This is a genomic window from Roseovarius sp. MMSF_3298, from assembly GCF_030733705.1.
Classification (GTDB): Bacteria; Pseudomonadota; Alphaproteobacteria; order Rhodobacterales; family Rhodobacteraceae; genus Roseovarius; species Roseovarius confluentis.
This window is the reverse complement of the sequence record NZ_JASHIN010000019.1, coordinates 1-85670: the sequence shown is the minus strand read 5'-3', so window position 1 is coordinate 85670 and position 85670 is coordinate 1. Positions and strand designations below refer to the sequence as shown.

At 62.0% G+C, this 85670-nt stretch carries 89 protein-coding genes, 3 tRNA genes and 1 pseudogene; 38 read left to right on the top strand and 55 right to left on the bottom strand.

Annotation, left to right across the window (positions count from 1 at the left end; translation table 11 throughout):
• From RBB18_RS16430 to ileS, 3 genes are all read right to left on the bottom strand, one after another.
• Nucleotides 1-1103, bottom strand: a 1103-nt coding sequence (locus RBB18_RS16430) for a benzoate/H(+) symporter BenE family transporter (RefSeq protein WP_306121259.1), incomplete at its 3' end; no start/stop codon positions are given.
• Nucleotides 1103-1342 (bottom strand): DUF3253 domain-containing protein, encoded by a 240-nt coding sequence (locus tag RBB18_RS16425; protein ID WP_103763387.1) that lies wholly within the window; start codon nucleotides 1340-1342, stop codon nucleotides 1103-1105. The genes RBB18_RS16425 and RBB18_RS16430, both read right to left, overlap by 1 nt.
• Before the next feature lie 27 nt (nucleotides 1343-1369).
• Nucleotides 1370-4360 (bottom strand): isoleucine--tRNA ligase, encoded by a 2991-nt coding sequence (gene ileS, locus RBB18_RS16420; RefSeq protein WP_306111321.1) that lies wholly within the window; start codon nucleotides 4358-4360, stop codon nucleotides 1370-1372.
• Between the two features lie 424 nt (nucleotides 4361-4784).
• Here ileS and RBB18_RS16415 point away from each other — a divergent pair, with 424 nt between their 5' ends.
• Complete coding sequence (locus RBB18_RS16415) at nucleotides 4785-5204, top strand: group III truncated hemoglobin (RefSeq protein WP_306111322.1); 420 nt, start codon at nucleotides 4785-4787, stop codon at nucleotides 5202-5204.
• A gap of 114 nt (nucleotides 5205-5318) precedes the next feature.
• On the opposite strand, the gene RBB18_RS16410 is transcribed toward RBB18_RS16415, so the two are convergent.
• Genes RBB18_RS16410 through RBB18_RS16400 form a run of 3 tightly spaced genes read right to left on the bottom strand, consistent with a single transcriptional unit; the run spans nucleotide 5319 to nucleotide 8184 of the window.
• Complete coding sequence (locus RBB18_RS16410) at nucleotides 5319-6326, bottom strand: YcjF family protein (RefSeq protein ID WP_306111323.1); 1008 nt, start codon at nucleotides 6324-6326, stop codon at nucleotides 5319-5321.
• A complete protein-coding gene (locus tag RBB18_RS16405; RefSeq protein WP_103763384.1) occupies nucleotides 6323-6760 on the bottom strand; it encodes a GNAT family N-acetyltransferase in 438 nt (145 codons plus the stop codon). Before RBB18_RS16405 ends, RBB18_RS16410 begins: the two co-directional genes overlap by 4 nt.
• On the bottom strand, nucleotides 6757-8184 hold the full coding sequence (locus RBB18_RS16400) for a YcjX family protein (RefSeq protein WP_306111324.1): 1428 nt from the start codon (nucleotides 8182-8184) through the stop codon (nucleotides 6757-6759). Before RBB18_RS16400 ends, RBB18_RS16405 begins: the two co-directional genes overlap by 4 nt.
• 104 nt (nucleotides 8185-8288) lie before the next feature.
• On the opposite strand from RBB18_RS16400, the gene truA reads away from it, so the two are divergent.
• Both truA and RBB18_RS16390 read left to right on the top strand, forming a co-directional pair.
• Nucleotides 8289-9068, top strand: a complete 780-nt coding sequence (truA, locus tag RBB18_RS16395; protein ID WP_103763382.1) for a tRNA pseudouridine(38-40) synthase TruA — start codon at nucleotides 8289-8291, stop codon at nucleotides 9066-9068.
• 37 nt (nucleotides 9069-9105) lie between these two features.
• A tRNA-Arg gene (locus RBB18_RS16390) sits at nucleotides 9106-9182 on the top strand.
• 10 nt (nucleotides 9183-9192) lie between these two features.
• On the opposite strand, the gene RBB18_RS16385 is transcribed toward RBB18_RS16390, so the two are convergent.
• The 5 genes from RBB18_RS16385 to RBB18_RS16365 all read right to left on the bottom strand — a co-directional run bounded on the left by RBB18_RS16385 (nucleotide 9193) and on the right by RBB18_RS16365 (nucleotide 11532).
• A complete protein-coding gene (locus RBB18_RS16385; protein WP_306111325.1) occupies nucleotides 9193-10296 on the bottom strand; it encodes a tyrosine-type recombinase/integrase in 1104 nt (367 codons plus the stop codon).
• A complete protein-coding gene (locus RBB18_RS16380) occupies nucleotides 10293-10466 on the bottom strand; it encodes a hypothetical protein (RefSeq protein ID WP_306111326.1) in 174 nt (57 codons plus the stop codon). Before RBB18_RS16380 ends, RBB18_RS16385 begins: the two co-directional genes overlap by 4 nt.
• 3 nt (nucleotides 10467-10469) lie before the next feature.
• On the bottom strand, nucleotides 10470-11030 hold the full coding sequence (locus RBB18_RS16375; RefSeq protein ID WP_306111327.1) for a hypothetical protein: 561 nt from the start codon (nucleotides 11028-11030) through the stop codon (nucleotides 10470-10472).
• A 65-nt stretch (nucleotides 11031-11095) separates the two neighbouring features.
• A complete protein-coding gene (locus RBB18_RS16370; RefSeq protein ID WP_306111328.1) occupies nucleotides 11096-11308 on the bottom strand; it encodes a hypothetical protein in 213 nt (70 codons plus the stop codon).
• Nucleotides 11305-11532: a hypothetical protein gene (locus RBB18_RS16365; protein ID WP_306111329.1), complete on the bottom strand. Its 228-nt coding sequence runs from the start codon at nucleotides 11530-11532 to the stop codon at nucleotides 11305-11307. The genes RBB18_RS16370 and RBB18_RS16365 overlap by 4 nt, the downstream gene beginning before the upstream one ends.
• Nucleotides 11533-11613: 81 nt before the next feature.
• Here RBB18_RS16365 and RBB18_RS16360 point away from each other — a divergent pair, with 81 nt between their 5' ends.
• Together RBB18_RS16360 and RBB18_RS16355 are read left to right on the top strand one after the other, a co-directional pair.
• Nucleotides 11614-11823, top strand: a complete 210-nt coding sequence (locus RBB18_RS16360; RefSeq protein ID WP_306111372.1) for a helix-turn-helix transcriptional regulator — start codon at nucleotides 11614-11616, stop codon at nucleotides 11821-11823.
• A complete protein-coding gene (locus tag RBB18_RS16355) occupies nucleotides 11823-12083 on the top strand; it encodes a hypothetical protein (protein WP_306111330.1) in 261 nt (86 codons plus the stop codon). Before RBB18_RS16360 ends, RBB18_RS16355 begins: the two co-directional genes overlap by 1 nt.
• Before the next feature lie 187 nt (nucleotides 12084-12270).
• Here the strand turns inward: RBB18_RS16355 and RBB18_RS16350 are convergent, their stop codons facing one another.
• From RBB18_RS16350 to RBB18_RS16315, 8 genes are all read right to left on the bottom strand, one after another.
• Complete coding sequence (locus RBB18_RS16350; protein WP_306111331.1) at nucleotides 12271-13278, bottom strand: phage portal protein; 1008 nt, start codon at nucleotides 13276-13278, stop codon at nucleotides 12271-12273.
• A 52-nt stretch (nucleotides 13279-13330) separates the two neighbouring features.
• On the bottom strand, nucleotides 13331-13867 hold the full coding sequence (locus RBB18_RS16345) for a hypothetical protein (RefSeq protein WP_306111332.1): 537 nt from the start codon (nucleotides 13865-13867) through the stop codon (nucleotides 13331-13333).
• The gene (locus tag RBB18_RS16340; protein WP_306111333.1) at nucleotides 13867-14487 is read right to left on the bottom strand and encodes an HK97 family phage prohead protease; all 621 of its coding nucleotides are present in this window, start codon (nucleotides 14485-14487) and stop codon (nucleotides 13867-13869) included. Before RBB18_RS16340 ends, RBB18_RS16345 begins: the two co-directional genes overlap by 1 nt.
• Complete coding sequence (locus RBB18_RS16335) at nucleotides 14487-15743, bottom strand: phage major capsid protein (protein ID WP_306111334.1); 1257 nt, start codon at nucleotides 15741-15743, stop codon at nucleotides 14487-14489. Before RBB18_RS16335 ends, RBB18_RS16340 begins: the two co-directional genes overlap by 1 nt.
• Entirely contained in the window at nucleotides 15736-16062 is a 327-nt protein-coding gene (locus RBB18_RS16330) for an HNH endonuclease (RefSeq protein ID WP_306111335.1), read from the bottom strand. The genes RBB18_RS16335 and RBB18_RS16330 overlap by 8 nt, the downstream gene beginning before the upstream one ends.
• Nucleotides 16053-17567 carry a terminase large subunit domain-containing protein gene (locus tag RBB18_RS16325; protein WP_306111336.1) on the bottom strand — a complete coding sequence of 505 codons (1515 nt, stop codon included), beginning with the start codon at nucleotides 17565-17567 and terminating at the stop codon, nucleotides 16053-16055. Before RBB18_RS16325 ends, RBB18_RS16330 begins: the two co-directional genes overlap by 10 nt.
• Nucleotides 17567-19390, bottom strand: a complete 1824-nt coding sequence (locus RBB18_RS16320; protein ID WP_306111337.1) for a hypothetical protein — start codon at nucleotides 19388-19390, stop codon at nucleotides 17567-17569. Before RBB18_RS16320 ends, RBB18_RS16325 begins: the two co-directional genes overlap by 1 nt.
• Nucleotides 19391-19733: 343 nt before the next feature.
• Nucleotides 19734-20234: a hypothetical protein gene (locus RBB18_RS16315; protein WP_306111338.1), complete on the bottom strand. Its 501-nt coding sequence runs from the start codon at nucleotides 20232-20234 to the stop codon at nucleotides 19734-19736.
• Between the two features lie 1118 nt (nucleotides 20235-21352).
• Here RBB18_RS16315 and RBB18_RS16310 point away from each other — a divergent pair.
• Genes RBB18_RS16310 through RBB18_RS16270 form a run of 9 tightly spaced genes read left to right on the top strand, consistent with a single transcriptional unit; the run spans nucleotide 21353 to nucleotide 27215 of the window.
• Nucleotides 21353-22567, top strand: a complete 1215-nt coding sequence (locus tag RBB18_RS16310) for a GTP-binding protein (protein ID WP_306111339.1) — start codon at nucleotides 21353-21355, stop codon at nucleotides 22565-22567.
• Nucleotides 22564-23196 carry a DUF1826 domain-containing protein gene (locus RBB18_RS16305; protein WP_103763462.1) on the top strand — a complete coding sequence of 211 codons (633 nt, stop codon included), beginning with the start codon at nucleotides 22564-22566 and terminating at the stop codon, nucleotides 23194-23196. The genes RBB18_RS16310 and RBB18_RS16305 overlap by 4 nt, the downstream gene beginning before the upstream one ends.
• A complete protein-coding gene (locus RBB18_RS16300; RefSeq protein WP_103763379.1) occupies nucleotides 23193-23483 on the top strand; it encodes a DUF6525 family protein in 291 nt (96 codons plus the stop codon). Before RBB18_RS16305 ends, RBB18_RS16300 begins: the two co-directional genes overlap by 4 nt.
• A complete protein-coding gene (locus RBB18_RS16295; RefSeq protein ID WP_170067203.1) occupies nucleotides 23480-23647 on the top strand; it encodes a hypothetical protein in 168 nt (55 codons plus the stop codon). The genes RBB18_RS16300 and RBB18_RS16295 overlap by 4 nt, the downstream gene beginning before the upstream one ends.
• Nucleotides 23648-23658: 11 nt before the next feature.
• The gene (locus tag RBB18_RS16290; protein ID WP_306111340.1) at nucleotides 23659-24270 is read left to right on the top strand and encodes a DUF2796 domain-containing protein; all 612 of its coding nucleotides are present in this window, start codon (nucleotides 23659-23661) and stop codon (nucleotides 24268-24270) included.
• 2 nt (nucleotides 24271-24272) lie between these two features.
• On the top strand, nucleotides 24273-24962 hold the full coding sequence (locus tag RBB18_RS16285; RefSeq protein ID WP_306111341.1) for an ABC transporter ATP-binding protein: 690 nt from the start codon (nucleotides 24273-24275) through the stop codon (nucleotides 24960-24962).
• Nucleotides 24959-26209, top strand: a complete 1251-nt coding sequence (locus RBB18_RS16280) for an ABC transporter permease (protein ID WP_306111342.1) — start codon at nucleotides 24959-24961, stop codon at nucleotides 26207-26209. Before RBB18_RS16285 ends, RBB18_RS16280 begins: the two co-directional genes overlap by 4 nt.
• Nucleotides 26206-26718, top strand: coding sequence for a DUF3299 domain-containing protein (locus tag RBB18_RS16275; protein ID WP_306111343.1), 513 nt, complete (start codon nucleotides 26206-26208; stop codon nucleotides 26716-26718). Before RBB18_RS16280 ends, RBB18_RS16275 begins: the two co-directional genes overlap by 4 nt.
• The gene (locus tag RBB18_RS16270; RefSeq protein WP_306111344.1) at nucleotides 26709-27215 is read left to right on the top strand and encodes a DUF3299 domain-containing protein; all 507 of its coding nucleotides are present in this window, start codon (nucleotides 26709-26711) and stop codon (nucleotides 27213-27215) included. The genes RBB18_RS16275 and RBB18_RS16270 overlap by 10 nt, the downstream gene beginning before the upstream one ends.
• A 528-nt stretch (nucleotides 27216-27743) precedes the next feature.
• Here RBB18_RS16270 and RBB18_RS16265 read toward each other — a convergent pair.
• The 4 genes from RBB18_RS16265 to RBB18_RS16250 are packed head-to-tail and all read right to left on the bottom strand — an operon-like array spanning nucleotide 27744 to nucleotide 31709.
• Nucleotides 27744-28667 (bottom strand): hypothetical protein, encoded by a 924-nt coding sequence (locus RBB18_RS16265; protein WP_306111345.1) that lies wholly within the window; start codon nucleotides 28665-28667, stop codon nucleotides 27744-27746.
• A 52-nt stretch (nucleotides 28668-28719) separates the two neighbouring features.
• Nucleotides 28720-29991: a diaminopimelate decarboxylase gene (locus RBB18_RS16260; RefSeq protein ID WP_306111346.1), complete on the bottom strand. Its 1272-nt coding sequence runs from the start codon at nucleotides 29989-29991 to the stop codon at nucleotides 28720-28722.
• Nucleotides 29984-30247, bottom strand: a complete 264-nt coding sequence (locus tag RBB18_RS16255) for a hypothetical protein (RefSeq protein ID WP_146050032.1) — start codon at nucleotides 30245-30247, stop codon at nucleotides 29984-29986. Before RBB18_RS16255 ends, RBB18_RS16260 begins: the two co-directional genes overlap by 8 nt.
• 58 nt (nucleotides 30248-30305) lie before the next feature.
• The gene (locus tag RBB18_RS16250; protein ID WP_306111347.1) at nucleotides 30306-31709 is read right to left on the bottom strand and encodes an aminotransferase; all 1404 of its coding nucleotides are present in this window, start codon (nucleotides 31707-31709) and stop codon (nucleotides 30306-30308) included.
• Between the two features lie 546 nt (nucleotides 31710-32255).
• On the opposite strand from RBB18_RS16250, the gene RBB18_RS16245 reads away from it, so the two are divergent.
• On the top strand, nucleotides 32256-32402 hold the full coding sequence (locus RBB18_RS16245; RefSeq protein WP_170067201.1) for a hypothetical protein: 147 nt from the start codon (nucleotides 32256-32258) through the stop codon (nucleotides 32400-32402).
• Nucleotides 32403-32476: 74 nt separating this feature from the next.
• Here RBB18_RS16245 and RBB18_RS16240 read toward each other — a convergent pair whose 3' ends face one another.
• The 7 genes from RBB18_RS16240 to RBB18_RS16210 are packed head-to-tail and all read right to left on the bottom strand — an operon-like array spanning nucleotide 32477 to nucleotide 38166.
• On the bottom strand, nucleotides 32477-33766 hold the full coding sequence (locus tag RBB18_RS16240) for an MSMEG_0569 family flavin-dependent oxidoreductase (RefSeq protein ID WP_103763372.1): 1290 nt from the start codon (nucleotides 33764-33766) through the stop codon (nucleotides 32477-32479).
• The gene (locus RBB18_RS16235) at nucleotides 33748-34026 is read right to left on the bottom strand and encodes an MSMEG_0570 family nitrogen starvation response protein (protein WP_103763459.1); all 279 of its coding nucleotides are present in this window, start codon (nucleotides 34024-34026) and stop codon (nucleotides 33748-33750) included. Before RBB18_RS16235 ends, RBB18_RS16240 begins: the two co-directional genes overlap by 19 nt.
• A complete protein-coding gene (locus tag RBB18_RS16230) occupies nucleotides 34019-34996 on the bottom strand; it encodes a sll0787 family AIR synthase-like protein (RefSeq protein WP_306111348.1) in 978 nt (325 codons plus the stop codon). The genes RBB18_RS16235 and RBB18_RS16230 overlap by 8 nt, the downstream gene beginning before the upstream one ends.
• Nucleotides 34993-35538 (bottom strand): MSMEG_0567/Sll0786 family nitrogen starvation N-acetyltransferase, encoded by a 546-nt coding sequence (locus RBB18_RS16225; protein ID WP_103763370.1) that lies wholly within the window; start codon nucleotides 35536-35538, stop codon nucleotides 34993-34995. Before RBB18_RS16225 ends, RBB18_RS16230 begins: the two co-directional genes overlap by 4 nt.
• Complete coding sequence (locus RBB18_RS16220; RefSeq protein WP_306111349.1) at nucleotides 35535-36653, bottom strand: MSMEG_0568 family radical SAM protein; 1119 nt, start codon at nucleotides 36651-36653, stop codon at nucleotides 35535-35537. Before RBB18_RS16220 ends, RBB18_RS16225 begins: the two co-directional genes overlap by 4 nt.
• 4 nt (nucleotides 36654-36657) lie before the next feature.
• On the bottom strand, nucleotides 36658-37623 hold the full coding sequence (locus RBB18_RS16215; RefSeq protein WP_274593002.1) for a Nit6803 family nitrilase: 966 nt from the start codon (nucleotides 37621-37623) through the stop codon (nucleotides 36658-36660).
• Between the two features lie 60 nt (nucleotides 37624-37683).
• Entirely contained in the window at nucleotides 37684-38166 is a 483-nt protein-coding gene (locus tag RBB18_RS16210) for an MSMEG_0572/Sll0783 family nitrogen starvation response protein (RefSeq protein ID WP_306111350.1), read from the bottom strand.
• Nucleotides 38167-38420: 254 nt separating this feature from the next.
• On the opposite strand from RBB18_RS16210, the gene RBB18_RS16205 reads away from it, so the two are divergent.
• The 10 genes from RBB18_RS16205 (at nucleotide 38421) to RBB18_RS16160 (ending at nucleotide 50823) form a co-directional block, all read left to right on the top strand.
• Nucleotides 38421-39782 carry a PLP-dependent aminotransferase family protein gene (locus RBB18_RS16205; RefSeq protein WP_274593003.1) on the top strand — a complete coding sequence of 454 codons (1362 nt, stop codon included), beginning with the start codon at nucleotides 38421-38423 and terminating at the stop codon, nucleotides 39780-39782.
• Nucleotides 39783-40214: 432 nt separating this feature from the next.
• A complete protein-coding gene (locus RBB18_RS16200; protein WP_306111351.1) occupies nucleotides 40215-41591 on the top strand; it encodes a serine/threonine-protein kinase in 1377 nt (458 codons plus the stop codon).
• A gap of 23 nt (nucleotides 41592-41614) precedes the next feature.
• Complete coding sequence (locus tag RBB18_RS16195) at nucleotides 41615-42886, top strand: FHA domain-containing protein (protein WP_306111352.1); 1272 nt, start codon at nucleotides 41615-41617, stop codon at nucleotides 42884-42886.
• Complete coding sequence (locus RBB18_RS16190) at nucleotides 42870-43775, top strand: PP2C family serine/threonine-protein phosphatase (protein ID WP_103763363.1); 906 nt, start codon at nucleotides 42870-42872, stop codon at nucleotides 43773-43775. Before RBB18_RS16195 ends, RBB18_RS16190 begins: the two co-directional genes overlap by 17 nt.
• A gap of 17 nt (nucleotides 43776-43792) precedes the next feature.
• Complete coding sequence (locus RBB18_RS16185; protein WP_306111353.1) at nucleotides 43793-45067, top strand: hypothetical protein; 1275 nt, start codon at nucleotides 43793-43795, stop codon at nucleotides 45065-45067.
• A gap of 206 nt (nucleotides 45068-45273) precedes the next feature.
• Nucleotides 45274-47262: a dynamin family protein gene (locus RBB18_RS16180; protein WP_245890480.1), complete on the top strand. Its 1989-nt coding sequence runs from the start codon at nucleotides 45274-45276 to the stop codon at nucleotides 47260-47262.
• A 14-nt stretch (nucleotides 47263-47276) separates the two neighbouring features.
• Nucleotides 47277-48194: a dynamin family protein gene (locus tag RBB18_RS16175; RefSeq protein WP_245890479.1), complete on the top strand. Its 918-nt coding sequence runs from the start codon at nucleotides 47277-47279 to the stop codon at nucleotides 48192-48194.
• 26 nt (nucleotides 48195-48220) lie between these two features.
• Entirely contained in the window at nucleotides 48221-48577 is a 357-nt protein-coding gene (locus RBB18_RS16170; protein WP_146050031.1) for a hypothetical protein, read from the top strand.
• A 26-nt stretch (nucleotides 48578-48603) separates the two neighbouring features.
• Nucleotides 48604-49386, top strand: a complete 783-nt coding sequence (locus tag RBB18_RS16165) for a hypothetical protein (RefSeq protein ID WP_103763358.1) — start codon at nucleotides 48604-48606, stop codon at nucleotides 49384-49386.
• 279 nt (nucleotides 49387-49665) lie between these two features.
• Nucleotides 49666-50823, top strand: a complete 1158-nt coding sequence (locus tag RBB18_RS16160) for a two-component system response regulator (protein WP_306111354.1) — start codon at nucleotides 49666-49668, stop codon at nucleotides 50821-50823.
• Nucleotides 50824-51231: 408 nt separating this feature from the next.
• Here RBB18_RS16160 and RBB18_RS16155 read toward each other — a convergent pair.
• The 10 genes and pseudogenes from RBB18_RS16155 to RBB18_RS16110 form a co-directional block, all read right to left on the bottom strand.
• Nucleotides 51232-51321: transfer RNA gene (locus tag RBB18_RS16155), tRNA-Ser, on the bottom strand.
• Between the two features lie 781 nt (nucleotides 51322-52102).
• A complete protein-coding gene (locus RBB18_RS16150; protein ID WP_103763355.1) occupies nucleotides 52103-52525 on the bottom strand; it encodes an organic hydroperoxide resistance protein in 423 nt (140 codons plus the stop codon).
• A 23-nt stretch (nucleotides 52526-52548) separates the two neighbouring features.
• Complete coding sequence (locus tag RBB18_RS16145; protein WP_306111355.1) at nucleotides 52549-54498, bottom strand: FAD-dependent oxidoreductase; 1950 nt, start codon at nucleotides 54496-54498, stop codon at nucleotides 52549-52551.
• A gap of 17 nt (nucleotides 54499-54515) precedes the next feature.
• The gene (locus RBB18_RS16140) at nucleotides 54516-55232 is read right to left on the bottom strand and encodes an SDR family NAD(P)-dependent oxidoreductase (protein WP_306111356.1); all 717 of its coding nucleotides are present in this window, start codon (nucleotides 55230-55232) and stop codon (nucleotides 54516-54518) included.
• Between the two features lie 22 nt (nucleotides 55233-55254).
• The gene (locus tag RBB18_RS16135) at nucleotides 55255-56001 is read right to left on the bottom strand and encodes an ABC transporter ATP-binding protein (RefSeq protein ID WP_146050029.1); all 747 of its coding nucleotides are present in this window, start codon (nucleotides 55999-56001) and stop codon (nucleotides 55255-55257) included.
• Entirely contained in the window at nucleotides 55946-56716 is a 771-nt protein-coding gene (locus RBB18_RS16130; protein WP_274593012.1) for an ABC transporter ATP-binding protein, read from the bottom strand. The genes RBB18_RS16135 and RBB18_RS16130 overlap by 56 nt, the downstream gene beginning before the upstream one ends.
• A 1-nt stretch (nucleotide 56717) precedes the next feature.
• Nucleotides 56718-57743 (bottom strand): annotated as a pseudogene (locus RBB18_RS16125) (branched-chain amino acid ABC transporter permease).
• 14 nt (nucleotides 57744-57757) lie between these two features.
• On the bottom strand, nucleotides 57758-58639 hold the full coding sequence (locus RBB18_RS16120) for a branched-chain amino acid ABC transporter permease (RefSeq protein ID WP_103763349.1): 882 nt from the start codon (nucleotides 58637-58639) through the stop codon (nucleotides 57758-57760).
• A 39-nt stretch (nucleotides 58640-58678) separates the two neighbouring features.
• Nucleotides 58679-59845, bottom strand: a complete 1167-nt coding sequence (locus tag RBB18_RS16115) for an ABC transporter substrate-binding protein (protein ID WP_306111357.1) — start codon at nucleotides 59843-59845, stop codon at nucleotides 58679-58681.
• 181 nt (nucleotides 59846-60026) lie between these two features.
• Nucleotides 60027-60701 carry a GntR family transcriptional regulator gene (locus RBB18_RS16110; RefSeq protein WP_103763347.1) on the bottom strand — a complete coding sequence of 225 codons (675 nt, stop codon included), beginning with the start codon at nucleotides 60699-60701 and terminating at the stop codon, nucleotides 60027-60029.
• Nucleotides 60702-60868: 167 nt separating this feature from the next.
• On the opposite strand from RBB18_RS16110, the gene RBB18_RS16105 reads away from it, so the two are divergent.
• Genes RBB18_RS16105 through RBB18_RS16095 form a run of 3 tightly spaced genes read left to right on the top strand, consistent with a single transcriptional unit; the run spans nucleotide 60869 to nucleotide 63814 of the window.
• A complete protein-coding gene (locus RBB18_RS16105; protein WP_274593015.1) occupies nucleotides 60869-61753 on the top strand; it encodes an oxaloacetate decarboxylase in 885 nt (294 codons plus the stop codon).
• Complete coding sequence (locus RBB18_RS16100; RefSeq protein ID WP_274593016.1) at nucleotides 61750-62436, top strand: isochorismatase family protein; 687 nt, start codon at nucleotides 61750-61752, stop codon at nucleotides 62434-62436. Before RBB18_RS16105 ends, RBB18_RS16100 begins: the two co-directional genes overlap by 4 nt.
• Nucleotides 62429-63814: a dihydroorotase family protein gene (locus RBB18_RS16095; RefSeq protein ID WP_306111358.1), complete on the top strand. Its 1386-nt coding sequence runs from the start codon at nucleotides 62429-62431 to the stop codon at nucleotides 63812-63814. The genes RBB18_RS16100 and RBB18_RS16095 overlap by 8 nt, the downstream gene beginning before the upstream one ends.
• A 344-nt stretch (nucleotides 63815-64158) precedes the next feature.
• On the opposite strand, the gene ychF is transcribed toward RBB18_RS16095, so the two are convergent.
• Nucleotides 64159-65256, bottom strand: coding sequence for a redox-regulated ATPase YchF (gene ychF, locus RBB18_RS16090; RefSeq protein WP_103763343.1), 1098 nt, complete (start codon nucleotides 65254-65256; stop codon nucleotides 64159-64161).
• Between the two features lie 176 nt (nucleotides 65257-65432).
• On the opposite strand from ychF, the gene trpA reads away from it, so the two are divergent.
• From trpA to RBB18_RS16070, 4 genes are all read left to right on the top strand, one after another.
• Nucleotides 65433-66224: a tryptophan synthase subunit alpha gene (gene trpA / locus RBB18_RS16085; RefSeq protein ID WP_306111359.1), complete on the top strand. Its 792-nt coding sequence runs from the start codon at nucleotides 65433-65435 to the stop codon at nucleotides 66222-66224.
• A 223-nt stretch (nucleotides 66225-66447) separates the two neighbouring features.
• Nucleotides 66448-67611 (top strand): alpha-hydroxy acid oxidase, encoded by a 1164-nt coding sequence (locus RBB18_RS16080; protein ID WP_103763458.1) that lies wholly within the window; start codon nucleotides 66448-66450, stop codon nucleotides 67609-67611.
• A gap of 59 nt (nucleotides 67612-67670) precedes the next feature.
• Nucleotides 67671-68183, top strand: a complete 513-nt coding sequence (locus RBB18_RS16075; protein WP_274593018.1) for a DUF421 domain-containing protein — start codon at nucleotides 67671-67673, stop codon at nucleotides 68181-68183.
• Nucleotides 68184-68308: 125 nt separating this feature from the next.
• Nucleotides 68309-68995 carry a 50S ribosomal protein L25/general stress protein Ctc gene (locus RBB18_RS16070; RefSeq protein WP_103763340.1) on the top strand — a complete coding sequence of 229 codons (687 nt, stop codon included), beginning with the start codon at nucleotides 68309-68311 and terminating at the stop codon, nucleotides 68993-68995.
• Nucleotides 68996-69050: 55 nt separating this feature from the next.
• Here the strand turns inward: RBB18_RS16070 and RBB18_RS16065 are convergent, their stop codons facing one another.
• Nucleotides 69051-69728, bottom strand: coding sequence for an FkbM family methyltransferase (locus RBB18_RS16065; protein ID WP_306111360.1), 678 nt, complete (start codon nucleotides 69726-69728; stop codon nucleotides 69051-69053).
• A gap of 86 nt (nucleotides 69729-69814) precedes the next feature.
• Between RBB18_RS16065 and pth the strand changes: the two genes are divergently transcribed.
• The 5 genes from pth to RBB18_RS16040 all read left to right on the top strand — a co-directional run bounded on the left by pth (nucleotide 69815) and on the right by RBB18_RS16040 (nucleotide 73724).
• Entirely contained in the window at nucleotides 69815-70513 is a 699-nt protein-coding gene (gene pth, locus RBB18_RS16060; RefSeq protein WP_306111361.1) for an aminoacyl-tRNA hydrolase, read from the top strand.
• 64 nt (nucleotides 70514-70577) lie between these two features.
• Nucleotides 70578-71741: a serine hydrolase gene (locus RBB18_RS16055; protein ID WP_306111362.1), complete on the top strand. Its 1164-nt coding sequence runs from the start codon at nucleotides 70578-70580 to the stop codon at nucleotides 71739-71741.
• 77 nt (nucleotides 71742-71818) lie between these two features.
• A complete protein-coding gene (locus RBB18_RS16050) occupies nucleotides 71819-72205 on the top strand; it encodes a DUF2237 family protein (protein ID WP_103763457.1) in 387 nt (128 codons plus the stop codon).
• Between the two features lie 208 nt (nucleotides 72206-72413).
• Nucleotides 72414-73208, top strand: a complete 795-nt coding sequence (locus RBB18_RS16045; RefSeq protein WP_306111363.1) for a hypothetical protein — start codon at nucleotides 72414-72416, stop codon at nucleotides 73206-73208.
• A 249-nt stretch (nucleotides 73209-73457) separates the two neighbouring features.
• Nucleotides 73458-73724, top strand: a complete 267-nt coding sequence (locus RBB18_RS16040; protein WP_306111364.1) for a hypothetical protein — start codon at nucleotides 73458-73460, stop codon at nucleotides 73722-73724.
• Nucleotides 73725-73757: 33 nt separating this feature from the next.
• On the opposite strand, the gene trpB is transcribed toward RBB18_RS16040, so the two are convergent.
• The 9 genes from trpB to cmk all read right to left on the bottom strand — a co-directional run bounded on the left by trpB (nucleotide 73758) and on the right by cmk (nucleotide 80715).
• Nucleotides 73758-74987, bottom strand: a complete 1230-nt coding sequence (gene trpB, locus RBB18_RS16035) for a tryptophan synthase subunit beta (protein WP_103763456.1) — start codon at nucleotides 74985-74987, stop codon at nucleotides 73758-73760.
• 112 nt (nucleotides 74988-75099) lie between these two features.
• Nucleotides 75100-75723: a class I SAM-dependent methyltransferase gene (locus RBB18_RS16030; RefSeq protein WP_306111365.1), complete on the bottom strand. Its 624-nt coding sequence runs from the start codon at nucleotides 75721-75723 to the stop codon at nucleotides 75100-75102.
• A gap of 43 nt (nucleotides 75724-75766) precedes the next feature.
• On the bottom strand, nucleotides 75767-76216 hold the full coding sequence (locus RBB18_RS16025; RefSeq protein ID WP_306111366.1) for a GNAT family N-acetyltransferase: 450 nt from the start codon (nucleotides 76214-76216) through the stop codon (nucleotides 75767-75769).
• A complete protein-coding gene (locus RBB18_RS16020; RefSeq protein ID WP_306111367.1) occupies nucleotides 76213-76857 on the bottom strand; it encodes a phosphoribosylanthranilate isomerase in 645 nt (214 codons plus the stop codon). Before RBB18_RS16020 ends, RBB18_RS16025 begins: the two co-directional genes overlap by 4 nt.
• 11 nt (nucleotides 76858-76868) lie before the next feature.
• Nucleotides 76869-77219, bottom strand: coding sequence for a lipopolysaccharide assembly protein LapA domain-containing protein (locus RBB18_RS16015; RefSeq protein ID WP_103763331.1), 351 nt, complete (start codon nucleotides 77217-77219; stop codon nucleotides 76869-76871).
• Nucleotides 77219-77503, bottom strand: coding sequence for an integration host factor subunit beta (gene ihfB, locus RBB18_RS16010; protein ID WP_057792171.1), 285 nt, complete (start codon nucleotides 77501-77503; stop codon nucleotides 77219-77221). Before ihfB ends, RBB18_RS16015 begins: the two co-directional genes overlap by 1 nt.
• Before the next feature lie 382 nt (nucleotides 77504-77885).
• Nucleotides 77886-79571 (bottom strand): 30S ribosomal protein S1, encoded by a 1686-nt coding sequence (gene rpsA, locus RBB18_RS16005; RefSeq protein ID WP_103763455.1) that lies wholly within the window; start codon nucleotides 79569-79571, stop codon nucleotides 77886-77888.
• 200 nt (nucleotides 79572-79771) lie between these two features.
• Complete coding sequence (locus tag RBB18_RS16000; protein WP_306111368.1) at nucleotides 79772-80104, bottom strand: hypothetical protein; 333 nt, start codon at nucleotides 80102-80104, stop codon at nucleotides 79772-79774.
• Nucleotides 80101-80715, bottom strand: a complete 615-nt coding sequence (cmk, locus tag RBB18_RS15995; RefSeq protein ID WP_103763454.1) for a (d)CMP kinase — start codon at nucleotides 80713-80715, stop codon at nucleotides 80101-80103. The genes RBB18_RS16000 and cmk overlap by 4 nt, the downstream gene beginning before the upstream one ends.
• Before the next feature lie 182 nt (nucleotides 80716-80897).
• On the opposite strand from cmk, the gene RBB18_RS15990 reads away from it, so the two are divergent.
• The gene (locus RBB18_RS15990) at nucleotides 80898-81137 is read left to right on the top strand and encodes a hypothetical protein (RefSeq protein ID WP_274593027.1); all 240 of its coding nucleotides are present in this window, start codon (nucleotides 80898-80900) and stop codon (nucleotides 81135-81137) included.
• Between the two features lie 41 nt (nucleotides 81138-81178).
• Here the strand turns inward: RBB18_RS15990 and RBB18_RS15985 are convergent.
• The 4 genes from RBB18_RS15985 to aroA all read right to left on the bottom strand — a co-directional run bounded on the left by RBB18_RS15985 (nucleotide 81179) and on the right by aroA (nucleotide 85572).
• Nucleotides 81179-81252, bottom strand: a tRNA-Gly gene (locus RBB18_RS15985).
• Nucleotides 81253-81316: 64 nt separating this feature from the next.
• Nucleotides 81317-81937, bottom strand: a complete 621-nt coding sequence (locus tag RBB18_RS15980; RefSeq protein WP_306111369.1) for a hypothetical protein — start codon at nucleotides 81935-81937, stop codon at nucleotides 81317-81319.
• 82 nt (nucleotides 81938-82019) lie between these two features.
• Nucleotides 82020-84062, bottom strand: a complete 2043-nt coding sequence (locus RBB18_RS15975) for an ASKHA domain-containing protein (RefSeq protein ID WP_306111370.1) — start codon at nucleotides 84060-84062, stop codon at nucleotides 82020-82022.
• A gap of 163 nt (nucleotides 84063-84225) precedes the next feature.
• Nucleotides 84226-85572, bottom strand: a complete 1347-nt coding sequence (gene aroA, locus RBB18_RS15970; protein WP_306111371.1) for a 3-phosphoshikimate 1-carboxyvinyltransferase — start codon at nucleotides 85570-85572, stop codon at nucleotides 84226-84228.
• Between the last annotated feature and the right edge of the window lie 98 nt (nucleotides 85573-85670).

Genomic DNA, 85670 nt, shown 5'->3' with positions numbered 1-85670 from the left:
CCCCAGACGGCGCCCCCCAGCCCGAACACCGTCACGCCCGAGGCCGTGACGACAAAGGTGATCACCGCCGCCTCGCGATAGTCCGCATCGCCCAGCGCGGCAGCCGTCGAATTGGCAAACACGCTCAACAGCGCCACACCGGCCACGCTGGCCATCACCATTGGCGGCGCCAGCCCCGCAAACGCCGTGATGACCCCGGCAAACACCCCGAGCACGCAGTAAAAGATCCCCGCCATCACCGCCGACCAATAGCGCATCCCGGCATCCGGGTGGCTGTCCTCGTCCGCGCACATCGCCGCCGTGATCGCCGCGAGGCAGGTCTGCGGCGCGCCGCCCGGGGCCGACAGCACGCTGAAGCCGCCGACCACGCTCAACAGCGGCCCCGGCTCCGGCGCATACCCATGCGCCCGCATCACTGCCAGCCCCGGCACGTTCTGCGTCGCCATCGTCACCACGTAAAGGGGCAGGCCAATCCCCACCACGGCGGCCAGCGAGAACTCCGGCATCACGAAGACCGGCGCCGTCACCCAGCCCCGGGCATCGAATGCGCCAAGATCGCCATAGGCCAGCACCGTGATCCCCGCCGCCACGACCGCCCCCGGCACCGCCAACAGCTTGTTGATCCGGCCCAGCACGAACCACGCCGCCAGGATCGGGCCAATCACCACCGGCGTCTCGGCCACCGCCAGAACCGGCCTGATCACCAGCGGCAAAAGCACCCCGCCCAGCATCGCCTGCGCCAGCGGTGCCGGTATCGCCGCCGCCAGCCGTCCAAGGGGTCGCCAAAGGCCCGAAATCACCGTCAAGGCCCCCGCCACCAGGAACCCGGCCACCGCACCGGCGAAGCCGGCCTCCACGGGCGCTGTCACCGCCAACAGCGCCGCCCCCGGCGTCGACCACGCGACCGAGGCGGGCATCTTCGTCCACAGGCTCAGCACGATCCCCGCCAGCCCCATCGCCAGCGCCGCCGCCATCAGGCCCGACGCGGCCTGCGCGTCGCTCGCCCCCACGGCGGCCAGCCCTTGCAACACGATGGGAAAGGAACTGAAAAACCCGACCATGGCCACCACGAACCCGGTCGAAATTGTCTGCATGGGCGGCATCACGTCTCTCCTTCGGCCAAACCCAACCGGATCGGTCCCTTGGCCGCAACCGGATCGACCGCCACGCCTTTCTGTGTCGCCACCAGCGGCAGCCCTGCCGCCACCTCGCGCACACGCGGCATCAAATCCCGCCAATCTTCGGACAACGCCCGCGCCGCCTCGGACGGGCAAAAGGTCCTGCCCGCCCCCCGCGCCCGCGCCAGCCGCATCAGCCCATCGGAAATCTCGTCATCCGTCATGTCGTAGGGTGGGGTTTCACCCCACCGTCACCCCAACGCCGCATCACACCGCGCACAGGTCCCCGGATGCTTGTGCGTGCCCACGTCCGGCAGGATCTTCCAGCACCGCTGGCACTTCTCGCCCGCCGCACGCTCGAAGACCACGGTCACACCGTCCACCTCGGGCAGCCGGTACGCCTCCGCCGGGCTGGGATCGTCGGTCAGCCGGATATCGGACGTGATGCAGATATCGTCGAAATTGACCGATTTCAGCACCTCCAGCGCCTCGGCATCGCGCACATGCACCACCGGCGCAGCTTCCAGGCTCGCCCCGATCACCTTGTCGGTCCGCTGCACCTCCAGCGCCGCAGTCACCACGCGCCGCGCCTGCCGCACCGTGGCCCATTTCGCCGCCAGCGGCTCGTTCAGCCATTCCTTCGGCGTCTCCGGGATATCCGTCAGATGCACCGAGCTGTCGTCCCCCGGGAACCGCTCCAGCCAGACCTCTTCCATGGTGAACACCAGCACGGGCGCAAGCCACGTGGTCAGGCGATGGAACAGGATATCCATCACCGTCCGCGCCGCCCGCCGCCGGGGCGTGTCGCCATCGCAATACAGCGCATCCTTGCGGATATCGAAGTAGAACGCGGAGAGCTCCACCGTGGCGAAGTTGAACAGCGCCTGGAACACCCCCTGGAAATCATAGGCGGCATACCCCGTGCGCACCCGGTGATCCAGTTCCGCCAGCCGGTGCAGCACCCAGCGCTCCAGCTCCGGCATATCCTCCGGCTCAACCCGGTCGTCCTCGCTGAAATGGCTCAGCGCCCCCAGCAGGAACCGCATCGTGTTGCGCAGCCGGCGATAGCCGTCGGCGGTCCCTTTCAGGATCTCCGGCCCGATCCGCTGATCGTTGGTGTAATCCGTCTGCGCCACCCAAAGCCGCAGGATATCCGCGCCATACTGCTTGACCACTTCCTCGGGCACGATCGTATTGCCGAGCGACTTGGACATCTTGTTGCCCTTCTCGTCCAGCGTGAACCCGTGGGTCAGCACGCCCCGGTACGGCGCATGCCCCGTGGTGCCGCAGGATTGCAGCATCGAGGAATGGAACCACCCCCGGTGCTGGTCCGTGCCTTCCAGGTACAGATCCGCCATCCCGTCCTCGGACCCGTCCTCGCGGTCGCGCAGAACGAACGCATGGGTCGAGCCACTGTCAAACCAGACGTCGAGAATGTCGTCGACCTTCTCCCACTCGTTCGGGTCATAGTCGTTCCCCAGGAACCGCTCCTTGGCACCATCCTTGTACCACGCATCCGCGCCTTCGGCCTCGAACGCCTCAAGGATCCGCGCATTGACCTTTTCATCCCGCAGCAGAAAGCCCTCATCCGTGGGCATCGCCCCCGTCTTGACGAAACAGGTCAGCGGCACGCCCCACGCCCTCTGCCGCGACAGAACCCAGTCCGGCCGCGATTCCATCATGGAATACAGACGGTTGCGCCCGGTCTTCGGCGTCCACTGCACCTTGTCGATCTCGGTCAGCGCCCGCTGGCGGATCGTGGTGCCGCTCTCGTCCTGCCCGTCGCCGACCTCGCGATCGATCGCGGCGAACCACTGCGGCGTGTTGCGATAGATCACCGGCGCTTTCGAGCGCCAGCTATGGGGATAGCTGTGCTTGATCTTGCCCCGCGCCAGCAATCCGCCGACCTCGACCAGCTTGTCGATGATCGTCTTGTTGGCGTTGCCCTCCTTGCCCTTGCGATCAAGGATATAGGTGCCGCCAAAGAATGGCAGGTCGGCGCGGAAACCGCCATCGTCCATCACGTTATAGGTGATGACCTGGTCCAGCATCCCGAGGCCACGATAAAGCTCGTATTCCTCCATCCCGTGGGACGGCGCGCAATGCACGAACCCGGTGCCTTCCTCGTCGGTCACGAAATCGGCCGCCCGGAAATCGCGCAGGTCGTCCCACTCGCCGTTCGACCCTTCCGCGCCATGCAGCGGGTGCTTGAGGCTCAGGCCAGCCAACTCGTCGGCGCTCACGTCCCGCACACGGCTCCATTGGTCGTCATTCAGCCGCGCCCGGCCCATCACATCTCCGGCCAGCTTGTCTGCCAGGAGGAACCTGTCGCCCACATTGGCCCAGCACTCGTCCGGCGTGCCCGTGACCTCGTAAAGGCCATAGGCGATGTCCTCGCCGTAAACGACCGCCTTGTTCGACGGCATGGTCCAGGGCGTGGTGGTCCAGATGACCACGTAGGCGCCCTCAAGTTCCGACCGTCGGGCGTCCTGAGCCTCAAGCCGTTCGTCCACTTCCGCAAGGTTCTGCGCAAGTTGCTTGTGGACTTCGAGATACGTAGATTTCTCCACCTCGAACTTAACCCAGACGGTAAAGCTCTCCTTGTCGTGGTACTCCACCTCCGCCTCGGCCAGCGCAGTCTTTTCCACCGGCGACCACATCACCGGCTTCGAGCCCTGGTACAGCGTCCCGTTCATCAGGAACTTCTGGAATTCCTCCGCGATGATCCGCTCTGCGCGGAAATCCATCGTCAGATAGGGCTTCTCCCACTTGCCGGTCACGCCCAGCCGCTTGAACTCGTCGCGCTGGATGTCGATCCAGCCTTCCGCGAACTTGCGGCACTCGGCGCGGAAATCGACGATATCCACCGCGTCCTTGTTCTGGCCCTTCTTGCGGTACTGCTCCTCGATCTTCCACTCGATCGGCAGGCCATGACAGTCCCAGCCGGGGATGTACCGCGCATCGCGCCCCATCATCTGCTGGCTGCGAACAACCATGTCCTTCAGGATCTTATTCAGCGCGTGGCCGATATGCAGGTGCCCGTTGGCATAGGGCGGTCCGTCATGCAGCGTAAACGGCTGCCGCGTCTCGGCTGTCGCCTTCTCGCGCAGGCGGTCATAGACCTTCAGTCCGTTCCACCGTTCCAGCCACTCGGGCTCGCGCTTGGGCAGGCCCGCGCGCATCGGGAAATCGGTCTGGGGCAGGTTCAGCGTGTCTTTGTAATCGGGTGTGTCAGAACACATCTGTGACGTCCTTTGTCACTGGCATTTCAATCTCTGGGTGGGGGCGGCGCGGTGGTCCATACGCCTTTTCCCGGCGGCTCGTCTGTTTCAGAGCGCCGGGCATGTAATTCGAATGATGATCGCAAAGCGGGTCATGATGGGGGGCGTTATAGGTGCGCGCGTTCCAAGGAGCAAGCCGTAGAACCCGGGCTCACCGCCAGCGCCCAAGACTTTTCAGAAAAGTCTTGGCAAAAGCCTTCTCAAGGCTTTTGCAACGCCCGCCCTGTTAACGCGCCTGATCGCGAAATTTTGCACCGTCGGCGCACCACCCGGATACCGACGCAATACCGACGTTCCGATTTCCCACGATCCGACGGCGTTAACCATGTTTCCCGAATCGCGTTTCCCATTGCATCCGGCCCATCCAACGGCCAGATTCGAGGCCATGACACCGGCCCTGCCCCCCCGTTTCGACATCACCCGCGCCGAGATCGAGCGCGTCGTGGCAGCCTTCTATGCATCCTGCCGCGCGCATCCCGGGCTGGCGCCGGTCTTTGCCGCGCATGTCACCGACTGGCCCGCGCACGAGGCCCGCGTCAGCGATTTCTGGGCCAACACGATCCTGCACGAGCGGTGTTACGTGGGCAATGCCATGCAGGCCCATGTGCAGGCGGGCAATGTCAAACCGGGCATGTTCTCGATGTGGCTCGACCTCTTCGACAGCACCCTTAAGTCCGAGCTTCCCCCGGCCAAGGCCGCCGCCTGGTCCGCCCTTGCCCATCGCATCGGCCAGACCCTGCGCGCGGGCGTCGTGAACCGCGAGACGCATCCCGGCGGCGTGCCGAAACTGGGCAACCCGTTCTGACGCACGCAAGGGCGACCGGACGTTAAGGTTTTGCTGTCAGATTGGACAAGGTCGCGAGGTCAATCCGGACCTCCGGCAGAAATACCGACACACCGGCCGAAATTCGTTGGTCGTTTACGCTTTGTTAACCCCGCCAAAGAGACCGGTCAGCGCGCGCTGCACCATCCGCGTCACCGAGGGGCGCTTGCCCGCCCGGAACGGCAAGGGCCGACACACTTCCATCGCCGCCACGCCCACCCGCGCGGTCAGCGCGCCATTGACGATCCCCTCGCCGAACCGGCGGGAAACCTTGGACAAAAGGCTCCCCCCGGCGACCGAGCCAATCAGGTCGTCACCCACCGCCACGGCCCCCGTGGCGACCAGATGCGTCATCACCGCCCGCGCCAGCCGCCAGCTGCCCAGCGTACCCGACCGACCGCCATAGATCTCCGCGATGCGGCGGATCATCCGCAGGTTCGACGTCAGCGCCGCGATCACGTCGGCAAAGGCCAGCGGCACCACCGCCGTCACCGTCGCCACCTGCCGTGCGGCCGCCTCGATCTCCTTCGCCGCGGCCCGGTCCAGCGGCGCCAGCAGCTCGGTTTCCGCCAGCCCCAGCAGGCTGCCCGCATCCATCTGCTCGGGGCCATAGTCCCGCAAACGATCCCGCCCCCAGCTCGTATCCTCGCACCCCGCATAAAGCTGCGTCAGATCCTGCACCACACCCCGCGCCTGTTTCAGGTCCGCCCCCGCCAAAGCCGCATCCGCTGCCCGGTGCAGCTTGTCGATCCGCGCCAGCCGGGAAAACGCCGCCATCTCGCGGATGACAATGATCAGGCAAACAAGGGCAAACGCCGCGATCAACGCGGTGACGGCGTAACCCAACACCACGTTGCGGGCCAGCAGCGCCATCACGAAATCCCACGCGGCAAAGGAAATCACCGCCCCCAGGATCGACAGCAGCAACCCCCAGAACCACCGCGCCAGGCGCGACGGTTTCTTCGCCGCCAACGTCGCCACGGTCTGCATCGCCCTGCCCTCTGGGTGCCCCTCCACCACGGGATCCGGCACCGGCGGCGCCGTGTCCGGGCGGGGGCTGTCATCGCCCTCTTCGATGTCGATCAGAACCGGTCGCTTGCTCATGAGTCTACCCTGGGCTCCACCCTGCGTTCCGGCGGCCAGACCATCAGGATCTCGGGCCGCCCCTCGTCATTTTCCGCACCGTCAGCACGTGTCTTTTCGGCAAAGCCATGCCGGTAATAGAACCGCCGTCCTCCGGTGTTTTCCTCGGCAACCCAGAGGTTTAGCCGATCCCGCTCTCGCTTGGCATCCTGCAACAACAGGCGGCCCACCCCTTGGCCCTGCGCCCTTGGGTGCACGTAAAGCGCGTGCAGTTCGGGCCCGGTGCAAAGGATGAAACCGGCCAGTCGCGTATCGTCACACACCGCCCGGACACAGCCGCGCCGAGTCATCCGGACCATGATTTTCAGGTCATCCCACCAATGCCCGCTTCGATGCTGCCACAAGACGCCCAAAAGGCCCGGCACATGCTTCAGACGTGCGTCAAAAGGGGTCATAACCGATCCCCGATCAGAAACTGCGCCGCCCGATCCAGCCGGATATGCGGCGGCCCCTCCCCGCGCTTCAGCGTCAAACGCGCGGGGGCGAAATTCATCACCTCGTACTCGGCGTCCAGCCACGCCTCGGCCCCGTCCCGTGCAGGCCCCAGCAGGTGCGCCGGGTCCTCCGGCAACGCCCCGGGATAGAACGCCGCCTGCTTGCCGCGCCCGCCCTCTGGCCCCATCAGCGTGCCGCGCACACAGTCCAGGGTTTGCCCGCCATGCTCACGCGTTTCCTCGGTCGTGGCCCTTAACGCGGCAATCGCCATCCCCGCCGTCTCGGCCCCGGCGAAATCCGCCCGGTTTCGCGCATCCCGCATCAGCGCCTCGATGATGCCGGTCAGACGTCCATGCTGCGTATGGTGCAAATGGTCCGCCTTGGTGGCCGCGAACAGGATTTTCTCCACCCGCTGCCCGATCAGAAGCCTGGACAGAAAGGCGTTCCGTCCCGGCCGGAACGCCCCGAGGATATCGGCCATCGCCCGGCGCATGTCCTCGACCGCCTGCGGGCCGTTGTGAATCGCGCCCAGCGCATCGACCAGAACGACCTGCCGGTCGATCCTCGAGAAGTGATCGCGGAAGAAGGGTTTGACGACCTTGGATTTATACGCCTCGAACCGCCGCTCCATCTCGCGCCACAGCGACCGGCGCGGCGGGCTGTCGGGCGCAGGCAGTGGCGCGAATGTCAGCACCGGAGAGCCGGCCAGATCCCCCGGCAGAAGGAACCGCCCCGGCGTGCAATCCGACAACCCCGCCGCGCGCGCCGCGTTCAGGTACGCGGTGAACGCCTCGGCCAGCGACTGCGCCACGGGCTCCTCCAGCTTGGCCGTGGCATCCACCTCGCGGGCCTTTGCCAGAAAATCCTGCGCCTGCTCACGCGGCGCCAACCGGCCCAACGTTTCCGCGGACCATTCGGCATAGCTCTTGTCCATCAGGCCCAAGTCCAACAGCCATTCGCCGGGGTAATCCACGATGTCCAGATGCACGGTCCGCGGCCCCTGCAACCCCGCCAGCAACCCCGACGGGCGCACCCTCAGCGACAGGCGCAGCTCCGAAACCGAACGCGTGCTGTCGGGCCAATGCGGCGTCTCGGCGGTCAGCGCCCCAAGGTGTTTTTCATACTCGAACCGCGGCAGCGTATCGTCTGGCTGCGGCTGCAAGTAGGCGGCCGAAATGCGCCCCTCGGCGGCGGCCACCAGCCCCGGCATCCGCCCGCGATCCATCAGGTTGGCGACCAGTGATGTGATGAACACCGTCTTGCCCGCGCGGCTCAGCCCCGTGACACCCAGCCGGATCACCGGCTCCATGAACGCGCCCGACAGCGTGTCGCCCACGCGCTCCACGCCGCGTGTCAGCCCATCTGCGATATCCGAAAGCACCAAACTGCCCCTTCTCTTTGCCCTCAAGATAGGCCGCGCACCCGGCATGTGCCAGAGGGGAGCGTTGGGGGATTGTTCCCCGCCGCCGGCCACGCTAAGGGCTTTTCATGCCCCGCTATGCATTGAAAGTCGAATATCACGGTGCGCCCTTCGCCGGCTGGCAGCGACAGGCCGATCAGCCTTCGGTGCAAGGCGCGATCGAGGACGCGCTGGCGCGGCTGGAACCGGGCCCGCACACGATTGCGGCGGCGGGCCGGACGGATGCGGGCGTGCACGGGTTGGCGCAGGTCGCCCAGTGCGACATGGTCAAGGACTGGGACCCCTTTCGCCTGTCAGAGGCATTGAATTATCACCTGAAACCCCTGCCCGTCGCGATCCTCGATTGCGCGCAGGTCACCGACGACTGGCACGCCCGGTTCTCGGCGGTCGAGCGCCGCTACCTCTTTCGTCTGCTGATCCGCCGCGCCCCGGCCACCCATGACAAGGGGCTGGTCTGGCGGGTGCAGAACCCTCTGGATGTCGAGGCCATGCGCGAAGGCGCGGCGCATCTTGTGGGGCATCACGACTTCACCACCTTCCGCTCGACCATCTGCCAGGCGAAAAGCCCGGTGAAAACACTGGATGACATCGTCATTTCGCAGGTCGACGGCCTCTCCGGTCCGGAAATCCAGTTCCGCCTGCGCGCCCGGTCATTCCTGCACAATCAAGTGCGCAGCATCGTCGGTACTTTGGAACGCGTCGGCGCCGGAGCCTGGCCACCGCATCAGGTCAAAACCGCGCTCGACTCCCGCGACCGCACCGCCTGCGGCCCGGTATGTCCGCCGCAGGGGCTATATCTTGCCGGCGTGGGGTATCCCGACGACCCTTTCGCGTCATTTCGCCTTTGAATTCGCATGCGCGCTTGGGTAAGGCTTTTTGCCAAGCGGTCCCGTAGCTCAACTGGATAGAGCAGCTGACTTCTAATCAGCAGGTTCGGGGTTCGAGTCCTCGCGGGATCGCCAACCATATCCATTAACCCCCTTTTTTCAGCGCCTTGCGCTGCGTCTTGGCGAACCTATCGGGAAGGTTCACCACGTTCTGTTCGCCGTTTGGTCTGGCGATGAGCTTGTCGAAGGCGGAGTCGGCCATGCCGTCGCGCTGCGCCTCGGCAGTGTATCGCTGCACCTCTGCAAGCGTCGTATGGCCGGTCACAGCGCCGATTTCGTGGGCAGTGGCCCCAGCCTCGGCCAAGCGCCTGGCGCAGGCTTTACGAAGGCCGTGAGCGCTGCACAGGGGCAAGCCTGCTTCGTCGCACCATGCGCGCATCTGGTTTCCCAGCCCATTCGGAGAACGAGACGCGCCGCGGTTGGTCTGTAGGAACGTCAGCGCATCACGCGGGCAGTCGGTCAAGACCTCGGCCAAGTCTGGATGGATCGGCATGGAAACAGCCGAGCCGGTCTTGCTCCGCCGGTACTCAAGACGTTCACCATTCACGTTCTGCCAGCCAAGAGCCACTGCATCGACGCGGGCCGCGCCGGTGTAGAGCATCAGCGTCACGGCGCTGTGTGCCAAGGTTCCGGGCTGGTGCACCTCGAAGAAGCGCGCGATCTCGCCCTCGTCCCAAGTATGGTGCCCGCTGCTGTCCAGGCGATACGGCTTTGCGAGGCGTGCCGGGTTGTCCTGGCGCCACTCAAGCGACACCGCATGGTCCAGCAAAGTGATCAGGCGCTTGCGCAGGTTGTTCGCCGCCGCCGGTGTCTCCGCCCTCTCTGCGAGGATATTCTGAACGTGCCGGCGCTGCATCTGCTTCACAGGCTTGTCGCCGTGTTCCTCCCGGAATCGCTCGATGATGCCGCGATAGTTGCGCTTGGTGTTATCCGAAAGCCCGAGAAACTCCGGCGACCGATAGTAGGAAGCGACCAAGGCAGAGACAGAGCCCGGGCGGGTGCGCTCGATCCCAACAAGCCTGCGCGTCCGGTGTCCCTCCAGTGCGGCCTCGTACCGGCGCTGGAAGTCGTCCGAGCCGTAGTCGGTGCCCAGCTCAGCCGAGAAGCCACCCTTGCGAAAACGCCACCGGCGCCGACCGTGGCGGTCGGTGTAGGGCGTTGCGCCGGGATATTGCTTTCGGTGCTTCATCCTGCGTCCCAGGGGTTCGCTTCATCAACGGCAGGGCTGTCGATCGTATGGATCACCACCTTGCCGTCGCGGCTGATTTCCGTGCGCGCCACCGGAATGCCTGCGTCCCGATATGCTTTGAGATATCGGGTCAGTTCGGATTGCGTGATGGTGGCGCGGCGGGCGGGCATTCTTTACTCGTCCGGGTGAGTAATAGGGATCGGCTTGTCGGAAACGAGTTCCCTTGCGTTAGACAAAATCTCAACAACATCAGGCCTCCCGCTCTTAACGTAGAGAGAGATAGCCAATCGAAACACCATAGTGCCGATGGGAAGGATAAGAGCAGCGTCACCCGTCCAATCTTCGATGCCGCCTCGCTCAAAAAGATGCGAGACTGCACCATCATCATTGTTGTCGAACCTGACCATCGCGTTGATGAGAAATGGATCTTTCAGGACGTTGCTTTCGACCCAATCCGTGTACGCTTCTGCGAAACCCTCACCACTTTTCGGCTCCAACGGCACGCCAAAGCGAATGAGCCGATCCTGGATCAGGTTATAGACAAGATGATAGCCTGTGAATGTAACCGCAGCCCGTTGTCGACCACTTTCGTCCCGCAAAGACAGGGCCTGATCTCTGGCAATTCGTGTTCGCAGAGTATTGGGTTTGATCCGCAGAAACGTAGCTGCTTCTGCGGACCCTACTATGCCGACGTGCCAGTTTTCTTTGAGGTACTCCAGCGCTTCACGTCTCATTGTTCCAGCCTATTAGGTTTCGCATGAGTATAAATTAGCTACAGACGAAACTAGTGTCAAGCGCCTTATGTTTGCTGAGGTTTGTTCAGATGCTCGACATGCGGAATCAAATCCATGAGCATACGCTCGGCAAGTTCCAGAGATGCAGAACTGAAGTATCCGCCCGGCGTGAACAATTTTTCAGCCGAAACCAAGGTGTCCTCTGCAAGGATGTGTTGCTGAATTATTGAAATAGCCGCGCAGAGTTGGTCATGCGGGCTCATGCTTTGAACGCTCATGATGCCTCTCCGCTTTTGCCTTCCAGCATCTCCAACGCATCGGCAATCGCCTCAGCGCGCTTGCGCATGTCATGGAAGATTGCTGGCAGGGAATTGTTGGCCAGGCGGGTCAACGGATCTTCCTCCGCGCCGTCGCAAGCTTGTTCCGAAAGAACCTCGGCACCGCCGATCATTCCGGCGAGGTAAACTGCATCTAGGTGGATGTCATCGATTGTATTGGGCATTGCGTCAGTCCTATCCTGTGATATCTTCACTTGTGAAAGTATCACAGGAATAGCAAAGTTGTGAAATCTACACAAGTAAGAATGGCGAGGGCTGCACTCAATTGGTCTTTGGCCGACCTGTCGAGCGCTTCTGGAGTTCATAGAAACACGATTTCGAATTACGAAACCGGGCGCTACGAGCTGAACGCAGAAAACTCACAGAAAGTAAAAACAGCCCTCGAAGCCGCCGGGGTGGAGTTCATCGCAGAGAATGGCGGCGGCCCAGGCGTAAGACTGAAAGGAAAGCGCTAATGTTTATCAGATTGATTCCCATCGGGGGTGACCCCGCAAAAGACACCATCGAAGACCTCGAAATGAGCACCGTTCCCCAGGTTGGTGATGTGATTGAGGTCGAATATGAGCCTCGGGAATTCACCACCTACGAAGTCACCAAGCGGCGTTTTAGAGTGGACCCCAAGATCGAGGGCGAGTCCGCATACAGCCAGCGTGTAGCGGTTGAAGTCACGGAAATTGGTCCCGTGAGCCACACAACCACCGAGCTGCGCCTGTAAAAAGGCCGAGGCTTCCCGCCCCGGCCCTCTAAGAAACCGGGTCCAGAACGAACCCGGTTTTCTTCGACGCCGCGCCCGGCAAAAGGTAACCAGGGCCGCGCCTTGTCGGGGTTTTCCGGCACTCTCCGACTAATCCGAGTCCTTTGCGGGCAGAGCAATGGCTAAATAGGCCCGCGGGTGACCAACCCTATTCTTGCCAGTCCACCAGCTTGAGCGCGGTTTCCGGGTCCACCCCGGCCTCTTTCGCCTGTGCCAGCGCCTGGATAACGCCCACGGCTGCGCGTGCCCGTCCGCCTGCATCGAAGGCTTGCAGCGGTCGCAGCGTGTCGATCTTCACTTCAGTGCCCAGCTTCGCAGTCGCTTCCTCGGCCATCAGAGCCGCCATCGGCTGCAAGACCCAGCTTGCAAGGTGCCGCTGCGCCTCTCTGACCATCGGGCCGGTTGCTGCCGAAGACACCAGTCCAGGCAAGACACCGAAGATGTTCAGGATCGAGTTGCGCGCCGCATCTAGGCTTTCGCGCGTCATGGCCTTACTGAGGTCCGGCGACACGTCAGCCGCCCGCCAGTCCTGCTGAGGCGCTGGCCCGCCAGCCGAAGCCACGTTGACGCTTTCCCGGATCAGAACGCGCCCGCGCTTGCCCCGAAACTCGCTGCCGAGCTTCTGCATGTCCGTATCCGTCGATTCCGGGAATGGCACGATCTGCGACCCGAGCGGTGCGTTTTCGTACACCTCGCCCAGGGCAGTCTCGATAGCCTGAAGCCATCCAGCGGTCAGCTGCGCACGCTTGAGCGGCGCGGACCCTGCCCACGGCACGACGCCATCAACGCCGGTTCTGAAGTGCAGAACCTCCGCTGCAAGCGCTGTCTCTGTTCTACCGCCACCGGCCTCCGACACGCTCACGCGGTAAGCACGCGGCACGCCGTCTTGCGTCCGAAGATCCCAATCAGCGCAAGGCACCACCTGCCCGGTATCCCGGATCAAGAACAGAGCTTCACCGCGCAGGGCCAAGGCGCGTCCGGCCATCGCCATATGCTGCCGGGTCAAAAGCGGGGTGCCCTCGATGTCAGCCAGGGCAAAGCCGCCTTCCCAGAGCGTCACGCAGCTTTGTACTGTACCGGTCAGTTCAGCAATGCCGCGCCTGCCGGAAATGTAGCTTTCACGCGCCGACATGAGTTCGGCAGTGAAGCCTGACATGGCGGAACGCTTTTCGGTTTCAGGTTCGGCTCGTTTGGTAAATGGCCACATTTCACACTCTCCGATATTTGCGCAGAAGATCAGCGGCGCCGCTGTGTTGCAGCGCGCGTGCGATCCAGTTCACCGGTCGCTGAAACTCCATCGTGACAGGGCCGACCGTGTGTTGCTCGGACGTAGAGGTTGGGCTGTTAACAGACGCGTCAGCGACATATTCCGCGAACCTACGAAACGCCTCGTTCACGTCCTCGGGCACCGTCATGCCACCCACGTCAGCCGTGATGCGATACGGGCCGCACCCCTTGATCTCGTAGCCGCCGAGTGGGCTGGCGTTGAGCAAGGTGCTTGTCCAAGCGTAGTCCTGCCACACCTCGACGGCTGTAACCGACGCAGGCCCCAGCGAAGGCTGCCAGTTGCCCGGCCCCTCCACGATCCATTTCACCTCGCGCTCTGTGAACCGATAGGCAATGTACCCCTCGATGCGCTGCCAGATCATGTCAGCGTTCACGGCAGCAGCTTCCGTAGAAAGGCCGCTCGGAGCATCGGGATAGCTGGCCGGTACGGCTTCAATTCTGTCCAGAACCTCGATCATCAGAGCCTCCATCTTTTGAGGTGAGCAGCAACTTGATGCTCACGGTGGCAACCGTTGCCACTTTCGGGCTGCCAGTTCCGGGCCTCGATCTGCGTTTCGTCGTATGCGGGCCGGGTGACAGCGCTGATCTCGTAGAGAAGCGCCTGGTTAACCGTGCGAATGATCGCGGTGCCCTCTGCGGGATCCTCTTCCTCGATCGTTTCCGCATCCGGTACAGTGCGCGGCGGCGGAATGCGGAACCCCGGCGACAGGCCGACCATGAGGCCGGATTCATAAGCCGCCCAGAAGTTCTGCCAGAACGTCGCCCGCTGGATCTGTTCGCTGATCTCCGCTTCGAAAATCAGCGCCTCATCGGTGTCTTGCAGCGTCAGCGTGCCCGCCTTTCGGCTGGCAAGCGGCTGGTCATATGAGTGCCCGACCAGGAAGTGAATATCCTCTTCGGGACGCTCGACGCGGTAGGCAAAAGCTCGCGGTGCGATAACCTCTTTCCGGGGACGCCCGGTCCTGCCGCCATCGGACAGGACCGCACGTTTGCCATAAGGAAAGCGGCCACGCAAAGCGAGCGCCCCAGACGCTCGCTTGCGCAGTTCAAGACCGCCATTGTGGCCGCCCCAGAGCATCACTGGATACCCGAGATGATTTCCAGCTGCGCGGGTCGCGCAACCGTGACATCCATCGTCGCCAGTGCCGTGATGCGCAGGCCGCCAGACGCCGCATCGCTGTAGGGGTCGCGGATCATGTCGACCGCCCCCCATTTGCCCACGAAGATCGGAGCGACACCGCCCGAGTTCGTAGTCAGAAGCGCGATGCTATCGGCTGGATCACCGGCGGGTGCAGCCAGCCCGTTGGTCGTCATCGAAAAACTGCCGATGTTCTTGGCCAGCCGGTCCCACTCAGTAATCGCGGTGCCGGTGTCGATGTAGGCGTCGTCCATGTCGGACCAGACCTCGGGCCGCAGCATAAGCCGTACCGCAGAGGGCGAGCCCGCGGCGTTGGCAAGCATGAAACGGACCACCGCCGCACGGAAAGCCGCCCAGGTCGGAACGCCGCCGAGATCGGTGTCGGTGATGCCGTAGGTCCCAGCGCCCGCGATCACGCCGAGCGGCTCACCGCTGGAGCCGCCGCCCAGAAACACAACGCGATCCATCTCGACCGACATGGCCGAGTTCATGTCACGCCGCACCGCAGCCTCCAGGGCCGCGCCGGATTGCTTCAGGGTTTTCCGGCTGATCTTCATCTGCACGCCAAGCGTCTGATCGGGTGCAAGCGCCTTGTCAGTGGTCTCGAAGGCTTGCGCCGCCCCGGCCGACCCGGTTTCGGTGCTCTGCCAGCCGACAGACGCGCCCTGCGTCACCACGGGCCATTCGATCTCGCCGTGGTCGATGCTGATCATCTGCGCGCCCATCTGAGCGGCAACGCTGCCGGGGAAAAGGCGGTCGATCAGAGGACGGGTCGAGATCGGGTCCGGCGTGCCGGATGCGATGGTTTCACCTGCCCGCTGTTCAAGCGCTTCCCACGGCACGGGAATGCCCTGGTATGAGCCTTGCGACCGGAGTTCGGTAACGATCTCTGCCGTCTGGCCGTCGATCTGGTGGCCGTGGTCGAGTGCCGCCGCAACCTGGCGCACCTCGAAGCTGTCCATCATTTCGGACCATTCCCGCTCGGAGCGGGTTTCGAGATCCTTGCCAGCCTCGCGCCGTTCTTCATCCTCGGCAATGAGCGAGGCACGGTAGCGGGTTTCGTTCGACCGGTATTCGCGGTCGAATTCCTCCATCTGCCGGGTTTCATCTTCAGTCGGTTGTTCTTTGCCGACCAGTTCGGAAAGGGCCTGACGAATCTCGCTTTGACGCCTTTGGATTTTGGTTGAATCAAGCATTCGTTTCTCCTGTGCTCGATGGGTTTCGCTGCATATCGCGCAGCAGGTCGCGCCATTTTTGGCGCTCGGGGCTGAGTTCGGGATGCCCGCACTCAAGCCGCGTCTTCGTACCGTGGCACCGGCCACAGAGTGTTTGCAGATTGTCGAGATCAAAGGCCCGCTCGGGGTGGCTCCGCACCGGGTCCTTGTGGTCCACTTCCAGCCGGTAGCGGCTCCCACACTGGACGCATTTCCAGCCGTCCCGGCGCTTGGCCATCGTGCGCAGTGCAGGCCAGCGACGGTCCTTGTAGACCCATGATCCATGCCGCCTCACGCCCATGCCACGCGCCCCCCTTTGGGAACCGGGCGGCTCATCATGCGCGCGCCTTCAGCAACCGCCAGCATCGAAGCGCACGCCGCGTCGATCCGCGCCATGCTACGCCCCTTGGCGGGTTTCGCATTCCCTGCCGGGTCCACGATCACCACAGCCTCGCCCAGGGCATGGCGCAGAAGGTAGCTTTCCGCCGATTTCACTTTGCCGTCGAAGATGTGGCGGCGCAGCCGTTCAACGTCCTCGCTGCCGTCCTTGAATCCCATCCCGCGCCAGATCACCGCACCACGGTATCCGGCCCGGTCGATAGCCTCGCCAAGCTCCGCCTGCTTGAACCGGTCAGCGACAATGCACGCGATGTTCTCCGCCACAGCACGCCGCAAGACGCTCTCGATCCATTCCACGATTGGCACCGTCCGTTCGCCCATCACGGTCAGTTCACGCCGCTGCATCATCTGGCAGTACAGGTCGCCCACTGCGTCAGCCTGCCCGCGTGCATCGAGGCCGGGTTTGCTGGGGAAGGTGCCGTAGCATTCCAGCCGCTCGCTTTCCGGCCAGTAGTACGCAGCTGCCGACATTGACGCCGATCCGCCCAGGTCCAACCCGATCACGCAAGGGCCCTGCCGTTTCGGCGGCTCAGGGGTTTCGCATTTCAACCAATCGTCCAGGCTGATCAGGATATCGCGATTGTCCTCCTGGACGCGCTCATTGCGTGACAGTAGGCGGAACCGTGAAAGGGCCGATCCGCCACGTTCCAAGGCAAGTGCCGCGTCCGCTTTGAGGCGTTCAAGGCTTGGCCCGATACCATGCTTCGAGCCGGGGTTTGCCGCCATCAGGCTTTTCACGTCATCCGCGGGCAACCCGGGCTCGGGCCGGTGTTCCTGCCGGTATACGCCGGGTGCGTCCCGATCGAGCCACAGGCTGAACGGATGCTGATCGTTGCTTGCACTGGTCGAGATGATCAGCGCGCGACCGTCCCTCTTGGACAGGCCAGTGAGAAGTGCGGCCTCAAGCTCGTCGCCCTGCGCCACGGGCCAGTGTCCACGCTCATCGAGGATTGCCAGTGTAGGCGAAGACCCGAGCGCCGATTTACCATCGGCTGAGATAGCCTTGAGAAGGTGCGGGCCGTTGTCGTCGTCATACTGGATTTCAAATCTTGGCTGACGACGAATAGTGATGCGCTTTTGCACGTCCTCCGGCAGGGTCCGCGAAAGGCTTGCCACGTAGTGCCAGCAGATCTGCGCCTGCTGCTGGGTCTTTGCCGCGATCAGGATTTCGCGCTCGGCCTCGTTGGACCATTCGCCCAAAAGTTCGCCCAGGCCAAGAACGCCCGACAGGGTGGATTTCCCGTTGCCGCGCCCGACGCTCAGAACGCCCACATTGGTATCAGTCGCAAAAGCACCGTCGATAAACCGTTTCTGGTACGGTGCCAGCTTGATCGGCTGGCCGGACAGGCGCCCGGTCGGGACGCTAAGCGATTGCGCAAAGCGCTTGATGCGGGTCGCGGCCTTCATCAACCCCTCCGTTTCGGATCACGCTGGATCCGCTCAACGCTGCCCGGCAGTGTCTGGCGGTCGTATCGGCTGATACCCTCGGTCATGACTTGAACAGCAACATCGCCGGAAATCTGCCGCACGTCCTGCACGATGCTGCCGTTCTCCACCCGGGCGACAACCTCGATGCGGCCTCCGACTTGGCCGCCGCCGCGTGTGTGGTCGATAACCGTCTCGTTAGGGTGGAGAATGGCTGGAAAGCCGCCTTTGCCATCTACACCGCCCATGCGTGCGCCTGACCCGGTGTAGCCGCCGCCATCGAACGACAAAAATCCGCCATCTCCGAATAGGCTGGGGAACGCGCCCCCAAGAAGGTCCTTGAAGCCGAACTTAATCAGTTGGTTCCCGAGATCGCGCAATATGTCACCGGCATCGGCCCCGCCTTCGATAATACTATCAAACAAACGGTCAAATGCGTCCTGCGCGGCCCCCGCCGCATCATCCAAGCCGCGCGTCGATTCCTCCGCACGACCAATCATTTCATCATATTCCTCTTGAGCCATGCCGTAGGCGCGGGCAGCTTCTTCTGCCGTGATAATGCCCGCCGCCTGCGCCGCGCTGATCGTGTCCTGCGCCTGGGCCAGGTCTAGCGAGGCCCGCGCAAGGGGATCGAGCGTTGCAATCAGACGCTTGTATGCCTCCGAGACTTGATTGATCTGCGAAACGCCGCCGGTCGATCCTCCGCTGCCGCCACGGCTGCCAGGCGATCCCGTGAACATACCAGCGTTTACGACCTGCCCACCGCTCGGGAAGGGGGTGCTCGGGTCTTGCGGTAGAAGCCCAGCAGGCCCTTGCGGCCCACCATTGCCACCGGGCATATTCTGCCCCATAGCCTCAACGACGCTCATGCCCTGAATTGCTACCGCCCGGTTGTAGGCTATGCCAAGCGCATCGGCCAAACGTGCCGCCGCCGCTGCGCCCGCGTCGATGCCGGATGCCAGATCGAGGCCAGCAAGGCGCATCCCGTCAATCGTGGCCGCGCTGATGCCATCTCGCAGAAGGCCAGCCATAGCCTCGGCTTCGGCTGCGTGTTCGGCTGTGAATTGCATCTGCTGACCGAGTAAGCGCTCCTGATTCGCGGTCTCTGCCACGATGGTCGACAGGCGCTCTTGCTCTGCGACCTGTTCCCGGAATGTCTTCAGTTCCTCTTGCGCCGCAGCCAGGGCCTCTTGTGCAGGTCCAATCTTGTTATTCAGAAGGCCCTGCTGCCCCGCCCGCGAATTGGCGATCTCGTTCTCGACACGCAGAAGCTCCCGGCGCTTTTGCGTCACGTTGTCCGCAAGTGTGAGTTCATCTTCGGAAATGCCGAGCGACAGGGCGCGGATTTCACTGGTCAGCGCGGCTGCCGTTTCCCGCACCTCCTTCAGTCTCTCCGCAGCCTCGCCCGCACTGTCAGCGATATTGACGAAGCTGGCCGCCAGCGGCACGCCGACCGCGACCACCGCGCCCAGCACCGCGCCAAGGGCACCAAACCCGCCAAGAAGCTGGGGAAGCTGCTGACCGAGGGCGATGCTGGCAGAGGTTCCCGCCCCGACCTGTGTTGCGAAATCCCCGACTTGAAAGGCCGTGTTCTGGATCTGCCCACGAGCGCCCTGCATACGGGCACCCATGCCGCGAACGGCTCCGCCCAAGCGATCTGTTGACCGCGCGCCACGGCTGGCCATTCGGTCGACCGCGCTTTCCACGCGACGGGCCTCGACCTTCAGACCCTTGAGCGATCTTTCGGCGCGTGCTGACCCGCTTTCCATCTGCGTCGGGTCGATGCGTAGTTGCAGTGTAGCCATCAGTCAGTGTCCTTGTGTGTGAAAGAAGCAGCCCGCTCCGCGGCAGACGGTTCTCCCAGAATTCGGGGCATTGGGACCATTCTCGCTAGCCGCTGTCGCAAGTTGCGACACGGGATCGACGCGCACCGGCAACTTGCCGGAGGGATGGTGACCGACAACTTGTCGAACACGGTGGCAACCGTTGCCACACCGATGCTCAGGACCAAGTGCCACCACGACCCCGACCACCGCCCCTCTTGGTGATTAAGGATGTCCCCAAAACTGGTACAGGCCGTGGGCTCTACAGGGGCATTTCGTCCCCAAAACTGGCACAGGCCGTGCCCATAACTGGTACAGGCCCCCATCATCTTGTCCCCATAATGGGTACAACCCTGTCCCCATAATGGGGTTGGGGTTCTGCATTTGCGTTGCGTCCGCTCGGGTTGTTCGCAGGGGCTTTCTTGATGGGGAAGTCGTGACCTTCCGACCAGTCCTTGAACAGGCGTCGACCACTGACCTCACCAGGCAAGGCGATCTCTGTCACCTCGAATGCAGGTGCCTTGGCCTGGCCATCAGTGCCAAGACTGGCGCCCTCCCGCTGCACAATGAAGCCTTTGGCCTGTAGGTCATGGAATGCGCGTGCTGCGGTCTTTGGGTTCACCCCGAGGCATTCGGCAGCTTGCCGAACAGACAGTCGAAGCTTGCCGTTATTATTCGCCTTTGGGCCGCGCCACTCAAACTTGATCCACGGATAGAGCGCTTGCGCAGTCGTAGACAGTGCACGCCACGCGTCCGTCTGCATGACCGGGCGCACCATCTTGGTCCAGTGCTCGACCTTACCCTCGTTGCGCTTGTCTCTGCCCATCACGCAACCCCATCTGCTAACGGTTTGCAGATAGCTGCGTCCACTCTGCCAAGTTGGCGGAGCGGAATGGCGCGTGGTCTTCCAAGTTGGAATTGAGGACCTACCCCTATGCGCTTTGCCAACTTGGCAGAGCGTGATGGGGTCTTACTGCACCAACTTGGTACAGCGGCGCAGCTGCGAAATGAGTTCGCCAATCGCCCAAATTCGGCAATGGAATCAAGGCCCGATTTCTGCCGGTTCGCCGTCGCAAGTCTCTGACTTACGTAAGATGTTTCACTTCTCGCGGGATCGCCACTTAGACCAAATGTCAGTGAATGGGCAAAACGCGCTCGATACTGCGCGCACCCTCATCCGGTTTGCCGCACAGTGGATGGAACTCATGAAGTTCCGGGCACACGCCTCGGCTCCGACTTTGTCGCCAAGCATGTCACACTACCACGATAAGCTCGATCCTGCGGCAACCGACCCGGCTCGAGTGGCCGCATGCAGGATAATGCGCAAGTGCGTTCTGCGTCAGGCCCATATTGAGGACCTTGATGCGGTAGCCTAACACGTCGGCTGTCGTCCCATGGATCCATATAGGCTTCGTTGGCGTACCACGTACAAAAGCGCCACTCTCTGGATAATCGGGCAACTTCTCATAACAGCGGTCAAGTCCCTCTAAACCATACAAGGCAATCGGGGCCGCAACATGGGGCCCGATACGCATTTCAAAGGCACAGGCCATCATAAGCTGTGCACCTAAATCTGATCACCTTTCAGCGTTTCTGGTTTCGGCAAAAATGCCTCTCAATCAGTGTCTGCTTCGTCCTGACAAAGCGTTTTGAGTTCTGAAGGGCGGAAAGAGGTCGTTCGCTGGGGACATTTCGAATGACCGCTTTTTGCTCTGAACGACGATTCGAGCCATGACCAAGCATTCAACCCCTTGTGTTTCCCGAAATGCTATAAGATAACATTGTTATGTTATATAGTATCATTCTAGATATTACTCCAGAAACGAGTTGGTCGATTGGCGCTGGCCGGGTCGCCGGAGCGCGGGTTTCGCCGCCTGGGTCTGTCCGGGTGCCAGCACAGCATTCCCAACCGACCAGCGATTCCAATCCCAAACAGGAGCCTACATGAACGCAGATCCACACCCCCGCCTCCCCGTCACCGTGCTTTCCGGCTTTCTTGGCGCCGGGAAGACGACGCTCCTGAACCGCGTCCTCAACAATCGCGAGGGCCGACGTGTTGCGGTCATCGTCAACGACATGTCCGAGGTGAACATCGACGCCGACCTTGTGCGCGAAGGCGGCGCCAACCTCAGCCACACCGACGAGACGCTGGTCGAGATGTCCAACGGTTGCATCTGCTGCACTCTGCGCGACGACCTTCTGGACGAGGTTCGCAGGCTCGCCGGCGAAGGACGCTTCGACTATCTGCTGATCGAATCGACCGGCATTTCAGAGCCGCTGCCCGTGGCCGCGACCTTTGACTTCCGCGACGAGGCGGGCGAAAGCCTGTCGGACGTCTCGCGCCTCGATACGATGGTCACGGTGGTCGACGCGGTAAACCTGCTGAACGACTATTCCAGCCACGATTTCCTCAGCGACCGTGGCGAGACGATGGGCGAGGAGGACGGGCGCACGCTGGTCCACCTGCTGACCGACCAGATCGAGTTCGCCGATGTCGTGGTGCTCAACAAAGTCTCCGACGCAGGGCCCGAGCGCACCGATGCAGCACGCAAGATCATCCGCAGCCTGAACGCCGACGCCCGGATCATCGAGACCGATCATTCCGACGTTGCCGCGGACGCCATCCTCGACACCGGACTTTTCGATTTCGAGAAAGCGCACGAGCACCCGATGTGGGCCAAGGAGCTTTACGGCTTTGCCGACCACGTGCCGGAGACCGAGGAATACGGCGTCGCCTCCTTCGTCTATCGCGCGCGGCAGCCCTTCCACCCCGAAAAGGTTCTTGAAATCCTCAATGGCAACTTGCCCGGCGTGATTCGGGCCAAGGGGCATTTCTGGATCGCCACCCGGCCCGACTGGGTGGCGGAGTTCTCACTCGCCGGGGCGCTGTCATCGGTCACGCCGCTGGGCCAATGGTGGGCCACGGTCCCGAAGGAGCGGCACCCCGATCACGCCGGCGCGCAGGAGTACCTGCGGGCGCACTGGCAAGCGCCATGGGGCGACCGCCGGCAGGAAATCGTGTTCATCGGCGCAGGTATCGACTGGCCCGCGCTGAAGGCACGGCTGGATTCGGCACTGGTGCCCGCGAACGTGGCACCGGGGCCGGACAGCCTGCCCGATCTGCCTGATCCGTTCCCCGCGTGGCGGAGGGCGTCATGACCCTGCATCCGATTGTTCCAAAAGGCGCCGGGTCGGGCGTGCTGAGCGTCAACGGCCCCGAGGACATGGGCGCGATCAGGCTGCCGGGTGTCGGTGGCGTGATCTGCCAGCGCAGGCTTCCCGAAACCGTGCTGCATTGGCTGGAGACCCTTCCCGCCGAAATGCTTCCCGCAGCCCGCGTCCTCGTGCGACCGGGCGAAATTGCCTCGGCCGTCACTCTGGCCTGCGACGAGACGGGACTGCCCGACGCGCCCGAGCGCCGGATCCTTATCGACGATATCGCGGCGTTGGCGGCCACCTTTGGTGAGATGACTCGTGCCAAGTGGCTGAGGCTGCGGCTGGACGTGGTGACGACCAATGCCTGCCGCCGGTTCCACATCGACAGGGTCACGGCCCGGCTGGTCTGCACCTATCGCGGCACCGGCACGCAATACGGTGTGGCGCGCAACGATGTGCCGGCCACCATCCATACGGTGCCGACCGGATCGCCCTTCGTCATGCGCGGCACGCTCTGGCCGGCGCAACCCGATCCGCATCTAATGCACCGATCTCCGCCGATAGAGGGCACCGGCGAAACCCGCCTGATGCTGGCGCTGGACCCGGTCACCGATCCGGACGCCGAGTCATGAGCCGCAACATCGCCACAAGCCTGCGCCGTCGCCGTCGCAGCGACCCGATGCGCGATTTCGACGCTTTGCCGCCGCCGCTGCGCAACTGGATGAGACAAGCGGCGCTGGCGTGGTCGCCCGCCTCATGCCGCCGCATCTGGCAAAAGGCGCGGGCCGAGGGCGCGCCGCCCGACGCCATCCTGGCCCGGCTCGACCGGGCCGAGCGGATCACGCTTGCCCGCGACAGGCTGACCTGCCCGGTCAGCACCATAGAAACGCCACAAGGCCACGAGGACCGAGATACATGAAACGCCCGGTATTTCCGGCCCCGCTGGCGCGTGGCACGCTTGATGTCGACGCGAAGATCGATATCCGCTCGCTGAAATCTTCGAAAAACCACGCGGATTTGTACGGCGATACCGCTTTGATGACGTTGCAACGACGCGCATCTGACTTCATCAATGAAACCTGAAAGGTCCTGTCATGAAACCGATCTACCTGGCCTTGGCCGCCACCACCGCCCTCGCCGCGCCCGCACTGGCGCAGGATACGCGCGAATTGGACGCGCATGTGCACGGCGTCTCGACCGTCGAAATCGCGGTCGAACACGGTGCGATCGAGATCAACATCCTGTCGCCGGGCATGGACATCGTCGGCTTCGAGCACGAGGCGAGTTCTGCCGAGGACAAGGAGGCGATAGCAACTGCGATCCGGCAATTCCTGACACCGGAAGAGATCGTGACGCTGCCCGAGGACGCGGGATGTCGCCTGACCGAGGTTCTGGCCCACTTGCACACCGGTGATCATGATGACGAGCACATGCACGAGGGGGATGACCACGCGCATGATGACGACCACGCCGAAGGCGAAGGGCATGATCACGACCACGAAGAGCACGCAGACGAAGCGCGGCACAGCGCGTTCCACGTGACCTACGGCTTTGCCTGCGACGACGAGGACGCGCTGACCAGCGTGGGCTTCCCGTTCTTCGAGCGGTTCGCCAATGCCGAGGAAATCGAGGTGCAATACGTGACCGAGACCGGCGCGGGCACGGCGGAACTGACGCCCGGTGCCGCCGAAGTCTCGTTCGAGTAGCGATGGCGGACCCGGCCCTGACCCTGCAAGACGTTCGTTTCCGCTGGCCGGGGCGGGCGTCCTTCGGGGTGTCGGTGCCGGAGTTCCGGCTGGACCGCGGGGAAAGCGTTCTTCTGCTGGGCGAAAGCGGATCGGGGAAGTCCACGCTCTTGTCGCTGGTCTGCGGGATCGTGACTGCCGATGCAGGCCGGGTGGATCTGGCCGGCACCGACCTTGCCAGCCTGCGGGCCGGCGCGCGCGACAGGTTCCGGGCCGAGCGGGTCGGCATCATTTTCCAGCAGTTCAACCTGCTGCCCTATGCCAGCGTGTCGGACAATATCCTGTTGCCTTTGAAGTTCGCGCCGGAGCGGCGCAAGCGATCCGAGGCAGGCGATGCGGCAAAGCTTTGCGCGGCGCTTGGTCTGTCTTCGGATATTGTCGAGGCCAAGGCGGGTCGCCTTTCCGTCGGTCAGCAACAGCGGGTCGCCGTGGCCCGCGCCCTGATCGGCCAGCCGCCCCTGATCGTCGCGGACGAGCCGACCTCGGCGCTGGATGCGGCGACACAGGATGCGTTTCTGGGCCTTTTGTTCGATCAGATCGCGGCGGCCGGATCGTCGCTGTTGATGGTCAGCCATGACGAACGGCTGGGCGCGCGGTTCGACCGCGTGGTGCACCTCGCTGACATCGCCTCTGTCGAAAGGCCGGCCGCATGATCCTGCGCCTTGCTTTCGGCTCCCTCATGGCGCGTGCCCTGACCGTCAGCATGACAGTGCTGGCCATCACCCTGTCGGTCGCGCTGTTCCTTGGCGTCGAGAAGGTGCGCACGGGTGCCAAGGCCAGTTTCGCCGACACGATCTCGGACACTGACCTGATCGTCGGGGCGCGCTCGGGCTCGGTTCAGCTGTTGCTGTATTCGGTGTTCCGGATCGGCAACGCCACCAACAACGTGACCTGGGAAAGCTACGAGGATATTGCAAACCGGCCCGAGGTGGACTGGATCGTGCCCATATCGCTTGGTGACAGCCACCGCCAGTTCCGGGTGATGGGCACCACGCAGGCGTTTTTCGAGCACTACAAGTATCGCGGTGGCCGGTCTTTGGAGATCGGCAATGGCCACGGTTTGGACGATCTTTACGACGCGGTCATCGGTGCCGAGGTCGCGGCAACTTTGGACTATGCGGTGGGCGACCCGATCGTCGTGTCACACGGGCTCGCGTCCTTTACCCATCACGATGATCAGCCCTTTCGCGTGGCCGGCATCATTTACCGCACCGGCACCCCGGTGGACCGCACCGTCATCGTCAGCCTGGAGGCCATCGAGGCGATCCATGTCGACTGGCAATCCGGTGCACAAATTCCCGGCCAAAGCACACCGGTCGAGCAGATACGTCAGATGGACCTGTCGCCGTCGGCGGTCACGGCCGCGCTGGTCGGGGTCAAGTCGCGGCTGCAGATCTTCGGCCTGCAACGCTGGATCAACACCTACCCCGAAGAGCCGCTGCTGGCGGTCCTGCCCGGTGTCGCGTTGCAAGAACTGTGGCAGATCGTCGGAGTGGCCGAGACCGCGCTGATCGGCGTGTCGGCGATGGTGGTGGTGACGGCCCTCTTGGGGATGATGGCAATGATCTTCTCCTCGCTCAACGAACGCCGTCGGGAAATGGCGATCTGGCGGGCCATGGGCGCGCGCCCGTCTACCATCCTCGGCCTGCTCGTGTTGGAAGCGGCGCTGATGGCCGCCCTGGGCGCACTGCTGGGCCTGGCACTGCTTTACGCCGGGCTGGCGCTGGCGCAGCCGGTGGTGGACAGCGCCTTTGGCCTCTGGCTGCCGATCGCGCCGCCGACCGGGCGGGAGCTGGCCACTCTCGCAGGTGTGATTGTCGCGGCGGCGCTTGTCAGCCTGTTTCCGGCCCTCAGGGCCTACCGCCTGTCGCTGTCTGATGGCATGATGGTCCGGATATGAGACACGCGCATCCCTCTCGCCGGGCCGTCCTGGCCATGCTCTCGGCAACCCTGCTTCCGGGCCGGGCCATGGCCAGCCAGTACCGTGTGATTGAATGGCCGGACCTGATCCCCAAGGGCGTGCCCTATGGCGAGATCATCGGCCCCGGCAAGATCGACGAGGCCAATGACACCTGGGTGCCTGAATACGACCGCAACGCGTGGCGGATGAACACCCGTCTGAACGGCAAGGCGGTCAAGCTGCCCGGCTACATCATCCCGTTCGACGTCACTGCGCAAGGCGTGACCAGTTTCATGCTCGTGCCTTACGTGGGCGCCTGCATCCACACGCCCCCGCCGCCGCCCAACCAGCTGGTTTTTGTCACCACCAAGACTCCTTGGCCCAGCGACTCCTTGTGGGATCCGGTCTGGGTTTCGGGGCGTCTGTCGGCGAAGTCCATGAAAACGCAGATCGCGGATGTCGGATACCAGATGACCGCCGAACAGATCGAGATCTACGAATGGCAGTGAAAGGCCCGACTCGTCGTGCCCTGCTTCTGTCCCTCGCCGCATCGGGGATTGCCGGACAGGCGCTGGCCGACACGGTGATCGCGTTGGAATGGCGCGACCTTCTGCCCGAGAATGACACGTCTCTGCCCGGCAACCTGCAAGGCATCCTGCCGCACGACGAAAGCAGCATGGCCGCACGCCAGCCGCCATCGACGGGCATCCGCACCGACTGGACCGGCAAGAACGTTCAACTTTCAGGCTTTATCGTGCCGCTCGACCACGACGGTACCGGCGTCACCGCGTTCATATTGGTGCCGTATGTCGGCGCCTGCATCCACGTGCCTCCGCCCCCAGCGAACCAGCTTGTCTTCGTGACCTCCGGCACACCTTATGAAAGCTCCGGCATGTTCGAGCCCGTGACGGTCACCGGCATGCTCGGCACGGCGTCGCGATCCACCCAACTGGCCGAGATCGGCTATGCCCTTTCGGCGGACGATATCCGTAGCTTCAGGCGTTAGGTGAGCCTGTAGAACAAACAGACGGCACGAGGTGTTCGTCCCAACCGCCCAAACGCCGAAGTCCGTCGCATCAAAGCTAAAGAACCACACTTCGGTACCGGCACTGTTAGATCGACCACTTCAGTTGTTCACTTAGCTATTGCACTTCCGCGTTCACGTTGGCGCTTTTGCCAAACATCAAATATGTCACCGCCCGGTTTTCGATCAATCAATCAGGCGGTTACAAAGTCGATCAATCCTGCCCCTAACGTAGGTCTCCTGGCCTTAGAATGCCCCGGGCGAAAGCCTGCGCAATCACCTGACGGCGGAAGGCCATGGTCGGTTCAGCCATGCGCCATTGTACGAGGTCGTATTCAAAACCCAGTCCCAAGGGATGGAGCGGTGTGCCAGGCGGAACGCGGCCCTCGAACAATTGTCCACGGGCCATGTTCGGGGTGAACAAATCAGCCATTTCGCCGTAAAGGCCGTCGCTGGTGTCAGGTTCGGCAGGTGGGAGGTGCTGTCACCGGATGCCTGCCCAGTATTGGCTTAATTCGAAACGGATCGACCGCGGATAACACAAACCTCATGATAGACTTCTACCTTGGGATCGGCATCGATGCGCGCCTGGACCTCCCTGGCGCTTAAGCGGGTCCTGCCTTCGGGGTCGGCGTAGAACTCGCATGTGAATTCGCGTTCCAGACCGGTCTTCGCCAGTGCATTCTCCAAAGCGACAAAGAACGAAATATCCGTACCGGCGTGCTGCAAGACGATCTGAGAATGAAGTTTCTCGGGCTCATAGCCATTGGCCTCGAAAAGTTCGAACAACACGGAGCATCCGACCCGCGCCCCGAAATTCAAGATCACATCGGCCGTGGGCGCCGCCGCCTTGACGCGGCGCAAGAGCGCTTCGTTCAGACCAAGCCCGACGGAGTTGAAGGGAAAGGAATCGAACTCCCCCCAAGGATAATAATGCGCAATGTGATCTTCATCGCGCGTGTTGGCTCCGTCTGCCAGTTTTGCCTTCTGGGCCTTGCGAAATGCCTCGAGTCGCACATCGTCGGGAGTGCCCACTTGCGGCAGACAGCCGACGACAATATCGCTTTTCGCGATCTGCTCTTGGGCCTCCGGGCTGTCAATAAGGCTGACCGCACCGGGAACGGCATGGAACCGGTCCGCCTTTTTTGGCGCAAGATCCCGAACATTGCGCGCCGCGAGATCGGCAAGCCGGGGGTCCAGATCGCTGCCCGCCACGGAAATTGCGTCACAGATCTGAAGCATGAATGCGACATTGATCCCCGTTCCGATGCCCACCTCGTAGACCCGCTTGCCAGCCAACCCGGCCTTTTCGATTCCCCTTTGAAACGTTTCGGTCCAGGGGTCGGTCGGATCGAACGCGAACCCCGGAGCGTGCGGCGTCACGGCCGTTTCTCGAGTGGCGGAAACGCTATCGGGCGTTTTGAAGTCGGTCATTTGTTCTGTCCCTCGTATCGGCGGTATTCTTTTGGCTCTCGTGCAAGTGCAGTCAGTCGAGCAGCAACACTTCTTGCGCAGTACCGCGCATACAGTGATCCGACCGCATTGCAGCGGCATATCCTCCAGCATTGATCAACGCGACGACGTCCCCCGGCTCCGGTGCAGGCATGGCATGGTTCTCTGCCCATTTGTCCAAAGCCTCATTGACGTTGCCGACCACGGTGTAACGGACCATTGGCGCATTGCGCTGCGTGACCGGGACCGGTTCGCAAGGAAGGCCGTAAAAGGCGGGCTCCATAGCGAGGTTGAAACCTGCATCGAGACCCAGAAACTCCACCTCTCGGCGGCGTTCGGCATAGGTCACGCGTGTCAGAAGCACGCCCGCATCCTTGACCAGGTAGTCCCCCGGCTCTACCGCTACTGTGAGGCCGGTCCCGGCGAATGCGTCCGCGATCGTGGATGCCCACCTTTCGAGGTCAAGCGGCTTGTCGTCAGACTTGTGTGGCACCCCCAGGCCACCGCCAATGTTGACCTCTGTCACGTCGGGCAGTCTGGACAGAAACTCTCGGCTGGCCGCCAGCACCTCGGATAATTGCGACAACTCGCGGTCAAGGTATCCGGATCCGGCATGGAAATGCACGCGCGTGATACGGAGGTCGTGTTTGCGAGCGATGTCAATCGCCTCAGGCAGCCGGTCTATGTAGATGCCGAACTTGGTCGCCTCGACTCCGCTGTATTGCAGCATGTCATTGCCACCGTAGCCTATGCCCCGGTCCGGATTGATCCTGATCCCAATGTCGCGACCGGGACAGCGTTCTCCGAAGCTTTGCAGCGCCGAGAGCGAGTCCAGGTTGATGTTCAGGCGATCAAATCGTGAGATGGTTTCCAGATCGGACGGGGCCAAGGACGTGGCCGTGAAAGATATGTGTTCTTCCTCGAAACCGCAGGCCAAAGCATGAAGAAGCTCCGCCGGCGAACAGATATCTGCGCCGATCGCTCGTTGCGCGGCAAGGTAGGACAGCAATTGCGGTGTCCGGTTGGCTTTGATCGCGTAATAAAGCCTGTGCCGCACGCCGACCGCATCAAGCGCCTTTGTTAGTCGTTGGGCATTCTCCAGAACTCTCGGAGCTCGAATGACATAGGCAGGCGTTCCCACTTTCTCCGCGACCGTTTCCAGGTCAGAACGTCCCAGATGCAGGTGTCCCGTCCGGTAGCAAAGATCTTCGCGCGTCCACCAAGCAGTTGAAATTTCCGGCGGTTCGCCATCACCCTTTTCTTCCTTCTGGGTATCGGATTGCGGGACGGTCGCGGCTTCAGACATGCGCCGCAACGCCTCCGTTCCTGGTCTCACCCTGCACCACTTCAGGATTGCTTTCGGCACAATACAAAAGCTGCACATCGGTGCTTTCGCCAGTCAGGCTCGCGGAGACCCGCTCAGCATCGCAGCAGGATCCGTCTACCAGAACATCAATCGGCAACCCGCAATCTGCTCTGCCGATCATTGCCTGTTTGATCCGCAGAACGGTCAACGCGTTTGAGAGGCCTCGGCAATCGAGAAAAGTGGTCGGTTGGGGCATGGTCTGTCCTTTTTTGTTTATGAAAGAATGCGAACGAGTGTTGATGGTGAGGGAAACCTCATATCTTTCCGGCAGCCAGATCTTCGGCTGCGCGCGTCAGAGCGTTCTCCAGAATGGCGACGATCTCATCGATTTCGCTGCGCGAAATGACAAGCGGTGGCGACAGGATGCAGAGGTTCTCGTAGGGCCGCACAAGAAGCCCGGCTTCCTGGCAATAGGCATCGACGCGCGCAGCGAGCGCCATATTCTGCGCATTCGGACCCGCTTCTTCTCCGGTCCAGCATTCTACGCAAGCCATGAGGTGATCGCCGCGCACGGTGTAGACGATGGACGACGAAAGCAACTCTCGCAGCCGACTTATGAAGTAGGGACCGACATCCTGAACGTGGCCACAGATATCGTCGCGCTTCATGATTTTGATGTTCGTCAGTGCCGCAGCGCATGCGACCGGATGCCCGGAATAGGTGAAACCATTGGAGAACACGGGCTTATCTTCCGGGGCGGCATCAGAAACGGCTTCGGCGATCCGATCCGACACAAGCAGTGCACCAAGCGGCTGATATCCCGAGGTTATGCCTTTTGCCGTCACGATCATGTCCGGGATTATTCCAAACCGCGTCTCGGACGCGAAGAAATGGCCCAAGCGACCGAAACCGGTGACGACCTCGTCTGACACGTAAAGAATATCGTACTTGCGGCACAGATCGAAAGTGGCCTTCTGGTATCCGTCAGGCGGCGTCAGCACGCCGCCCGAGGCGAGGATCGGCTCAGCAACGAAGCAGGCCACGTTTTCCGGCCCGAGCCGCCGGATCTCGGCTTCCATCTCTTCCAGCAGTCCCTTCAGGCGACCTTCGGCACTTATTGAATCCCGGTCCGGGTCGTGACCGGGGCTGGACAGATGGTGTACAAATTCCGTTTCGTAGTGGAAATGCGTTCTGTCCGCCGCCTTGCCCGACAGCGACTGGGTCAGGTAGGTGCCGCCGTGATAGGCGTTGACGCGAGACAAGACATGCCGCTTCTCGGGCCTGCCCTGAGCTGAGAAATAGTAATGCGCGGTCCGCACAGCCGATTCCACGGCCGTGGATCCGCCGGTCGTGAAATGCACCCTGTTCAGGTCCCCGGGCGACAGCTCCGCCAAGGTCTCTGCCAGCATCGCGGCCGGTTCGCTCGATACGTCTCCAAAGGCGGTGTAATAGGCCATCTTTCGCGCCTGCTCGCCTATGGCATCTGCCAGTTCCTCGCAGCCATAGCCCACCGTCATGCACCACATGCCACCGATCGCATCAAGATAGCTCTTGCCTTCGGTATCGCGCACGCGCACGCCCTTGGCGGAATTCATGACAAGAGCCTGTTGCTTGCCGAGCGCCTGCAAATCCGCCCAGGGATGCAGCACGTGTCGGGCATCTTTCTCCGGCAAGTCCAGCTCGTTTCGCAGCTCCGCGGTCTCCAAGAGTGTGTCCATAGATCGTCTTGCTCCTTTGCCCTACACGGGTGAGACGGAAAACGAATAACGCGTTCCGACATGCTCCCCTCATAGGGGCAGGTGGATTTCTGTCTTTGGGGCGGCGACTATCCGACCCGAACACGTGCTCGGGCGTATCGCTCCTTTTTAGAACCCCGGTCTTTGTCTTTGGCGCGTCGACGGCGATCTTCCGTTTCGCCACGACCGCTCTTAGGTCAGCGCCGATCAAGTCTTCGTCGACGGTGCTGGGGTCAGGCTACCTGAGCGCTGCGCAGACTGCAGCAGAGCGCGGCGTAAAAACGTCTCAAACGGCAATTGATCGGACTTTGACCGATGCGTAAGCGCTTTGGAACGGTCAACGCCAAGTATTTAGGCAGATACTAAAGCAAGCAAGACGTCTCTCGCCCCATGAACCTGCCCCATCCTGGTGAAGGAGCGCCTGAGCTGACCAACAATGAAGTCGCTCGGGGCGAAGTCATCGGAGTTTCTGTAGCGGTCGCGCCCTCGGGCCAACGCGGTCCAGTGTGCAGCTCGCGAGGAGAATTGGTGCGCGAACGTGACAAGGCCGCGCGGAAACCGGACTATCTGTGCAGAGTCACGCTGATCGAGATGATGGCGGGAACGCTGGTTTCATGCGTCGAGGGCATTGCCCCATCGAAGGATCTCTTGAAGACCTGTCATGGCTCTTACTGAATATTCCATGCACCCAGGGTCAGTATTTGCGGCGGGCTTGTCCACGCCGACACCGCAAGGCGCCACAAGCCTTGTCATCCGAATCTTCGGCCTTTCGAGCCTTCGCTCAGTCGGCGGATGATGCAGCTGGCCACATGAGCCGCGTCTTCGCCCACGCTGAGGAACCGGCCAGAACCCCAAGTGTGCAACCAACCCAACCCGAGAAAATAGACGCCATCCAGGTCACAGACCCCGCGCTGATGGATGGGCCGACCGGTGTCATCCAAGCAGTCGACCTGCAACCAGCCATAATCCGGGCGGAACCCGATACACCACAGGATCGACGTGATGCCCTCCTCCGCGGCATCTATCCGGGTGATCTCTGTCTCCGGGCGCCAGACTTTTTCGAACGGCGGTTCTTCGGGTGCGTCGATCCCGGTCTCGTCGATATACGCGTCGATCATCTTGCGGATGCCGACATAGCTTTCGTCCGCATCATCGAGGTTCTTTTCCAGGTTGGAGGCAAACGTGATCGACGTGCCCTCCATGCCTGTCACAGACCCATAAAGCTGCAATCCATCCAACGCGAATTGGCGCAGGTCGATCTCGTGGCCGCCATCGCGGCCGGACATGTAATGGTTGGTCTTGGCCTCGGTCGCCCTTGGGTCGGGCTGCTGGTCGATAGTTCGCTCATAATAACCCATCTCATGCAGCCAGTCCGTGGCATCGCGCCCCCGGTACATGCGGGGGCTGCGCGGGGCCGGCCCCACGGCCAGCGCCACATCGCGCCCGGCGATGCGCAAATCCTCCATCAGTTGCACACCCGACTGACCGGTGCCAACCACAAGGCACTTGCCCTCGGGAATATTCTCGGGGCGCTGATAGTCGCGTGTATGCAATTGCGTGATGGATCGATCGAGATCAGCGGCAAAGGGTGGCGTTATCGGTCGATCATACCCGCCGGAGGCCACGATCACATGCTCGGCCAGCCAAAGCCCGTCGTCGGTGTCCACCTCGAACCGTCCCTCGTCGGTCTGTGCGACGCGGGTGACGGCGACGCCCTCTTGCAGCGGGGCGTCGAAGCTGTCGGCGAAGGCTTCGACATAGTCGACGATTTCGTCCTTGAGCATGAAGCCTTCCGGGTCGTCGCCCTTGTAGGGGAATCCCGGCAGACGACATTGCCAGTTGGGCGTGACAAGGCAGAAGCTGTCCCAGCGCTGGTTCTTCCAGGCGTGAAAGCGGGTGTTGCGCTCCAGCACGACGTGCTCGACGCCATCGCGACAAAGGTACCACGAGGCCGAAAGCCCCGCCTGGCCTGCACCGATGATGACCACCGGGATCTGTGTGCGAGATTGGGGGATAGGTCTTACGTTATCGACAGGCATGTGACGGTCTCCTCGGGGGAAAAATCGGCGGCGCGGGCCTTTATCGAGGCGGCCTGTGCGTCTGCCGACGAGCAGCGGAAGCCGAACTTGGCCTCGACGCGGCGCGCGGCGTGTTCGAGCCCGGTCTCACTGCGCTTCAGGAACTCGGACAGCGGATAGCTCTTTCCGGCTGTCAGATGCTCGTGGATCGTGGTGGACGGGGAATAACAGGTGTCTTCCCTGCCATCGGGCCAGCGGATGCGAAAAGTGACTTCAGGCATGAGCGGGCTCCTTTTCTGGTGCAAGGCCGAGATAGGGATCTACGGCGTGATCCCAGAGCGTCGCACGTTCGGTGTCATCGTGCAGAGTGACCTTGCTGCCTTCGGTGATGCGCCCGATGGCGGCGGCGGCGATGTCGCGCGCGCCGAACCGATCCAAGATTGTCGGCACATCGGCCGGCTTGGCCGCGAGCAAAAAGCCGAAGCTGGGAAATGTGGTCATCCAGCGCGACAGATCTGTGTCTGCGGGTCTGGGGATTGCGTTGATGTTGATCTCGATGCCCACGCCCGAACATTCGGCCAGCATCACGGACGTGCCGGCGATGCCGCCCTGGCTGATGTCCTTTCCAGCGCGCACCAGACCGGCCTCGGCGAGGTCAGGCAGCAGGGTCAGATCGCCGCGCAGCCGCTCTGGCTCGACGCCTAGGAACGCCGGGAAGTTGTCACTCTCTCCCGCGTATGCGCCGCGCAGGTCGATGGCCGCGATCAGCAGGTCTCCGGGTTCAGCATCAAAGCTGGTGATCAGAGCCTTGGCGTGGCCGAACATGCTGGCGGCAAGCTGGGGCCGGTCGGTGCGCAGGTTGGAATGTCCGCCGACGATCGAAATGCCATAGGCGGCGCTTGCCTCGGCCATGCCTTTCAGAATCTCGGCGGCGGCCTCGGCATCAGGCGCCCAAAGCGCATTGGTCAGCGCCGTAGCGCGTCCGCCCATGGCGGCGATATCCGAGGCATTGACCATGACCGCGCACCAGCCCGCGAACCACGGCGCGTCGGCCACGAACTCGTTCATGAAACCTTCGGTCGCCAAAAGCTGCCAGCCGTCGCCAGCGCGCAGGGCGGCAGCGTCGTCGCCGGGGCGTCCGGGGCTCTCCTGCCCGAGGCCGAGCGCGCGGCAGACCATTTCGATATCGCGCTTGCCCGTCACGTGCGGATGCGCGGCCAGCGTGGCGGTGAGGGTCGCCAGATCCGTCACGCCGCCCGCCGTTTCGTAAGCGCCATCCAGCCGCGGGCCGGGTCCTCGATCGGCGGATAGGCGGCCAGATCCGCGCGCATCTTCATATGCGGGTGGCCATGCAGGTCTCGTTCACCGAGTGAGGTCCAGTTAAGCTTCTCAAATAACGGCACGTTCTGCATCTGCACATAGGCAAGGAAGAGCTTGCACCCGCGCCCATGCGCCGTGCCGACCGCCAACCGGATAAGTTCCGCGCCCAAGCGCCCGACCCGGCGATAGCCCGGCGCCACGGCAAGGCGCGAGCCCCACCAGACCCGGGGATCGGTCTCGTGAATGCGAACCGTGCCCACGACTTCGTCCGCCTCGGACGCCATGGTCGAGATCGCCACCAGCGGCAAGGCGACCTTGTCGACCTCGTCGCGGTCGTGGTCCGGGAAAATGCCCTGCTCGGTCACGAAGGTGCGATGCCGCAGCGACGCCGCACCGCCGATCTCCCACGGCAACGTGGCCTGACGGATCAGGAATTCCGGTGTGACAAAGACCTCGGGCTTTTCGATGATCATGCCGGAACCCTCTCGCGCGGTGCAAACTTTTCGAAGGCCGACAGGGCCGAGCACGCGCCGCAGCGTCCGCAGCCGGCCTTGATATCCTCCGCCCGCATCCCGTTCTCGTGGATCATCCGGGCCAGCGGCGGCAGGACGCTGTGCATGAACTCGGCCGTGGGCGACGGATGACTTTCAAGCGGCGTGCCCGAAACCGGCACGAAGGGCACCACGAACGGGTAGACCCCCATTGCCGTCAGACGCTCGGACATGTCCAAAATGGCCTCGCTCGTATCGCCCAGACCCGCCAGGATATAGGTCGAAACCTGCCCCCAGCCGAACACCTCCACAGCGGCTTCGAAACTGTCGAAATACTTCTCCAGCGGCACCTGCGCCTTGCCCGGCATGATCTCCGCGCGCAGCTCTGGCGTGACGACCTCCAGATGCATGCCCAGGCTGTCGATGCCCGCATCCTTCATCCGGCGGTGCCAGGCATCGTCGTCTGGCGGCTCGCATTGCCCTTGCAGCGGCAGGTCCACGGCGGCGCGGATGGCCTCTGCGCTCTCGGCCAGAACCTTGGCGCCACGATCCTTGCCCGCCGGCGTGCCGGTTGTCATGACCATGTGCCTGACACCGTCCAGCCGGACGGCGGCGGCTGCCACCTCGGCCAGTTGCGCCGGCGTCTTGTGCGCGACGGTGCGCCCGGCGGCGAGGCTTTGGCCGATGGCGCAGAACTTGCAGGTCTTCTTGCGGCTTTCATAGCGGATGCAGGTCTGCAGCACGGTCGTGGCCAGCACATCCTTGGAATGCAGCTGCGCGATGTGACCGTAGGGAATGCCGTCGGCCGTCTCCAGATCGAGGAAACTGGCCCGCTTGGGAAAGCTGACCTCGGCAAAGAACGCACCGTCCTTGGTGACCCTGGCCTGTCCATCGGCGTCGGGCGCATCGACCACATAGGGGCTATCGAAAGCGGAGTGCGTATGGACCGGGATCATGACGGTCATCCCGTCGATGGTGACCGCCTTGTGATCGGTCGGACCCGCCCCGCCACGGCGGCTGTCGGCGCCGGCATGCGGGTCGACCATCCGCATGCCGCGGGTCTGAAGATCGGTGATCAGGGAACCTGTCTGTGCCATGGGGTCAATCCTCCAGCGGTATGGGCTCAAATGGCGTTTCGGGCGCGGCCAGATGGCGTGTGGCGACCGGCGTCGGGTCGTGGCGCAGTGACAAAAGCTCGGGCCGGGCATAGTGCCCGACGCTGTCCATCATGCGTTTGCGTTTGGTCACGAGCGCCATGTCGAGATCGGCATATAGGATGCCTTCCCCCTCGGTCAGGGGCGGCACCGCGTGGCGGCCTTCGGGCGTGATGATGCAGGTCATGCATCCACCGCGCAGGCCCTTTTGCAGGGCTTCATCGGGCGTGACGGACGCGATCTGCTCCTCGGTCAGCCAGCCGGTGGCATTCACCACGAAACAGCCGGATTCCAGCGCGTGATGCCGCATCGTGACCTCGATCTGATCGGCGAAGATATCGCCGACAAGGCTGCCGGGGAACTGGGCGACATGGATGTCCTCGTGCTGGGTCATCAGTGCGTAGCGGGCGAGCGGATTGTAGTGTTCCCAACAGGCGAGCGCGCCGATGCGGCCCGCGCGCGTCTCCACGACCTGAAGACCAGAGCCGTCGCCCTGCCCCCAGACCATGCGCTCATGATAGGTCGGCGTGATCTTGCGCCGCTTGAGCACAAGGGTGCCGTTGGCGTCGAAGATCAGCTGCGCATTGTACAGCGAGCCGTGGTCGCGCTCGTTTATGCCCAGCACCACGACGACGCCATGATGCGCACAGCGTTCGGCCACGCGGCGCGTGTCATCCGAGGGCACCGCGACGGCCTGCTCATAGAGATGCAGGTGCGGTTTGCCCTGCTGCACCGGCGGCAGGACAAAGGAAAAGTAGGGATAGAACGGCACAAAGGTTTCTGGAAACACCACCAGATCGGCCCCGTGTCCGGCGGCTTCATCAATGGCGTCCAGCACGCGCGCCAGTGTCTTTTCCCGGCTGGTCAGGTCAGGGGCGATCTGGACGGCGGCGGCTTTGACGTGGCGGGGCATGACGGCTCCGATACTCTTGTGAATTGCGCCGGGACCAGCGTCGGCCCCGGCTGACGGCGTTCACACCGTCCAGGTGTCGACGATCACGGCATTGTCGCGGACATGGAGCAGCTTCAGGTCCAGCACGTCCTGCGGTGCGATCGGGATGATTCCCTCCAGCAGCGACGGCTCGCCGTGGCCGTAAAGCGCCTGAAGCGCGAAGCGGCAGGCATAGACCTTGCCGCCCTCGCCCATGAACTTCTTGAGGTTGTCGGCGAAATTCTGATGCCCGGGAAAGGCCGCGTCCCCAAGGGTGGGAAAGCCGCGCTGGATGCCCAAGGTCACGCCGGGCCCATAAAGCAGGATCGACGTCTCGAAGCCTTTCCGGTTGAGCCGGGTGGCGTTGAGGATGTTGACCAGACCGATCGAACCCTCGAAGGCGACGGTATGAAAGGTGACCAGCGCCTTCTGGCCTTCCTCCGCCTGAACATCCTCGAAAACCTTGTCTTCATAGTCGACGAAGAAATCTCCGTCCTTGTGCTTGTCCATTGTGACTGCGGGCATGCGTATCCTCCGATTGGCCGTTTGCCGGTTGCGTTGAATGCCCTCAACCTGCCCAGCGAAACAGAATGCAATCAATAGGAAATACAATTTTCCATACAATAAAGCTCACAATGGCCCTACTGGCAGCGCAATACGTTGAGTTCTGAGGCGCAGATGCTCAATTAAAAAGCTACTTCCGCACACCTACAATTCGCGGCGCATTTTTTTCCATACAAAGGGCTTCAATTCACAACGAATCAATGTATGGATATTGTATGCAATCTTGGACCCCGACATTACGCCCTGACGGCGCCGCCCGGTATATTCAGCTTGCCGATGCCATAGCGGAGGGCGTTGCGAACGGCACGCTCAGCCTGGGCGACCGGTTGCCGCCGCAGCGGCGGCTGGCGGATCGGCTTGGCATCGACTTTACCACCGTGTCCCGTGGCTATGCCGAGGCGCGCAGACGGGGCCTGATCAACAGCCATGTCGGACGCGGCACCTTTGTCGCCCGCGCCCCGGCAGAGGCCGAGCGGCCGGAGTTGCGGAGACAGTCCGACGCGGACCTGACCATGAACCTGCCGCCCGAACCTCAGGACGCCGACTTGCTCGAGCGGATGCAGGAGGGCTTGCAGACGGTCTCGGCAAACCTGATCGACCTGCTGCGCTATCAGTCCGCAACCGGCGGACAGGTCGACAAGGATGCCGCCTCGACGTGGTTGTCTCTGCGCGGGCTGGTGCCGTCGCTGGATCGGATCGCCGTCACACCGGGTGCGCATCCGACGATGCTGGCGATTCTGATGAGCATCGCGCGCCCCGGCGATACGGTCCTGTGCGAGGATGTTACCTATCCGGGCCTGCGCAGCATCGCCGGACGACTTGGCCTGCGCCTCGTCGGCCTGCCCGGAGACGCGGAGGGGATCGACACTGACGCGCTCGATGCCGCGATCAGGCAGCACGCTCCAAAGGCGCTCTATCTGAATCCGACCTTGCAGAATCCGACAACGCGGACGATTTCCCTGGCCCGCCGCGAACGGATTGCCGAAGTCATAACCTCCTGCAAGCTGCCCCTGATAGAGGATGACGCCTATGGCTTTATCCCGCCCAACCCGCCAGCGCCGCTGGCGAGTTTCGCGCCCGATCTGGTCTGGCATATCGGCGGTTTGGCGAAATGCATCGGCGCCGGGCTGCGGTTGGCCTATACGGTCGCGCCCAACAGTCACGCGTCGCGCGAACTGGCCCATAACTTGAAGCTCATCTCGGTAATGCCCTCGCCCCTCATGATGGCGCTGGCGACACGGTGGATCACCGACGGCACCGCCGACCGGATACGACGTTTCATCCGGGAAGAAACCGTGGCCCGTCAGGCCATCGCGGCGCAGGTTCTTTCAGCCTCGAATTACGAGTCCCTTCCACACGCGTTCAATATCTGGCTACGCTTGCCCACGGGCCTCGGTCGCGCCGAGGTGATAGGACGCATGGCCGGGACCGGCCTTGGAATAATGCCGTCGGATGCTTTTACAGTGTCAGGCGAGCCGTCCGAGAGCCTTCGCGTGTGCCTTGGCGGCCAAATATCACGCAAAGAGTTGAGAGACACTTTGGGCCTCCTTGCATATATAACGTCCAGCCAGTTTTGATCTACGGTCGCCTTCCGCGACATTCTGGGCCGTACACCCAATCGCATAGGTCCCACACATGCGTATCTCGGTTCGCCCAAAACGCGCACGTGCGGCGCATGTCTTAAGGTGCCAGCCAATGCGGCTCAGCGCCACACACGTGCGCACGGCCGCTTCGGGCCCTTCGCGACGGTCCGACAGTCAGGACGGGAAGCGAACCTACGCCACGAGTGCGCGGAATGATCGACAGACCGAATGAACCGGACATTCATCCGCAAACTTTGGGGTCTACGCGGAGATGTGGAACCAAATATCGAACGTATTTCTTCGTAATGCCAAGTCTTTGGACGACTACCGCCATGTTTTCATCACAATGTCCGCTCAACTTCGGCGGGTCTGTCCGAGTGTTTTGAGTTTCTTCAAAGTCTTCGAAAGCCCCGGGAAAGTCCTGACGTGCAAAGCAACGCGACCAATCTGAGTCACTGCGAATCCGACGATCTTTCGCCGGGTCAGACCTTGCTTCACGGCCAATACAAGATAGAGCGGCACCTGATCGGCGGCGGATTCGGAATGACTTATCTTGCCCGCGACAGCCTCGATCGGGTGGTCGTGGTCAAGGAGTGTTTTCCCAGCACGATCTGTCGCCGTGTGAACGGCGAGGTGCGGCCTCACAAGCCCGAGTTTCAGCAACAGTTCCAGAAGGTCATTCGCAGCTTCCTGCGTGAGGCACTGCGCATGGCCAAGTTCGAACATCCCAATATCGTGAAGATTCATCAGGTCTTCCAGGAGAACAACACCGCCTACATCGCGATGGATTTCGTCGACGGCATGGACCTTCTGACGATGCTCGAGATCGAGCCCGAACGCATGACCGACGAGCTTATCGAGAGCCTTCTTCGCGAAACGCTCAGTGCGCTGGAATACCTGCATGGGACGGGTATGCTGCATCGCGACATATCACCGGACAATCTGTTGGTCGACACGAGCAACAAGTTGACCATGATTGATTTCGGCGCCGCAAGCGAAGAGAAAGCACGACAAACCCGGGCCCTGTCACACATGATGGCCGTGAAGGACGGGTACTCGCCGCACGAGTTCTATTACACGGACGGAGACCAGAAACCGTCAAGCGACATCTACTCTGTCGGCGCCACATTCTATCACCTGATCACCGGAAACGCGCCGCCCGATTGTCAAAAGCGGATCGCCGCGCTGACATCGGACTTGCCGGATCCCTACACACCCCTCGCGACTGGAAACTGGGCGTTCGACAGGGCCTTTCTGTCGGCGATCGACAAGGCGCTTTTCGTGGCGCAGAAGGATCGCTTTCAGTCTGCGAAGGAATGGCTGGACAGCCTGGAAAGAGGCACGGCTACCGAGCCACAGCCGGACCTCTCCACGCACATCAATGCCGGCCTGCAGCCAACCGAGGCGCCCGCACGGCCTGTCACGATGGCCGCACCACCCTGTCAGGACGCATTGGAAGATGACCACGAACTGGCTTCGACGATCTCGTCGCTGGTTCAAGACACCAACACCAAGGTCAAACCGAAGACCTCGAAGAAAGACGTGGAACCGGTGGAAGAAGCCACTGAAGAAGCCTCGCAGCTGGTCGATATATTCGGCCAGCCGATCGAAGATCTGGAAGGTTGGCTTGAAGAAAACGACGGCAGGAAAAACCGCAAGCAGGCTCGTGCCGAGTCAGGCGAGGATTCGCTACTCGCTCAATCGGCCTTACCCGAGGATACGGACACGCGACGGAAAACAGGCAGCGGGCTTCTGCGCGCATTGAGACGACTCGCCAAAAAACGCAACGGCAGGTTGGCGTGAGTAGATAAAAGAAAGGATAAAACATGAAATTCATTCGCGACATCATTGGCGAGAAACGGCAGGCGGACGGCTCGACTTCCGCAATGCCGATGGCAACCACAGCTGCACCCGAGGCGCGCGTCCCAGATATGTCTTCCGCCGCTTCCGCCGCTGTTTTGGGTCGCCACACTGATACCGGCTACGACCCATCCGGGTCCGACACCGAGATTGAAACTCCGGCGCAGCTGCAAGACGAGACGGATGCGGATCCAGGCATGAGCGAGGAGGTCGCAAAGTTCTTCGCCAACTCCGATGAGCCGAACCTCTTTCTCGACGAATACGACGACTCCTTCGAGAACTATGAGGGCGTCGAGGATGACGTTTTCGGTTCCGGGGTCATTACACCTGCCGCAGAGGCACATTCCGGCCAAACGGCCGCACCGGACCATGGTGCAGACGCGGACCCGACGATGTCCGTTCAGGTAGAAGAGACGGCAGACGCGTCTTCCATGCAGGCCACGTCGGATCAACTCGATGAGTTGTTGAAGGAAGATCTGGACCCGTGGGACGTCATCGGCACGAATGACGGTACGAAAACTCAAGCGTCATCTCCTGCCGGACCCAGTGCCGGCGCGGGGCAATTCACGGAAGAACCCGGCCCCATGGAGACCAGTGACGCGGCACCGCATCAAAGGGCCGGGATGCCACAACAGTCCATGCGCCCTGCCGGTCCGTCCGAGCCGACGATGCAGGCCGGTCCCGCCCCGCAACCCGCCGCCGAGCCGCGCGCGGCCGTCGAGGTCCCGCAACCGGCCGTTGGTCGCGGTGCCAGCCGTCACGGACGCGTCAAGACAAGGCTACTCGGGTTCAACACGGCAATGGAGACGGAAACGGACCCAATGTCGGATAACGACAAGGCGAGTGAGGCGCCCTACACGTCATTCCCCGTCGGCTGGCTCATCGTCGTCGACGGGCCCGGGCGTGGATCGGCGTTCACATTGTTTCAGGGTGTCAGCACGATCGGCCGGGGCGAAGATCAGACCGTGCGTCTCGACTTTGGTGACAACAGCATTTCCCGCGCAGGCCATGCCTCGATTGCATACGACGCCCGGCACAAAGGCTTTTTCATCGGACACGGCGGCAAGGCGAACATCGTTCGCCGGAATGACAGACCTGTCTTGAGCACCGAGGAACTGGCGGCGGGTGACACGATCATGATCGGCGAAACGTCGCTGCGGTTTGTGCCTCTCTGCTGCCAGGACTTTTCCTGGGATCAGGAAACAGACGCGGGCCGGGCCTATGCAAACCAAGGCTGATTTCACCTACGACTCCGCGATGGTCACCGAGCTTGGGCGCCGCGAGCGTCAAGAGGATGCACTCGCTTCGGATTTTCCATCGGGCCAACCATTCGGCTTTGTCGTTCTGGCGGATGGCATGGGCGGACACAAGGCTGGTGACATTGCCAGCAAGATCGTCGTAACCGAGGTCTTCAGCGGCCTGAAATTACAATCCGGCGATCCGGAGCTCCTCGAGTCGCGGGTATGCGACGCGCTCAAGGGGGCTGCCTTGAATGCCAATGAATGCGTGGGGCACTACGCGCGATCCCATCCCGAGGCTCATGGAATGGGGGCAACGCTGCTCGCGACCATCTTCATAGAGGATCGTTTGTACTGGGTGTCCGTCGGAGACTCTCCGTTGTTTCTTTTCCGCAACGGAACTCTGACGCGCCTGAACGACAACCACGCGCTATCATCGCAGGTCGAATATCTTGTCGGGTCCGGGCTCATGAACCGCGAGGACGCGCTGCAGCACCCTGACCAAAGCTGTCTGACGTCGGTTCTGATTGGCAAGGACATCAATCAGATAGACTGCCCCGACGTAGCTTTCACGCTCTTCGAGGATGATATCCTGATCTCGGCGAGTGATGGGCTCCAGTTCATCTCGGAAGAACAGATCGAAAGCTTGCTGAGGTTCCAGCACAAGAACTCTGCCGAAAGGATCAGCGCCGTATTGGCCGAAGAGATCAAGAACCTGGATGATCCCGCACAGGACAATCTGGCAATCTGCGTCGTGAAAGTGCTGAAGAAAGGTGCCTTCGCAGAACCTGCGGACGTGCATGAAACCGTCGAACGCCTCGATAACGGCAGAACGGAAACGCTTACGATCTTGGCTCGCGTAAGGCGATCCAAGTCCGCGGCCGGGTAAGGCAGATCGGAGAAAAAATGAACACCGCCGAGCAGTTGGACCCCGTCATTGATCGTCTTGGACGCGTGCTTGACCGTGGCAATCTGCCACCACCCTATGCGCGGTGCGGTGCGCGGCTTCTGTCGCTCCTGACCAGGCCGGTGCAGGTTGTCGTAACCGGTTTCGCGGGAAGCGGAAAAACCAAGCTGCTTGAAATGATGTCGGCACATCCCGATGTCGGACACGATCAAACGGTCCCGGTCTTCGAACTTTCGTACGGCGACACAGAACAGGCCCTGATCGAACGCGCGGACGGCTCGGTGTCGATGGTGCGGGGGTTCCTGAAGCAGTGCGAGATACCCACGGACGCCTTGCGCGTCCGCCAGGAGCTGCCCGATCCGAACCTTATTCAGCAGGACTACATTGAAATCGGTCTGGACGGCACGGAGGAGGAACGTCAGAGCGCGCTTGAAGCCGTGATTTCGCGCGCTGACCTCGTTATCTGGTGCAGTCAGGATTTCACCCAGGAAGAACAGAGGCTCTGGTCCGCGGTTCCGGATCACATCAAGGATCACAGTGTTCTTGCCCTGACAAAGGCGGATCAGCTGCTGATGCGCGATGTGTTGAACGACAACATCGCGCGGCTGGAGCCCATCGTCAGCAACGAGTTCCTCGGGATGTTTCCGGTTGCAACCATTCAGGGCGTCACCGCGCAGACCGGCGCAGAACACGTCAATGACCCGTTGTGGGCGGCCAGTGGGGGCAAGAGCCTGATGCAACTGGTCTCTCGGCACATCCGACACGGCAGGACCGCCGACATCGACCAGGCGCGGGTCTTCCTCGATCGTCTCGCGCTCAAAATGCCGCCGGAAGCAGAGCAACGTCCCGAGGCCCCTAAAGCAACGCCAACGCCTGTGGGCGAGACCGAGACAGACGTTTCGCAGGATCTCCGGAGTGAAGCACCTCGTGATGACGAGGCGCGTGATGAAACAACGATCGGTCTTTTGTCCGAGGCCGTGGATGTGCTGCAGCGCCACGCGGGCAAGATGTTCGATGCGCTCGATGAAAGCGAAGATGTTGACAGCACGAAAATAATCGACTGCTGCAGCGACGCGATCCGTTCCGTAAGCAACCTCATGGGATCGGGAACAGGTAACGCCGCGACGGATGCGCTGCAGGGTGATCTGCAGGATGGCGAGGAAATGCTGATGCTCTTTCAACTTGAACGGGGCGAAGACGCAGCCGTCGATGCCGTCGCGCTGGTGCTTCAACTGCGCAAGGAACTGGCGGGAAAGATGGCTGCCGGAAGTTAGCGAGAGCCAATGTTTTCTCGCACACACGTCCAACTATGACCACAATTCTTGGGCAGTTTTTACCCAAGCGCGAGCGCCGAGCAGGACAACACATAGACCACGCCGCGACTGCGCGAACAACAGGTGCCTTTATGAACATCGAAGCGAAGTTTGATACTGCGACAGAAATTCGGGCCTCGTCAGGCCCGTCCAACCTGCGGGCTGGCATGGAAAAACTCGCGGATTTCGCCCAGGACACCGAGGCACTTGAAGACGCCATCGACGCGCTTGGCGAACTCGTGGGCGAGGAAAGCCGGAAACCGATTGATCGCCTGAAGAACGAACTGGCCACGTTCGAGCCTCGCGTGACCGTTCTTGGACAGGTCAAGGCCGGCAAGACAGCATTGATCAACGCGATTGCCGGTTGGTCCGACCTCTTGCCCTCCGACGTCAACCCGTGGACGTCCGTGGTGACATCCCTGCATCTGACCCCGGCAAAAGAACGCGCCGAGAAAGGCGCCCGGTTCCGCTTCATGACCGAAGACGAATGGGCACGACTGACCACCAAGGGCGGGCGCATCGGTGAATTGGCAGACCGTGCCGGAGCAGACAGCGAACTCGCAAAGATTCAGGAGCAAATCGAGCGGATGCGCGCGATGTCGAAGGCGCGTCTTGGTCGGAATTTCGAGCTGCTCATGGGGCAGGAGCACGAATACAGCTATTTCGACAAGAACTTGCTCGAACGCTACATCTGCCTCGGCGACGATTTCGACGTGGATGCGCAAGACGCGATTTCTGACGACCAAGGGCGATTTGCCGATATCACGCGTTCTGCCGAGCTCTTTCTGAATTGTCAGAGCGTTCCGTTCCGCATGTGTCTTCGGGACACGCCCGGCGTGAACGATACATTCATGGTCCGCGAGCTGGTCACGATCCAGGCGTTGCGCGACAGCCGTGTCTGCATCGTTGTCCTGTCGGCCACGCAAGCCCTGACGTCGGTGGACATGGCGCTTCTGCGCATGATCTCGAACCTGAAATCGCGCGACGTGATAATTTTCGTCAACCGGATCGACGAGCTTTCGGATCCGGCGAACCAGATGTCCGAGATCGAGGACAGTATCCGCGCAACGCTCAAGCTCAATGGCGGTCCTGAGGACGCGCAGCTTGTGTTCGGAAGCGCCTACTGGGCAAACATGGTTCTTACGGGCGAGTTGCAGTCCATGCACAAGGCCAGTGCAGATGCTCTCGTCTCGTTCTGCAGGGCTGTGCTGGGCGAAAAGTTCACCCGCAACACACCCGTGGGCGTGATCTGGGAAATGTCGGGCCTGCCGCAACTGATGGAAGCGGTGTCCGACCAGATCGTAACCAGTCTCGGCGCGCCGTTCCTCAAACGCGTTGCCTCCTCCGCAACCACGATCGCAACGTCGCAACAGGCGGTCCGGACGGTCCGGGTCGAAGGTGAGCGCGTCGCCAGCGACCTGAGCTCGGAACAGATACTGGCAGCGTTCGAGCGCATGGCAGAAGACACTGTCGCAACGCTTGAGTCGCAGCTGTCACGCATCTTCGACGATTACAGGATCCGCGCCGATCGTGCCCATGCGAATTTCGTTGAACGCGCAACACACTCCTTGCTTGGCCACCTTGAAAATTACGGCGACGAACATGTCTGGGAATACGATCCAACCGGACTTCGCGTGCTGCTGCGATCGGCCTATTCCGCCATGGGCAACCAGGCACGCAAATCCGCAAAGGCAATTTACGAACAAGCCGTGACCGAGACCGCGGAGCTCTTGTTCCGTGGCTTTGGCCCGGCCGTGGAAGGCATCCAGCTTGCCGTGCCGGACGTCCCCCAGGTGCCCGCACCCGTCTCGCTCAGCCAGACGATCGCGCTGGATTTCAACGATAGCTGGTGGTCGCTTTGGTGGCGCAGGATGCGTGGTTACAAGGCCTTCGCAAAGAAGTTCGGCGATCTCATCAGCGCCGAAACCGAAGACTTCATGGTCCAGATGAAGGACGTGCAAACCGCTGATATTCAGGCGGAATTGCTCGGAGAGTTGGAGCATTTCCTGGAAGAGCAGAGAAGCATCCTGATCAGCCTGACCTCTGACGCAGAACGCCAAGGCAATGCCAAAAGCCTGTTCGACGCATCCGAAAATGAAAACCGCGAACGACAGCTCGAGGACACGCTCGAGACGTTCCGGCGCTACGCGACATGACGAAGGAGACACCGGTGACCCATGATGCATCTGGCGGGACGCCCCGCAAAACCCGTCTGGCCCTGATGGGCGAGTTCAGCGCCGGCAAGAGCACCTTGATCAAGCTCTTTCTCGGCGAGAACCCCCTGCCGATCAAGATCACGGCGACGCGTCTGCCCCCCGTTCTTATCAGCCATGGCGAAGAGGCCGCCTATGCGGTGGGGCACGATGGGGTCGAGACGCGTATCGACATCGACGAGATCGAACAGGTCAGACTGGAAGAGACGCGCCTGATCCGGCTCTACAAGCCCTGCGATACGCTGGAAATCTGCGACCTGATCGACATGCCCGGGATCTCGGATCCGAGCATGTCGTCGGATGTCTGGATGTCTGTCATGGACGAGGTTGATAGTGTCGTGTGGTGCACGCAAGCGACGCAAGCCTGGCGGCAATCGGAAGCCGCCACGTGGCAACAGATTTCGGAACGCACCAACGGAGAGAATTATCTTCTGGTGACCCAGGTCGACAAGTTCCATTCCGAAAGGGACCTCAATCGCGTGATGACCCGCGTGCGCAAGGAAACGCAGGGGCTGTTCCGCGGAACGTTCCCCATCTCAATCACCGAGGCTATTGCCGCCGGAGAGGACGAGGCGAAGTGGCGCGCCAGCGGGGCCGCGGATTTCATCAATGATCTGGTCGAAAACCTGATGAAGACCTCCGCGGTGTCATTTGCCGAACCGGCGTCACTTCACTCGGACGACATGCCTGCTGAAGCTTTCGCATCCGATGAAAAAGCTGCAGAGACACCGTCTGATGACGATGGCAAAGAAGCAGCCGCTTTCCCGGCCGCCGCAGACCAGACGGCAAGTATTGTTCCCAAGCGTGTGCGTGTCCTGACCCAGATGCGCGGTCGGACCGAAAGGCCGGTCAAGGCCCGGATGGCAAACGGCTAGCAGACCTGCGTCCCATGGATCCCTCGATGTCCCTTTCGGAGCGCCTCGATGAACTGAGGCAGACGGTGCCAAGCTGCACCCTTGCCTCGTTCGGCGACATCTCGACGGGACTCGCCCTGCGCACAAGTGCGTCCGACCTGTACAAGCAAGAGTACCTGGACGAAGTGCTGCGCCAGGCATCGGCGAATTTCGAAATGTCTGACCTTATGTCAGGCGACAATGATCTCGTGGTTCTGGCCATGCCGGATGAACTCCGGGTATTCGTGCGATACCAAGCGGGCAATCCGGATGTTGTGTGTTGCATTTGCGATGACCTGTCGGATGTTCCGCTTGCCACTCGGTCAGCTCAGAAAATCCTGGCTGACATGGCGGGGGCGACGTGAAAAGACATTCGAAAACCGCGTCTACGATGAATGACAATGCGACCGCGCACCTACTGCGCGGCATGCTTGACCGTGTGATGGCACCGAGCGAAGCATTAAGCGGAAGCGAAGATATGCCTGCGAGGGACTTTGCCGGGTTGATCAGCCGTCTTACGCAGGAAATCGATGAAACGGTGTTGCCGCGCACGTTTGCCCTGTGTTCCGATAAGGGGACGGAAGCAACAATCGTGGTCTCCAATCGACGCTTGATCGAATTGAAAATCGGCGAGAATAAGTTCGAACCCGACAATGAGCGATATCGCGACGCGGACGCCGTCGCGCGAGAATACGCAAAGGCGATCAAAGCCTTGTTCCTTCGATCCGGCCCGATGCGCTTGCGCCTTGCCGGACGGGCGCCAGCCATAATGACACAAGGCACGACCTGTACCGCAACGCACATGAGCCAATTCGGCCATCAACCAGGTTTCGAAAACCGGCTGAAGACCTTTCTCAAGTTGTCACACTCGCAGTGCTTGGGGTGGATCTACCAGGAAAGCAATGGTCGGATATTGACACATGGGTCTGATGGCGAGCTCACGAAACGGCTGCAGTCTCTTCGAGACATCGTCTTGTCGAAAGCCGAAAGTCGAAAAATTGCCTGCCGCATTGATACGGCGTGCCCATCCTGCTCGGCTTTCGCGATCACGCAGGACGTCCAGGTCTTGGTTGCAGAGGACGGCAACGACCGGGTTTTCGCAGCGTTTTCGAACTCCGGCGTTTTCAAGGCCATCAGCGCATGGCGTCAGGTTTTCCAAGCGTCAGAACGCTAAGCATCCGTTGCAATCCGCCGCAAGGAAACCTGAGGTTGCGCAAGCCAGATCCCAAGCTTGCTGCGTAAAGATCAAAGCTTTGAAATATCAGCCACAAATACGCCACACACATCCTCTGCAAAAGGTCCCGCGGTATAGGCGCGTTGGGCACCACGCCTTGTCATAATTGCCGACCCAACATCAGATACGGGCCAGTCTGGCATCATAATTCTGGCACAATAGTCTATATTTTTTGGTGTTTATGCCTCAAATTGATCAAATTGATTGAGGAAGGTGTTCGTGCAGATCCCAACCCAGCGAGCATGGAACATGTCAATCTCAGATCACGACAAAGACGCTTTTCAGCGACGGCTGCACAAGACGGCCGATGAAGAGCCAGCATTTCGCGTCCTCGTCGTCGACGACGAACCCAGCATTCTGGAATTGGTCAAAACCGCGCTCGAGACGCTGGAAGACTATGACGTTCTGACCGCAAGCTCTGCCGCGGACGCATTCGAAATCATCCTGGATGAAGACGTGCCCTTCGATTGCGTGCTTCTGGACATCCAAATGCCCGACATCGACGGCATCGAACTGCTCGCCGATTTGCGTGCCTTGCCGGAATACGCGGAAACGCCCGTGTTAATGCTGACGGCCATGAGGGATCGAGAATACATTGACGCCGCATTTCGCGCTGGCGCATCCGATTTCATCAATAAGCCATTCGATTTCCATGAACTGCGCAGCCGCATCAAATGCGCGCACGAGCTTGTCCAGGCGCGACGAGCGGCTGAGAAAAGCACGGAAACCCTGAGTAAGCTGAAGCTCAAGACCGCCAAGGTTCATCAGTTCAGTTTCGATGACCCTATTTCGATTGGCGACGTGGACTCCTTCTTGCGATACATCGAGTTTGAAAATTACGTGTCCCATTTGGCGCGCGCGAAGATCTTCGGATCCTACGCCGTTTCGGTGATGTTGCACGACGCGAGACTGTTCTACGATCTTGCTGGCAGCACAAAATTTCGTGAAGCGATCCAAAGCATGGCCTATTCCATCCATCGCGCCACAGAGGAATTTGAATGCGTCTTTTCCTATCGTGGCAGCGGGATATTCGTGATCCTGGTCCATAGCACCAAATCTTCCGCCAACTTGTTGAGAGCAAAGAACCTCGGAGAACTATTCGGGGCCCGGATCCGTAGCTACATCGACGACGATCGGATAGAGGTGCTGCTCAGCAACCCTGTATCGACGCGTCTGTTGTCTCGGACGGGAACCAAAGGCGCAATTGAAAAATCCGTGACGGCGGTTCAGCAACTCGAAGAGGAACTTCAAAGCTGCGACGAACGTCCCGGCAAAGCAAACGTCGGGCAGTCACAAGGCGCACACCAGCCGTCAGAGAAACGCTTTTACGAGCGGGTCTTGCATGAGCTGTTCAGTGAAGAGAACCGTCTTCGCTAAAGGTGCATTGGAGCATTGTCGCCTCAACAGCTTGCTGAAAAGGCAAGTCGATGATTCTGCCCACACTGCGTTGCCCTTTACTGGCCGCGCATCCGCCTCGAGTTGCCGTATCCGACCAACACGAACATCTCGTATCCGAACCATTTCCGCGTGGTGGCGCGTGTCCAGTCCGAGCTTAATCTCGATCCCGAACGGCGTCCCGGTTCATGGGTTCTCGGTCCCGACAAGGACACTCGGCGTAGGCATACGGAGCGAGTAGCCCTTATCTCTCGGCTTGAAGAGGTACTGCATGCCAGACGCCTCGCTGCCTGACACGTTGGCCGATTGCTCCTTGTGGTACGACATGCACCACGCGGTAGGGTGTGCCACATGCGGGTACACCCTTACTCTTCAATGGCTTATGGCAAATGGCGGAGACGAAGGGATTCGAACCCTCGAGACCCTTCCGGGCCTACTCCCTTAGCAGGGGAGCGCCTTCGACCACTCGGCCACGTCTCCGCCGACCCGTTTAGAGGGACAGGAACCGAGAAACAAGGCGAAAAACGCCAATTCTTGATTGCCAACAAAACATGCCGGAAGCTGAATATGTTTCCCGGCGTCGCCATAAAATTCCCCGCCGCTCGGCAACGATTTGTCAACGGACATCGGACCGGCCTCAAACATTCCACGGCCATCGAAGAATTTAGGTGCCCACCATCTCAAGCGGAAATTCCTACGCAGGCGTAAGGCTCTGGTAGCCTGAACGAAGTGACGACCGGTCAATTCGTGCGGGCGCGAATTTCCGGGCTGGCTCGCAGGGAACCAGTTCCTTGCGATGAAACACTCGCTCCCCTCATCCCAAACACTTTCATCAGCAGACGGCGGTCTATCAGCTGTTGACTACGTCCGACTGCCGCACCTCTCCGGCAGTGCAGGCAAGGTTTCCTTCACCATTGTGCGAAGTCGAGATGACGCGATCACGCGCACGTATTCTGTCGAAACCGCCTTCTCCAACATGGATGGAACTTCCGCGAAGATGTTGGCGAGCCGGTAAAATTCGGCGCATTGGTCACCGTCCGGAAATAAAGCATGCCCGGGAGAGATATGTCCCGGGCATGCTTTGAATTTTATGTGGAACAGCCACTGCTATCCGATGCATTCCGGCGAGGACACCGAACCGGGACAAGTGAAAGATAAAATCTTGCTCGGATCAATTCTTTTTGAGGACTGGATGTTCCGGCCAGACGGATACCCCAAACATACCAGAGGCATTTGAACAATCTCGCACGAACCCCGCCAATCAGGCTACAATGGTCTCGATTTCAACATCGATCGTTTGGCGGATCGAGTTCGAGTAAGGGCAGGTCCGATGCGCTTCCTCAACAAGTTCCTCCGCCTCATTCTGTGATATGCCGGCCAATATCACCTGAAGCTTTGCAGACAGAACAAAACCTCCCTCGGTTCGTTTCACCAATCCAATTTCGGCCTTCACCTCATTGCGGCTGGGGGACAGTTTGCGAGGTCGGGAGAGCGCTTGCAAAGTGGCACCGAAGCAGGCCGCGTAACCGCAGGCAAAGAGCTGTTCAGGGTTGGTGCCGGCGTCGCCCTTGCCTCCAAGTTCCGGAGGACGCACCAGCGCCAGGTCGACAGCGCCATCTTCAGTCGTAACTCGGCCGTCACGTCCGTTAAACGCAGTTGCCTTGGTGGTGTAGAGAGTGGACATCTTAACTCCTTCCTAAGTTCAGATCAGATCATTCGGGCGGCCGCTTGCGCATCGTGCATCGCTTCGAAAAGCGAATGCGGCGCAAGCGCATCGCCCACCACCGAGAGCGGCAATTCGAGCGCCTCGATGTTGGATTGCAGTGTGAAGGCGGATTTCCCCCGAGAAGCGAAAAGCGCCTCGTCGTAAGGATAAGTCTCCGTTTCCCCGGTAAACTTGTTGGTAAAGACAAGGCTCTGGTTGTCGTGCCCCTTCAGAGAAAGCCCTGGACGCAGGCGGACGCCCAGTTCGGACAACCGCTCCATCGCGATCATGCGCGAGTAAATATTCACGTCCCAGAAAGGGCTGTCTGGCGAGCATGACACCATGACCTCGGCGCCACGTGCGGCAAGTGTCTCGGCCGCCGATAGCGAGGCCCAGGAACCCGAGACATCGACAATCAAGATCTTGCGTCCGGTCCAGTTCCCGGCTTCGTCTTCCATCGCATCCTCGATACTCCGGTCCAGCCCAGGGGGGTGGGTCGACGGCACCGCTCCGGAGGCCAGAACGACATGGTCCGGTCCGAAAGCCGCAACATCCTTGGCCGTGGCAGTCCGGCCAGTTTCGATGTGGACTCCGGCTGCTTCAACCTGGTTCAAAAGATAAGTCCGCATCTCGTTCAGGTCGCCCCTGCGATGACCCTTTGCGCCAAGCAGGAGCTTTCCGCCCAGCTTGTCCGATGCCTCCCATAGTGTCGTGTCGTGACCGCGCGAGGCCGCCACCCGGGCAGCCTCCATGCCACCCGGCCCTCCCCCGATGACAAGGACACGCCGGGGGTCGCGCGAAGGCTCGATGGTTTCGTGCCATTGGCCTTCCTTGCCCACGCGCGGGTTCATCATGCAGGAGATGGGACGATGCAGAGCGATCTGCCCGATACAATGATTGGAGGAAATACAAGGCCGTACCGAGGCTTCATCCCCCGCTGCCGTCTTGGAGATAAGATACGGATCCGCCATGTGTGCACGGTTCATGCCCACCATATGGATTGCGCCGGTCTGAAGGGCCGTGTCCGCATGCGACAATGTGCGATAGCGATTGACCGCAAGCAAAGGAACATCACCGGTGAACTGAGCGATCTCCAGTGTGCGCGCCAAGAACGGGTGGGGCGGATAGCTCATGTCGGCCACGTGGTGGCCGATACTTGGCCAATGATATGCCGCGACAGAGGCATGAATGAAGGCCACACCCGGCGTTCTCGCAACGCGCTCGATGATCCGCGTCACCTCTTCGTTGCTGCAGCCCCCCGCCATCAGATCCTCGACGGAGACTCGAACACCAACAGGCACTTGGCCGTCCACCGCCTTCAGCACGTGGTCGAGCACCTCGAAGGGATACCGGCAGCGGTTCTCGAAGCTGCCACCATAACCGTCGTTGCGCGAATTGCAGGCGGGCGATAGGAACTGGTGCAGGAGGTGGCCGTGTCCGAAGTGGATTTCCATTCCCTCGAACCCGGCATCGATCGAAAACAGCGCAGTCGTGGCGTAGCAATCCCTGACCTCGGCCATTTCGCGTTCAGTCATTTGGTGAGGCAGTTCACCCGAAGTGGTCCAGGGCGTGGGTGACGGCCCCCATGCAGGCAAACGGTCGGTGAAATTGTCGCTGTGACGCCCGGTATGGGTGATCTGGGTAAACATGCGGGCCCCGAGACCCCGGATCATCGCGGTGATGTCCCGGAGCTTGGGTAGGCTTTCCTGCGAAGCCCCGGCGAGCCCGGCGGCCCTGCCAAGTGCGGTAGGGTGTACTCGCAGCGGGTCCATGAACAGCAGCCCGACACCGCCTTCCGCCCGTTCGCGCAAGTAGTTTATATGGCGGTCGGTCGGCAGGAAGTTCTCGGCGAAATTGGTCGTATGCGCAGGCAGGAAGATCCGATTGCGAATTTCGACGCCGCCGATTGCGATCGGCTGAAACACGTTCGGGTATCGGTTTTCGAGTGCCATGGCTCAGCTTTCCTCGGTCAGGTCAGAATTCCCCCGCCATCAGCAAGCACCGTGGTGCCGACCACGGCGGTCATGTCGGGGTGTGAGAGTTGTACGATCAAATCCGCGATTTCCCCGCTTTCAAGGAACCGCGCGATCGGCATCCGCGAAATCACGGCATCGCGATAGCTGGCGCTTTCCCGCGCTTGTGCGGTCATCGCATTGGCAACCGGCCCCGGCGCGATGGCGAAGACGCGAATACCCTCAAGCGCGAGTTCTGCTCCGGCCGCTTTCGTGAATTGAACGATGCCAGCTTTCGAGGCGGCGTAAATGCCGCGCCCGCCTCCGCCAGCAAACGCATGCTGCGTGGCGAGGTTGCAGATAACTGCCCCGCGGCGGCCCTTGTTTGAGCGCATCTGCCGGGCCATGCCAAGCGCCATAAGGATCGACCCGCGAAGATTGACGTTGAGAACGGCATCGATCTCGTCATCGGTGTGATCGAGAAGGTTTTTCCGCACCATTATGCCCGCGTTGTTCACGAAAACATCAACCGCTCCGATGGCCTCACAGGTTCGAGCCACGGCAGACCGGTCCGACTGGTCGCACACGTGATGAACCGCTCCGAACCTCTCTGCCGTCGCCTTGAGGCGACGCGGATCCCGGTCAACGAGCACAAGTTCAGCCCCGGCCGCGGCAAACGCTTCCGCCGATGCCTGACCGAGATCGCCTCCGGCCCCGCTGATCGCGACACGCATGCCTGAATAGTTCGCCTCCATCTCAGTGCCCCAAGTAGGCGGCAAGCACCGATTTATCGCGCAACAGTTCGGCCGCCGGCCGGTGCATGGCGATCTTGCCAGCCTGCAGGACGATGGCCTCGGCCGCCACATTCACCGCAACGCCCACATTCTGTTCGACCAACAGAACGGTCAGCCCCTGATCTCCGAGGCGGCGGATCGTGTCGATCAAAGTGTCGACCATGGAAGGCGACAATCCGGCCGAGGGTTCGTCCATCATTATCACTTTGGGATCGGTCATCAGGGCGCGGCCAATCGCGACCTGCTGCTGCTCTCCGCCAGACAGCGAGGAAGCCGCGACATGAAGCTTGTCGCGCAGCATTGGATAGGTCTCCATCACGCGATCCATCCGTTCAGCCCGGAGCTTGCGGCTCTTGACCGTCGCGGCACCGGCCAAAAGGTTGTCTCGTACGCTCATGGTGGGAAAAACCTCGCGGCCCTGGGGCACATGGGCAATGCCGGCAGCAACGGCGCGGCGCGGGCCAACGCCCGTAAGTTGCGTGTCACCCGACCAGATCCGCCCCGACTTCAGCGGTACAAGCCCCGACAAAGCGTAAAGGGTTGTGGATTTCCCCGATCCGTTGCCGCCCAGAAGCGCGGTAATGGCGCCGGATGTCAATTCCAGGCTCAGGTCTTTGAGAACTTGAGTCTGACCACGCCAGACTTCTATGGATTCAGCTTTCAACATAGTACCCTCGCCCCAAGTAACTTTCGATGACTGCCGGATCACGCGTCACCTCTTCCGGTGGGCCGTCGGCGATTACCGTACCGGTCGCCATGACGACCACCCTGTCGCAGGCGGAGAGCACCAGTTGCATCACGTGCTCAATCAGCAGGATGGAGGTGCCGAAATTGTCCCGAATGCTCTTTATTTTTTCGGCCAGTTCCTCGACCCGCGGAGCAGTAAGGCCGACGGCGGGTTCGTCAAGCAGCAGGACATCCGGATGACTCACCATGGCACGCGAGATTTCGACCAGACGCTGTTGGCCGAAAGACAAGCTCTGGCCGGGTCGGTCCGCGAACCGTGCCATCCCCATCCACTCCAGCATCTCCATCGACCGTTCGCGCGCCTCGTTTTCCCAAGCCCGGGCCGTCTTTCCGGCGACCAAGGCCGACCATATATTGTAAGAATTCTGCGGCTCGAGCCCCAGCATGACGTTCTCGACAACACTCAGACCATTGCAAAGCAGACTGGTCTGGAAAGTCCGCCGCAAGCCCATGGAAGCGATCTGGTGGGGCGGCAGGCGGGAAATGCTGGTATCTCCGAACCGGACCCCACCTTCCTTGGGCCGGTGAATGCCGGTTATGACATTCATGATCGACGTTTTGCCAGCGCCGTTCGGGCCGATCAGGCCAAGAACCTCACCGCGCTGAACAGAGAAGTCCACTCCATTGAGCACCTGATTGCCCGCGAAACTAAGTGATACATCCTTAACATCGAGCATGTCAGACCGCCTCCTCGTCTTTTCGATTTTCACTGGGCGCCGCGTTGAGCGACTGACCCGTCTGGGGCGCGTCGTCCACACTCTGTGAGCGGAACTTGCCGGTAATCGCGTTCAGGATTAGCGGTGCAAGCCCGCGCGGCAGGAAAAGCACGAAAGCCACAAGCATTCCCCCGAATATTATTTCGAGCCAGCCCTCACTGTCCCGCAGCCATTCCTGAAGCGTCAGCACAACGATCGGGCCGATGACAGAACCAAGCATCGTGCCGATGCCGCCGACCACCACCATGATCTTCATCAGGATCATTTGTTCGAGATTGAAACTCTCCGGCGCCACGAACCCGAGCAACGACGAATAGAGCCCGCCCGAAAGCCCTGCGATAGCCGCGCTGATCGCGAACGCCTGGGCCTTGACGCGCGTGACGTGCACGCCGTTGGCTGCCGCAGCGACTTGGTTATCCCGGATCGCAATGAACCGGCGGCCGAAACTGGTGGTCAAAAGCTGGCGGACCAGCAGGTACACGGCCGTCGTCAGGACAAGCGAGACGACAAAGATGGTTTGCGTCTTGTCCATTCCGAACATGCGAAGCGAAGGGGCCCGGAAACCGCCAGCGCCGAAGGTGACGTCGGTCCAGTTGACGAGCACCCAGGTAACGGCCTATGCCACGGCGAGTGTCGCGATAGCCAAGTGAATGCCCGAGATCCGCAGCGCAGGTAGAGCCAGCAGCGTCCCCGCCGCGGTTACCAGCACCACAGCGAACATGATCGACGGCACGAAGGGCAGGCCAAGGTGAACCTGGAGAAGGCCTGTGGTATAGGCGCCGACCCCGAAGAGCGCCGCATGGGCGAAGGTGAACTGGCCGGAGTAACCCAGCATGATGTTCAGACCGACAATGAGCATCACGAATATGACGATCCGTGTCAGCAGGAACAGCGTGTAGGGGTTCAATGTGAGACCGAACGCCCCCACCAGCACCGCGATCAGGATTGGCAGGACTGGCGAGTTCAGCCAGCCCTTGGCGTGTTTCATTATTTTTTCCGGCATTATACGCTCCGCGTCTTGCGCGCGCCGAAGATACCGCGCGGGAAGAAGATGAGTGCGACGAAAATCAGGACGAAAGCCGACAGCTCTTGCGCGCTCGACGACACGTAACCGGACACCATCACCTCGCAAACGCCCAGAAGGATGCCTCCAACGATTGCGCCCGGCAGGCTGTTGATCCCGCCAATGATGGCAGCTGCGAACCCTTTCAGGAACAGCGCAAAGCCCATATCCGGGAAGATAAGTGTGGCCGGTGCGAGAAGGAAGCCCGCGATTGCGGTCACCGTGATGCTCAGCACCATTGCGGAACATAGCACCAACTGCGTGGGGATACCGACTATCTGCGCGGCACGCGGATTATCCGCAACGGACCGCATGAACAAGCCAAGGCGGGTAAAGCGGAAGAAAGCTGCGAACAACAGAATGATGACTGCGGCACCGGCCATCATCACGAGATACTGCAGCGGAATGATCACATTCCCACCGAAAAGGATGAGCGGCGGCCCCTGCACCAGGGGTGGCACGGCGAGATAGTCACCCTGCCCGCCCCAGATCAGGCGGATCAGCCCCTTGACCAGAAAAGACAGGCCGATGGTAGCGATCAGCAGGCTCATCACGTGCTCGGTCTTCATCAAGGGACGCAGAATTAGGAAGCTCGCAATCCCGGCGACCACGGATACCACGAGCACGGCGACGATTGCAGCGGCGGGGCCAAGACCCGCCGCGCTTATTACGGAATAGGAGACAAAGCCGCCTACAGCCATAAGGTCTCCCTGCGAAAAGTTGACGGCATTGGCTGCCTTTGACAGCACGACTACGCCGAGCGCGATCAAACCATAGAGCAGACCGTTTGCGATTCCGCTGGTGAGTAGGACGGACAGCATTGGAGTTCCTTTTCCTTATTGTTCGGGTCGCACCGCGGGTCAGTCCAGTTCGGACGTACCTACGACCTCAGCGACGCCATCACTGTTGCGCTTGATCCAGGCTGCTGATTGCAGGCACTGGTGCGTGGAGCAGTCAAGCGCCCCCGGCCCAAATGTTGTTTCAAGCGCGTTCACTTGGTCGAGCGCCGCGATAAAGCTTTCGCGGGTCAGGTCTTCGCCGGCGGCCTCCAGCGCGGCCACGGTCAGTTCACCGGCGGTAATTCCGTAAAGGTTATAGGAATGCGGAGTGTCGTCCGGGAAAGCCGAAACGAGCTTTTCACGCCACTCTGCGGCCTCCTCGCTGTCTACCGGATGGCGGCTCGGGGAGATGGTTACGAAGTTGTCCGTGGCGCCAGGCACTGCAACTTGCTCGTAGAAGGCGACCGGGTCGGGAATCACCGAGGTTCCAATGAATGTGCTACTGAACCCAAGGCGCGCCGAATCCCGAAGGAAGATCGATGCCGGTTTGGGATAGCTGAGGAGCACGACCGCATCGGGCTGGGCACTCTGAATGCGCAGGACCTGAGCGGTTGCGTCGTTGCTTTCCATCGACAATTCCTCGTCAGCGACGACCTCGATACCCTTCTCCTCAAGAGCAGAGATCAGCGTCTCATGACGGTCACGACCCCATGCATCATGCTGGGCGACGACCGCGACAGACGTCGCGCCGACATCAGCCAGGTATTGGGCCTGCAGCGCGCTTTCGAGATTCGAGGTCAGCATCGACGTGAAGATGTTGTCTTCTTTCGGCGCCGAAATCTTGTTCGAAGCGGCCGCGAAGTTGATGTAGGGAATCCCAGACTCGACAATGTCCTCTTTCGCTGCAAGCACGCCGTTGGAGCACGATCCGCCGACAATGGCGAAGACTTCTTCGTTGAAGATCAACCGCCGCACGGCGGAAATGGCCCCAGCCGGGTCGCACTGGTCATCGACGCGCACCAGTTCGATTTGACGGCCGTTGATGCCGCCAGCTTCATTCACGTCAGCAAACAGGGCCTCCATGCCGTTCATCGTAAGGCGGCCGAAGGCGAAATAGGGGCCCGTAATCGGGCCGTAGGTCCCGATCTTGATCGTGTCTTCGGTCACACCGGGGGCCTGAGCGGATCCTACCGTGGGCATTAGTGTAGACAGAAAGAGCCCCGCTAAAAATGCGAATTTCTTATTCATGATTAACCTCTCCTGGTTTCTTGGTCGCGCCATGCGCTGACATGTGCACAAAACACACATGCAAATCACAAACTGTCAACACTTTTGCTAAATCTTCTCCCTTAAAGGTCCAAAAAATTAATCTTTGCACTCTAATCTATCCAAAATCACCGGAGCACTTGCTTAAATTTTAGAACTGTCGTCACTCTTCCAGCGCCCCGAGCGCACTGAATCGGGCGCTGCGCAAGTGCTCCCGCATGGCGATCTCGGCGCGCTCCGGGTTGCGTGCATACAAGGCATCCACGATAGCGCGGTGCTCACTCAAGGCTGCGCGCGCACGCCCCGGTTGGGTGCCTGATCGCCTGCGATGAAGGCGAAGCTGAAAATAGACCTCGTCCATGAGGATACGCTTGAGCGTTCCGCAGCCCGACGCACTCACGATGGATACGTGAAAATCTTCATCCCCAATTCCCTGAAGATAGCCTCCCTGCGCATCCCCCTGGATCACCCGCTCATGCTGCTCGAGCAACCCCGTAAGTCGCTGAAGATCTGTGTTTGTGGAGTTTTCTGCAGCCAGCCTTGCCGCCATACCCTCCAAGGCCTCGCGCACGCGGAACAACTCTTCCAGCTTCTCGCGATCCATCTCGATCAGCCTCACGCCGAGGTTTGGACGACGCTCGACCACGCGGCCCTCCAGCCTCCCAAGCGCCTCGCGAATCGGTCCGCGGCTGACACCGAGCTGACGCGCGAGCTCCGACTCGCTAATCCTCTGGCCGGGCGCGAAATGCCCTGACGAAATCGTCTCGAGCAGGCGCGGCAGCAATCCATCCGGTGACTGCCCCGTCGCGCTATCTGTGTCCCGCTTACCTTCCGACATAAATCAACTCCCTGACTTTCCTGCTCCAACAGCCCTCACATTAAGCGACGACGACGCGGCATTCCATAGAATTTTGTCAAAACTGTTGACAGTAATGCAATTCTGTAGACAGTTTGGGAAAATTTTGCGGGCCAGTCGTTCTGTGCCCGACAGCAAGGGACAATTCAATGACTACACGCAAGGCCCTCAAACAGCTCGCCTCGGAACGGCGCGCCATTGTTGTACCCGGGGCACCCAACGCGCTGTTCGCCCGCGCAATCGAGGACGCCGGGTTCCCGGTCATCTACGTAAGCGGCGCCGGTGTCGCCAATATGCAACTCGGTCTACCCGACATCGGCCTCGGAACAGTGACCGAACTGGTGCAGACCGTTTCCGCCATCGCCGATACCGTGGACCGGCCGCTGATCGTGGATGCCGACACTGGGTTCGGCAATGCCATGAACATGTACCGCACGGTACGCCAACTGGAACGTGCCGGAGCCTCGGCGCTGCAGATCGAGGATCAGGTCTTTCCCAAGAAATGCGGCCATTTCGAAGGTAAGGCCACCATTCCCGCCGCCGAGATGATCGAGAAGATCAAGGCCGCGCTCGACGCGCGGCAGGACGAGAACCTCCAAATCATCGCGCGTACGGATGCCCGCGCCGTCGAGGGACTCGACGCAGCCATCGAACGGGCACAGATGTACCAGGAGGCGGGTGCCGACATGACGTTCGTCGAAGCACCACGCAATGTGGATGAACTCGGCCGCATTGCACGCGAGCTCAAAGCGCCTCAGGTGGCAAATATCGTATTCGGCGGTCATACACCCGATCCGGGACAGGCCGCTCTGGCGGAAATGGGGTTCGCCTTCACGCTCTACGCCAATGCCGCGCTGCAGGCGTCACTCTTGGCGACGCAGACAGTCCTCGGCTCGCTAAAGGATCACGGATCACTCCAAGAAGTCTCAAAGCTTCTCGCAGGCTTCAAGCAGCGGCAGGATGCGGTGAAAAAGCCGGAATGGGACGCGCGTGAAGCGCTCTATGCAACTAAATCGGAAGGGGCTCAAAAATGAGTGTGCCATGGGAAGGACTTATTCCAGAAGAGGAAATCCGCCGCTATGAGGCCGCGGGCTTCGGACGCAAGGCGCGCCCGGGAAAACGGCCAGGCCTGCTCATCATCGACGTTCAGTACCGAACCATCGGCACGGAGCCGAAACCCTTTTGGGAAGCGGTCGAGGAATTCGCGACGTCGTGCGGACAGGTCGGCTGGGACGCGATGGCAAACATCCAGCGGCTTCTGAAAGTCTTCCGCGACAATGAATGGCCTGTGCTGTATCCGCATGTCGCACCCAAGGAAAAGTTCGACCAGGGACGCTTGGCCGAAAAGAATCCCGCCCTGATGAAGGTCGCGGCCAAAGGTTATGATTTCCCGGAAGAGATTGCTCCGCAGCCAAACGACGTCTTGCTTCCCAAGAAGCACCCTTCCGCCTTTTTCGGAACACCGCTGACCAGCTACCTGATCGAGCGCGGCATCGACACTTTGGTCGTCACGGGCTGCACCACTTCGGGGTGTGTCCGAGGCTCCGTTGTCGATGCCTTTGCCAACAACTTCTCCGTACTGGTGCCTCATGACGCTGTTTACGACCGCTCGCAGGTCTCTCACGCCGTCAACCTGTTCGATATGTCCGAGAAATACGCCAACGTCGGCACCACTGACGAGGTGCTGGGAACTCTGAAGGATATCGAAAATGTATGATCTGCTGATTCGCAACGTGACCGCAATTTTGCCGGGACGAGGGCCCACGCAATGCTCCATCGCGGCCAGCGGCGGGAAAATTTCCGCCTTACTGGCGCCCGACGCCACGGACGCGGCGGCTGAAACGATCGAAGGCAAGGGGCTCCACGCCTTTCCCGGGGCCATTGACCCGCATCTGCACCTCGGCCACGGCAATAGCATCGCCGCTCCCGAAGAACCTGCGGACGCGGCGGCCGAAACCGCCGCCGCCGCTCTTGGCGGCATCACGACATTTATTCCATACCTGCTGTCGACCAAGCCATACAGCGGGGTCGCGCAGGACATCATCGACGTCACGCAAAAAGGCGCACGTATCGATTTCGGGTATCATTTCATCATTTCGACTGAGGATCAATTGACCGAGGTCCCTTCGTATGTGACCGATTTCGGTGTTTCCAGTTTCAAGATTTTTCTCAACAACCGAGGTGGCGAAGGATCCCGACTGGGTCTCCCGGACATTGACGATGGCTACCTGTTCCGACTGTGTGAACTTGCGGCGAGCAAGGGGGCGGTCGTGAACCCGCATCCCGAGAATATCGAAATTGCCTGGGTCCTCAGGGACCGTGCGATGAAGGCTGACCCCGAGGGCACTGGTGGACTGGCCAGTTGGGACGACAGCCGTCCCGACTTCATCGAGGCCGAAGCGGTGAGCCGTGTCGCATATCTTGGCCAACAGACAGGTTCGCGTGTCTATGCTGTCCATATCTCTTCGGCAAAGGCACTTGAGGCCGGTCTCCTGCAACGCGGGGCCGGTGCGGCACTGACGATGGAAACCTGTCCGCATTACTTGACTCACGACGTCGAATGGGAGGGCGGTGAGATTGCAAAAATCAACCCGCCGGTCCGCAAGGCCGCCGATCGGGAACGGCTGTGGCAAGCCCTCGCGCGAGGCGAGATCGACACGATCGGCACTGACCATGTCCACCGCCCGCTCTCGTCCAAGGATGGCGGCATCTGGAAGGCATCACCGGGTTGCCCCGGTATGGAAACGATGCTGCCAATTCTACTGAGCGAGGGCCACCACAAACGCGGCCTCGGTCTGGAACGGATTGCCGAGCTTACTTCTGCCAACTCCGCCAGGGCGATGGGCCTTGCGCACCGAAAGGGCGCGATCTCGATCGGGCTTGATGCGGATATTGCCTTGATAGACCTCGACAGGGAATGGAGTCCGTCCAACGCAACGACAGCCTCTTCGGCGGGTTACACGATCTATGACGGTTGGACCCTGAAAGGCGCTGTGAACGACACCTTCCTGCGCGGAAACGCGATCGTCCGCGATAGCGAACTCGTCGCGAACACCGAGGGTCAAGGCCAATTCCTCAAGCGCCTTCCGCACTGACCACACCCAGGCAAGACAGGTCCGGTTCTTCGGCCATTCGCGGGCACCCGTGGCCAGGGACCGGGCCTAAGCATATTGCAATTCAGTGGTTTGCCGGTCCTTGGATCAAGTGCGCTACCAAGAATCCCATTTTGCGATCGGCCATGCTGCCTTTGACCTGATCATTTTCCACAGGGCACAAAAACCAACGGATCGAAAGCCAGGCCTGAGGGCTGAAACCAACCACCCGGCATTCTCGGCCGGAAACCTGCAGCCAAAGCGGTCAAGCCGACGGTAGCATGACCGCCCTTAAGCGGAAAATCGAAATCGCAAACGGCCGACAGCGCCCCGCCGCGTTCGGCGCCTCAGGTGTTGAACAGAAAGTGCAGCACGTCGCCGTCCTTGACGACATAGCTCTTGCCCTCGGCCCGCATCTTGCCCGCTTCCTTCGCCGCCTGCTCGCCGCCCAGCCCGACGAAATCATCGTAGGCAATCGTCTCGGCCCGGATGAAACCCTTCTCGAAATCCCCGTGGATGACGCCCGCGGCCTGCGGTGCCGCCGTGCCGGTGCGGATCGTCCAGGCGCGCGCTTCCTTGGGGCCCACGGTGAAATAGGTCTCGAGGTGCAGAAGGTCATAGCCTGCCCGGATCAGCCGGTCCAACCCGGCCTCCTCCAGCCCCATCTCCTCGAGGAACATCTCGGCTTCCTCGGCATCCAGCTGGCTGATCTCCTCCTCGATCTGGGCCGAGATGATCACGTGCGCCGCCCCCTGCGCCTCGGCCATCTGCGCCACCGCCGCCGAATGATCGTTGCCATCCGCCGCGTTGGCCTCGTCGACGTTGCAGACATACAGGATCGGCTTCGAGGTCAGCAGCTGCAGGTTCTTCCAGGCCTTGGCGTCCTCGGCATCCACCTCGACCAGCCGCGCGGGCTTGCCCTCGTCCAGCATCGCCTGCGCCGCGGCCAGAAGACGGTCGGCCTGCACCGCCTCCTTGTCATTGCCCTTAAGCTTGCGCACCAGCCCCGCGCGGCGCTTCTCGATGCTTTCCAGGTCGGCCAGCATCAGCTCGGTCTCGATCACCTCGGCATCTTCCACCGGGTTCACGCGGCCCTCGACGTGGGTCACGTCTCCATCCTCGAAACAGCGCAGCACATGGGCGATCGCATCGACCTCGCGGATATTGGCCAGGAACTGGTTGCCCAGCCCCTCGCCCTTGCTGGCGCCTTTCACGAGGCCCGCGATATCGACAAAGGTCATGCGCGTCGGGATGATGGATTTCGACTGCGCGATCGCCGCCAGCTTGTCCAGCCGCGCATCGGGCACCGCCACCTCGCCCACATTGGGTTCGATCGTGCAGAACGGAAAATTCGCCGCCTGCGCCGCCGCCGTCCGGGTCAGCGCGTTGAACAGCGTCGACTTGCCCACGTTGGGCAGCCCCACGATTCCCATCTTGAAGCCCATGATGCACCTCTTTGCTCTCGTTCCGGCGCCTTCTATGCCCAAGCCGCGCCCAGCGCAACGCCCCTGCTTTTTCTTGCTTCAAATACTCATTTCCGGCGTCTGCCGTATGCACATGCCATTGCATTTCCGCGCCGCATTCGCCAAACCATGCCGGAACATCACGACGGGAACGCGACATGACACGCATCGACGCCAAATTCGAAGAGCTTCGCAAGGCAGGAAAGAAGGCTTTCGTGGCCTACGTCATGGCCGGCGACCCCGATTTCGACACCTCGCTCGAGATGGTCAAGGGCTTGCCCGGCGCCGGTGTCGACATCATCGAACTGGGCCTGCCGTTCACCGATCCCATGGCCGATGGCCCGACGATCCAGCTTGCGGGCCAGCGCGCGCTCGAAGGCGGGATGACCCTGCAGCGCACGCTCGACATGGCCGCCGAATTTCGCAAAGGCGACGACACCACGCCCATTGTGCTGATGGGCTACTACAACCCGATCTACAATCGCGGGGTCGAGACGTTTCTGAAGGACGCCAAAGAGGCCGGCATCGACGGTCTCATCGTGGTCGACCTGCCGCCCGAGGAAGATGACGAGCTTTGCGTCCCCGCGCAGAAGGCCGGGCTGAACTTCATCCGTCTCGCCACCCCCACCACCGATGACAAGCGCCTGCCCAAGGTGCTGACCAACACCTCGGGCTTCGTCTACTATGTCTCGATCACCGGCATCACCGGGGCGGCGGCGGCCGAGGCCGCCGATGTCGGCCCCGAGGTGAAACGCATCAAGTCGCAGACCGACCTGCCCATCGTGGTCGGCTTCGGCATCCGCACGCCGGAAAGCAGCCGCGAGATCGCCTCGGTCGCCGATGGCTGCGTCGTGGGCTCGGCCATCGTGGGCAAGCTGGCCGACGGCGAAAGCCCGGCGCAGGTGCTCGACTTCGTCAAGGGCCTCGCCGACGGCGCGCATTCCGCCTGAGATCCACGCCGCCCGCGCGGCGCGTTAAGCCTTTCGCGCAACACGATTGCCGCGCCGCGGCGGTGCACGCCCGGTGCATGCGGGGTGCACGCATGTCACCCCCCGTCTGCCACCCTCCCTTGCGGCATTAACCCCTCCCCCGCAGGACTGTCCGCCGCATGGACAAGCACACCCGATCCGGGCTAGTGGTCAGCAGACCTGACCAATGTCCGAGACGTCCGCCATGCCCGTCATCACCAATATCGACGACCTGAAAAAGATCTACCGCCGCCGCGTGCCCAAGATGTTCTACGACTACGCGGAATCGGGCAGTTGGACGGAACAGACCTTCCGCGAGAACACCAGCGATTTCAGTGACATCTACCTGCGCCAGCGCATCGCCGTGGACATGTCCAACCGCTCGACGGCGACCCAGATGATCGGCCAGGACGTCTCGATGCCCGTGGCCCTCGCTCCCGTGGGCCTGACGGGCATGCAGCACGCCGATGGCGAGATAAAAGCCGCCCGCGCCGCCGAGAAATTCGGCGTGCCCTACACGCTGTCCACCATGTCGATCTGCTCGATCGAGGACGTGGCGGCCCACACGGAAAAGCCTTTCTGGATGCAGGTTTACACCCTGAAAGACCATGATTTCATGCAGCGGCTTTTCGACCGCGCCAAGGCCGCCAACTGCTCGGCGGCGGTCATCACCGTCGATCTGCAAGTGCTGGGCCAGCGCCACAAGGACCTCAAGAACGGCCTCAGCGCGCCGCCTAAACTAACTGTTAAGTCCATTGCCGACATGATGACCAAGGTGCAATGGGGCCTCGGTATGCTCGGCACCAAGCGACGGTTCTTCGGCAATATCGTCGGGCACGCCAAGGGCGTGACCGATCCGTCCTCGCTCAGTTCCTGGACGGCCGAGGCGTTCGACGAGGCACTCAACTGGGACCGCATCCGCGAGTTCCGCAAGATGTGGGACGGCCCGCTGATCATCAAGGGCATCATCGACCCGCGTGATGCCAAGGAGGCGCTGAATGTCGGCGCCGATGCCATCGTCGTGTCCAATCACGGCGGACGGCAACTTGACGGTGCGCTTTCCGCCATCCGCGCCCTGCCCCAGATCATGGACGCCGTGGGCGACAAGATCGAAGTCCACCTCGACAGCGGCATCCGCTCGGGGCAGGACGTGCTCAAGGCGCTCGCCCTCGGGGCGAAAGGCACCTATATCGGCCGCGCCTATGTCTACGGCCTTGGCGCCATGGGGCAGGAAGGCGTCACCAAGGCGCTCCAGTGCATCCACAAGGAACTGGATGTCTCGATGGCCTTTTGTGGGCACACCGACATCAACCAGGTCGACCGTGATATCCTGATGGTGCCCCGGAACTTCTCGGGCGACTGGCAGTAACCCCGGAACATCGTCCCATCCCCTGCGTTCGCCTGTCATGCAAACGTAGGAGTCCGGACATGCCCGATACCGTCCTTCAGACCGTCGTGGCGGTCGCCGTCATCATCCTGCTGGCACGGGTCAATGGTCTGCGCTCCTTCTCCAAGATGTCCAGCTTCGACTTCGCCCTGACGCTCGCCAGCGGCTCGGTCGTCGCCACGCTGATGACCACATCCAACCGATTCCTGCCGGGCATCCTCGCGCTCGCCGCGCTCTTTGCCCTGCGCTTCGCCATCTCGGCCCTGCGCGTGCGGTTCCGCGCGGTTGAACATCTTGTGGACACCCGGCCCATCATCCTGATGCACGAGGGCCGCATACTCGACGAGAACCTCAGCCTTGCCCGCGTCACCCGTGCCGACATCCGCGCCAAGCTGCGCGAGGCCAACGCGCTTGAGCCCGATCAGGTTCGCGCCGTTGTGATGGAAGCCACCGGCGACGTCAGCGTCCTGCACGGCGACCGGCTCGACCCGTCCCTGCTCGAAGGCGTTTCCTGGGGCCGTGTGACGCCGCCCGCCCAGACCGTGCGCACCTGACCCGCTGAATCCCGCAAAACCTTGCATATTTGGGCTTTTCAAGCCGCCCTTATTCCTCTAAAGCGACGGCTTCACGCGGGGCTACAGCCTTGGAGGAGCCCCGCCTTTGCATATGGAGAACACACATGGCTGGAGAAATTCCTGATCTTCACGCCCAGGAACGCACGGGGACGGGCAAGGGCGCCGCTCGTGCTGCACGCCGCGACGGCATGGTTCCGGGGATCGTATTCGGGGGCGACGTCGATCCGCTGCCCGTCAACATTCCGTTCAACGTCCTGTTGAAACGGCTGAAACAGGGCCGGTTCAAGTCCACCCTCTTCAACCTCAAGGTTGACGGGCACGACGACGTCCGCGTGATCTGCCGCGACGTTCAGCGCGACGTGGTCAAGGATCTTCCGACCCACTTCGACCTGATGCGCCTGCGCCGCACCACCAAGATCAACCTCTTCATCCCCGTCGAGTTCATCAACGAGGAAGAGTGCGAGGCACTGAAAACCGGTGTTCTGACCGTGATCCGCAACGAGATCGAGCTTGTCGTCACCGCCGGCGACATCCCCGAAAGCATCACTGTCGACCTCAGCCTGATGGAAAACATCGGCGACACGATCACTATCAGCCAGGTCGAACTGCCCGAAGGCGCGAAACCCACCATCGACCGTGACTTCGTGATCTGCAACATCGCGGCTCCGTCGGCGCTGAAATCCGACAGCGATGAAGAGGAAGACGAAGACGTCGCAGCCGATGAGGTCCCGGCAACCGAGCAAGAGGCCGGCCCGGACAGCGTCGAAGAGGCGGAAGGCGGCGAAGACTAAGCTCTTCCCCCACTTACGAAAAAACCAGCGCGAGGGCTCCGGCCCTCGCGTTTTTTTATGCGTGCCGCAAGCGTCGGAAGCACAGGATCCGTCCCCGCGACGGCCCCGGATCGTAGGTCAGGTTCGAATCCGACATGCAATCCACGATCTGCTTGATCACCGCGTCAGGATACTGGTTGGGGTGCAACTCCATCATCACCGCCCGCACATGCGCGGGCCAGGGCGCACCGAACAGATGCCGCTCGGCGCCTTCCACGTCCATGATCACCAGATGCGGGCGATACTCCTTCAGCAGCCCCGCCACCGGCAGCATCGGCACCGACATCAGCTTGTCGGGGTCGGTCTCCTCGTCGGCGATCCGCCCCGCCCAGAACACTTTCTTGGGATCGAACGCGATCTCGTCCGCATCGCCATCCCCGGTCACCGCCCCGTGGACAAGTCGCGTCGCCTGATGCCCGTTCCGATCAAGGTTGTCGCGGATCACCGGCAGCATTGCCGGGTTGGCCTCAACCGTGACCACGTTCGCAGCGCCGGCCACGCCCGCACAGATCGAGGCGATGTACCCCACACCCGCGCCCAGCTCCAGCACGCGCATCCCCTCGCGCAGGCGCATCTGCGCCGCATGGGCCTCGTGCGCCTCGTAGGTGCCGCTTGCCAGCTTGCCCGCGACCCGCTCGTTCAGCATCTCGTCGGGCACCACCAGCGTGACACCGTTCACCGCGTATTCGCCCATGTCCCCTGCCCGTCCTTGCCGCTCTCGTGTTGATTCAACGCGCCCCGCCGCGTAGACCATCCTCACCAAAGAACGGGTGATCGGCAATGCTGCTTTTCGTGGGCCTGGGAAATCCGGGCGGCAAATATGAGAAGAACCGCCACAATATCGGCTTCATGGCGCTCGAGCGCATCGCCTCCGATCACGGCTTCGCGCCATGGCGGTCGAAATTTCAGGGCCAGCTGACCGAAGGCAAGCTCGGCTCTGAAAAAGTCCTGTTGCTAAAGCCCGAAACCTTCATGAACAAGTCCGGCCAGTCGGTCGGCGAGGCCATGCGTTTTTACAAGCTGGAGCCTTCGGACGTCATTGTCTTCCACGACGAGTTGGACCTTGCCCCCGGCAAATGCCGCGTCAAACAGGGCGGCGGCCACGCGGGCCACAACGGCCTGCGCTCGATCCACGCCCATATCGGCGAGGATTACGGCCGCGTCCGCCTCGGTATCGGCCACCCGGGCCGCAAGGATCTGGTGTCGCATTACGTGCTTCAGGATTTCGCCAAGGCCGATGCCGACTGGCTCGACGACCTTCTGCGCGGCCTCTCCGACGGCGCACCCGAACTGGCCGCAGGCCATAACGACAAGTTTCTCAACGCCGTTTCCCTGCGCACCGCGCCCGCCCGCTCCTCGAAATCCACGCCGAAACCCCAAGCCGACGCGAAGCCGGCTGCAAAGCCGGACGCGCCCCCCGATCCCTCCGACACCGAAGACCGCAGCCCGCTGCAAAAGCTGATGGACAAGTTCCGGTAACGCCGCGTTCTTCTTGCCGCCCGGCGCACCGGGTGCTTTCCTGCGCCAAAGGGAGGATTTTAACATGCGCGGCATCCTGAAATGGACGCTCCGGATAATCGGCGTTCTGGCGATCGTCGCCATCGGTATCGGCCTTTGGAAACGCGAGGAAATCGCGCGGCTCATGGCGGTCAACACGCTTTTCGAGTCCGAGCATATCGTCCAGAACTTCTCGAACATGGACAGCGCCTTCCTGCACACGCCCGTGCCGCGCGGCGACGCGCCCGTCATGCCCTTGCCCCCGGGGAATCCCATCACCCTGACCCAAGGCACACAGGATTGGATCGAAGATCGCGCCGTCACCTCGCTGCTGGTCCTGCACCAGGGCGAAGTCGTCCACGAAAGCTATCACCTCGGCACCGCACCGGATGATCGCCGCATAAGCTGGTCAGTGGCCAAGTCCTTCCTGTCCGCGCTGATGGGCGTCGTGGTGGACGAGGGCCAGATCGCCTCCCTCGAGGACCCGGTCACGCAATACGCGCCCGCGCTGAAAGACAGCGCCTATGACGGGGCCACGATCCGCAATGTCCTGCAAATGACCAGCGGCGTGCGCTTCGACGAGGATTACCTTGATTACGATTCCGACATAAACCGCATGGGCCGCGTGCTTGCTCTGGGCGGCACGATGGACGGTTTCGCCGCCGGGCTGGAGGCCCGCGACACGCCCCCGGGGCAGCGCTGGCAATACGTCTCCATCGACACGCATGTCCTTGGCATGATCATCCGCGGCGCCACGGGCCGCGACATCCCCTCGCTTCTGTCGGAAAAGATCATCGCGCCGCTCGGGCTCGAATCCGCGCCCTACTATATCACCGACGGCAAAGGCGTCGCCTTCGTGCTCGGCGGCATCAACCTGACCACGCGCGACTATGCCCGCTTCGGCCTGATGATCGAACAGAACGGACAGTTGGGCGGCCAGCAGGTGGTGCCCGCCGACTGGATCGCCGCGTCCACGGAACCAAGCGCCCCGACCGAGCCGGGACAAATCGGCTACGGCTACCAATGGTGGATCCCCGAGGGCTCGGAGCCGGGCCAGTTCATGGCGCGCGGCATCTACGGGCAGTATATCTATATCGACCAGGCGCGCGACGTGGTCATCGTCACAACCGCCGCCGACCGCGCCTTTCGCGAGCCGGGCGTGAACGATGCCAACATCGACATGTTCCGCCGCATCGCGGGCGCGCTCTGACGCCGCGACACACCGCCTCCCTTGCCCCGCTTCCGCCGGGCGTGCAGGATGTGGCCAACCGGATCAGGGAGCATCGCATGGCAATCGAAATGGACACCTCCGTCAACGTGCTGGGCGGCAAGCTCGAAAGCTGCTCCACCGCGCCGATGACCGGCTTTTTCCGCGACGGGCATTGCAACACATGTTCCGAAGATCAGGGCAGCCACACGGTCTGCGCCCTGATGACCGCCGAGTTCCTCGCCTATTCGAAATACGTCGGCAACGATCTCTCCACGCCGCGCCCCGAATTCGGCTTTGACGGTCTCAAGCCCGGCGACCACTGGTGCCTCTGCGCCGGCCGCTTCCTGCAAGCCCATGACGAAGGCTGCGCGCCCAAGGTGCGGCTCGAGGCGACCCACGCCCGCGCGCTCGACATCGTGCCCATCGACGTGCTGAAACAGCACGCCTCCGGCGAGACTTCGTAAGGCCCTCTCGCGCCACTTCAGATGCGCTTTCAGGTGTCCGCCTGCGATCCACACGGTGATCGAATGCTGCGAAAGCCTGCACGGCATTCGGCAGAAATTCAGGAACTCGCATCGCAACGACACGTTCTTTCTCCGGGACGTCAATACCGGAGGAGTGACGCCACACCCGTCCTCCCGACCGTTTGAAAAAACGAAAGGAGACATGACGATGAAAACCCTGACAACAACGATCCTGACTTCCGCCGCGCTGGCCACAGCCGCCCCCGCGCTGGCGCAACAGAGCGACGGCGAGACCGACATGTCCGCCTTCTGCGAAACCGCCTTCATGCCGGCCGACCAGAACAAGGACGGCTTCATGAGCGAACAGGAAATCAAGGACGCGCGCGACGCCGAATTCGCTGCGCTCGATCTCAACAAGGATGGGTCGGTCGACCGCGAGGAAATGGTCAACTGCATCGGCAAGGCCGAGCAGAACAACCGCGAAGCCATGACGCAGGCGGGCAACGACAAACCCGACTGGGCTGATCTCGACGCCGGCGACAAGACCGAACTCAGCGTCGAGGAATACCAGGACCTGACCAACAAGGCTTGGCGCACCGATGACAGCGACATGAAATCGGCCGTGTCCACCGACACCGACAATGCCGAGGAATTCGCAAAAACCGCCGTCGACCGCTTCAAGATGTATGACAGCGACGGCGACGGCATCATCACGCAGGCTGAATATGAAGGCGAAATCGACAAGGACTGGAGCGAGAAGGCCCTGCAAAAGCGCTTTGACGCGATGGATGCCGACGGCTCCGACTCGCTGTCGCCACAGGAATACCGCGGTGCCGGGACCAAGGCGCTCGACATGACCGCAGGCACGTCCGAAAGCAAAAACATGGACAGCGGCGACAGCGCCGATGCCTCGGACAGCAGTAACACCAGCGCGAGTGAAACGCAAAACGCCAGCGACGAAACCACCGTTCCGGTCGTGATCTACTACTACTCGCTCGTTTAGGCTGACGAAGATCTGCGATCCGAATGACGATGGAACGGCGCGCCGGACCTCACCGTTCGGCGCGTTTTCTATCTCGCGGCGCCAAGCGTCGTCGAGAGGACCTGTGTGATGTGGTTTCGCCCATGGCAACCTATCGCCAGAATCGCGTGCCCCGTTGGTGCTGACTTGCTCTGCATCCTCACGGCGCTACCTCTACCGCATGTACTGCGCCAGTCGGCGCGTTAGTACCAGTAAGCGAAGGAATCCCGCATGCGACGCATTATTGCTTTCTCCGCTACCGCTATCCTGCTTTCCAGTGCGGCCATGGCCGACGACACTGTCGCTGACTCCAACTCCGGGACCACGCCGGAACAGCTGGAACTCAACGCAGCTGGTTTTCTTTTCGACGACTCGATTCGCGAAGACGGCGAGGCCGATCCAGACGGCGACGAAGCCGCAGACGGCGATCGCGGCAACGATGAAGACAGCTCGGACGACAAAGACCAGGAAACCGAGGATGAAAAAGACGACGACTGACCGTCCTCACGCCTTGCCCGGGGGTGTGGCGCCCTAGTCGCCTTCACCCATCTCGAAGCCCAGGTGCCGCGCGACGGTAAAGATGTCCTTGTCGCCCCGTCCGCACATGTTCATGCACAGGATGTGATCCTTCGGCAGGTCAGGCGCGATCTTCATCACGTGGGCCAGCGCGTGGCACGGCTCCAGCGCCGGGATGATCCCTTCGGCCTCGCAGCACAGCTTGAACGCCTCCAGCGCTTCCTTGTCGGTGATCGACACGTATTTTGCGCGCCCGATCTCGTGCAGCCACGAATGCTCTGGCCCGATCCCCGGGTAATCGAGGCCCGCCGAAATCGAGTATCCCTCCAGGATCTGCCCGTCATCGTCCTGCAGCAGGTAGGTCCGGTTGCCATGCAGCACCCCGGGACGCCCGCCGGTCAGTGACGCGCAGTGTTCCATCTTCTCGTTCACGCCCTTGCCGCCGGCCTCGACGCCGATGATGTTGACCTCTTTGTCGTCAAGGAACGGGTAAAACAGCCCCATCGCGTTCGACCCGCCGCCGATGGCCGCGATGATCGTGTCGGGCAGACGGCCCTCGGCCTCCTGCAATTGTTCCTTGGCTTCCTTGCCGATGATCGACTGGAAGTCGCGCACCATCGCCGGATAGGGATGCGGCCCCGCCACCGTGCCGATGCAATAGAACGTGTCGCGCACGTTGGTCACCCAGTCGCGCAGCGCGTCGTTCATCGCGTCCTTCAGCGTGCCGCGACCGCTGGTCACCGGGATCACCTCTGCACCAAGCAGCTTCATGCGGAACACGTTGGGTCGCTGGCGTTCCACGTCATGCGCGCCCATGTAGACAACGCATTTCAGCCCGAACTTGGCACAGACCGTGGCGGTGGCGACCCCATGCTGGCCCGCGCCCGTCTCTGCGATGATCCGGGTCTTGCCCATGCGCCGCGCCAGCAGGATCTGCCCCAGCACGTTGTTGATCTTGTGTGCGCCGGTGTGGTTCAACTCGTCGCGCTTCATGTAGATCTTTGCGCCGCCCAGCCGCTCGGTCAGACCTTCGGCATGGTACATCGGGCTCGGCCGGCCGACGTAATGCTTCCACAGGAAATCCATCTCGTCCCAGAAGCTCTGGTCGGTCTTGGCGTTCTCGTACTGCTCTTCCAGTTCCAGGATCAGCGGCATCAGCGTCTCGGACACGAAGCGCCCGCCGAAATCTCCGAAACGGCCCTTCTCGTCCGGGCCGGTCATGAAGGAGTTGAAGAGATCGTTCATGGTCATCATCCCTGTTTGCTTGCGCCTCAATATGGCACGGGCCCACCGTTTTCCAGCGCATTCCTGTGCGACACGCGGCCCCGAGAATATTCGTACGAATATTCTCGGGCGCTCACCTCATCCGAACGACATAACCAGTGCTCAGCAATTCCGGCTCGGCCAGCAGGAAGGGCCGGAACGACGGCGTGGTGTAAATCACCTCCCACGCGCCCGAGGCCGCAAGCTTGTCCAGAACCGGCGGAAAGCCCTGCTCCTCGTACGTCGCATCCAGCAGGTTGAACACGCCAATGCCCCCGGGCCGCGTCACCCGAGCCAGATGTTCCAGCGTCACCGGCGGCGCATGGCCCGGCCCGAACGCCCCAACGCAGACGAACCCTGCAAAGGCATCATCGTCAAAGGGCAACCCGACGCCGGTATCGGCCACCTCCAGTTGCTCGTAGGCCCCGGTCCTGTCGGCAAACTTCAGCATATCCGGAGACAGGTCGCAGCCGACGACCCGGCCATATTCCATCAGCCGCAGCGTCTCGCCCACCAGCCCGGTGCCACAACACGCGTCCAGCACCGGCGCGTCCGTCTCGCCCAGATACCGGCCCAACAGCGCCGCGCCCAACCCGGGCAGGCGGAAGCCCTGGCTCAGGCAATCGGCATCATAGCCGGTCGACCAATTGTCATAAATCGCCCGCGATTCCTCGGGCGTCTTGGCTCCGTAAACATCGTCCAGATCCTGCTTGTCCATGCGTCTCTCCTTTGCTTCAACTTGGGCAAAGCGAACCGAAGCGTCAATCCAGTGTCAGCTTGAACCCGGTATGCGACGCCACGAAGCCAATGCGCTCGTAAAATCGGTTGGCATCGTTCCGGGTGGCGTTCATCGTCAGCTGCACCAACGTGCACCCCGCGGCCCTCGCCCGCGCCTTGACGTCCTCGAACATCGCCTCACCCACGCCCTGCCCACGCTTATAGCCCGCCACGCGCACGCTTTCCACCTGCGCCCGCCGCGCGGCGCGCAGCGACAGCCCGCTGATAAAGGTGATCTGGTAGGTGGCGACGATCCGGCCCGCTTCGTCCTCGCCCACGATCAGATGGTTGTTGCCCTCGTTTCGCATCCGCGCAAAGGCGGCCTCGTAAAGCGCGGGCTCGGCACCCTCGCGCCCCTGCCCCAGCATGTCATCGGTCAAAAGCGCCACCACGGCAGCGACATCCGCCTGTCCCGCCTCACGGAACCGGATCATGCCCGCGCCGCGTCGGCGAAGGCGCGCATCTTGCCGTGGTCCTTGACCCCCGGCGCGCTTTCCAGCGCCGACGAAAGATCAAGCTGCCGCGCCCCCGTCACCCGAATCGCCTCGGCCACGTTGTCCACGGTCAGCCCCCCGGCCAGCATCCACGGCACGGACCACTCCCGCCCCGCGATCAGGCTCCAGTCAAAGCTCTCGGCATTGCCGCCCGGGCGGGTGGCGTCCTTCGGCGGCTTGGCATCCAGCAGGATCTGGTCCGCCACCGCCGCGTACCGGTCGATCGCCTCCAGATCCCCCGCCTCGCGCACGCCCACGGCTTTCATCACCGGCAGGCCATAGCGGGCCTTGATCTCGGCCACGCGTTCGGGGCTCTCCTGCCCATGCAATTGCAACATGTCCAGCGGTACGACGTCCGTCAGCTCGTCCAGCAACGTGTCGTCCGCATCCACCACCAGCGCCACCTTGGCCACGCCGGGCGGCACCGCCAGCGCCATCTCGCGCACGAGCTGGGGCGTCACGTATCGCGGCGATTTCGGGAAAAACACGAACCCTACATAGGCTGCCCCCGCCGCCACCGCGGCAGGGATATCCTCGGGCCGGGTCAGCCCGCACATCTTGATCCGAATGTCCTGCGCCATGACGCAGCGGGTTAGCTGGCCTCGTCCAGAAGCGCAAGCACCTCGTCCTGGTCCTTGTGCTTCTCGCCTTTCAGCCGCCGCACCTCGGCCCGCAGACGCGCCATCTCCCGCGCCTGCCGCGCGGCTGCCGCGCGCTCCTTGGCCTCGCGGATCCATTCCCAGATGAACCCGATTACCAGACCCGCAAGAATGCCGCCGAACATCACGATGAACAGCGGAAGCTCGTAGGACGGGTTCAGCGCCGCCATGCCGCCCAGTTCCTCGGGCAGGATCTGCACCTCGACAAACTGCCGGTTGGCCAGCGCGATCAGGATAAGCGCCAGTCCGAAGATGGCGATCGAAAGGTAACGGATATAACGCATCAGGATTTCCCGTTCAGCCGTTCACGCAACAGCTTGCCGGCCTTGAAGAACGGCACATGTTTTTCCTCGACCTGCACCGACTCGCCGGTGCGCGGGTTGCGCCCGGTCCGGGCATCGCGCTTCTTGACCGAGAACGCACCGAAGCCGCGCAGTTCGACACGGTTGCCTTCGGCCATGGCATTGGTGATTTCATTGAAAATCGTGTTCACGATGCGCTCGACGTCACGCTGATACAAATGTGGATTCTCGTCGGCGATCTTCTGGATTAATTCCGACCTTATCATCGGTTCCCCCCGGGCGTTGTTCTTGGTTCGCGCAGCGTATCGACTTTAACGACTATAGATAGAAAAAGCGCAATTAGGAACTGCAACCTACCGGATAAACTCGGAAATTCGCCGGGAAAAAGCGCGCGACGCTGCCGCGTGCAGTTCTTTGCCTACCCGAAAGACCGGCATCGTGCCCCCCCTGTCGGCAGGGTCCGGCGCATATGGCCATGATTCGGGCGCACCCGGAGGCCTCCTGTCGCTCGGGCGTGCAATCGGCTCGAATACGGTGCGCGGTGCGCGAAAACCGCCTCGGATCAAGGACCCGCCGGCAGACCGGAACAAGACGAAAAAAGGCCCCGCGCATTTGCGGGGCCCTTCCAATTTCCAAACCGTAGCCGGCTTACTTGTCGTCGTCGCCTTTCAGCGCGGCGCCAAGGATGTCGCCCAGCGAGGCGCCCGAATCCGAGCTGCCATACTGTTGCACGGCTTCTTTCTCTTCGGCGATCTCGCGTGCCTTGATCGACAGGCCCAGACGGCGGGTCTTGCTGTCGACGTTGGTCACGCGCACGTCGACCTTGTCACCGACCGAGAAACGCTCGGGGCGCTGTTCGGAACGGTCACGCGACAGGTCGGAGCGGCGGATGAAGGATTTCATGCCTTCGTATTCCACCTCGATGCCGCCATCCTCGATCGAGGTGACCTCGACGGTGATGATCGAGCCGCGCTTCACGCCGCCCACGGCCTCGGCGAACTTGTCGCCGCCCAGGTTCTTGATCGACAGCGAGATACGCTCTTTCTCCACGTCCACTTCGGAAACGACCGCCTGCACGACGTCGCCCTTCTTGTAGCTCTGGATCGCGTCTTCGCCGCGTTCGTCCCAGCTGAGGTCGCTGAGGTGGACCATGCCGTCGATGTCGCCTTCCAGGCCGATGAACAGGCCGAACTCGGTGATGTTCTTGACCTCGCCCTCGACCTCGGTGCCCTCGGGATGGGTTTCCGCGAACACTTCCCACGGGTTGCGCATGGTCTGCTTGAGGCCCAGCGACACGCGGCGCTTGGCCTGGTCGATCTCCAGCACCATGACCTCGACCTCCTGGGAGGTGGACACGATCTTGCCGGGATGCACGTTCTTCTTGGTCCAGGACATTTCCGAGACGTGCACCAGGCCCTCGACACCGGGTTCCAGCTCAACAAACGCACCGTAGTCGGTGATGTTCGTGACACGGCCGGTATGCACCGATTCCAGCGGGTACTTGGCAGCCACCAGATCCCACGGATCGTCCTGCAGCTGTTTCATGCCCAGGCTGATGCGGTGGGTTTCCTTGTTGATCTTGATCACCTGGACCTTGACGGTCTCGCCGATGTTCAGGATCTCGGAGGGGTGGTTCACACGGCGCCATGCCATGTCGGTCACGTGCAGCAGGCCGTCGACACCGCCCAGGTCCACGAAGGCCCCGTATTCGGTGATGTTCTTGACCACGCCGTCCACGGCCTGACCTTCGGTCAGGTTGCCGATGACTTCCGCACGCTGCTCGGCGCGGCTCTCTTCCAGGATGGCACGGCGCGACACAACGATGTTGCCGCGGCGGCGGTCCATTTTCAGGATCTGGAAGGGCTGCTTGAGACCCATCAGCGGGCCGGCATCGCGCACGGGGCGCACATCGACCTGAGAACCGGGCAGGAACGCCACGGCGCCGCCCAGATCGACGGTGAAACCGCCCTTGACCCGGCCAAAGATCGCGCCTTCGACGCGCGCGTCGTCTGCGTATGCTTTTTCCAGGCGGTCCCAGGCTTCCTCGCGGCGGGCCATTTCACGGGAAATGACGGCTTCGCCACGGGCGTTCTCTGCCGAGCGCAGGAACACTTCGACCTCGTCGCCCACTTCGATTTCGGGCGCTTCACCGGGATTTGCGAATTCCTTGAGTTCGACGCGGCCTTCCATCTTGTAGCCGACGTCGATGATGGCTTGTCCCGCTTCAACCGCGATGACCTTGCCTTTGACAACCGATCCCTCTTGGGGCGTGTCCATTTCGAGGCTTTCATTAAGGAGGGCCTCGAATTCCTCCATCGATGCGTTTTGAGCCATGTGGCGTTTCAATCCTAACGTTTCGTTGTGTCCGGCCGCGCGGTTGTCTCCGCCGGTCTTCAGGGTTTCGTTGGTCAGACGGGCCGCCTCATATACGCAAAACAAAGAGGGCCGGTATTCCCGACCCTGCTCGCTCTCAATGCTCTGCGGCGGTTCCGCCTTGTCGACGAGGGGCGCTATAGCCCGCTCGGCCATGACAATCAAGGGGTTTCGTGCCCTTCGGCCTTCTCCAGCAGCCGCAGCTGCAGGTACGCGCCCGGCGTCCGGCGCATCACGCTTTGGCCTTTGAACGGCCCGTTGGGGTTCGACACCTCCACATGCACCTCGCCGCCCGCCGACAGGTCGACGTAAAGGATGTTGCTGGCGCACCAGTCAATCGTGGCTCTCAGCGTATGCTGGGTCGCCGCCACCTCGACGCTCAACTGGCTGTTGCGCTTGATGTGCCCGACCTCCTCGCCGGTCACGCTCAGCCGGTAGGCCCGGAACCTGTCCATCCATCCGCCACCGCGGTGAAAGGTGATGGTCGCCGTCACAGCACCGCACGCACCCGCGCGACCTCGGCACAGGCCGCTTCGACCGCGCCTTCGATCGACAATGCCGTCGTGTCCAGCAATATCGCGTCAGATGCGGGCTTCAGCGGCGCCGTGGCCCGCGCCGAGTCGCGTTCGTCGCGCTGGCGCAGGTCAGCCAGAACCTCGTCATAGGTCGTCTCGGCCCCCTTGCTCACCAGTTCTTCCAGCCGCCGTTGTGCGCGCACGTCGTCGCTTGCCGTCACGAACAGCTTCACGTTGGCGTCGGGGCAGATCACCGTCCCGATATCGCGCCCGTCCAAGACCGCGCCGCCCGCCCGGGCCGCGAAGGCGCGCTGAAACTCCACCAGCGCGGCGCGCACTTCGGGCACCGCGGCCACCCGGCTGGCGGCCTGTCCCACCTCGGCAGAGCGCAGGTCGTCCGCTTCAAGGTCCTCGGCCGTCAACGCGCGCGCGGCATCCACCGGCTCGGTCCCGTCCAGCGTCCGCCGTCCCGTCGCGCGGTACAGCAGCCCTGTGTCCAGGTGCGCGAACCCGAACCGCTTGGCCACCGCACGCGCGACCGTGCCCTTGCCCGCCGCCGCCGGCCCGTCGATCGCAACCGTGAAACCCATCTTCTGCCCTGCCTTGTTCAGCCCGCCGCGCGCACGATACGCCCGCGAACACTCTGTTTCCGTATTCCGCCCGGCTTTATGGGTCAAAACACCCCAGTACGGCAAGAAAAAGGCAAATCCTCCCTATTCCTGGCGTCTTTCAAGCCCACATCGAGCCTATGAAAAGTGATGCTGCCAAAACCATGAGTAACGATCAATCAACGGATACACCCGCAATCCAGCTTGGACCTCCCGCACCGAGGCGACGCTCGCGCCCGTTCGTGCGCCGCGCCTGGGGCCAGGGGCTCTTGTCCGGCCTGCCCTTCGCCGAGGTGGTCCTGCTGGCGGGGTTCCTGATGTCCGCGGGCATGTTCCTGACCATCGACCACGAACCTGCCACCACTGAAGCCGGTGATGCCCGGCCGGACGCCCATACGCGCTAATCCGCGCGCCGGTCATTCGCTGATCGTGTGGTGATGAGGCTTGGAGCGGGTAGCGGGAATCGAACCCGCGCGTTCAGCTTGGGAAGCTGACAGGCTACCATTACATCATACCCGCCTGCGCGACCGCTAGGTATGACGCCGGTTGTCCCCGGTCAAGACGGATTCGGCGCAGCACCGCCTCATTCGGCCGCCCGCACCCCTGTATAGGTATAGGTTTCCACGTCCCCGTCCAACGTGCTGGCCACCAACAGGCCGACCCCCATTTCCGGCAGGTAATGATAGCGCTCGGTATAGGTCGGGTTGTCGTTGAAGGTCAGGTCGATCTCGAAGGCCGGATAGGCGCAAGCTCCCAGCTCGATCGTCGTCATCGGCCCCGATGTCGCTGTTCCCCCGCCGCTGCTGTCGTTGCGCCATTCCGCGTCGGGACGGGGTTCGTCCCACTCCTCCAGATCGGCGTAACTGGCGAAGACATCCTTCTGTCCGACCCTCACGACCCCGTCCTCGATCGGTGTCGAACTGGCCAGGTAAAGCCCGTGCCGCGTCTCCAGGACCGACCCCGAGCCGTCGGGAAACTCGGTCTGGATCAGGATTTGTTCCGGGGCAAAGCGCCGGTGCGTCTCGGTCATCCCGTCGCGGGTCTCGAACACCACGCCGGTTTCTAGCGCCTCGGCGCCCGGGCATGCCATCGCGGGCAGGGCCGTCGCTGCGGTTGCAAGGAAAAGGGGCAGCAAAAGGGATTTCGGTGTCATATCGGCCAGATCAATCAGTTGCGCCACGTCGGGCAGGAAAATGAGAAACACGCCGCCGCAGCGGACGCGCGGGGGCCATGGCCCTACTCTGCGCAATCACCCGCCGCCGCGCAATCCCTTGTCTGCCGTCGGCTCAGCCGCGCCGCCGCCGGCGCCGTCCGCCCTCTTCCCCGCCGCCGGTATTGAACGACGGGTTCGGCAAAGGCGCGACCTTGGCCAGTTCCGGGAACGGGTCGGTCTTGTGCGGAATGGCGTTCGCGGCCACGAAATGCTCCTGGAACTTGGGTTCGATGGCGGTCTCGACCTTGGTGATCTCGCGCACGACCCGCTCGATCTCGCGCCGCGCGCCCACGTTGCACAGCGCGATCCGTGCGCCCGTGCCTGCCGCGTTGCCCGCACTGGTCACCTTGTCCAGCGGCACATCGGGGATCATCCCCAGCACCATCGCGTGCTTGGCGCTGATATGCGCACCAAAGGCCCCGGCCAGCACCACGCGGTCCACCTTGTCCACGCCACGCTCGTCCATAAGCAACCGCGCCCCGGCATAGAGCGCCGACTTGGCCAGCTGGATCGCCCTGATGTCACCCTGCGTCACGGTGATGCGCGGGCCACCCTCGGCCGTGGCGTCATGGATGAGATACGAATGCGTCCGCCCCTCGGCCACCATCCGCGCGGTTCCGGTCGCCTCGGCCGATCCGATCAGCCCGCTTTCATCCATCAGCCCCGCCATGCGCAGCTCGGCCACCGCCTCGATGATGCCCGACCCGCAGATGCCGGTGATCCCGCCAGCGCCCACTTCCTCGGCAAAGCCGTCTTCGTCCGACCACTTCTCCGAGCCGATCACGCGGAACCGCGGCTCTTTTGTCTCCGGGTCGATCCGGATTGCCTCGATCGCGCCGGGCGCCGCCCGCTGCCCGCTGGAAATCTGCGCCCCTTCAAAGGCCGGGCCGGTGGGCGAGGAACAGGCCAGAACCCGGCTCTTGTCGCCCAAAAGGATCTCGGCATTGGTGCCCACATCCACGATCAGCGCCAGATCCTCGGATTTCCCCGGCTCCTCGCTCAGCGCCACGGCGGCACAATCCGCGCCCACGTGCCCCGCAATGCAGGGCAGTACGTAGACCCGCGCCCGCGTGTTGATCGCGCTCAACTCCAGTTCCCGTGCCTCCAGCGCCATGCTGTCCGACGTGGCCAGCGCAAACGGCGCCTGCCCCAACTCCACCGGGTCGATCCCCAGCAGAAGGTGATGCATCACCGGGTTGCAGACAAACACCGTCTCCACGATCAGGCTCGGATCGATCTCGGCTTCCTTGGCGATTTCCTCGGCCAGCGTGTTGATCGCCTCACGCACCGCGCGGGTCATCTCCTGGTCGCCGCCGGGGTTCATCATCGCATAGCTCACCCGGCTCATCAGGTCCTCGCCGAACCGGATCTGCGGGTTCATGATGCCGGAACTGGCCTTCACCTCGCCGCTTTCCAGATCGGTCAGATGCGCCGCCACCGTGGTCGATCCAAGGTCGATCGCCAGCCCGTAGAGTCCGCTTTCGTGCAGACCCGGCCAGATCTCGATCACCCGCGGCACGCTGTCCAGATGCGACTGGTGCAGCGCCACGGTCACCCGGAACTTGCCCTTGCGCAGCACCGGCTGCAACTTCGACAGCAGCGTCAGGTCGGCGGTGATCTCGGGGATCTCCCACTGTTCGCGCAGCGCCCGCTCCAGCCGCTCCAGGTCGCCCGTCGGCTCGTGCATGTCCGGCTCGTCCACCTCGACGAAATACAGCCGAGTCGCCGGGTCCATCTGGATCACGCGGGCCGAGGCCGCCTTGCGCACCACCTGCTTGTGCACCTGGCTTTCCGGCGGCACGTCGATCACGATGTCGCCCATCACCTGCGCCTGGCAGCCCAGCCGCCGCCCCGCCTTCAGCCCACGCTTCTGATCATAGCGCTCCTCGACCGCGTTCCACTCCGACAGCGCGCCCTGATGCACGGTCACGCCGTGCTTGGAAAACTCGCCATAGCCGGGCGTGATCTGGCACTTGGAGCATATCCCCCGCCCGCCACAGACCGAGTCGAGGTCGACACCCAACTGCCGGGCCGCGGTCAGCACCGGCGTGCCTTTCGGGAACCGCCCGCGCTTGCCCGAGGGCGTGAATACCACCAGTGGATCGGTCTCGTTCATCTTGCATCGCCTTTGGCCAAAGCACGTCCCAGCGGCACCATACCGCTTTCCCGCGCCGCCGAAAGCCTGCGACCGGCAGAATCTGGCACGCCCGCGACCCCGAAAATTCATACGAATTTTCGCCGCCAAAGATTATTCGTACGAATAATCTCCGGCTTCTGGCTCAGACGCGCCTGATCTTTGCCCCCAGCGCGGTCATCAGCGTCTCGAATACCGGAAAGGACGTGGCGATCGGCCCGCCATCATCAACGCTTACGGGCGCTTTGGACGCCAGCCCCAACACCAGGAACGACATGGCGATCCGGTGATCCAGATGGCTGGCACAGGTCGCACCGCCCGGCACGCCACCCGCGCCCATGCCTTCGACGATCCACCAGTCCTCGCCCTCCTCGACCGTCACGCCACAGGCGCGCAGCCCCGCGGCCATCGCGTCGATCCGGTCGCTTTCCTTGACGCGCAGTTCCTTGACCCCGCGCATCACCGTCCGCCCCGTCGCGCAGGCCGCAACGACCGACAACACCGGGTATTCGTCGATCATGCTCGCCGCGCGCTCGGGCGGCACCTCGATGCCCTGCATGCCAGGCGAAAAGCGCGCCCGCAGGTCCGCCACCGGCTCGCCGCCTTCCTCGCGCTCATTCTCATAGGTCAGGTCCGCGCCCATCTCGCGCAGCGTGGTGAACAGCCCCGCCCGCGTCGGGTTCAGCCCGATATTGGGCACCAGCACGTCCGACCCTTCGGTGATCAACGCCGCACAAACCGGGAAAGCCGCGCTCGACGGGTCGCGCGGCACGACAATGGTCTGAGGCGTCAACTCGGGCTGCCCGGTCAGTGTGATGACGCGGCCCTCCTCGGTGACCTCGGTCGAGATCTCGGCCCCGAACCCGGCCAGCATCCGCTCGGTATGATCGCGCGTCGCCTCCGCCTCGATCACCACGGTCTGCCCCGGCGCGTTCAACCCCGCCAGCAGTACGGCCGATTTCACCTGCGCCGACGGCACCGGCACCGCGTAGCGCACCGGCACCGGCTCCCGCGCGCCCACAATCGTCATCGGCAGACGCCCACCCTCGCGCCCGACGGCGCGCGCACCGAACAGCGCCAGCGGGTCGGTCACCCGTGCCATGGGCCGCCCGTTCAGACTGGCATCCCCGGTGAACGTCGCGGTGATGGGCGAGGTCGCCATCGCCCCCATGATCAGCCGCACGCCGGTCCCCGAATTGCCACAGTCGATCACGTGGCCCGGCTCGGCAAAGCCGCCGACACCCACCCCGTGCACGTGCCAGACGCCGTCCGCGTCTCGCTCCACCTCGGCACCCATCGCCCGCATGGCCTTGGCCGTGTCCAGCACGTCCTCACCCTCCAGCAGGCCGGTCACCACGGTCTCGCCCACGCTGAGCGCCCCAAGGATCAGGCTGCGATGCGAGATCGACTTGTCGCCGGGCACATGCGCCTCGCCTTTCAAGCCAGAGGACAGACTGGATTGCATCGGAACGGGCGCGCCATGACCAGACATCGGACATCCTTCTTTCAACACTTGTCCCGCTGATAGCGCAGCCCCCGGTCAGCGTCCATCACGCCTTTCCTCTGGCCATGAATATCTGGGGGGGGGGG

Coding starts and splice junctions, on each gene's coding strand:
- RBB18_RS16380 (WP_306111326.1), bottom strand. CDS start 10,466: ATGCCCGCCCGCCGCGCCACCATCACGCAATCCGAACTGACCCGATAT.
- RBB18_RS16120 (WP_103763349.1), bottom strand. CDS start 58,639: ATGCTGTCCGTCCTACTCACCAGCGGAATCGCAAACGGTCTGCTCTAT.
- RBB18_RS16045 (WP_306111363.1), top strand. CDS start 72,414: ATGAAAACCCTGACAACAACGATCCTGACTTCCGCCGCGCTGGCCACA.
- RBB18_RS16310 (WP_306111339.1), top strand. CDS start 21,353: ATGAACGCAGATCCACACCCCCGCCTCCCCGTCACCGTGCTTTCCGGC.
- ileS (WP_306111321.1), bottom strand. CDS start 4,360: ATGTGTTCTGACACACCCGATTACAAAGACACGCTGAACCTGCCCCAG.
- RBB18_RS16385 (WP_306111325.1), bottom strand. CDS start 10,296: ATGAAGCACCGAAAGCAATATCCCGGCGCAACGCCCTACACCGACCGC.
- ychF (WP_103763343.1), bottom strand. CDS start 65,256: ATGGGCTTCAAGATGGGAATCGTGGGGCTGCCCAACGTGGGCAAGTCG.
- RBB18_RS16300 (WP_103763379.1), top strand. CDS start 23,193: ATGAGCCGCAACATCGCCACAAGCCTGCGCCGTCGCCGTCGCAGCGAC.
- RBB18_RS16365 (WP_306111329.1), bottom strand. CDS start 11,532: ATGCCCAATACAATCGATGACATCCACCTAGATGCAGTTTACCTCGCC.
- RBB18_RS16345 (WP_306111332.1), bottom strand. CDS start 13,867: ATGATCGAGGTTCTGGACAGAATTGAAGCCGTACCGGCCAGCTATCCC.
- RBB18_RS16185 (WP_306111353.1), top strand. CDS start 43,793: ATGAACACCGCCGAGCAGTTGGACCCCGTCATTGATCGTCTTGGACGC.
- RBB18_RS16070 (WP_103763340.1), top strand. CDS start 68,309: ATGGCTGGAGAAATTCCTGATCTTCACGCCCAGGAACGCACGGGGACG.
- RBB18_RS16305 (WP_103763462.1), top strand. CDS start 22,564: ATGACCCTGCATCCGATTGTTCCAAAAGGCGCCGGGTCGGGCGTGCTG.
- RBB18_RS16205 (WP_274593003.1), top strand. CDS start 38,421: ATGCAATCTTGGACCCCGACATTACGCCCTGACGGCGCCGCCCGGTAT.
- RBB18_RS16270 (WP_306111344.1), top strand. CDS start 26,709: ATGGCAGTGAAAGGCCCGACTCGTCGTGCCCTGCTTCTGTCCCTCGCC.
- RBB18_RS16150 (WP_103763355.1), bottom strand. CDS start 52,525: ATGTCCACTCTCTACACCACCAAGGCAACTGCGTTTAACGGACGTGAC.
- RBB18_RS16210 (WP_306111350.1), bottom strand. CDS start 38,166: ATGCCCGCAGTCACAATGGACAAGCACAAGGACGGAGATTTCTTCGTC.
- RBB18_RS16375 (WP_306111327.1), bottom strand. CDS start 11,030: ATGAGACGTGAAGCGCTGGAGTACCTCAAAGAAAACTGGCACGTCGGC.
- RBB18_RS16250 (WP_306111347.1), bottom strand. CDS start 31,709: ATGGACACACTCTTGGAGACCGCGGAGCTGCGAAACGAGCTGGACTTG.
- RBB18_RS16110 (WP_103763347.1), bottom strand. CDS start 60,701: ATGTCGGAAGGTAAGCGGGACACAGATAGCGCGACGGGGCAGTCACCG.
- trpB (WP_103763456.1), bottom strand. CDS start 74,987: ATGAACGATCTCTTCAACTCCTTCATGACCGGCCCGGACGAGAAGGGC.
- RBB18_RS16105 (WP_274593015.1), top strand. CDS start 60,869: ATGACTACACGCAAGGCCCTCAAACAGCTCGCCTCGGAACGGCGCGCC.
- RBB18_RS16220 (WP_306111349.1), bottom strand. CDS start 36,653: ATGGCACAGACAGGTTCCCTGATCACCGATCTTCAGACCCGCGGCATG.
- RBB18_RS16165 (WP_103763358.1), top strand. CDS start 48,604: ATGAATGACAATGCGACCGCGCACCTACTGCGCGGCATGCTTGACCGT.
- RBB18_RS15990 (WP_274593027.1), top strand. CDS start 80,898: ATGAGTAACGATCAATCAACGGATACACCCGCAATCCAGCTTGGACCT.
- RBB18_RS16180 (WP_245890480.1), top strand. CDS start 45,274: ATGGAAAAACTCGCGGATTTCGCCCAGGACACCGAGGCACTTGAAGAC.
- RBB18_RS16080 (WP_103763458.1), top strand. CDS start 66,448: ATGCCCGTCATCACCAATATCGACGACCTGAAAAAGATCTACCGCCGC.
- RBB18_RS16350 (WP_306111331.1), bottom strand. CDS start 13,278: ATGTCAGGCTTCACTGCCGAACTCATGTCGGCGCGTGAAAGCTACATT.
- trpA (WP_306111359.1), top strand. CDS start 65,433: ATGACACGCATCGACGCCAAATTCGAAGAGCTTCGCAAGGCAGGAAAG.
- RBB18_RS16215 (WP_274593002.1), bottom strand. CDS start 37,623: ATGCCCCGCCACGTCAAAGCCGCCGCCGTCCAGATCGCCCCTGACCTG.
- RBB18_RS15975 (WP_306111370.1), bottom strand. CDS start 84,062: ATGAACGAGACCGATCCACTGGTGGTATTCACGCCCTCGGGCAAGCGC.
- RBB18_RS16405 (WP_103763384.1), bottom strand. CDS start 6,760: ATGACCCCTTTTGACGCACGTCTGAAGCATGTGCCGGGCCTTTTGGGC.
- RBB18_RS16355 (WP_306111330.1), top strand. CDS start 11,823: ATGTTTATCAGATTGATTCCCATCGGGGGTGACCCCGCAAAAGACACC.
- RBB18_RS16370 (WP_306111328.1), bottom strand. CDS start 11,308: ATGAGCGTTCAAAGCATGAGCCCGCATGACCAACTCTGCGCGGCTATT.
- RBB18_RS16290 (WP_306111340.1), top strand. CDS start 23,659: ATGAAACCGATCTACCTGGCCTTGGCCGCCACCACCGCCCTCGCCGCG.
- RBB18_RS16130 (WP_274593012.1), bottom strand. CDS start 56,716: ATGCTCGATGTTAAGGATGTATCACTTAGTTTCGCGGGCAATCAGGTG.
- RBB18_RS16320 (WP_306111337.1), bottom strand. CDS start 19,390: ATGGCTACACTGCAACTACGCATCGACCCGACGCAGATGGAAAGCGGG.
- RBB18_RS16240 (WP_103763372.1), bottom strand. CDS start 33,766: ATGCCTGTCGATAACGTAAGACCTATCCCCCAATCTCGCACACAGATC.
- aroA (WP_306111371.1), bottom strand. CDS start 85,572: ATGTCTGGTCATGGCGCGCCCGTTCCGATGCAATCCAGTCTGTCCTCT.
- RBB18_RS16095 (WP_306111358.1), top strand. CDS start 62,429: ATGTATGATCTGCTGATTCGCAACGTGACCGCAATTTTGCCGGGACGA.
- RBB18_RS16415 (WP_306111322.1), top strand. CDS start 4,785: ATGACACCGGCCCTGCCCCCCCGTTTCGACATCACCCGCGCCGAGATC.
- RBB18_RS16055 (WP_306111362.1), top strand. CDS start 70,578: ATGCGCGGCATCCTGAAATGGACGCTCCGGATAATCGGCGTTCTGGCG.
- RBB18_RS16410 (WP_306111323.1), bottom strand. CDS start 6,326: ATGAGCAAGCGACCGGTTCTGATCGACATCGAAGAGGGCGATGACAGC.
- RBB18_RS16265 (WP_306111345.1), bottom strand. CDS start 28,667: ATGACCGACTTCAAAACGCCCGATAGCGTTTCCGCCACTCGAGAAACG.
- RBB18_RS16285 (WP_306111341.1), top strand. CDS start 24,273: ATGGCGGACCCGGCCCTGACCCTGCAAGACGTTCGTTTCCGCTGGCCG.
- RBB18_RS16360 (WP_306111372.1), top strand. CDS start 11,614: ATGGCGAGGGCTGCACTCAATTGGTCTTTGGCCGACCTGTCGAGCGCT.
- RBB18_RS16335 (WP_306111334.1), bottom strand. CDS start 15,743: ATGCTTGATTCAACCAAAATCCAAAGGCGTCAAAGCGAGATTCGTCAG.
- RBB18_RS16295 (WP_170067203.1), top strand. CDS start 23,480: ATGAAACGCCCGGTATTTCCGGCCCCGCTGGCGCGTGGCACGCTTGAT.
- RBB18_RS16030 (WP_306111365.1), bottom strand. CDS start 75,723: ATGGACAAGCAGGATCTGGACGATGTTTACGGAGCCAAGACGCCCGAG.
- RBB18_RS16235 (WP_103763459.1), bottom strand. CDS start 34,026: ATGCCTGAAGTCACTTTTCGCATCCGCTGGCCCGATGGCAGGGAAGAC.
- truA (WP_103763382.1), top strand. CDS start 8,289: ATGCCCCGCTATGCATTGAAAGTCGAATATCACGGTGCGCCCTTCGCC.
- RBB18_RS16050 (WP_103763457.1), top strand. CDS start 71,819: ATGGCAATCGAAATGGACACCTCCGTCAACGTGCTGGGCGGCAAGCTC.
- RBB18_RS16075 (WP_274593018.1), top strand. CDS start 67,671: ATGCCCGATACCGTCCTTCAGACCGTCGTGGCGGTCGCCGTCATCATC.
- RBB18_RS16015 (WP_103763331.1), bottom strand. CDS start 77,219: ATGCGTTATATCCGTTACCTTTCGATCGCCATCTTCGGACTGGCGCTT.
- RBB18_RS16170 (WP_146050031.1), top strand. CDS start 48,221: ATGTCCCTTTCGGAGCGCCTCGATGAACTGAGGCAGACGGTGCCAAGC.
- RBB18_RS16340 (WP_306111333.1), bottom strand. CDS start 14,487: ATGCTCTGGGGCGGCCACAATGGCGGTCTTGAACTGCGCAAGCGAGCG.
- RBB18_RS16140 (WP_306111356.1), bottom strand. CDS start 55,232: ATGCGTGTCGCGATCAGCGGGGCCGGAGGCGATCTCGGTCAGGCATCG.
- RBB18_RS16315 (WP_306111338.1), bottom strand. CDS start 20,234: ATGGGCAGAGACAAGCGCAACGAGGGTAAGGTCGAGCACTGGACCAAG.
- RBB18_RS16065 (WP_306111360.1), bottom strand. CDS start 69,728: ATGGGCGAATACGCGGTGAACGGTGTCACGCTGGTGGTGCCCGACGAG.
- RBB18_RS16115 (WP_306111357.1), bottom strand. CDS start 59,845: ATGAATAAGAAATTCGCATTTTTAGCGGGGCTCTTTCTGTCTACACTA.
- RBB18_RS16040 (WP_306111364.1), top strand. CDS start 73,458: ATGCGACGCATTATTGCTTTCTCCGCTACCGCTATCCTGCTTTCCAGT.
- pth (WP_306111361.1), top strand. CDS start 69,815: ATGCTGCTTTTCGTGGGCCTGGGAAATCCGGGCGGCAAATATGAGAAG.
- RBB18_RS16100 (WP_274593016.1), top strand. CDS start 61,750: ATGAGTGTGCCATGGGAAGGACTTATTCCAGAAGAGGAAATCCGCCGC.
- RBB18_RS16325 (WP_306111336.1), bottom strand. CDS start 17,567: ATGAAGGCCGCGACCCGCATCAAGCGCTTTGCGCAATCGCTTAGCGTC.
- RBB18_RS16275 (WP_306111343.1), top strand. CDS start 26,206: ATGAGACACGCGCATCCCTCTCGCCGGGCCGTCCTGGCCATGCTCTCG.
- RBB18_RS16020 (WP_306111367.1), bottom strand. CDS start 76,857: ATGGCGCAGGACATTCGGATCAAGATGTGCGGGCTGACCCGGCCCGAG.
- RBB18_RS16330 (WP_306111335.1), bottom strand. CDS start 16,062: ATGGGCGTGAGGCGGCATGGATCATGGGTCTACAAGGACCGTCGCTGG.
- cmk (WP_103763454.1), bottom strand. CDS start 80,715: ATGGGTTTCACGGTTGCGATCGACGGGCCGGCGGCGGCGGGCAAGGGC.
- RBB18_RS16025 (WP_306111366.1), bottom strand. CDS start 76,216: ATGATCCGGTTCCGTGAGGCGGGACAGGCGGATGTCGCTGCCGTGGTG.
- RBB18_RS16225 (WP_103763370.1), bottom strand. CDS start 35,538: ATGATCATCGAAAAGCCCGAGGTCTTTGTCACACCGGAATTCCTGATC.
- ihfB (WP_057792171.1), bottom strand. CDS start 77,503: ATGATAAGGTCGGAATTAATCCAGAAGATCGCCGACGAGAATCCACAT.
- RBB18_RS16255 (WP_146050032.1), bottom strand. CDS start 30,247: ATGCCCCAACCGACCACTTTTCTCGATTGCCGAGGCCTCTCAAACGCG.
- rpsA (WP_103763455.1), bottom strand. CDS start 79,571: ATGGCTCAAAACGCATCGATGGAGGAATTCGAGGCCCTCCTTAATGAA.
- RBB18_RS16425 (WP_103763387.1), bottom strand. CDS start 1,342: ATGACGGATGACGAGATTTCCGATGGGCTGATGCGGCTGGCGCGGGCG.
- RBB18_RS16280 (WP_306111342.1), top strand. CDS start 24,959: ATGATCCTGCGCCTTGCTTTCGGCTCCCTCATGGCGCGTGCCCTGACC.
- RBB18_RS16195 (WP_306111352.1), top strand. CDS start 41,615: ATGAAATTCATTCGCGACATCATTGGCGAGAAACGGCAGGCGGACGGC.
- RBB18_RS16145 (WP_306111355.1), bottom strand. CDS start 54,498: ATGGCACTCGAAAACCGATACCCGAACGTGTTTCAGCCGATCGCAATC.
- RBB18_RS16190 (WP_103763363.1), top strand. CDS start 42,870: ATGCAAACCAAGGCTGATTTCACCTACGACTCCGCGATGGTCACCGAG.
- RBB18_RS16260 (WP_306111346.1), bottom strand. CDS start 29,991: ATGTCTGAAGCCGCGACCGTCCCGCAATCCGATACCCAGAAGGAAGAA.